Origin of the sequence: Streptomyces sp. NPDC091281 (genome assembly GCF_044757425.1) — a bacterium.
Lineage (GTDB): Bacteria > Actinomycetota > Actinomycetes > Streptomycetales > Streptomycetaceae > Streptomyces.
In genome coordinates, this window is sequence record NZ_JBIVUY010000003.1 from 202303 (window position 1) to 317645 (window position 115343).

At 75.7% G+C, this 115343-nt stretch carries 19 protein-coding genes (2 of these 19 only partly in view); 10 read left to right on the top strand and 9 right to left on the bottom strand.

Annotated elements, in window-relative coordinates; genetic code table 11:
* From ACIQPQ_RS09705 to ACIQPQ_RS09720, 4 genes are all read right to left on the bottom strand, one after another.
* Positions 1–15712, bottom strand: the 5' portion of a protein-coding gene (locus ACIQPQ_RS09705) for a type I polyketide synthase (protein ID WP_401302025.1). 392 nt of this gene lie to the left of the window's left edge; the window shows 15712 of its 16104 coding nt (coding positions 1–15712); it begins with the start codon at positions 15710–15712; the stop codon falls past the left edge of the window.
* Positions 15713–15757: 45 nt separating this feature from the next.
* A complete protein-coding gene (locus ACIQPQ_RS09710; protein ID WP_401302028.1) occupies positions 15758–40837 on the bottom strand; it encodes a type I polyketide synthase in 25080 nt (8359 codons plus the stop codon).
* 60 nt (positions 40838–40897) lie between these two features.
* Positions 40898–55333, bottom strand: coding sequence for a type I polyketide synthase (locus ACIQPQ_RS09715; RefSeq protein WP_401302031.1), 14436 nt, complete (start codon positions 55331–55333; stop codon positions 40898–40900).
* 131 nt (positions 55334–55464) lie between these two features.
* On the bottom strand, positions 55465–67407 hold the full coding sequence (locus ACIQPQ_RS09720) for an SDR family NAD(P)-dependent oxidoreductase (protein ID WP_401302034.1): 11943 nt from the start codon (positions 67405–67407) through the stop codon (positions 55465–55467).
* Positions 67408–67789: 382 nt separating this feature from the next.
* Here ACIQPQ_RS09720 and ACIQPQ_RS09725 point away from each other — a divergent pair, with 382 nt between their 5' ends.
* The 4 genes from ACIQPQ_RS09725 to ACIQPQ_RS09740 all read left to right on the top strand — a co-directional run bounded on the left by ACIQPQ_RS09725 (position 67790) and on the right by ACIQPQ_RS09740 (position 72830).
* Complete coding sequence (locus ACIQPQ_RS09725; protein ID WP_401302037.1) at positions 67790–68995, top strand: cytochrome P450; 1206 nt, start codon at positions 67790–67792, stop codon at positions 68993–68995.
* Positions 68996–69096: 101 nt separating this feature from the next.
* Complete coding sequence (locus ACIQPQ_RS09730) at positions 69097–70326, top strand: cytochrome P450 (RefSeq protein WP_401302040.1); 1230 nt, start codon at positions 69097–69099, stop codon at positions 70324–70326.
* Between the two features lie 417 nt (positions 70327–70743).
* Positions 70744–71661, top strand: coding sequence for an ATP-binding cassette domain-containing protein (locus tag ACIQPQ_RS09735; protein ID WP_383782283.1), 918 nt, complete (start codon positions 70744–70746; stop codon positions 71659–71661).
* The gene (locus ACIQPQ_RS09740) at positions 71658–72830 is read left to right on the top strand and encodes an ABC transporter permease (protein ID WP_401302044.1); all 1173 of its coding nucleotides are present in this window, start codon (positions 71658–71660) and stop codon (positions 72828–72830) included. The genes ACIQPQ_RS09735 and ACIQPQ_RS09740 overlap by 4 nt, the downstream gene beginning before the upstream one ends.
* A gap of 336 nt (positions 72831–73166) precedes the next feature.
* On the opposite strand, the gene ACIQPQ_RS09745 is transcribed toward ACIQPQ_RS09740, so the two are convergent.
* From ACIQPQ_RS09745 to ACIQPQ_RS09755, 3 genes are all read right to left on the bottom strand, one after another.
* Positions 73167–74156 carry a Gfo/Idh/MocA family protein gene (locus ACIQPQ_RS09745; RefSeq protein ID WP_401302047.1) on the bottom strand — a complete coding sequence of 330 codons (990 nt, stop codon included), beginning with the start codon at positions 74154–74156 and terminating at the stop codon, positions 73167–73169.
* A gap of 201 nt (positions 74157–74357) precedes the next feature.
* On the bottom strand, positions 74358–89630 hold the full coding sequence (locus ACIQPQ_RS09750) for a type I polyketide synthase (protein ID WP_401302049.1): 15273 nt from the start codon (positions 89628–89630) through the stop codon (positions 74358–74360).
* 169 nt (positions 89631–89799) lie between these two features.
* A complete protein-coding gene (locus tag ACIQPQ_RS09755) occupies positions 89800–102678 on the bottom strand; it encodes a type I polyketide synthase (RefSeq protein WP_401302052.1) in 12879 nt (4292 codons plus the stop codon).
* 422 nt (positions 102679–103100) lie between these two features.
* On the opposite strand from ACIQPQ_RS09755, the gene ACIQPQ_RS09760 reads away from it, so the two are divergent.
* The gene (locus ACIQPQ_RS09760; protein ID WP_401302055.1) at positions 103101–103409 is read left to right on the top strand and encodes a hypothetical protein; all 309 of its coding nucleotides are present in this window, start codon (positions 103101–103103) and stop codon (positions 103407–103409) included.
* 158 nt (positions 103410–103567) lie between these two features.
* Here ACIQPQ_RS09760 and ACIQPQ_RS09765 read toward each other — a convergent pair whose 3' ends face one another.
* A complete protein-coding gene (locus ACIQPQ_RS09765; protein WP_383778634.1) occupies positions 103568–104146 on the bottom strand; it encodes a helix-turn-helix transcriptional regulator in 579 nt (192 codons plus the stop codon).
* Positions 104147–105718: 1572 nt separating this feature from the next.
* Entirely contained in the window at positions 105719–107167 is a 1449-nt protein-coding gene (locus tag ACIQPQ_RS09770; protein WP_401302058.1) for a PucR family transcriptional regulator, read from the bottom strand.
* A gap of 224 nt (positions 107168–107391) precedes the next feature.
* On the opposite strand from ACIQPQ_RS09770, the gene ACIQPQ_RS09775 reads away from it, so the two are divergent.
* The 5 genes from ACIQPQ_RS09775 to ACIQPQ_RS09795 all read left to right on the top strand — a co-directional run.
* Positions 107392–108090 (top strand): response regulator transcription factor, encoded by a 699-nt coding sequence (locus ACIQPQ_RS09775; RefSeq protein ID WP_401302061.1) that lies wholly within the window; start codon positions 107392–107394, stop codon positions 108088–108090.
* A 4-nt stretch (positions 108091–108094) separates the two neighbouring features.
* The gene (locus tag ACIQPQ_RS09780; protein WP_401302064.1) at positions 108095–109711 is read left to right on the top strand and encodes a sensor histidine kinase; all 1617 of its coding nucleotides are present in this window, start codon (positions 108095–108097) and stop codon (positions 109709–109711) included.
* A gap of 366 nt (positions 109712–110077) precedes the next feature.
* Positions 110078–111145, top strand: a complete 1068-nt coding sequence (locus ACIQPQ_RS09785) for a sensor histidine kinase (RefSeq protein ID WP_383778628.1) — start codon at positions 110078–110080, stop codon at positions 111143–111145.
* Positions 111146–111672: 527 nt separating this feature from the next.
* Entirely contained in the window at positions 111673–114540 is a 2868-nt protein-coding gene (locus tag ACIQPQ_RS09790) for a LuxR C-terminal-related transcriptional regulator (RefSeq protein ID WP_401302068.1), read from the top strand.
* Positions 114537–115343 carry the 5' portion of an AAA family ATPase gene (locus ACIQPQ_RS09795; protein ID WP_401302071.1) on the top strand. Its footprint extends 1962 nt past the window's final position, so the window shows 807 of its 2769 coding nt (coding positions 1–807); the start codon lies at positions 114537–114539; its stop codon lies beyond the right edge, outside the window. The genes ACIQPQ_RS09790 and ACIQPQ_RS09795 overlap by 4 nt, the downstream gene beginning before the upstream one ends.

Consider the following 115343-nt stretch of genomic DNA (forward strand, 5'->3'; position numbering starts at 1 on the left):
CCATCAGCGAGTCGAAGCCGAGTTCGGTGAAGGCGCGATCCGCCTCGACGGCGTCGGCGGAGCCGTGGCCGAGGACGGTGGCGACGTGGCCGCGTACGAGGTGCAGCAGCAGCCGCTCCTGCTCGGCCTCGCCCAGTCCGGCGAGCCGGGTGCGCAGGCCGCCGTCCGCCGCCCCCGGCTCGGTGCCGTCGTCCGCCGTACGGGCCGACAGGGCGCGTGCCTCGGGGAGTTCGGCGAGCAGCGGGGCGGGCCGTACGGCGGTGAAGCCGGGCAGGAACCGGTCCCAGGCCACGTCGGCGACGGTGAGGCCCGCGCCGGTCCGGGCCGCGGCCCGGTCGAGGGCGGTGAGCGCGGCCTCGGGGTCGAGGGGGGCGACGCCGCCCGCCCGCAGCCGGGCCTCGGTGTCGGGTCCGGCCGCGGCCATGCCGTCCCCGGCCCACGGGCCGAACGCGACGGAGGTGGCGGGCAGTCCGGCGGCGCGGCGCTGTGCGGCGAGCGCGTCGAGGTAGGCGTTGGCGGCGGCGTAGTTGCCCTGTCCGGCGGAGCCGACGGTCCCGGCGAACGAGGAGAACAGCACGAAGGCGCGCAGGTCGCGGTCGCGGGTGAGGCGGTCGAGGGCGCGGGCGGCGGCCAGTTTGGGCCGCAGCACGGCCTCCAGGCGGTCCGGGGTGAGGGTCGCGAGGAGTCCGTCGTCGAGGACTCCGGCGGCGTGCACGACGGCGTCGACGGGGTGGGCGGCGAGCAGCGCGGCGAGGGCGTCCTCGTCGGCGGCGTCGCAGGCGGCGAGGGTGACCTCGGCGCCCGCGGCGGTGAGGTCGGCGCGCAGGTCGGCGGCGCCGTCGGCGTCGGGGCCGCGCCGTCCGGCGAGGACGAGGCGGCGGGCGCCGCGCGCGGCGAGGCGGCGGGCGACGCGGGCGCCGAGGGCGCCGGTGCCGCCGGTGATCAGGACGGTGGCGCCCGCGCAGTCCCAGCCGCCGTCGCCCGTACCGTCCGTGCTGCCGGGGACGGCCGCGGTGGTGTCGGCCGTGGGGGTCGCGTGGACGAGGCGGCGGGCGAACAGTCCGGCGGGGCGTACGGCGGTCTGGTCCTCGCGGACGGTGCCGGAGAGGAGGGCGGCGAGGCGTTCGGCGGACCGGGCGTCCAGGTCGGCCGGGAGGTCGACGAGTCCGCCCCAGCGCTGCGGGTGTTCGAGGGCGGCGACCCGGCCGAGGCCCCAGGTGGTGGCCTGGACGGGCGCGGTGAGCGGGTCGCGGCCGCCGGTGGCGACGGCTCCGCTGGTGGCCGCCCACAGAGGGGCGCCGGTCTCCAGGTCGCCCAGGGCCTGGCTGAGGGCGAGGAGGGCGGTGAGACCGGCGGGGGCCGCCGCGCCGCCGGACCGCGCCACCGTGCCGGCGTGGGCGTCCGCGGGCGTCTCGTCCAGCGACAGCAGCGACAACACGCCTTGCACGGAGTCCAGTTCGGGCAGCGCCTTCAACTGCTGGGCGAGCGTGCCGCGTTCGGCGCCCGCGCAGTCGACGGGGAACGGGAGGGGGTGTGCGCCGTGCGCGGCGAGGCCTTCCGCGACGGCGGTCGTCCAGGGGTCGTCGGCGCGGGTGGCGGGCACGGCGAGGAGCCAGGTCCCGGCGAGCACGGGCGGCGCGCCGTCCGGCACGGGCCGCCAGACCACCTCGTAGGCCGCGGCGTCGAGCGCGTCGGTCTCCTGGCGGCGCCGCCGCCAGGCGGTGAGGGCGGGCAGCAGGTCGCTGAGCGGGGTGTCGCCGGACAGGTCGTGCCCGGTGAGCGTGGCGAGGTCGCCGTCCGCGACGGCGGCCCAGAACGCGTCGTCGTCGCCCGCCGCGGTGCCGGTCGGCGCGGGCGCGGCGGGGTCGAGCCAGTACCGGCCGCGCTGGAAGGCGTACGTCGGCAGCTCCACCGTGCGGGCCGGGCCGGTGAGGCCGGTCGGGGCGGCGGCGAGGCCGCGTACGTGCAGCGCGGCGGCGGCCAGCAGGACGGCGGTCGCCTCGGGGCGGCCCCGCCGCAGCACGGGGACCGCGACGGGGAGTTCGACGCCCTCGTCCGCGCCGCCCGCCGGGCCGCCGGTGGCGTCGGGGGCGGTGAGGGTGTCGAGGGTGAGGGCGGCGAGGGAGCCGTCGGGGCCGAGTTCGACGAAGGTGCCGACGCCGTCCTCGCGGAGGGTGCGCACACCGTCGGCGAACCGCACGGTCTGCCGCACGTGCCGCACCCAGTGTTCCGGCGCGGTCAGTTCGGCGTCGGTGGCCGTGCGGCCCGTCACGTTGGAGACGACGGGGATCGCGGGCGGCGCCCAGCGCACGCCGCGCGCGACCTCCTCGAACTCCGCCAGCATCGCGTCCATATGCGCCGAGTGAAACGCATGGCTGACCCGCAAACGCCTAGTCTTTCGGCCGAGCGCCGCGAAATGACCGTCGATGTCCGACACGGCGTCCTCGTCCCCGGAGACGACGACCGCGGCGGGCCCGTTGACGGCGGCGATCGCGGCCCGCCCGTCGAGCAGCGGCAGCACCTCGTCCTCGGTGGCCTGGACGGCGGCCATGGCGCCGCCCTCGGGCAGGGCGTCCATGAGCCGGCCGCGGGCGGCGACCAGGCGGCAGGCGTCGTCGAGGGAGAGGACCCCGGCGACGTGCGCGGCGGAGAGTTCGCCGATGGAGTGGCCCATCAGGGCGTCCGGGACGACGCCCCAGGAGCGGACGAGCGCGTGGAGCGCGACGTGGACGGCGAAGAGGGCGGGCTGGGTGTAGGCGGTGCGGTCCAGGAGACGGGCCTCGCGGGTGCCGTCCTCGGCGAGGACGACGTCCGCGAGGGGCACGTCGAGGTACGGGGCGAACGCGTCGCACACCCGCCGGAACGCCTCGGCGTACACCGGGTGACGCTCCATCAGGTCGCGTCCGGTGGCGGGGCGTTGGGAGCCCTGTCCGCTGAACAGGAACGCGGTGCGGGTGGTGGGGCCGGTGCGGGCCCGGACGACGCTCGCGGCGTCCTCGTCGCGGGCGACGGCGGCGAGTCCGGCGAGGAGGTCGGCGCGGTCCTCGGCGACGACGACGGCCCGGTGGTCGAACAGTGCGCGCCCGGTGGCCAACGAGTGCGCCACGTCGGCCGGTTGGGTGTCGGGGTGGGTGGTGAGGGCGGCCCGGAGGTGTTCGGCCTGTCCGCGTAGGGCGGCGGCGGTGCGGGCGCTCAGCGGCCACGCGACGGGGCCTTCGGCGGTGTGCAGCGCGGGGGCCGACGAACCGGCCGGGGCGGGGGCCGCGGGTTCGGGGGTGCCCTCCTCCAGGACCACGTGGGCGTTGGTGCCGCTGATCCCGAACGAGGACACGGCGGCCCGGCGGGGCCGTGCGGCGCGGGGCCAGTCGCGGGCCTCGGTGAGCAGGGCGACCTGTCCGGCGGTCCAGTCGACGTGGCTGCTGGGCCGGTCGGCGTGGAGGGTGCGCGGGAGGGTGCCGTGGCGCATCGCGAGGACGGTCTTGATGACCCCGGCGACACCCGCGGCGGCCTGTGTGTGCCCGATGTTGGACTTCACCGACCCGAGCCACAGCGGCTGTTCGCGGTCCTGGCCGTACGTGGCGAGGAGGGCCTGCGCCTCGATGGGGTCGCCGAGGGAGGTGCCGGTGCCGTGCGCCTCGACGGCGTCGACGTCGGCCGGGGTGAGACCGGCGGCGCCGAGGGCGGCGCGGATGACGCGCTGCTGGGAGGGCCCGTTGGGGGCGGTGAGGCCGTTGCTGGCGCCGTCGGAGTTGACGGCGCTGCCGCGGACGACGGCGAGGACGGGGTGGCCGTTGCGGCGGGCGTCGGAGAGGCGTTCCAGGAGCAGGATGCCCGCGCCCTCGCCCCAGCCGGTGCCGTCGGCGTCGTCGGAGAAGGCCTTGCAGCGGTGGTCGCCCGCGAGGCCGCCCTGCCGGTCGAACTCGGCGAAGGCGCCCGCGGTGGCCATGACGGTGACGCCTCCGGCGAGCGCGAGGTCGCACTCGCCGGACCGCAGGGACTGGGCGGCCCAGTGCAGGGCGACCAGGGAGGAGGAGCAGGCGGTGTCGACGGTGACGGCGGGGCCTTCGAGGCCGAGGACGTAGGCGACGCGCCCGGAGGCGACGCTCGCCGCGTGCCCGGTCATCAACTGCCCCTGCGCGTCCTCGGGAACGGCGTGCGCGGCCGAGCCGTAGCCCTGGTAGTTGGTGCCGACGAACACGCCGGTGCGGGAGCCGCCGAGGCCGCGCGGGTCGATCGCGGCCCGTTCCAGGGCCTCCCAGGAGATCTCCAGCAGGAGGCGCTGCTGCGGGTCCATGGCGAGGGCCTCGCGGGGCGAGATCCCGAAGAAGTCGGCGTCGAACTCGGCCGCGTCGTACAGGAATCCGCCTTCGACGCCGTCGGCGTGCCAGCCGCGGTCGGCGGGGGGCGCGCCGATCGCGTCGACGCCGTCGGCGAGCAGCCGCCAGAACTCCTCCGGGCCGCGCACGCCGCCGGGGAACCGGCACCCGATGCCGACGATCGCGATCCGCGCGTCGTCCCCGGCCGGGTCGGCGGCGGGGGCGGCGGGGGCGCCGGGCGTGCTCACGGACGGTGTGCTGCCGCCGAGTTCGGCGCCGACGTGGCGGGCGAGGGCCTGCGGGGACGGGTAGTCGAAGACGAGTGTCGCGGGCAGCCGCAGTCCGGTGGCGGCGGTGAGGCGGTTGCGGAGTTCGACGGCGGTGAGCGAGTCGATGCCGAGACCGCGGAAGTCCCGTGTGGCGTCGACCGTCCGCGGGCCCGCGTGACCGAGGACGGTCGCGGTCTGGGCGCGTACGAGGTCGAGGACGGCCGTGTCGCGCTCGGCCTGCGGGAGGGCGGCGAGCCGCGCGCGGAAGCCGTCGGCGGCGCGGGCGCCGTCGCCGGACGCGGCGGTGCGGCGGGCGGGGGCGGCGGCGAGCCCGCGCAGCGGGGCGGGCAGGGCGGCGACGGCCTGCCGGTCCCGCAGCACTCGCCGGTCGAGCGCGATCGGCACGAGGAGCGGCTCGGGCCGTTCCAGCGCCGCGTCGAGGGCGCCGAGGCCCTGTGCGGCGCTCAGCGGCAGCATTCCGCCGCGCGCCATGCGCCGCAGGTCGGCCTCGTCGAGGTCGGCGGTCATGCCCGCGCCGGGCGCCCACGGTCCCCAGGCCAGCGACACGGCGGGCAGCCCCGCCGTGTGCCGCCGGGCGGCGAAGGCGTCCAAGTAGGCGTTGGCGGCCGAGTAGTTGGCCTGGCCCGCCCCTCCGAACAGGCCCGCGACGGAGGAGAAGACGACAAACGCGGCGAGGTCGAGGTGGCGGGTGAGGTCGTCCAGGTGGGTGACCGCGTCGGCCTTGGGCCGCAGGACGGCGGCGAGGCGTTCGGGGGTGAGTGACGAGACGACGCCGTCGTCCAGAACACCCGCGGTGTGGATCACGGCGGTGAGGTCACGGTCGGCGAGGAGTGCGGCGAGCTGGTCGCGGTCGGCCACGTCCAGCGCGGCGACCTCGACTTCGGAAGCACCCAAGTCGTTCAGTTCGGCTACGAGTTCGGCGGCGCCCGGAGCGTCCAGGCCGCGTCGGCTGGCGAGCAGCAGCCGCCGTACGCCGCGCTCGGTCACCAGGTGCCGGGCGACCAGCGCGCCGAGACCGCCCGTACCGCCGGTGATCAGAACCGTCCTCTCCGGGTCCAGCTGGGCCGGGACCGTGAGGACGACCTTGCCGACGTGGCGGGCCTGGGAGAGGTGGCGGAAGGCTTCCGGTGCCTTGCGCACGTCCCAGCAGGTCACCGGCAGCGGGGTCAGCGCGCCCACCTCGAACAACGCGACCAGGTCGGTGAGCATTTCCCCGATGCGGTCCGGACCGGCGTCCCAGAGGTCGAACGCCCGGTAGGTGACGCCCTGATGCTCGGCGGCGACCGTCTCCGGGTCGCGGACGTCGGTCTTGCCCATCTCCAGGAAGCGGCCCCCGCGCGGCAGGAGACGCAGGGACGCGTCCACGAACTCCCCGGCGAGGGAGTCCAGGACGACGTCCACGCCCCGGCCTCCGGTGGCCGTGAGGAAGGCGGCTTCGAAGTCCGTGTCGCGGGACGAGGCGATCCGGTCGTCGTCCAGGCCGAGGGCCCGGACGGTGTCCCACTTGCCCCGGCTCGCCGTGCCGAAGACCTCGGCACCGAGGTGACGGGCGAGCTGCACGGCGGCCATACCCACACCACCGGCCGCCGCGTGCACCAGCACCGACTCCCCCGCCTCGACCGCGCCCAGGTCGGTCAGCGCGTAGTACGCCGTCAGGAACACGATCGGGACCGACGCCGCCTGCGCGAACGTCCAACCCTCCGGGATGCGGGCGACGGTGCGGGCGTCCGCGACCGCGACCGGGCCGAAGGAGCCGGGGAAGAGGCCCATCACGCGGTCGCCGACGGCGAGTCCGGTGACGCCGGGCCCGGTCTCGGTGACGACACCGGCGCCTTCCAGGCCGAAGTCGCGGGCGTCGCCGGGGTACATGCCGAGGGCGTTGAGGACGTCGCGGAAGTTGACGCCGGACGCGCGGACGGCGACGCGGACCTCACCCTCGCCCAACTCGCCCTGGACGACGGGTCGGAGGGCGAGGCCTTCCAGGGTGCCCTTCTCCACGATGTCGAGCCGCCAGGCCGACGCGTCGGCGGGGAGGGGCAGTTCGGTCGCGTCGGTGGCACGGGACAGGCGCGGGACGGTGGCGGTGCCGGCGTGCACGGCGATCTCGGGTTCGCCGGTCGCGAGCGCCGCCCGGGTCACGGCCCACGACTCCGCCGTGCCGTCCGTGTCGAGCAGGGCGAAGCGGCCCGGGTTCTCGGCGTGGGCGGCGCGGACCAGGCCGCGTACGGCGGCGTCGGCCGGGTCGGCGGGCCGGTCGTCGGGGGCGGTCCCGCTCCCGGTGACGAAGACGAGACGGGCGCCGTCGAAGCGCTCCTCGGCGAGCCAGTCGCGGACGAGGTCCAGGGCCCGCGCGGTGGCCGCGTGGGTCGCGGGCAGCGGGTCCCCGGCGGGGATCTCGACGCGGACGAGGGTGTCGGTGCCTGGCTCGCGGCTGTCCGCCGGGAGGACGGTGGGCAGCGGGGCGGTGGCGGGGTACGGCTCGTCGGCGGCGGGCGGGTCGAGCGGGAGGGGGGTCCGGGCGACCCGGTGCAGGAGACCGGCGTGGCCGGGCGTGGCCGGGTCGGCGGGCGGGGCGGTCAGGGCGCGCAGGGTGAGCGCGTCGACCGTGGCGACGGGGTTGCCGTCCGGGTCGGTGAGGTCAAGGGCGACCGTCCCGTCGCCGGTGGTGCGCAGGCGGGCGTGGACGTGGGCGGCGCCGGTGGCGTGGAGGGTGACGCCGGACCAGGAGAACGGCAGGCCGGGGCCGCCGGGACCGTCGGTGGCGGCCGTCCGGGCGGGGGTGGCGCCGAGGGCGTGCAGGACGGAGTCGAGGAGGGCGGGGTGGAGGCCGTAGCGCTGGGCGTCGGGGGTGCCCTCGTCGGGGAGGGCCGCCTCGGCGAAGAGGGCGTCGCCGTGCTGCCGGACGGTGGTCAGGCCGCGGAACAGGGGGCCGTAGGCGAGGCCGGTGTCGGCGAGGCGCGGGTAGAGGGTGTCGGTGGGGACCGGGGTGGCCTCGGCGGGGGGCCGCAGGCCGGTGGGCGGGGCGGGGGTGGCGGGGTCGGGCAGCAGGGTGCCGCTCGCGTGCCGCTGCCAGGGCTCGCCGTCGGTGTCGGCGGCGGCGGTGTCGTCGGCGGGGCGGGAGTGGACGCCGATCTCGCGGCGGCCGTCTTCGTCGGGCGCGCCCACGGTGACCTGGAGCTGGACGGCGCCTTCGGCCGGCAGAGCGAGGGGCGCCTCCAGGGTGAGTTCCTCGACCTGGGCGCAGCCGACGTGGTCGGCGGCGTGGAGGGCGAGTTCCAGGAAGGCGGTGCCGGGCAGCAGGACCCGGCCGGAGACGACGTGCTGGGCCAGCCAGGGCTGGAGCCGGGTGGAGAGCCGCCCGGTGAGGACGGCGGTGGCGCTGTCGGCGAGGGTGACGGCGGCGCCGAGCAGCGGGTGTCCGGCGGCGGTGAGGCCCACCGCGCGGAGGTCGCCGAAGGCGGCGCCGGTGACGCGGGGCCAGTAGCGGTCGTGCTGGAAGGCGTAGGTGGGCAGGTCGACCGGGCGGGCCGTCGGGAGGAGCGCGGGCCAGGCGACGTCGGCGCCGTGGGCGTGCAGGGTCGCGGTGGCGGTGAGCAGGGTCCGCGGTTCGGGCCGGTCGGCGCGCAGGGCCGGGACGGCGGTGGCGCTCTCACCGGAGAGGGTGGCGAGGGTGAGGGCGGTGAGGGTGCCGTCGGGGCCCAGCTCCAGGAACCTGGTGGTTCCTTCGGCTTCGAGGGCGGTGACGGCGTCGGCGAAGCGGACGGTCTGGCGGACGTGGCGCACCCAGTAGTCCGGGGAGGTCAGTTCCTCGGTGCTGACGGGGGCGCCGGTCACGGTGGAGACGAAGGGGAGCCGCGGGCTGCTGAAGGTGAGGCCTTCCGTGACCTTGCGGAAGTCAGCGAGCATCGGCTCCATCAGCGGGGAATGGAAGGCGTGGCTGACGCGCAGGGCGGTGACCTTGCGGTCCTGGGCGCGGAAGAGGTCCACGATCTCCTCGACGGCGTCGGCGGCACCCGCGATCACCACGGAACGGGGCCCGTTCACCGCCGCGAGACCCACACGGTCACCCAGAAGCGGCAGCACCTCGTCCTCCGCCGCCTGGACGGCGACCATCGCCCCACCCTCCGGGAGGGCCTGCATCAACCGGCCCCGCGCGGCGACCAGTCGGCAGGCATCGGCCAGCGACCAGACCCCCGCCACATGCGCCGCGGCGATCTCACCGATCGAATGCCCGGCCAGGACGTCGGGACGGACGCCCCACGACTCCAGCAGCCGGAACAGCGCCACCTCCAGAGCGAACAACGCGGGCTGCGCGAACTCCGTACGGTTCAGGGCCTCGGCGTCCGCACCGAACACCACCCCCCGCAACGCGCGCGGCAGTTCCACGTCCAGATGCGCGCAGACCGCGTCGAAGGCATCCGCGAACACCGGATACACCTCGTACAACTCCCGACCCATACCGAGGCGCTGGGCGCCCTGGCCCGCGAAGAGGAACGCCGTACGGCCGTCGGGGGTGGCTCGGCCGGTGACGACGGCGGGGTTGGTGTCGGTGTCGGTGGGGTCCGTGAACGAGGCGAGTGCGGCGAGGAGTTCGGCGCGGTCGGTGCCGAGGGCGATCGCGCGGTGCTCGAAGGGGGTGCGGGTGGTGGCGAGGGACAGTCCGAGGTCGGCGGCGGTCAGGCCGGGGTGGGCCTCGGCGTGGGCGAGCAGGCGTGCGGCCTGCTCGCGCAGGGCGTCCTCGGAGGCTCCGGAGACGATCCAGGGCAGCGGCACGGCGACACCGGCGGGGCCACCCGCTGTGTCGGCGGGGGCTTCGGCTCCGGGGCGCGGGGTGTCCGATCCGGAGGGACCGGCGGCACCGGAGACGTCGGAGGGCAGGTCGTCGTGGCCGTCGGCGGGGGTGTGCTGGGGGTCGTCCGCCGGGGGCTGGGCGACGATGACGTGGGCGTTGGTGCCGGACACGCCGAACGCGGAGACGCCCGCGCGGCGGGGCCGGTCGCTGGCGGGCCACGGGGTGTGCTCGGTGAGCAGGGCGACGGCGCCCGCGTCCCAGTCGACGTGGCTGCTCGGGGTGGCGGCGTGCAAGGTGGCCGGGAGCGCGCCGTGGCGCAGCGCCTGGACCATCTTGATGACGCCCGCGACCCCGGCCGCGGCCTGGGCGTGGCCGATGTTCGACTTCAACGAGCCGAGCCAGAGGGGCTGTTCGCGGTCCTGGCCGTAGGTGGCGAGGAGCGCCTGTGCCTCGATGGGGTCGCCGAGGGTGGTGCCGGTGCCGTGGGCCTCGACGGCGTCGACGTCGGCGGGGGCGAGTCCGGCGTCGGCGAGCGCGGCACGGATGACGCGCTGCTGGGCGGGTCCGTTGGGCGCGGTGAGGCCGTTGGAGGCGCCGTCCTGGTTGACGGCCGACCCGGCGAGGACCGCGAGGATCTTGTGGCCGTGGCGGCGGGCGTCGGAGAGGCGTTCCACGACGAGAACGCCCGCGCCCTCGGCCCAGCCGGTGCCGTCGGCGTCGTCGGAGAACGCCTTGCAGCGGCCGTCGGCGGCGAGGCCGCGCTGGCGGCTGAACTCCAGGAACGCGCCGGGGGTGGACATCACGGTGACGCCGCCCGCGAGGGCGAGGTCGCACTCCCCCGACCGGAGGGCCTGGGCGGCGAGATGGAGGGCCACGAGGGACGAGGAGCAGGCGGTGTCGACGGTGAGGGTGGGCCCTTCCAGGCCGAGGACGTAGGCGATGCGGCCGGAGACCACGGCGGCGGCGTTGCCGGTGCCGAGGTAGCCGTCGCCCGCGTCGGGGGTGCTGAGCAGCAGGGCCGGGTAGTCCTGGCCGTTGGAGCCCATGAAGACGCCGGTACGGCTGCCGCGCAGGCCGCCGGGGGCGATGGCGGCGCGCTCCAGGGCCTCCCAGGAGATCTCCAGGAGGAGCCGCTGCTGGGGGTCCATGGCGACGGCCTCGCGGGGCGAGATCCCGAAGAACGCGGGGTCGAAGTCGGCGACCCCGGTGACGAATCCGCCGTGCCGGGTGTAGCTGGTGCCGGGGCGGCCGGGCTCGGGGTGGTAGAGGGCGTCGAGGTCCCAGCCGCGGTCGTCGGGGAACGGGGTGACGGCGTCGCGGGCCCCGGCGACCAGCTCCCACAGCTCGTCGGGGCTGTCGACGCCGCCGGGGAGGCGGCAGCCCATGCCGACGATGACGACGGGGTCGTCGTCGGTGCGCGCCCGGCCGGAGACGGTGCCCGCGCCGGTCGGGTCCTCGGCGCCGTCGAAGAGTTCGGCGTGGAAGAAGGCGGCGAGGTCGACCGGGGTGGGGTGGTCGAAGACGAGGGTGGCGGGCAGGGCGAGGCCGGTCTCGGCGGTGAGCCGGTTGCGGAGTTCGACGGCGGTGAGCGAGTCGAACCCGGAGTCGCGGAAGGCGCGGCGCGTCTCCAGCAGGGCGGCGTCGGCGTGGCCGAGGACGGCGGCGGCGTGCGTGCGGACGAGGTCCAGCAGGGCGCGGACGCGGTCGGCGGCGGGCCGGTCGGCGAGACGGGACCGCAGGGCCGTACCGGCGCCGGAGTCGTCGGCGGCGGCCGGGGCGCCGGTGAGGGCGGCGCGGGCCTCGGGGAGGTCGGTGAGGAGGGCGCTGGGGCGGGTGCTGGTGAAGCCGGGCGCGAAGCGGGTCCAGTCGACGTCGGCGACGACCTGGCCGGTGGCGTCCTGCTCCAGGACGCGGTGCAGGGCGGCGAGGGCGGTGTCGGGGTCGAGGGGGGTGAGGCCGCGGCGGCGCAGGTACTCCTCGGCGCCGTCCTCGGCGACCATGCCGCCCTCGCCCCAGGGGCCCCAGGCGATCGAGGTGGCGGTGGCGCCGCGGGCGCGGCGCTGTTCGGCGAGGCCGTCGAGGTAGGCGTTGGCGGCGGCGTAGGCGCTCTGGCCGCCGCTGCCCCAGACCCCGGCGATGGAGGAGAACAGGACGAACGCGTCGAGCGGCCGGTCGCCCCGGGCGCACAGCACGGCGTCGAGGTGGGCGGCGCCGTCGGCCTTGGCGGCGAGGACGGACGCCAGGCGGGCGGGGTCGAGGTCGGTCAGCGGCACGGAGTCGGTGACGCCCGCCGCGTGCACGACGGCGTCGGGGGTGTGCCGGGTGAGGAGCTGTTCCACGGCGGCCCGGTCGGCGACGTCGCAGGCCTCCACGGTGACGCGGGCGCCCAGCTCGGTGAGGCGGGCGGTGAGGTCGGCGGCGCCGGGCGCGTCGGGCCCGCGGCGGCCGGTGAGGACCAGGTGTTCGGCGCCTTGTGCGGCGGCCCAGAGGGCGACGCGGGCGCCGAGGGCGCCGGTGCCGCCGGTGACGAGGACCGTGCCGCGCGGCTGCCAGGCGGCTCCCTGGGCCGGCGTGCCGGTCGCGGTGCCGGTGGCGTCGTCGGCGTGCTGGAGGCGGCGGACGAGGACGCCGGAGGCGCGGACGGCGAGCTGGTCCTCTCCCCCGGGGGCGGCGAGGACGGCGGCGAGCCGGGCGGCGGCCCGCCGGTCGAGCGTGCCGGGCAGGTCGATCAAGCCGCCCCAGCGGTCCGGGAGTTCGAGGGCGGCGACGCGGCCGAGGCCCCAGAGCGCGGACTGCGCCGGGTCGGGCGCGGCGTCGGAGCGGCCGGTGCCGACGGCCTGCCGGGTGGCCAGCCACAGGGGCGCGGTGACGTCGGCGTCACCGAGGGCCTGTACGAGGAGGAGGGCGCGGGTCAGCGCGGTGGCCGCCGGGGTGGCGCCGGTCGCGGCGCTGTCCGTCGCGGCGCTGTCCGTCGCGGAGCCGCCGGTCGTGGGGCTGTCGGTCGCGGTGGCGTCGGTCGTCGGGAGGGCGAGGACACCGGCGAGGGGGCCGGTGTCGGCGAGGCGGGCGGCAAGGGCGGAGCGTGTCTCGTCGGGCCCGTACTCCCAGGTCAGCGCTTCGGCGCCGCGTGCGGTGAGCGCGTCGACGACGGTGCGGGTGAGGTCGTGGCCGGTGGTGTCCGCGGGGACGGCGACGAGCCAGCGCCCGGTGAGCGGGGTGCCGTCGGCGGGTTCGGCGGGCCGCCAGGCGGCGCGGTAGCGCAGCCGGTCGACGCGGCCGAGTTCGCGGCGTCCGCGCCACCAGGTCGACAGGGCGGGCACGAGCGGGCGCAGGAGGCCCGGATCGACGTCGAGGGTGTCGGCGAGGGCGGTGATGTCCTCGTCCTCTACGGCCGACCAGAACCCCGTGTCGCCGCCGGGGAGTTCGGCGCGGCCGTCGGTGCCGGGGGCGGTGGGCGCGGTCGGCTCCAGCCAGTAGCGCTCGCGCAGGAAGGCGTACGTCGGCAGCTCGGCGGGGCGGGCTCCGGTGCCCGCGAAGAGGGCGGGCCAGTCGACGGGGGTGCCGTGCGTGAAGACGGCGGCGACGGCCGCGGTCAGCGTGGCGGGCTCGGGGCGGTCCTTGCGCAGGGCGGGCACGGCGAGGGGGCCGTCGCCGTCGAGGGATTCCTGGGCGAGGGCGGTGAGGGTGCCGTCGGGGCCGAGTTCGAGGAAGCGGGCGACCCGGCGGGCGGCGAGCGTGCGGACGCCGTCGGCGAAGCGGACGGACTCGCGGACGTGCCGGACCCAGTAGTCGGGCGTGCACAGGTCGGCGGGGCGGGCCGTCTCGCCGGTGACGTCGGAGACGAGGGTCAGCCGGGGCGGGTGATAGGTGACGCTCTCCGCGACGGCCCGGAACCCGGCGAGCATCGGTTCCATCAGCGGGGAGTGGAAGGCGTGGCTGACACGCAGGGCGGTCACCTTGCGGCCCTGGGCGCGGAAGCGCTCCGTGACCCGCTGGACGGCGTCGGCGGCGCCGGACACGACCACCGCGCGGGGGCCGTTGACGGCGGCGAGCCCGACGCGGGCGTCGAGGAGGGGCCGTACCTCGTCCTCCGTCGCCTGGAGCGCGGCCATCGCGCCCCCCTCGGGGAGCGCCTGCATCAGCCGACCGCGGGCCACGACCAGACGGCAGGCGTCGGCGAGGGACCACACCCCGGCGACGTGCGCGGCGGCCAGTTCGCCGACGGAGTGGCCGAGGACGAACTTCGGGGTGACGCCCCACGCCTCCAGCAGCCGGAACAGGGCGACTTCGAGGGCGAACAGGGCCGGTTGGGCGTACTCGGTGCGGTTCAGCCGCTCGGCGTCGGCCGCGCCCGCGCCGCTCCCGGCACCGCCGGTCCCGAACACGATCTCCTTCAGGGAGAAAGGCAGTTCGGCGTCGACCGCGTCGAAGGCGGCGGCGAACACCGGGTACGTGTCGTACAACTCGCGGCCCATGCCGGGCCGCTGGGAGCCCTGGCCCGCGAACAGGAACGCGGTGGCGCCGCGGGTGACGCGGCCCGTGACGGTGGCCGGGCCGGGGGTGCCCTCGGCGAGGCGGGTCAGTTCGGCGACGGCGCCGTCGAGATCAGCGGCGAGGACGACCGCCCGGTGTTCGAGGGCGGCGCGGGTGGTGGCCAGCGCGTGGCCGACGTCGAGCGGGCGCGGGCGCCCGTCCGGACCGGCGGTGTCGGCACGCCCCTCGGCCCCCTCGGACCGCTCGGCGGGGTCCGCCGCCACCGGGGACGCCGTCTGCCGGAGTCGGGCCAGCAGGCGGGCGGCCTGCGCCCGCAGGGCCTCCTCGCTGCGCGCGGACACCGGCCACGGCACGACGGGCAGGTCCTGTACGGCGGCGGGTTCGGCGGCGGGCGCGGGCGCCTGGTCGGCGTCGTCCGGGGCCGCGGGCCGGGGGGCCTCCTCGATCACGGCGTGCGCGTTGGTGCCGCTGATGCCGAACGAGGACACGGCGGCACGGCGGGTGCGGCCGTCCGCGGGCCACTCGACGGGCTCGGTGAGCAGCCGGACGGCCCCGGCGGACCAGTCGACGTGCCGGGACGGCTCGGAGACGTGCAGGGTGCGGGGCAGGGAGCCGTTGCGCATCGCCTGCACCATCTTGATGATGCTGCCGACCCCGGCGGCCGACTGGGTGTGCCCGATGTTCGACTTCAACGAGCCCAGCCACAGCGGCTGTTCGCGGTCCTGGCCGTACGTGGCGAGGAGGGCCTGCGCCTCGATCGGGTCGCCGAGAGAGGTGCCCGTGCCGTGGGCGTCGACCGCGTCGACGTCGGCCGGGGTGAGGCCCGCGTTGGAGAGCGCGGCGCGGATGACGCGCTGCTGGGCGGGCCCGTTGGGCGCGGTGAGGCCGTTGGACGCGCCGTCGGAGTTGATCGCGGTGCCGCGTACGACGGCCAGCACGGGGTGGCCGAGGCGGACGGCGTCGGAGAGCCGCTCGACGAGGAGGAAGCCCGCGCCCTCGGCCCAGCCGGTGCCGTCGGCGTCGTCGGAGAACGCCTTGCAGCGGCCGTCGGCGGCGAGGCCGCGCTGACGGCTGAACTCGTAGAACATGGCGGGTGTCGCCATCACGGCGACTCCGCCCGCGAGCGCCATGTCGCACTCGCCGCGGCGCAGCGCCTGGCACGCCCAGTGCAGGGCGACGAGGGAGGACGAGCAGGCGGTGTCGACGGTGACCGTCGGCCCCTCCAGGCCCAGGGTGTAGGCGATGCGGCCGGAGGCGACGGAGGTGGCATTGCCCGCCAGCAGCAGGCCCTGCACGCCGTCGGGGAACTCGCTCACCCCGGCGCCGTAGCCGGAGGTGGCGGCGCCGACGAAGACGCCCGTGCTGCTGCCGCGGACGGAGCCGGGGTCGATGCCGGCCCGCTCGAACGCCTCCCAGGAGATCTCCAGGAGGAGCCGCTGCTGCGGGTCCATGGCGAGGGCCTCGCGCGGCGAGATCCCGAAGAAGTCCGCGTCGAAGCGGGACGCCTCGTGCAGGAAGCCGCCGCCGAGCGCGTAGAACGTGCCGGGCCGGTCGGGGTCGGGGTCGTAGCCCGCCTCGACGTCCCAGCCGCGGTCCACGGGGAACCCGGAGACGGCGTCGCCGCCCTCGTCCACGAGCCGCCACAGGTCCTCGGGGCTCTCCACGCCGCCGGGGTAGCGGCAGCTCATGGACACGATCGCGACGGGCTCCCGGTCGCGTGCCTCCACGTCCCGCAACTGCTTGCGGGTCTGCCTCAGTTCGGCGGTGAGCCGCTTGAGGTATTCGACGTACTTGTCGTCCATCTTGTCGCCTTCAGCCACCAACGCCACATCCCTGAGCCGATGCCGACGGTCTCCCGCGGCTGATCACGACATCCCGAGTTCTTTGTCGATCAGGTCGAACAGCTCGTCCGCCGTCGCGACGGAGTCGAGTTCCCCGTCGTCGGCGTCGGCGAGTGCCGCTCCGGAGTTCGCGGAGCCGGTGCCGTTGCCGTGTCCGGCACCGTCGCCCTTCCCTGTCCTGTCGTCCTGCTGTGCGCCGTCCTGCCGGGCCGCGTCCTGCCATGCCGCCGCGAGTCCGAGGAGCCGCGAGGTGATCGCCGCGTGGTCGTCGCCGCCGACCGCGGCGGCGGCCAACGCCGCCTCCAGCCGGTCGAGTTCGACCAGCAGCGGAGCGGCCGTGACGGCGGCGCCACCCGTACCGCCACCGGTCGCGCCGCCGGACGGTTCCGGCACCGTGATCTCCGTCAGGAGCAGGGCCGCCAGGTTCGTCGGCGTCGGGTGGTCGAAGACCAGGGTGGCGGGCAGCCGCAGCCTGGTCGCGGCGTTGAGCCGGTTGCGCAGCTCGACCGCGGTGAGCGAGTCGAAGCCCAGCTCCTTGAACGCCTGGTCGGGTTCGATCTCGTCGGCGGAGGCGTGCCCGAGGGTCGCCGCGGCCTGCGCGCACACCAGGTCGACCAGGTACTGCTCCCGGTCGGCCGGTGCCAGCTCCGCGAGCCGCGCGCCGAGGTCCCGCTGGTCGGCGCCGGCCGCTGCCGCCGCCTCCGCCGCCCGCCGGGCGGGTGCCCGTACGAGGCCGCGCAGGAGGGGCGGTACGGCCTCGGCGTGGGCGCGCAGCGTCGGGAGGTCGAGGCCGACCGGCAGGAACAGCGCGCCCCTCCCGGCCACTTCCCCGAACGCGGCGACGTCCAGAAGACCGAGCCCTTGCTCCGCGCTCAGCGGGCGCATCCCGCCGCGCGCCATGCGCCGCAGGTCCGCCTCGCTGAGGTCCGCCGTCATCCCCGCGCCGGGCGCCCAGGCACCCCACGCCAGCGACACACCGGGCAGTCCCGCGGCCCGCCGCTCGGCCGCGAAGGCGTCCAAGTAGGCGTTGGCGGCACCGTAGTTGCCCTGGCCCGCGCTGCCGAACGTACCGGCGACGGAGGAGAAGACGACGAACGCGGAGAGGTCGAGGTGGCGGGTGAGGTCGTCCAGGTGGGCGACCGCGTCCGCCTTCGGCCGCAGGACGGTCGAGAGACGCTCGGGGGTGAGCGAGGAGACCACTCCGTCGTCCAGGACACCGGCCGTGTGGATCACGGCGGTGAGTTCGCGGTCGGCGAGGAGTGCGGCGAGCTGGTCACGGTCGGCCACGTCCAGCGCGGCCACCTCGACATCGGAAGCACCCAAGTCGGCGAGTTCGGCTGCGAGTTCGGTGGCGCCCGGAGCGTCCAGGCCCCGTCGGCTCGCCAGCAGCAGACGCCGTACGCCGCGCTCGGTCACCAGGTGCCGGGCCACCAGCGCGCCCAAGCCACCCGTACCGCCGGTGATCAGAACCGTCCCCTCCGGGTCCAGCGGGGCGGGAACCGTGAGGACGACCTTGCCGACGTGACGCGCCTGGGACAGGTACCGGAACGCCTCCGGTGCCTTGCGCACGTCCCAGCAGGTCACCGGCAGCGGGGCCAGCGCACCCGACTCGAACAGCGCGACCAGGTCGGACAGCATCTCCCCGATCCGCTCGGGGCCCGCCTCCCAGAGGTCGAAGGCGCGGTAGGTGACGCCGTCGTACTGGGCGGCGACCGCTTCCGGGTCGCGGACGTCGGTCTTGCCCATCTCCAGGAACCGGCCACCACCGGGCAGCAGCCGCAGCGACGCGTCCACGAACTCCCCGGCCAGGGAGTCCAGGACGACGTCCACGCCCCGGCCGCCGGTCGCCGCGAGGAAGGCGGCCTCGAAGTGTGTGTCGCGGGACGAGGCGATCCGGGCGTCGTCCAGGCCGAGGGCCCGCAGGGTGTCCCACTTTGCGGGGCTCGCCGTGCCGAACACCTCGGCGCCCAGATGGCGGGCGAGCTGCACGGCGGCCATGCCGACACCGCCGGCCGCCGCGTGCACCAGCACCGACTCCCCCGCCTCGACGGAACCGAGGTCGGTGAGCGCGTAGTAGGCGGTGAGGAACACGATGGGGACCGACGCCGCCTGCGCGAACGTCCAGCCCTCGGGCACCCGTGCCACGGTCCGCGCGTCCGCCACCGCCACCGGACCGAAGGAACCGGGGAACATGCCGAACACGCGGTCGCCGACGGCGAGTCCGGTGACGTCCGGGCCGATCTCGGTGACGACGCCGGAGCCTTCGCCGCCGAGGAGGCCCGCCTCGCCGGGGTACATGCCGAGGGCGTTGAGGACGTCGCGGAAGTTGACTCCCGCCGCGCGGACGGCGATCCGGACCTGCCCGGCCGCCAACTCGGCCGCCGCCTCGGGGAACGGGACGAGGGCGAGGGTGTCGAGGGTGCCCTTGTCGAGGCTGTCGAGGTGCCAGGCGGGCGCGTCGGCCGGGACGGGGAGGCCGTCCGCGACGGGGACGCGGGCCAGGCGGGGCACGTACGGCACGCCGTCGCTCAGCGCGACCTCGGGCTCCCCGGCGGCGAGGGCCGAAGTGAGCGCCGGGACGAGCGCGGTGCGGGAGGTGTCGAGGCCGTCGGTGTCGACCAGCGCGAACCGGTCGGGTGCCTCGGCGCGCGCGGCGCGCACCAGGCCCCACACGGCCGCCAGGGCGGGGTCGGGGGCGGTGCCGTCGACCGGGGCGGCGCCGCGGGTGACGACGACGAGCCGGGAGTCCTCGAACCGCTCCTCCGTCAGCCAGGTGCGGACCGCGTCGAGGACGCGGCCGGTGGCGGCCCGGACGGCGTCGGGACCGGCGCCGCCGGGTCCGGCGGGCAGGAGGACGGTCGCGGGGACGGTGTCGGGCAGCGCCGTGAGGTCGGTGCTGACCGGGACGCCGGGGACGAGCGGGTCGGTGCCGACGACCGCGAGCGTGCCGTACGCGGGTGTGTCGGTGTCGGGCAGGGCGGCCTTCGTCCAGTCGACCTGGAAGAGGTCGTCGTGGTGGCCGCCCGCCTCGGCGCGGGTGGCGAGGTCGCCGGAGACCTGGCGCAGGAGAAGCGACTCGACGGCGGCGACGCGGCCGCCGGCGGGGTCGGCGAGGTGGAGGGCGACCGCCTCGGGTCCGGCCTGGACCATGCGGACACGCAGGGAGCGCGCGCCGGAGGCCCGCAGGGAGACCCCGCTCCAGGAGAAGGGGAGGCGGCCGTGGCCCGCGTCGGCCAGCGACACGAACATCATCGCGTGCAGGGCGGAGTCGAGCAGTGCGGGGTGGACCGCGAACAATCCGGCCAGCCGCTCGTGGGCGTCGGGCAGGCCGACCTCCGCGAACACCTCGTCGCCGCGCCGCCAGACCGCGCGCAGGCCCTGGAAGACGGGACCGTAGGCGAATCCGGCCTCGGCGAAGCGGTCGTAGAAGCCGTCCATGGGGACCGGTTCGGCGTGCGGCGGGGGCCAGGCGGTCAAGTCGGGTTCGGCGGACCCGGCCGGTGCGGCGGATTCGGGGCCGGTGGCGAGGAAGCCGCTGGCGTTGAGGGTCCAGGGGTCGGTGTCGAGGGCGTCGTCGGGGCGGGAGTAGACCTCCACGGTGCGCCGGTCGGTGTCGTCGGGTGCGCCGACGCGGACCTGGAGGAGGCGGCCGGTGCGCTCGGGGACGATCAGCGGGGCGGCGATGGTGAGTTCGTCGACGCGGTCGCAGCCGAGCTGTCCGGCGGCGCAGAGGGCGAGTTCGAGGAATCCGGTGCCGGGGAAGAGGACGGTGCCGGTGACGGCGTGGTCCCGCAGCCAGGGGTGGCTGCGCAGGGAGAGCCGTCCGGTGAACAGCACCTCCTCGCTGCCCGCGACACGGACGGCGGCGCCCAGCAGCGGGTGTCCGGCCGAGCCGAGGCCCGCCGAGCCGAGGTCCCCGAGGGTGACTCCGGTGAAGTCGGGCCAGTAGCGGCGGCGTTGGAAGGCGTACGTCGGCAGGGTGACGGGGGTCGTGCGGTCGCCGCCGGTCAGGGGGCGCCAGTCGGCGTCGGTGCCGTGGACGAAGAGGGTGGCCAGGGCGGCGAGCGCCGAGGTGTCCTCGGGGCGGTCCTTGCGCAGCGCCGGGACGAAGACCGCCGTACCGGGGTCGTCGAGGGCGCCCTGGGCGAGCGCGGTGAGGGTGCCGTCGGGGCCCAGCTCCAGGAACCTGGTCGCGCCTTCGGCTTCGAGGGTGGTGACGGCGTCGGCGAAGCGGACCGCCTGGCGGACGTGACGCACCCAGTAGTCGGGGGCAGTCCACTCGTCGGCGGTGACGGTCTCGCCGGTCACCGTGGAGACGAGGTCCAGCTTGGGGGTGTCGTAGGTGAGGCTCTCGGCGACCTTGCGGAAGTCGGCGAGCATCGGCTCCATCAGCGGGGAGTGGAAGGCGTGGCTGACGCGCAGGGCTGTGGTCTTGCGGCCGTCCTCCCGGAAGAGGTCCTCGATCTCCGCCACGGCGTCGGCCTCGCCCGCGATCACCACGGAGCGGGGGCCGTTGACCGCGGCCAGACCCACACGGTCGCCCAGAAGCGGCAGCACCTCGTCCTCCGCCGCCTGGACGGCGACCATCGCCCCACCCTCCGGGAGGGCCTGCATCAACCTGCCCCGCGCGACGACGAGTCGGCACGCATCGGCCAGCGACCAGACCCCCGCCACGTGCGCGGCGGCGATCTCACCGATCGAGTGCCCGGCCAGGACGTCGGGACGGACGCCCCACGACTCCAGCAGCCGGAACAGCGCCACCTCCAACGCGAACAAAGCGGGCTGCGCGAACTCCGTCCGGTTCAGGGCCTCGGCGTCCGCGCCGAACACCACCTCCCGCAACGCGCGCGGCAGTTCCACGTCCACGTGCGCGCAGACCGCGTCGAAGGCATCCGCGAACACCGGATACACCTCATACAACTCCCGGCCCATGCCCAGCCGCTGGGCACCCTGGCCCGCGAAGAGGAACGCCGTACGGCCGTCTTTGCGGGCCGTGCCGACGGCTCCGTCGGCGGGTCCGGTGTCGGAGGCGACGGCTTCCAGTGCGGCGACGAGGGCGTTCCGGTCGCGGCCCCAGACGACGGCCCGGTGGTCGAAGAGGGAGCGTGACCGCACCAACGCGGCGGCGATGTCCGCCACTCGGGTCTCGGGGTGGGCGGCGGTCGCCGCCGCGAGGCGGGCGGCCTGCTGCCGCAGGGCGGCGGCCGTGCGCGCGGACACCACCCACGGGACGGTGCCGTGGGGCGCGGTGACCGGCTCGGGCCGCGCCTCGGGGGCGGGCGGTTCCGCCAGCAGGATGTGGGCGTTGGTGCCGCTGATGCCGAAGGAGGAGACGCCCGCGCGGCGGGCGCGGCCCTCCCGCACCGGCCATTCCTGGGGCTCGGTGAGCAGTTCCACGGCGCCCGCCGACCAGTCGACGTGGGAGGACGGCTCGGTCACGTGGAGGGTGCGGGGCAGGGTGCCGTGCTGCATGGCGAGGACCATCTTGATGACGCCCGCGGCGCCCGCGGCGGCCTGCGTGTGGCCGATGTTCGACTTCACCGACCCCAGCCACAGGGGCTGTTCACGGTCCTGGCCGTACGTGGCGAGGAGGGCCTGTGCCTCGATCGGGTCGCCCAGCGCGGTGCCGGTGCCGTGCGCCTCGACGGCGTCGACGTCGGCCGCCGCGAGTCCCGCGCCTGCCAGGGCCTGGCGGATGACGCGCTGCTGGGAGGGTCCGTTGGGGGCGGTGAGGCCGTTGGAGGCGCCGTCCTGGTTGACGGCCGACCCGGCGACGACCGCCAGGACGGGGCGTCCGGCGCGGCGGGCGTCGGAGAGGCGTTCGACGAGGACGAGGCCCGCGCCCTCGGCGAATCCGGCGCCGTCGGCGCTGTCGGAGAAGGCCTTGCTGCGGCCGTCGGCGGCGAGGCCGCGCTGACGGCTGAAGTCGAGGAAGAGTCCCGGCGTCGACATGACGGTGACGCCGCCCGCGAGGGCGAGGTCGCACTCCCCGGAGCGCAGCGCCTGGGCGGCGAGGTGGAGGGCGACCAGGGCGGAGGAGCAGGCGGTGTCGACGGTGACCGCCGGGCCCTCCAGGCCGAGGGTGTAGGAGACGCGGCCGGAGACGACGCTCGCCGCGTTGCCGGTGCCGAGGTGGCCGCCGACGTCCTCGCCGGAGGCGACGATGAGCGGGGTGTAGTCGTTGCCGTTGGTGCCCGCGAAGACGCCGGTCCGGGTGCCGCGCAGGGTCGTCGGGTCGACGCCCGCCCGCTCGAACGTCTCCCAGGCCAGTTCCAGCAGCAGTCGCTGCTGCGGGTCCATGGCGACGGCCTCGCGGGGCGAGATCCCGAAGAACGCCGGGTCGAAGTCGGCCATGGCGCGCAGGAATCCGCCTTCGCGGGCGGTGCACGTGCCGGGGTGGTCGGGGTCGGGGTGGTAGAGGCCGTCCACGTCCCAGCCGCGGTCGGTGGGGAACGTGCCGACGGCGTCGGTGCCGTCCGCGAGCAGGTTCCAGAACTCCTCGGGGCTGTCGGCGCCGGGGAAGCGGCAGCTCATCGCCGTGATGACGATCGGGTCGGCGTCGGCGGCCGTACCGGAGGCGGGTGCTCTCCCGGCGGCCGGGGACGCCGCGGCGGAGGCGCCCGCCGTGGCGGGCGTGCCGGGGTCGCCGAGTTCGGTGAGGAGCAGGCGGGCCAGGTCGGCGCAGGTGGGGTGGTCGAAGACGAGGGTGGCCGGGAGGCGCAGTCCGGTGATCTTGTTCATGCCGTTGCGGAGTTCGACGGCGCTGAGGGAGTCGAAGCCGAGGTCGCTGAAGGCGCGGGTCGGTTCGACGGACTGGGGGCCGGGGTGGCCGAGGACGGTGGCGACGTAGCCGCGGACGACGTCGAGGACGGCGTCGGCGCGGTCGGTGCCGGTGAGTCCGGCGACGTGCCGCAGCAGGGCGGGCGTGTCGCCGTCCGCGCCGTCGGTGAGGGCGTCGCCGGTGCCGCCGGTCGCGGTGCCGGGGGCCGGGTCGAGGACGCGGCGGGCGTCGGGCAGGTCGCGCAGCAGGGCGCTGGGCCGGGAGCCGGTGAAGGCGGGCGCGAAGCGTTCCCAGCCGATGTCGGTGACGGCGAGGTAGGTCTCGCCGTGGTCGATGGCCTGCTGGAGGGCCTGGCAGGCCAGGTCGGGCCGCATGTCGTAGACGCCGTAGCGGCGCAGGCGTTCGCCGACGGCGCCGTCGCCCATGCCGCCGTCGGCCCAGTGGCCCCAGGCGACGGAGGTGGCGGGCAGGCCCTCGGCGCGGCGCTGCTGGGCGAGGGCGTCGAGGAAGGCGTTGCCGGGGGCGTAGTTGCCGAGGCCGGGGCCGCTGATGGTGCCGGAGGTGGAGGAGAACAGGACGAACGCGGAGAGGTCGAGGCCGCGGGTGAGTTCGTGGAGGTGGACGGCGGCGGTGGCCTTGGTGCGCAGCACGGGCTGCATGCGGCCGGCGTCGAGGCCTTCGATGACGCCGTCGTCGAGGGAGCCCGCGATGTGCAGGACCGCGTCGAGGGGGTGTTCGGCGGGGACCGTGGCGAGCAGCGCGCCGAGGGCGTCGCGGTCGGCGACGTCGCAGGCGGCGAGGGTGACGCGGCCCGCGCCGAGGCGGGTCAGCTCGGCGGTGAGGTCGGCGGCGCCGGGGGCGTCGGCGCCGCGTCGGCTGGTGAGCAGCAGGTGCGGGGCGCCCTGGGCGGCGAGCCAGCGGGCGATGTGGCCGCCGACGGCGCCGGTGCCGCCGGTGAGGAGGACGGTGCCGCGGGGCCGCCAGGCGGGGCCGGGCGGGGTGGTGTCGGCGAGGGGGGCGCGCAGCAGGCGGCGGCCGTAGGTGCCGGAGGCGCGCAGCGCGGTCTGGTCCTCGCCGTCGGGGCGGGCGAGGAGGGCGCAGAGGCGGTCGGCGGCGCGCCGGTCGAGGGTGGCGGGGAGGTCGACGAGGCCGCCCCAGCGGTCGGAGTGTTCGAGGGCGGCGACGCGGCCGAGGCCCCAGACGAGGGCCTGCGGGGCGCTGAGGACGGTCTCCGACGCGGTGACGGCGACGGCGCCGTGGGTGGCGCACCACAGGGGCGCGCTGATGCCGAGGTCGCCGAGGGCCTGCACGAGGGCGAGGGTGGCGGCGAGTCCGGCGGGCACGGAGGGGTGGTCGGGGTGGGGGGTCTCGTCGAGGGCGAGGAAGGAGAGGACGCCACCGAGGCCGGTGCCCACGGCGGGGTCCGGGCCGGCCGGGGCGGGGTCGGTGGCGCCGTCGCGGAGGGCGGTGGTGAGGAGTGCGGCGAGCGCGGCGCGGTCGGTGGCGGCGTGGGCGTCGCCGGGGACGACGACGTGGACGGGGACGCCGCGTTCGGTGAGGGCCTGCCGGGTGGCGGCGGCGAGGGGGTGTCCGTCGGCGGGGGCGAGGAGGAGCCAGGTGCCGTCCGGCGGGGCGGCGGCGGTGTCCTGGGCGAGGGGGGTCCAGCCGACGGTGTAGCGCCAGGTGTCGACGGTGGACCGTTCCCTGCTGCCGCGCCGCCACGCGGACAGGGCGGGCAGCACCTCGCTGAGGGGGGTGTCGCCGTCGAGGTGGAGGGCGGCGGTGAGGGAGTCGAGGTTCTCCTCCTCGACGGTCCGCCAGAACTCCGTCTCGGCCTCGTCGCCCGGCCGGGGCGTGCCCGGGGCGGCCGATTCGGCGGCGGGGTCGCGGAGTTCGGGCCACAGGCGCTGCCGCTGGAAGGCGTAGGTGGGCAGGTCGACGCGGTGGGCGCCGGTCGCGGCGAACACGGCGTGCCAGTCGACGGGGGCGCCGTGGGCGTGGGCCTCGGCGAGGGAGGTGAGGAAGCGGTCGAGGCCGCCCTGGTCGCGGCGGAGGGTGGACAGGACGACGGCGTCGGCGCCGGTGTCGTCGATGGTGTCGCGCAGTCCGAAGGCGACGACGGGGTGCGGGCCGACCTCGATGAAGGTGCGGTGTCCGGCGGCGAGCAGTCCGCGCACGGCGTCCTCGAAGCGGACGGTCTCGCGCAGGTTGGTGTACCAGTAGGCGCCGTCGAGCGGGGTGGCGTCGTCGAGCCAGTCGCCGGTGACGGCGGAGCGGTACGGCACCTCCGCCGGCCGGGGGCGGAGGCCGTCGAGGGCTTCCAGGACGGGGCCGCGCAGGGGTTCGACGTGGGCGGAGTGGCTGCCGTAGTCGACGGCGACGCGGCGGGCGCGGACGCCGTCGGCGGTCAGCTCGGCGTGGAGGGTGTCGAGGGCGTCGGCGGCGCCGGACACGACGACGGATGCGGGCCCGTTGACGGCGGCGACGGCGAGCCGGTCGCCGTAGGGCTCCAGGCGGGTGCGGGCCTGGTCGGCGGGGAGCGGGACGGACATCATGCCGCCGTCGCCCGCGATGGCGGTGATGGCCCGGCTGCGCAGCGCGGCGACGCGGGCGCCGTCCTCCAGGGACAGGGCTCCGGCGACGACGGCGGCGGCGATCTCGCCCTGGCTGTGGCCGACGACCGCGGCGGGTTCGACGCCGTAGGAGCGCCACAGGTGGGCCAGGGAGACCATCACGGCCCACAGGACGGGCTGGACGACGTCGACGCGGTCGAGGTCGGGGGCGTCGGGTCCGCCGCGCAGGGCGGCGGTGAGCGACCAGTCGGTGTACGGGGCGAGGGCTTCCTCGCACTCGGCGATGCGGCGGGCGAACTCGGGTGCGGTGTCGAGGAGTTCGCGGCCCATGCCGGGCCATTGGGCGCCCTGGCCGGGGAAGACGAGGACGGGTCCGGTGCCGCGCCGGTCGGTGCCGCGGACGAGGTCGGTGATCATCTCCTCGTCGGCGAGGTCGCGCAGTCCGCTTGCCAGGGCGTCCGGGTCGGTGGCGAGGACGACGGCCCGCTGTTCGAACGCGGTGCGGGTGGTGGCGAGGGACAGCCCGAGGTCGGTGAGGGCGACGCCGTCGTGGTCGCGGAGGTGGGCGAGGAGGCGGGCGGCCTGGGCGCGCAGCCCGTCGGAGGTCCGGGCGGACAGCGGGACGGGGACGACGGGCAGCGTGGCGCGCCCGGTGTCCTCGGCAGGCGCCTCCACGCTGACGCCCAAGTCGGGTGCGGGGGTGGGGGCCTCGGCGACGATGACGTGCGCGTTGGTGCCGCTCATGCCGAACGAGGAGACACCGGCGCGGCGCGGGCGGCCGGTCTCGGGCCAGGGGCGCGGCGCGTCGAGGAGCCGTACCGTCCCGGCCGACCAGTCGACCTCGGTGGTGGGGTGCTCGGCGTACAGGGTGGCGGGCAGGAGGCCGTTGCGGAGCGCCATCACCATTTTGATGACGCCGCCGACGCCGGCGGCGGCCTGCGAGTGGCCGATGTTCGACTTGAGGGAGCCGAGCCACAGCGGCCGGTCCTCGGCGCGTTCGCGGCCGTAGACGGCGATCAGGGCCTGGGCCTCGATGGGGTCGCCGAGGGTGGTGCCGGTGCCGTGCGCCTCGACCGCGTCGACGTCGGCGGGGGTGAGGCCGCCGGAGGCGAGGGCGGCGCGGATGACGCGCTGCTGGGAGGGGCCGTTGGGGGCGGTGAGGCCGTTGGAGGCGCCGTCCTGGTTGAGGGCGCTGCCCTGGACGACGGCGAGGACGGGGTGGCCGAGGCGGCGGGCGTCGGAGAGGCGTTCGACGACGACCATGCCGACGCCCTCGGCCCAGCTCGCGCCGTCGGCGTCGGCGGAGAACGGCTTGCAGCGGCCGTCCTCGGCGAGGGCCCGCTGGCGGCTGAACTCGATGAGCGAGCCCGGCGTCGACATGACGGTGACGCCGCCCGCGAGGGCGAGGTCGCACTCGCCCTGGCGGAGCGCCTGGACGGCGAGGTGCAGGGCGACGAGGGAGGAGGAGCAGGCGGTGTCGACGGAGAGCGCGGGTCCTTCGAGGCCGAGGGTGTAGGCGATCCGGCCGGACAGGACGCTCGGCGAGTTCCCGGTGCCGATGTAGCCCTCGAAGCTGTCCTTGGCGACGCCGAGGATGTTGACGTAGTCCTGGTAGGTGACGCCCGCGAAGACGCCGGTCAGGCTGCCGCGGCGGGACGCCGGGTCGATGCCCGCCCGTTCCAGGGCCTCCCAGGAGGTCTCCAGGAGGAGCCGCTGCTGGGGGTCCATGGCGAGGGCCTCGCGCGGCGAGATGCCGAAGAAGCCGGGGTCGAAGCGGCTGGCGTCGTGGAGGAAGCCGCCCTCGCGGGCGTAGCAGGTGCCGGGGTGGTCGGGGTCGGGGTGGTAGAGCGCGGCGAGGTCCCAGCCGCGGTCGGCGGGCAGCGGGGAGATGCCGTCGCCCTGCGTGGCGACGAGGTCCCACAGTTCCTCGGGGCTGGTGATGCCGCCGGGGTAGCGGCAGGCCATGCCGACGATGACGACGGGGTCGTCGTCGAGGGGGACGGCGCGCGGCGCGGCGGGCGTCCGGTCGTCGGCGAGGGCGCCGAACAGTTCCTCGTCGAGGTGGGTGGCGAGCGCGAGGGGCGTGGGGTGGTCGAAGACGAGGGTGGCGGGCAGCAGGACGCCGAGGTCGGTGCCGAGCCGGTTGCGGAGTTCGACCGCGGTGATGGAGCCGAACCCGAGGTCCTTGAAGACGCGGGAGGGTTCGACCTCGTCGACGTCCACGTAGTCCAGGACGGCGGCGGTCGTGCGGCGCACCAACTCCAGTAGGACGCGCCGCCGTTCGGCGGAGGGGCGGGGGGCGAGGCGGTCGAGGAGGCCGGTCCCGCCGTCCGCCGCGGGGCCGGTCCGCCCGTCCGTGGCGTCGGCGGCGGCGCGACGGCGCGTGGACCGGCGGGCGGTGGCGGGCGCGGCCGTCTGCCGGGCCTCGGTCTCGGCCTCGGTCTCGGTCTCGGACGTATCGGTGGTGTCACCGGCGTGCGCTGCCTCGGGGGTGGTCGGGGCGACCGGGCGCAGGCGGAGGGACGCGACGGTGAGGACGGGCTGTCCGGAGGTGTCGGCGACGCGGAGCGCGACCGTGCTGCCGGTGGTGCCGGCCGGGCGGGTCAGGTGGACGCGGAGGGTGCCCGCGCCGTCGGCGTGGAGGGTGGCGCGCTGCCAGGCGAACAGGAGCAGTCCGTCGCCGAGTCCTTCCGGCAGGCCGAGGCCGAGGGGGTGCAGGGCCGCGTCGAGGAGCGCCGGGTGCAGCCCGAACCGGCCCGCCTGGTCGCGTACTTGCTCGCCGGGGACGATCTCGGCGTACACGTCGCCGCCGCGCCGCCATACGGCGTGCAGGGCGCGGAAGGCGGGCCCGTACTCCAGTCCCGTGCCGGCGGCGAGCCGCTCGTACAGGCCGTCGACGTCGACCTCGTCGGCGCCGGTCGGCGGCCACTCGGCGAGGTCGTGCGTGTCCGCCGGGTCGGCGTCGGGGGCGGGGGCGAGCAGGCCGCTCGCGTGCCGGGTCCATACGGCGGTGGTGTCGCCGTCGGCGGAGTCCGCGGCGGTGGTGTGGTCGGGTGTGTCGGGGCTGGAGTGGACGGTGAGGGCGCGGACGCCTCGCGCGTCGGGCGCGCCGACGCCGACCTGGAGGCGTACGGCACCCTGCTCGGGCACGGTCAGCGGTGTTTCCAGGGTGAGTTCGCGGACCTCGCCGCAGCCGGTCTCGTCCCCGGCGCGGACGGCGAGTTCGAGGAAAGCGGTGCTGGGGACGACGGCGGCGCCGTCGATGCGGTGGTCGCCGAGCCAGGGCTGCGCGCGCAGCGACAGCCGCCCGGTGAGGACGGTGGCGCCGCTGCCCGCGACGGGGACGACGGCGGTGAGCAGGGGGTGCCCGGTGGCGGCGAGGCCGAGGGTGGCGGGGTCGCCGGACGCGGCGGGCACGTCGAGCCAGTAGCGGCGGTGCTGGAAGGCGTACGTGGGCAGCGGGACGTCCGCCGCGTGGGCGAGGGCCGGGGCGAGGGCCGTCCAGTCGGTGTCGGCGCCGTGGGTGAACAGCGCGGCCACGGCCGCACGGAGGGCGGCGGGTTCGGGCCGGTCGTCGCACAGGGCGGGGATCTGGACGCCGTCGCCGCCGGGCAGGCAGGTGCGGGTGAGGCCGGTGAGGGTGTCGTCGGGGCCGAGTTCGAGCCAGCGGGTGATGTTCTGCCCGGCGAGGGCGTGGACGCCGTCGGCGTAGCGGACGGCCTCGCGGACGTGGCGCACCCAGTAGGCGGGTGAGGTGAGGTCGTCGGTGGTGGCGGTCGTGCCGGTGACGTCGGAGACGACGGGCAGGCGCGGCGCGTGGTAGGTGACGCTCTCGGCGACGGCCCGGAACGCGTCGAGCATGGGGGCCATCAGCGGGGAGTGGAAGGCGTGGCTGACGCGGAGCCGCCGGGTGCGGCGGCCGAGGGCCTCGACGGCGGCGGCGACCGCGGCGGTGGCCTCCTCGGTGCCGGAGACGACGACGGAGAGGGGCCCGTTGACGGCGGCGATGCCGAGGTCGGCCTCCCGTCCGGCGAGGAGCGGCAGCACCTCGTCCTCGGAGGCCTGGAGCGACACCATGGCGCCGCCCGCCGGGAGGTCCTGCATCAACCGGCCGCGGGCGACGACGAGTCGGCAGGCGTCGGACAGCGACCAGACCCCGGCGACGTGCGCGGCGGCGAGTTCGCCGACGGAGTGGCCGAGGAGGACGTCGGGGCGGACACCCCAGGACTCCAGCAGCCGGAAGAGGGCGACTTCCAGGGCGAAGAGGGCGGGTTGGGCGTACTCGGTGCGGTGCAGCCGGTCCGCGTCACCGTCGGCACCGCTGTGCGCGCCGCCGGTCTTCCGCGTCCCGAACACGATGTCGCGCAGGGGTACGTCGAGTTCGGTGTCGACGTGCGCGCACACGGCGTCGAAGGCGTCGGCGAACACCGGGTGAGCCGCGTACAACTCGGCCCCCATGCCGAGGCGTTGCGAGCCCTGTCCGGCGAACAGGAAGGCGGTACGGCCGCCGTGGAGCGCGGAGCCGACGGTGACGTCGGCGGTGGACGCGTCCCCGGTGCCGGGGGCGGGGTGTTCCTCGCCGTCCGCCACGGTCCGCAGCGCGGCCAGCAGACTGTCGCGGTCCTCGCCCCAGAGGACGGCCCGGTGCTCGAAGACGTTCCGGGACCGGACGAGGGAGGCGGCGACCTCGGCGGGCGTGGTGCCGGGGTGCGCGGCGAGGTGCGCGGCGAGCCGGTCGGCCTGGGCGCGCAGGGCGGTCCGGGTGCGGCCGGAGACGATCCAGGGCAGCGGGGTGGGGGCGGCCGGGGTGTCGGCGTGCGGGGTGTCGGCAGGCGCGGCGGCCGTCGGGGGTTCGGGCTGTTCGAGGACTACGTGGGCGTTGGTGCCGGAGACGCCGAAGGCGGAGACACCGGCGCGGCGGGGCCGTCCGGGCAGGCGCGTCCACTCGGTGTTCTCGGTGAGGAGCCGTACCTGTCCCGCCGTCCAGTCCACGTGGGTGGAGGGCCGCTCGGCGTGGAGGGTGCGGGGCAGGACGCCGTGTTCCATGGCGAGCACCGTCTTGATGACACCAGCGACCCCGGCCGCGGCCTGCGCGTGTCCGATGTTGGACTTCAACGAGCCTATGAGCAGCGGCCGTTCACGGTCCTGGCCGTAGGTGGCGAGGAGGGCCTGCGCCTCGATGGGGTCGCCGAGGACGGTGCCGGTGCCGTGGGCCTCGACGGCGTCGACGTCGGCGGGGGTGAGTCCGGCTCCGGCCAGGGCCTGCCGGATGACGCGCTGCTGGGCGGGCCCGTTGGGCGCGGTGAGGCCGTTGGAGGCGCCGTCCTGGTTGACGGCGGACCCGGCGACGACGGCGAGGATCTTGTGGCCGTTGCGGCGGGCGTCGGACATGCGTTCCACGACGAGGACGCCCGCGCCCTCGGCCCAGCCGGTGCCGTCGGCGTCGTCGGAGAACGCCTTGCAGCGGCCGTCGGCGGCCAGGCCGCCCTGGGAGCTGAACTCGACGAAGGCGCCGGGGTCGGCGAGGACGGTGACGCCGCCGACGAGGGCGAGGTCGCACTCGTCGGAGCGGAGGGCCTGCGCGGCGAGGTGCAGGGCGACCAGGGACGACGAGCAGGCGGTGTCGACGGTGACGGCGGGGCCTTCGAGGCCGAAGGTGTAGGCGACGCGGCCGGAGACGACGCTGCCCGCGACGCCGGTGATGAGGTGGCCGCCGAGTCCTTCGGGGACCTCGCGCAGTCCGGCGCCGTAGCCGGAGCTGCCGGCGCCGACGAAGACGCCGGTGCGGCTGCCCTGGAGGGTGTCGGGGCGGATCGCGGCGTGTTCGAGGGCCTCCCAGGACGTCTCGAGGAGCAGCCGCTGCTGCGGGTCGACGGCAAGGGCCTCGCGGGGGGAGATGCCGAAGAAAGCGGCGTCGAAGTCGCCCGCCTCGTGGAGGAAGCCTCCGGCGCGGGCCGCGCTGCGGGCGGCGGAGCCGGGGGTGCCGTGGAGGGCGTCGAGGTCCCAGGCGCGGTCGGTGGGGAACCCGCCGACGGCGTCGGTGCCTTCGCTGACGAGGCGCCACAGGTCGTCCGGTCCGGTGACGTGGCCGGGGAGGCGGCAGGCCATGCCGACGATGACGATCGGGTCGTCGGTGGTGGCGCGCACCGCCGGGAGGGCGCCCCGCCCGCCGGTCGCGGCGGGTTCGGCCGTCTCGTCGGCACCGAGGAGTTCGTGGCGCAGCAGCCGGGCGAGGGCGGTGGGCGTCGGGTGGTCGAAGACGAGGGTGCTGGGCAGGGTGAGGCCGCTCGCGGTGGCGAGCCGGTTGCGGAGTTCGACGGCGGTCAGCGAGTCGAAGCCGAGGTCGCGGAAGGACCGGGTCGCCTCGACGGCGCCGGGGTCGGTGTGCCCGAGGACGGCGGCCACGGCACCGAGGACGACGTCCAGGAGGGCACGGTCGCGGTCGTCGACGGGCAGCGCGGCGATCCGGTCACGCAGCGCCGAACCGGCCTCCTGCGGAGCGGAGTTCGCGGCGGACGCGACGGTCTTGATGCCGGTACGGGTGTCGGTGAGGTCGGTGAGGAGGGCGCTGGGGCGGACGCTGGTGAAGGCGGGGACGAAGCGGTCCCAGGCGACGTCGGCGACCACGGAGAGCGGGTCGCCCGCCGGGACGACGGCACCCAGGGCGCCTACGGCGCGGGCCGGTTCGAGGGCGAGGACACCACGTCGCCGCAGCCCCTCGACGGCTTCCGGGTCTTCGGCCATGCCGCCCCCGGCCCAGGGACCCCAGGCCACGGCGACGCCCGCCAGTCCGCGCGCCCGACGGCTCTCGACCAAGGCGTCGACGTAGGCGTTGGCCGCCGCATAGCCGACCTGGCCGCCGCTCCCCCACGTCCCCGCGATCGACGAGAACACGACGAAGGCGTCCAACTCCCTTTCTCCGAGCGCCGCGTCGAGGTTGACGGCGCCCGCGACCTTCCCCTCCCAGACCTGGCCGACCTCGTCGGCGGTGACGCCGTCGAGGGGACCGTTCACCACGACACCGGCCGCGTGGACGACCGCGTCGGGAGTGTGGGCGGCAAGCAGGGCGGCGACCGCCGCCCGGTCGGTCACGTCGCACGCGACGACCGAGACGTTCTCGGCGCCCAGTGCGAGCAGTTCGTCCCGCACCTCGGCGGCCCCCGGCGCCTCCGGACCCCGGCGGCTGACCAACACCAGCTCGCGGGCGCCTTCTTGGGCGGCCCACCGGGCGACGTGTGCGCCCAGCGCGCCCGTTCCTCCGGTCACCAGGACGGTTCCGCGCGGACGCCACACCGGGCCCCGCTCGGCGGCGGGCACCCGGTCGAGGCGCCGCCCGTACAGGCCCGATCCGCGGACCGCCACCTGGTCCTCGTCGGCGAGCGCGCCGGAGAGGGCGGTGACGAGGCGGCCGGCGGTGCGGGGGTCGAGGTCGGCGGGGAGGTCGAGGAGGCCGCCCCAGCGGGCGAAGGCTTCGAGGGCGGCCACGCGGCCGAGCCCCCAGACGGCGGCCTGCGCCGCGTCCACGGCGCCGCCGTCGGCCCGCCCCACGGAGACGGCGCCCCGGGTGAGCGCCCACAGCGGGGCGTCCACCCCGGCGTCACCGAGCGCCTGGACGAGCAGCAGCGACGCCGTCACGCCGAAGGGCGCGCGCGCGGCGGGGTGGGCCTCGTCGGCGGGCGCGTCCGCGCTGTCGGCGGGTGCGTCCGCGCTGTCGGCGGTCGGTGCGGGGGAGGTGTCGGCCGATGCCAGCAGGGACACCACGCCCGTCACGGGTGCGAGGTCACGCAGCCGGGCGGCGAGGGCCGTGCGGTCGGTGGCGTCGTCGTACGTGAGGCGTTCGACGTCGGCGCCGCCCGCGGTGAGCCCGTCGATCACGGACTCGGCCCAGGCGTCGGCGGTGGTACGGGCGGGCTCGACCACGAGCCAGCGGCCCGACAGGCGGGCGGTGCCGGAGACCGTGGGGAGCGGGCGCCAGCGGACGCGGTAGCGCAGCCCGTCGACGGCGGCCTGTTCGACGCTCTGCCGCCGCCAGGAGGTCAGGGCGGGCAGCACGGCGCCGAGCGCGTCCTCGGCGACGTCCAGCGTGTCCGCGAGGGCGGTGACGTCGGCCTGCTCGACGGCCGTCCAGAACCGGGCGTCGATCTCCCCGCCCGTGCCGGTTCCCGTTGCGGGGGCCGCCGTGGACGGCCAGTAGCGGCGGTGCCGGAACGCGTACGTGGGCAGGTCGGCCACGGGCGGGGCGGCGGCCGGGAAGAGGAGCGACCAGTCGACGTCGGCGCCCCGCACGAACGCGGCGGCCACGGCGGTGGTGAGGGTGTCGGTCTCGGGCCGGTCCTTCCGCAGGACGGGGACGAACAGGCGGTCCCGGTCGGCGACGGTGTCCCGGTCCGTGTCGGTGTCCTGGGCGAGGGCGGTGTCCTGGGCGAGGGCGGTGAGGGTGCCGTCGGGGCCGAGTTCCACGTAGCGGGTGGTGTTCCCGGCGGCGAGCGCGCGGACGGCGTCGGCGTAGCGGACCGTGGCGCAGACGTGCTCCACCCAGTAGTCGGGGGTGGTGAGTTCGTCGGCGGTAGCGGGCGCGCCGGTGACGGTGGAGACGAGGGGCAGCTGCGGCCGCGCGTACGTGAGGCTCTCTGCGACGGCCCGGAACTCCGCCAGCATGGGGTCCATCAGCGGGGAGTGGAAGGCGTGGCTGACGCGCAGGGCGGTCACCTTGCGGTCCAGGGTGCGGAAGTGCGCGGCGATCTCCTCGACCGCTCCCGCCTCACCCGAGACGACCACGGAGCGGGGCCCGTTGACGGCGGCGATGCCGACGCGCGTCGCGTCGAGGAGGGGCAGCACCTCGTCCTCGGCGGCCTGGAGCGCGACCATCGCGCCGCCTTCGGGCAGCGCCTGCATCAACCGGCCGCGCGCGACGACGAGTCGGGACGCGTCGGCGAGGGACCACACCCCCGCGACATGCGCGGCGGCCATTTCACCGATCGAGTGCCCGGCGAGCACGTCGGGGCGGAGCCCCCAGGACTCCAGCAGCCGGAACAGGGCGACTTCGAGCGCGAACAGCGCGGGCTGGGCGAACTCCGTCCGGTTCAGACGTTCGGCGTCCTCCCCGAACACGACCTCCCGGAGCGACACGTCCAACTCGCCGTCGGTGTGCGCGCACACGGCGTCGAAGGCGTCCGCGAAGACCGGATAGGTGTCGTACAGCTCCCGGCCCATGCCGAGCCGCTGGGACCCCTGACCGGCGAACAGGAAGGCCGTACGCCCGCCTTCACCGACTTCACCCGCGACGACACCGGAGCCGGGCTCCCCCGTCGCCAGCGCGTCCAGCCCCGCCAGCAGCTCCGCGCTGTCCGCGCCCCAGACCACGGCCCGGTGCTCGAACACCGACCGCGACCGCACCAACGCCGCACCCAACGCCACCGCGTCCGGCGCCGACTCACCGCGCGCGTAAGCCGACAGCCGCGCCGCCTGGGCGCGCAGCGCCTCACCGTCCCGCGCGGAGATCACCCACGGGACCGAAGTCCCCAGCACCGTGGCGGGCGGCGCCGATGCCTCGGCCGCCTCGGCGGGCTGCTCCAGGACGACGTGGGCGTTGGTGCCGGACACGCCGAAGGCGGAGACGGCCGCACGCCGCGGCCGGTCCGTCACCGCGGGCCAGTCCCGCGCCTCGGTCAGCAGCTCGACCGCTCCGGCGGACCAGTCGACGTGCGAGGACGGCTCGTCCACGTGCAGGGTGCGCGGCAGCACCCCGTGCTGCATCGCGAGGACCATCTTGATCACACCGGCGACACCGGCAGCGGCCTGCGTGTGGCCGATGTTGGACTTCACCGACCCCAGCAGGAGCGGGTGTGCACGGTCCTGGCCGTACGTGGCGATCAGGGCCTGCGCCTCGATCGGGTCACCGAGGGAAGTACCGGTGCCGTGGGCCTCGACCGCGTCCACATCGGACGCGGTGAGCCCGGCCGACGCCAACGCCGCTCGGATGACGCGCTGTTGGGACGGACCGTTCGGAGCCGTGAGACCGTTCGAGGCACCGTCCTGGTTCACCGCAGACCCGGCAACCGTCGCCAACACCCGATGCCCCTGACGCCGGGCATCCGACAACCGCTCCACGACCAGGACACCGACGCCCTCGCCCCAGCCCGTACCGTCGGCGTCGTCGGAGAACGCCTTGCAGCGGCCGTCGGTCGCAAGCCCCCGCTGCCGCGAGAACTCCACGAACGCCCCCGGCGTCGACATCACCGTCACACCACCAGCAAGTGCGAGGTCGCACTCCCCCGACCGCAACGCCTGCACCGCCAGATGCAACGCCACCAACGACGACGAGCACGCCGTATCCACCGTCACCGCAGGACCCTCAAGCCCCAGCACGTACGACACCCGGCCCGACAACACACTCGCCGCGTTACCCGTGCCGACGTGCCCCTCGAAGTCCTCACCCGAGGCGAGGAGAAGACCGGTGTAGTCCTGACCGTTCGTCCCCACGAACACACCGGTCCGACTGCCCCGCAACGCACTTGGCGCGATCCCCGACCGCTCCAAGCCCTCCCACGACACCTCCAACAGCAACCGCTGCTGCGGATCAGCCGCCAACGCCTCCCGCGGACTCATCCCGAAGAACCCCGCGTCGAACCCACCCACACCCTCAAGGAAGGCACCGGTGTCGACCATGGTCGTTCCGGGGCGCTCGCCGTGGGGGTCGTAGAGGGTGGTGAGGTCCCAGCCGCGGTCGGCGGGGAAGGCGCCGACCGTGTCGGTGCCGTCGGCGAGCAGCCGCCACAGGCCCTCGGGGTCCTCGACCCCGCCCGGGAAACGGCAGGCCATGCCGACGATGACGATCGGGTCGTCGGCCGCGTCGGTGGCAGGACGCGCGCCGACGGTGTCCGCGCCCGTCGCGGCGGCCGGGGCGGCGCCGAGGAGGTGGTCGCCGAGGTGGCGGGCCAGGGCGGTGGGGGTGGCGTAGTCGAAGACGAGGGTGGCGGCGAGGCCGGTCACGCCGGTGAGGGCGGTGAGGGCGTTGCGGAGTTCGACGGCGGTGAGGGAGTCCACGCCGAGGTCGCGGAAGTTGCGGTCGGCGCCGACGGCCTCGGGGGTCGGGTAGCCGAGGACGGCGGCGGTGCAGGCCTGCACCGTCTCCAGTAGGACGCGGTCCTGTTCGGCGGGGGTGACGCCGGTCAGCCGGGCGAGGAGTCCGGAGCGGTCGTCGCCGCCTCCGGTACGGCCGTTCGACGCGGTCGGGGCGTCGAGGACGGCGCCGGCCTCGGGGAGCGACGCGATGAGCGGGCTCGGGCGGGTCAGGGTGAACGCGGGGGCGAAGTCGGCCCAGTCCAGGTCGGCGACCGTCACCGTGGGCGCTTCGGCGGCCGTGAGGCGGGCGAGGGCGGCGACGGCGGTGTCCGCGTCCAGGGGCAGGACGCCGCCCCGGCGCATCCGGGCGGCGGAGCCGGTGGTCTGGGCCATGCCGCCGTCGGCCCACGGGCCCCAGGCGAGCGAGGTGGCGGGCAGACCGGCAGCGCGCCGCTGCTCGGCGAGCGCGTCCAAGCAGGCGTTCGCGGCGGCGTAGTTGCCCTGCCCTGCCGCGCCGATGCTTCCGGCGAAGGACGAGAAGAGGACGAAGGCGTCCAGGTCGCGGTCACGGGTCAGTGCGTCCAGATGGGCGGCGCCCAGGGCCTTGGTGCGCAGGACGGTCGCGAACCGCTCCGGAGTCAGCGCGTCGATGACCCCGTCGTCCAGGACACCGGCCGTGTGCACGACGGCGTCCACCGGATGCGCGGCCAACACCCGCTCCAGCGCGGCCCGGTCGGACACGTCACAGGCGACGATGGACACGTCCACGCCCCGCGCCGCCAGCTCGTCGCCCAACTCCAGAGCGCCCGGCGCCTCCAGGCCCCGGCGGCTCACCAACACCAGCCCTGCCGCGCCCTCTTCGGCGACCCAGCGGGCCACCCGCGCGCCCAGCGCACCCGTACCACCCGTCACGAGGACCGTGCCGCGCGGACGCCACGCGGGCGCGTCGCCCCCGGTGGTGACGGGCAGGCGCGTGAGGCGTCGGCCGAACACGCCGGAGGCCCGCACCGCGACCTGGTCCTCGGCGGCGGACGGGTCGGCGGTCAGGACGGCGACGAGGCGCTTGGCGGCGCGGCCGTCGAGCGTTTCGGGCAGGTCGACGAGACCGCCCCAGCGGTCCGGATGCTCCAGCGCGGCGACCCGGCCGAGGCCCCACAGGGCGGCCTGCGCCGGGTCCACGGTCGCGTCGGACCGTCCCACCGACACGGCACCCCGCGTGAGCGCCCACACCCGGCCCGGCACACCCGCGTCGGCGGACGCCTGGAGGACGAGGGCCAGGGCGGCGCAGCGACGTGTGGCGGCGGCGAGGAACCCGTCCGGGTCGCCCACCCCGCCTGTGGTGCCCGCGCCGTCTGTCGCGCCCGCATTGTCTCCGCCGGGTGTTCCGTCGGCGAGCAGGGCGACCCCGGTGACGTCCCCTTCGGCCAGGACTCCGGCGAACCGCGCGGCCAAGTCGGCGCGTTCGGGAGTCTCGGGGAGGTCCACCGTCACGACCTCGGCGCCTTGGGCGGTGAGTTCCGCGATGAGGGCGTTCGGGTCCGTGTCCTGGGCGGTGCCGTACGGACGGAGCAGCAGCCAGCGGCCGGTGAGGGCGCCGGTGGTGCGGTTGGTGAGGGGCTTCCACTGGGTGCGGTAGGTCCAGCGGTCGGCGCGGGAGGTCTCCTGTCGTCGGCGGCGCCAGGCGGACAGCGCCGGGACGAGACCGTCGAGGGAATTCTCGGCCAGGCCGAGGGAGGTGGCCAGCGAGGGCAGGTCGCCGCGGTCGACGGCGTTCCAGAACTCGGCCTCGGGAGCCGGACCGTCCTCGCGCCCGTTCACCGGACCGCCGACGGCGCGCGGCGATCCACCCTGGTCGGTGAGCCAGTACCGCTGGTGCTGGAAGGCGTACGTCGGCAGGGCGACCCGGCGTCCGCCGGGCAGCAGCGCGTCCCAGGCGACAGATGCGCCGTGCGCGTGCAGGCCGGTCAGCGCGGTGAGGACGGTATGCGTCTCCGTACGGTCCTTGCGCAGCGCGGGTACGAGGAAAGCGGCCTCGGGGTGGTCCAGGGAGGCCGCGGCGAGCGCGGTGAGGGTGCCGTCGGGGCCCAGTTCGAGGTACCGGGTGACGCCTCGGGCGGTGAGGGCGCGTACGGCGTCGGCGTACCGGACGGTCTGCCGGACGTGCTGCACCCAGTACTCGGGGTCACCCAGCTCCTCGGCGGTGGCCGTCGCGCCGGTCACCGTGGACACCAGCGGCAGCGACGGCACGCCGTACGTCAGGCTCTCCGCGACGGTACGGAACTCGGCGAGCATCGGCTCCATGAGCGGGGAGTGGAAGGCGTGGCTGACACGGAGCGCGGTGACCCGGCGGCCCTCGGCACGGAAGCGGGCAGCGATCTCCGCCACCGCGTCCGCCGCACCCGAAACGACGACGGAACGGGGGCCATTGACCGCCGCGAGACCTACCCTGGCCTCGTCCGGCAGCGGCAGCACCTCGTCCTCCGAGGCCTCCACCGCCACCATCGCGCCACCCTCCGGCAACGCCTGCATCAACCGGCCCCGCGCGACCACAAGTAGGCACGCATCGCTCAGCGACCAGACCCCGGCCACATGCGCGGCGGCGATCTCACCGATCGAATGCCCGGCCAAGACGTCGGGCCGGACACCCCACGACTCCAACAGCCGGAACAAAGCCACTTCAAGCGCGAACAACGCGGGCTGCGCGAACTCCGTCCGGTTCAGACGCTCGGAGTCCTCCCCGAACACCACATCCCTCAACGCGAAGGGGAGTTCGGCGTCCACCGCGTCGAACGCCTCCGCGAACACCGGGAAGGCCCCGTACAGTTCACGGCCCATGCCGAGCCGCTGCGAGCCCTGTCCCGCGAAGAGGAACGCCGTGCGGCCGTCGGGCTGTTCGGTGCCCGTGACGATCGCCTCACCGTGGGTGCCCTCGGCGAACGCGGACAGTCCGGCGACGAGTTCGGCGTGGTCGGTGCCGAGGACGGCGGCACGGTAGGGCAGCGCGGACCGGTGGGTGGCGAGTGACCAGGCGACGTCGAGCGCTGTGGTGCCGGGGTGTTCGCGGAGGTGGGCGAGGAGGCGACGGGCCTGCTCGGGCAGGGCTTCCGGGGTGCGTGCGGAGAGGACCCAGGGCAGGACGCCCGGCACCGTCGCGGACGTGAACGTGGACGCGGACATGGACGTGGACCGGTCGGCGTTCGTGCCGCCTTTCCCGTTCTTCCCGTCCTGCCCGCCCTGTCCGTCCGTCGCTCCGGCGTCAGTGCCGTTGCCGTCCACGGCATCGGCTGCGGATTCGGCCTCGGGCTGCGGGGCTTCTTCGAGAACGGCGTGGGCGTTGGTGCCGCTCACGCCGAACGCGGAGACGCCCGCCCGGCGGGGGCGGCCGTCGCGACCGGGCCAGTCGCGGGCTTCGGTGAGGAGTTGTACGGCGCCCGCGGACCAGTCGACGTGGGAGGAGGGCTCGTCGACGTGCAGGGTCTGGGGCAGGACTCCGTGCTGGAGGGCGAGGACCATCTTGATCACACCGGCGACCCCGGCGGCGGCCTGCGTGTGCCCGATGTTGGACTTCACCGACCCGAGCCACAGGGGCTGCTCACGGTCCTGGCCGTAGGCGGCGAGGAGGGCTTGGGCTTCGATGGGGTCGCCGAGCGCGGTACCCGTACCATGCGCCTCGACGGCGTCCACGTCCGCCGCCGACAACCCCGCCCCCGCCAGCGCGGCCCGGATGACCCGCTGCTGCGACGGACCGTTCGGCGCCGTCAGACCATTCGACGCACCGTCCTGATTGACCGCACTCCCCCGCACCACAGCCAACACCTGATGACCATGACGCCGGGCATCGGACAGCCGCTCCACCAGCAGCATCCCCACACCCTCCGACCAACCGGTCCCGTCCGCACCCTCCGCGAACGCCTTGCACCGGCCGTCCACCGCAAGCCCCCGCTGCCGCGAGAACTCCACGAACACACCCGGCGTCGACATCACCGTCACACCACCAGCAAGTGCAAGATCACACTCACCCGCCCGCAACGCCTGCACCGCCAGATGCAGGGCGACCAGGGAGGACGAGCACGCCGTGTCGACCGTCACCGCCGGGCCTTCGAGTCCCAGGACGTATGACACGCGGCCGGAGGCGACAGAGGTGGAGTTGCCGGTGAGGAGGTGGCCGCGGACGTCGTCGGGGACCTCGGTGAGGCCCGCGCCGTACTCCTGGTTGCTGCATCCGACGAAGACGCCGGCCCGGCTGCCGCGCGCCGACTCGGGGTCGATGCCCGCGTGTTCGAAGGCCTCCCAGGACGATTCGAGCAGCAGCCGCTGCTGGGGGTCCATGGCGACGGCCTCGCGGGGCGAGACGCCGAAGAACTCGGCGTCGAAGTCGGCGGCGTCGTGGACGAAGCCGCCCTCGCGCGCGTAACTGCCGTCGGCGCGCGTGGCGTCGGGGTCGTAGAGGGCGTCGGTGTTCCAGCCGCGGTCCGTGGGCCACTCGGTGACGGCGTCGCCGCCGTCGACGAGGAGCTGCCAGTACTCCTCGGGGGTGCTGACCCCGCCGGGGAAGCGGCAGCTCATGCCGACGACGGCGATGGGTTCGTCCCCGCGGGACTCCAGTTCCTGGAGCCGCCGACGCGTCTCGGCGAGGTCGGCGGTGACCCACTTGAGGTAGTCCCGGAGCTTGTCTTCATTCGCCATTGGAACTAGCCCCATACGTCGTAGCGGTAAGAACAATGCGGCGTGGTACGGCGCAAGCGGTCAGGAACGGCCGAGCTCCCGGTTGATGAAGTCGAAGATCTCGTCGTCCGAGGCCGCGTCGAGCTGCTCGGTGACCGAGGCCTTGGGCTCGGCCTCCTGCTGATCACCCAGCTCGCTCAGCATGCTGCGCAGCCGGGCCTTGGCGAGAGTCCTGGCGCCGTTATCTGGGGAAAGCCTTGAAATCGCGGAGGCCAGCCGGTCCAGGTCGGCCACCAGCGAGGATTCCGGATCGCCGCCCGCCGAGGGGGACAGGTTCTCGTCCAGGAACGCGGCGAGATGACGGGGCGTGGGGTAGTCGAAGACGAGGGTGCTGGGGAGCTTCAGTCCGGCGTCGGCGGCGAGGCGGTTGCGGAGTTCGACGGCGGTGAGGGAGTCGACGCCGAGGTCGCGGAAGGCGTGGCCGGCGCCGACCATGGTGCTGTCGCCGTGGCCGAGGACCTCGGCGGCCCGTCCGCGCACCAGGTCGAGGAGTGCCTGCCGGCGTTCGTCGGGGGACTTGGCGGCGAGGTCGTCGCGGAGCGTCGACTCCGGTGCCCCGTCGGGCCCCGAGGCGTCGACCGCGGCCGCGGTGTCCCGGACCTCGGTAAGGCCGGTGAGGAGGGCGCTGTCGCGGACGCTCGTGAAGGCGGGCGCGAAGCGGTCCCATGCCATGTCGGCGACCACGGACACCGGGTCGCCCGCCGGGACGACGGCGCCCAGGGCGCTCACGGCGCGGTCGGGCTCCAGCGCGATGACGCCGCGCCGCTTCAGTGCCTCGACGGCTCCGGGGTCTTCGGCCATGCCGCCCCCGGCCCAGGGACCCCAGGCCACGGACACCCCCGCCAGGCCCCGAGCCCGACGGCTCTCCACCACACCGTCGACGTAGGCGTTGGCCGCCGCGTAGCCGACCTGTCCACCACTGCCCCACACTCCCGAGATCGATGAAAACACGACGAAGGCGTCCAACTCCCGGTCTCCGAGCGCCGCGTCCAGATGGACGGCTCCCGCGACCTTGCCCTCCCAGACCTGGCCGAGGTCGTGGGCGGTGACGCCGTCGAGGGGGCCGTTCACCACGACACCGGCCGCGTGGACGACCGCGTCGGGAGTGTGGGCGGCGAGCAGTGCGTCCACGGCCGCCCGGTCGGCGAGGTCGCAGGCCACCACGGACACGGCGGCGCCGAGCGCGGCCAGCTCCTCCCGCAACTCCCCCGCCCCCGGCGCCTCCAGGCCCCGACGGCTCACCAACACCAGCTCACGGGCCCCCTCTTGGGCGGCCCACCGGGCGACATGCGCGCCCAGCGCACCCGTACCACCAGTCACCAGGACCGTCCCCCGAGGACGCCACACGGCACCGGCATCGGAACCGGCAGTGGAATCGGCAGCGGAACCGGTGTCGGCAACGGTGACCCGTTCAAGTCGCCGTCCGAACACGCCTGTCCGGCGTATCGCGACCTGGTCCTCGGCGCCCGGCCCGGCCAGGACCGCCGCGAGCGCGTCGGCAGTACGGGGACCCGGTTCGGCCGGGAGGTCGACGAGGCCGCCCCAGCGGCCCGGGGCCTCCAGCGCCGCGACCCGGCCCAGCCCCCACAGCGCTGCCTGCGCGGCGTCCACCCCGGCACGGTCCGCGCGTCCGACGGAGACGGCGCCACGGGTCACCGCCCACAGCGGGGCGGTCACGCCCGCGTCGCCGAGCGCCTGCACCAAGGTGAGCGAGGCCGCCACACCGAGCGGCACACCGCCCTCGGTCGCGGCCTCGGCGAAGGCCAGCAGCGACACCACACCCGCGACGGGTGCCAGATCCAGGAGGCGGGCGGCGAGATCCGCGCGTTCCGCAGCGGGGTCGCAGATCCACCGGTCGACCTCGGCGCCCGCCGCTGCCAGGGCTTCCCCGACGGCGGTGACATGCGGGTTCGTGTCCGTTCCTGTGGGGACGACGAGCAGCCAGCGGGCGGTCAGCGCAGCCGGCGACGAGAGGCCGTCGAGGGGCGTCCAGCCCACCCGGTAGCGGTAGCCGTCCACGGTGGCCCGCTCGACGCTCTGGCGCCGCCAGGAGGTCAGCGCGGGCAGTACGGCGCCGAGCGCGTCCTCGCCGACGTCCAACGCGCCCGCGAGGGCGGTGACGTCCGCCTGCTCGACGGCCGCCCAGAACCGGGCGTCGATCTCCCCGCCCGATCCCGCGGCCGGAGTCGCGGCGCCCGCCGCGGGCCAGTACCGCCGGTGCCGGAACGCGTACGTCGGCAGATCGACCGCCGGGGCGGCGGCTGCGGCGGCGCCCGGGAAGAGGAGCGGCCAGTCGACGTCGCCGCCGGTCACGAACACACCGGCCACCGCCGCCAGCACCGAGGCCGCCTCGGGCCGGTCCTTGCGGAGCGCCGCGACCAGGACAGGCGGGTCGGCGTCGACGACACCCCCGCCGCCCGTGTCGGGTGTGTCGGCCATGTCGTCGAGCACGGCCTGTGCGAGTGCCGTGAGGGTGCCGTCGGCTCCGAGTTCGAGGAAGCGCCGGACGCCCTCTCCCGTACGCAGGACGCGGACGGCGTCGGCGTAGCGGACCGTGGCGCGGACGTGCTCGACCCAGTAGTCCGGGGTGGTGAGGTCGGCGGCGGTGACGGGCGCGCCGGTGACCGTCGAGACGACCGGCAGGCCCGGCAGGTCGTAGGTCAGGCTCTCGGCGACCTTGCGGAAGTCGGCCAGCATCGGCCGCATGAGCGGGGAGTGGAAGGCGTGGCTGACCCGCAGGGCGGTGACCTTGCGGTCCTGGCCGCGGAAGTGGTCGGCGATCGCCTCCACCGCTCCCGCCTCACCGGAAACGACCACGGAGCGCGGCCCGTTGACCGCCGCGAGCCCGACGCGGGCGTCGTCCAGCAGCGGGAGGACTTCTTCCTCTGACGCCTGGACGGCGACCATGGAACCGCCCTCGGGCAGCGCCTGCATCAACCGGCCGCGCGCGACCACGAGTCGGCAGGCGTCGGCCAGCGACCACACACCGGCGACGTGCGCGGCGGCGATCTCACCGATCGAGTGACCGGCCAGCACGTCCGGCCGTACGCCCCACGACTCCAGCAGCCGGAACAACGCCACTTCCAGCGCGAACAACGCGGGCTGCGCGAACTCCGTCCGGTTCAGCCGTTCGGCGTCCTCCCCGAACACGACTTCCCTGAGCGTCACGTCCAACGCGGGGTCGAGATGGGCGCACACCGTGTCGAAGGCGTCCGCGAACACGGCGTAGGTGTCGTACAACTCCCTTCCCATGCCCAGCCGCTGGGACCCCTGACCGGCGAACAGGAAAGCCGTACGCCCGCCTTCACCGACCTCGCCCGCCACAACACCGGTACCGGATTCACCAGCCGCCAGCGCGTCCAGCCCCGCCAGCAGCTCCGCGCTGTCCGCGCCCCACACCACGGCCCGGTGCTCGAACACCGACCGCGACCGCACCAACGCCGCACCCAACGCCACCGCGTCCGGAACCGTCTCGCCGCGCGCGTAAGCCGACAGCCGCGCCGCCTGCGCCCGTAGAGCCTCCGTACCTCGGGCCGACAGCACCCACGGGACGACCGAAGCCGCCGGGTCGGCCTCGGCCGACGACTTGCTCGCCCCGGTCACCTCGGCGGGCTGCTCAAGGACGACGTGGGCGTTGGTGCCGGACACACCGAAGGCGGAGACGGCCGCACGCCGAGGCCGGTCCGCGGTGGCCGACCACTCCCGTGCCTCGGTGAGCAACTCCACGGCGCCCGCCGTCCAGTCGACGTGCGAGGACGGCTCATCGACGTGCAGCGTGGGCGGCAGCACCCCGTGCTGCATCGCGAGGACCATCTTGATCACACCGGCGACACCGGCAGCGGCCTGCGTGTGACCGATGTTGGACTTCACCGAGCCCAGCCACAGGGGCCGTTCACGATCCTGGCCGTAAGTGGCGATCAGGGCCTGCGCCTCGATCGGGTCGCCCAGCGCGGTCCCCGTACCGTGCGCCTCCACCGCGTCCACGTCAGCGGCCGACAACCCGCCCGACGCCAACGCGGCCCGGATGACGCGCTGTTGGGAAGGTCCGTTCGGAGCCGTGAGACCGTTCGAGGCACCGTCCTGGTTCACCGCAGACCCGGCAACCGTCGCCAGCACCCGGTGACCATGGCGTCGGGCATCCGACAGCCGCTCCACGACCAGGACACCGACGCCCTCGCCCCAGCCCGTACCGTCCGCCCCCTCCGCGAACGCCTTGCAGCGGCCGTCGGTCGCAAGCCCCCGCTGCCGCGAGAACTCCACGAACGCCCCCGGCGTCGACATCACCGTCACACCACCAGCAAGTGCGAGGTCACACTCACCCGACCGCAACGCCTGCACCGCCAGATGCAACGCCACCAACGACGACGAGCACGCCGTATCCACCGTCACCGCAGGACCCTCAAGCCCCAGCACATACGACACTCGACCCGACAACACACTGGCGGCATTGCCCGTGCCGACATGCCCCTCGAAGTCCTCACCCGAGGCAAGCAGCAGACCCGTGTAATCCTGACCGTTCGTCCCCACGAACACACCGGTCCGACTGCCCCGCAACGCACTTGGCGCGATCCCCGACCGCTCCAGACCCTCCCACGACACCTCCAACAACAACCGCTGCTGCGGATCAGCCGCCAACGCCTCCCGCGGACTCATCCCGAAGAACCCCGCGTCGAACCCACCCACACCCTCCAGGAAGGCGCCGACGTCCACGTAGCTGGTGCCGCGGCGGGCGGCTTCGGGGTCGGGGTCGTAGAGGGCGCCGAGGTCCCAGCCGCGGTCCGTGGGGAACGGGCCGATCGCGTCCGCACCCTCCGACAGGAGCCGCCACAGACCCTCCGGGTCCTCGACCCCGCCCGGGAAACGGCAGGCCATGCCGACGATGACGATCGGGTCGTCCGCCCCGGCGGGGCCGTCGCCGCCGCCGTCCATGCCTCGTGCGCCCGTGGGCGGTGCGGCGGCGGTGTCACCGAGGAGGTGTTCGCGGAGGTAGCGGGCGAGCGCCACGGGGGTGGGGTAGTCGAAGACGACCGTGGCGGTGAGGGCGACGCCGGTCGCCATCGCCAGGGTGCCGCGGAGCTCGACGGCGGTGAGGGAGTCGACGCCGAGGTCCCGGAAGGCGCGGTCGGCGGGGACGGCGGAGGCGCCCGAGTAGCCGAGGACACCCGCGGCGCACAGCCGGACGACCTCGATGAGGACGCGTTCCTGTTCGGCGGAGGTGAGGCCGACGAGCTGGTCGCGCAGGCCGGAGCCGTCGCCGCGGCCGAAGCGTTCGGAGGCGGCGCCCGCGCCCTCGACGGCGGCGCGCGCCTCGGGCAGCGACTCGATGAGCGGGCTCGGGCGGGTCATGGTGAAGGGCGGGGCGAACTCGCCCCAGTGGATGTCGGAGACCATGACGGCGGCCCGGGGCCCGTTGGCCGCGCGGCGCAGGGCGAGCATGCCGAGGGCGGGCTGGAGGGGCAGGACGCCGCCGCGGTGCATGCGCCAGGCGACGACCTCCTCGTCCGCCATGCCGCCGTCGGCCCAGGGCCCCCAGGCGAGGGAGGTGGCGGGCAGCCCGGCCGCGCGCCGCTGCTCGGCGAGCGCGTCGAGGTAGGCGTTGGCGGCGGCGTAGTTGCCCTGCCCGGTGGTGCCGATGATGCCGGCCACGGAGGAGAAGAGGACGAAGGCGTCCAGGTCGCGGTCGCGGGTCAGCTCGTCGAGGTGGGCCGCGCCCAGGGCCTTGGTCCGCAGAACCGTGGCGAACCTGTCCGCGGTGAGGGAGTCGATGACGCCGTCGTCCAGGACACCGGCCGTGTGCACGACCGCGTCGACCGGATGCGCGGCCAGGAGTGCCGCGACGGCGGTCCGGTCGGCGACGTCGCACGCCACCACGGACACGTCCGCTCCCAGTGCCGTCAGTTCGTCCCGCAACTCGGGCGCGCCCGGGGCCTCCAGGCCCCGGCGGCTCACCAGCACCAGCCCGGTCGCGCCCTCTTCGGCGGCCCAGCGGGCCACCCGCGCGCCCAGCGCACCCGTACCACCCGTCACCAGGATCGTGCCTCGCGGACGCCAGGGCGTCTCCTCGTCGGGGGTGGTGGCGGGGATGCGTTCGAGTCGGCGGCCGAGGACGCCGGAGGGACGGACGGCGACCTGGTCCTCGGCGCCGCCGCCCAGCAGGACGCCGAGGAGGCGGGCGGTGGCGCGCCGGTCAAGGGTCTCGGGGAGGTCGAGGAGACCGGCCCACCGGTCCGGGTACTCCAGGGCCGCGACACGGCCGAGGCCCCATACGGCGGCCTGGGCGGGGTCCGCGGGAGCGTCGGAGCGGCCCACCGAGACGGCGCCCCGGGTCAGGGCCCACACCCGCCCGGCCACGCCCGCGTCGCCGAGGGCCTGGAGGACGGCGGCGACCGTGGCCGGGCCGGGCGGCGGGCCTTCGGGGGTGGCGCGGGACGGCACGAGGACGAGGACTCCGGCGACGGGCCCGCCGTCCGCCGCACGCCGCAGCCGGTCGGCGACGGCGGCACGGCCGGTACGGGCGGAACCGGAGAGGTCGGACGCGCCGGAGTCATCACTCAGGTCGGTCAGGTCAGGCAGGTCGGCCAGGTCGACGGTCGTGATCCGCTCGGGGCCGCCGAGGGCCGTCGTGAGGGCGGTGACCGTCGGGGCGGTGTCGGCGGGGGTGCCAGCGGTGACGAGCAGCCAGCGTCCGCCGTCCGGGGCGGGGCCGGTGGCCGGTTCGACGGTGGCGGGCCGCCACGCGACCTCGTAGAACAGGGCGTCCACCGCGCTCTGCTGCTGACGGCGCTCGCGCCAGGCCGCCAGGGCGGGCACCACGGGGGCGATCTGGTCGGCGGCGACGCCGAGGGTGTGGGTCAGCGCGTCGACGTCCTCGCAGGCGACGGCCTCCCAGAAGCGGGCGTCGGCGGTGTCGGCGGCGGTCCGGCGCGCGGCCGGGTCGGTGGCGGTGGTGCCGTGGTCGAGCCAGTACCGCTCGTGCTGGAAGGCGTACGTCGGCAGGTCCGCCGTCGGCGGGACGGTGCGGGGGCCGACGGCGCGGGTCCAGTCGATGTCCACGCCGTGCGTGTGCAGGTGGGCCAAGGCCGCGTAGAGGGCGGGGAGTTCGGGGCGGTCCTTGCGGAGCAGGGGGACGAGGAGGGGTTCGGTGCCGGTGCCCGTGGTGGTGTCGGTGGCGGGGTCGTCGGCGAGGCAGGTCCGGGCGAGGGCGGTGAGGGTGCCGTCGGCGCCGAGTTCGAGGTAGCGGGTGACGCCGTGCTCGTGGAGGCGGCGTACGTCGTCGGCGAAGCGTACGGGCTGGCGGACGTGGGCCGTCCAGTACCCGGCGGCGCACAGGGCGCCGGGTTCGGCGAGGGCGCCGGTGACGTCGGAGACGATCGGGATGCGCGGGGGGTGGTATGTGAGGCTCTCGGCGACGCGCAGGAAGTCCCGCAGCATCGGCTCCATCAGCGGGGAGTGGAAGGCGTGGCTGACGCGCAGGCGGGTGGTGCGGCGGCCGAGGGCGGTGAAGTGGGCGGTGACGGCGTCCACGGCGTCGGCGGTGCCGGAGACGACGACGGAGCGGGGGCCGTTGACGGCGGCGATGCCGACCTCGTCGTCCCGGCCGTCGAGCTGGGGCAGCACCTCGGCCTCGGTGGCCTCGACGGCGGCCATCGCGCCGCCCTCGGGCAGGGCCTGCATGAGGCGGGCGCGGGCGCCGACGAGACGGCAGGCGTCCTCCAGGGACCACACTCCGGCGACGTGCGCGGCGGTGATCTCGCCGATGGAGTGTCCGGCGAGGATGTCGGGGCGCAGTCCCCACCACTCCAGCAGCCGGAACAGGGCCACTTCGAAGGCGAACAGGGCGGGCTGGGTGAACTCGGTCCGGTTCAGGGCGGTGTCGTCGTCGCCGAACACGATCTCCTTGAGGGAGCGGCCGAGTTCGTTGTCGAGGTGGGCGCAGGCGGCGTCGTAGGCCTCGGCGAACACGTCGAAGGTGTCGTACAGTTCACGGCCCATGCCGAGGCGCTGGGAGCCCTGTCCGGCGAAGAGGTAGGCGAGTCCGCCCTCGGCGTCGGCCCGGCCGACGGTGACGGTGGTGGTCGCGGTGGGGGGCGTGTCGCCGCGGGCGACGGCGCGCAGGGCGGTGAGGAGGTCGTCGGGGTCGGTGCCGACTACGGCGGCCCGGTACTCGAAGGTGGTCCGGGAGGTCGCCAGGGCGTGTGCGACGGCGGCGGGGTCGGGGGCGGGCCGGTGCTCCAGGTGTGCGGCGAGGCGGGCGGCCTGGGCGCGCAGCGCGGGCTCGCTGCGCCCGGAGACGAGCCACGGCACGGGTGCGTGGGGCGGCGGCACGGGCAGGGCGGCGGGGGCCGGGGCGTCGTCGGGGTGGGGCTGTTCGAGGACGACGTGGGCGTTGGTGCCGCTGAGTCCGAACGCGGACACGCCCGCGCGCCGGGGCCGGTCCGCCTCGCCCGGCCATGCGCGGGCCTCGGTGAGGAGTTCCACCGCGCCCGCCGACCAGTCGACGTGCGAGGACGGTTCGTCCACGTGCAGCGTCCGGGGCAGGACTCCGTGGCGCATCGCGAGGACCATCTTGATGACCCCGGCGACCCCGGCGGCGGCCTGCGTGTGCCCGATGTTCGACTTCACCGACCCCAGCCACAGCGGCCGTTCACGATCCTGCCCGTACGTCGCCAGCAACGCCTGCGCCTCGATGGGGTCGCCGAGTGCGGTGCCCGTACCGTGCGCCTCGACGGCGTCCACGTCCGCCGCCGACAACCCCGCCCCCGCCAGCGCGGCCCGGATGACCCGCTGCTGCGACGGACCGTTCGGCGCCGTCAGACCGTTCGACGCACCGTCCTGATTGACCGCACTCCCCCGCACCACAGCCAACACCTGATGACCATGACGCCGGGCATCGGACAGCCGCTCCACCAGCAGCATCCCCACACCCTCCGACCAACCGGTCCCGTCCGCACCCTCCGCGAACGCCTTGCACCGGCCGTCCACCGCAAGCCCCCGCTGCCGCGAGAACTCCACAAACACACCCGGCGTCGACATCACCGTCACACCACCGGCCAACGCCAGATCACACTCCCCCGACCGCAACGCCTGCACCGCCAGATGCAGGGCGACCAGGGAGGACGAGCACGCGGTGTCGAGGGTGACGGCGGGGCCCTCCAGGCCGAGGGCGTAGGAGACGCGGCCGGAGGCGAGGCTCGCGGCGCTGCCGGTGAGGAGGTGGCCGCGGACGTCGTCGGGGACCTCGGTGAGGCCGGCGCCGTAGCCCTGGTGGCCGCAGCCGACGAAGAGGCCGGTGCGGGTGCCGCGCAGGGTGCGCGGGTCGAGTCCGGCGCGTTCGACGGTCTCCCAGGACACCTCCAGCAGGAGCCGCTGCTGCGGGTCGACGGCGACGGCCTCGCGCGGGGAGACCCCGAAGAAGGCGGCGTCGAAGTCGGCGGCGCCGGTGAGGAAGCCGCCCTCGTCGACGTAACTGGTGCCGGGGCGCTGGGAGTCGGGGTCGTGCAGGGCGTCGAGGTCCCAGCCGCGGTCGGTGGGGAAGGTGCCGATGGCGTCGCCGCCGTCGGTGAGGAGGTCCCACAGGTCCTCCGGCGAGTCGACGCGGCCGGGCAGGCGGCACGCCATGGCGACGATCGCGATCGGATCGTCCGTCGCCGTGCCCATCCCCGTCGCCGTCGCCGTCGCCGTCGCCGTCGCGGGGAGGATCGTGGGCGTGGTGTCGGCGGGCGGGAGGGTGCCGTCGTCGAGGCGGCGCAGCAGGTGGTCGGCGAGGGCGAGCGGGGTGGGGTGGTCGAAGACGAGGGTGGTGGGCAGGGTGAGGCCGGTGGCGGCCACGAGCAGGTTGCGCAGTTCGACGGCGGTGAGCGAGTCGAAGCCGCAGTCCTGGAAGGCGCGGGTCGGCTGGACGCTCTCCGGGGTGGGGTGGCCGAGCGCGGTCGCGGCGCTGCGGCGGACCAGGCCGAGGAGGACCTGGCGGCGTTCGGCGGTGCCGAGCGGGGCGAGTTCGGCGCGCAGGCGGCCTTCCTCGCCTGCGGCCGTGGCGGGGTCGTCGGCCGCGGGGCCGCGCTGAGCCTCGGGGATACGGCTGAACAGGGCGCCGCCGGGGCGTCCGCGCCGGGCGCCCGCGAGGGCGGTCCAGTCGATGTCGGAGACCAGCGCCCAGGGGGTGTCGTGGGCGAGGAGGTCGAGGAGGGCGGTGAGGGCGGGGTCGGCGTCCATCGGGGTGAGGCCGCCGCGGCGGAGGCGGGCCAGGACGGTCGGATCGTCGGCCATGCCGCCGCCGGACCAGGGGCCCCAGGCGACGGAGGTGGCGGGCAGTCCGGCGGCGCGGCGGTGCCGGGCGAGGGCGTCGAGGTAGGCGTTGCCGGTGGCGTAGCCGGTCTGGCCCGCCGAGCCGAGGGCGCCCGCGATCGACGAGAACAGCACGAACGCGGTGAGCGGGGTGGCGAGGTCGCGGGTGGCCTCGTCCAGGTGGGCGGCGGCCCGGAGTTTGGCGCTCAGGACGGTGGCGTAGCGGTCGGGGTCCATGGCGGTGAGCGGCGCGTCGTCGAGGACGCCCGCGGCGTGCAGCACGGCCGTGAGGGGGCGGTCGGCGGGAACGCCGGCGAGCAGTTCGTCGAGGGCGGTGCGGTCGGCGGGGTCGCAGGCGGCGATGGTCACCTCGGCGCCGAGTTCCGTGAGTTCGCGGCGGAGGAGGTCGGCGCCGGGCGCCTCGGGGCCGCGCCTGCCGACGAGGAGGAGGTGTTCGGCGCCCTCGCGGGCGAGGCGGCGGGCGACGTGGGCGCCGACGGTGCCGGTGCCACCGGTGATGAGAGTGGTGCCGGTGAAGCGGGGTGCGGGGCGGGCGCCGTCGGTGTCGCGGGCGATCCGCGTGAGGCGGCGCCCGAAGACGGCGGAGTCGCGGACGGCGACCTCGTTCTCCTCGCCGGGTGCGGTGAGGACGGCGACGAGGCGGGCGAGGGTCCGGGCGGCGGGACGGTCCGGCAGGTCGACCAGGCCGGTCCGCAGCTCGGGGTGCTCGACGGCCACCGTGCGGGCGAAGCCCCAGGCGGTGGCCTGTACGGGCCGGGTCAGGGGGTCGGCGGCGCCGGTGGACACGGCGGACCGGGTGGCCACCCACAGCCGTACGTCCGCCGCCCCGCCCGAACCGTCGCCGTGGGCGTGGCCGCCACCGTCGGTCAGGGCCTGCGCGAGGAGGGTGTTGAGGTGGAGGCCGAGCGGCACGTCCGGATGGTCCGGGTGCGGCGTCTCGGTGAGCGCGAACAGGGACAGCACCCCGAGGGGCGCCTCCGGGCGTGCGGCCTCAGTGGGACCGGCCTCGGTGGTACCGGCCTGGGCGAGTCGGGCCTCGGTGAGTCCGGCCGCGAGCGCGTCGCGGTCCATGCCGTCGGGCACGGGATACGGGCGTGCGTCGGCCCCGGCCGCGGCGAACGCCTCGGCGAGCGCCTCGGCGGTGGCGGACGCGTCCGGGTCGCTCGCGCAGAACGGCAGCAGCCACGGACGGTCCGGGGTCACGGCGGGGGCGGGCAGCGGCGACCAGGTCTCCTCGTACTGCCAGGACCCGGCGGTGGCCCGCCGCACGCTGTCGTGGTGCCAGGCGGTGAGCGCGGGCAGGACGGGGGCGAGGAGGTCGGCGTCGAGGGCGAGCCGCTCGGCCAGGTCGCGGACGTCACCGCGCCGCACGGCCGACCAGAACGCCGAGTCGACGGCCTGCGCGCGCTCCTCCTCGGTGGTGGTGGCCGCGTCCGTGAGCCAGTACCGGGTCCGCTGGAAGGCGTACGTGGGCAGGTCGACCGGGCGCGCACCCGGGTAGAGGGCGGACCAGTCGGGGGCGTGCCCGCTGACGTACAGCGCGGCCACGGCCCGCAGCACGCTCTCGGCCTCCGGACCCTCCCGCCGCAGCACCGGGGTCACCTGCTCCCGGGCCGTGTCCTGCACGCCCCGCACCAGCCCCGACAGGGTGCCGTCCGGGCCGAGTTCGACGTACCGGACCGCGCCGATCCCGGCGAGTGAGCGCACCGCGTCCGCGAAGCGGACCGTCCGGCGGACGTGCTCCACCCAGTAGGCGGGCGCCGCCAGTTCCTCCGCCGTCACCACCGCGCCGGTCACCGTGGAGACCACTGGCAGCGAGGGACGGCCGTACGTCAGCCCCTCCGCGACGGCACGGAACTCCGCGAGCATCGGCTCCATGAACGGGGAGTGGAAGGCGTGACTCACCCGCAGCGCGGTGACCCGGCGGCCGTCCTGGCGGAAGCCCGCGACGACATCCTCCACGGCATCGGCCGCACCCGAAACAACCACGGAACGGGGCCCGTTGACCGCCGCGAGACCCACCCTGGCCTCGTCCAGCAGCGGCAGCACCTCGTCCTCCGTGGCCTCCACCGCCACCATCGCGCCACCCACGGGCAACGCCTGCATCAACCGCCCGCGCGCCACCACGAGTCGGCACGCATCGCTCAGCGACCAGACTCCCGCCACATGCGCGGCGGCGATCTCACCGATCGAATGCCCGGCCAGGACATCGGGCCGGACGCCCCACGACTCCAGCAGCCGGAACAGCGCCACCTCCAGCGCGAACAAGGCGGGCTGCGCGAACTCCGTACGGTTCAGGCGATCAGCCTCGTCCCCGAACACCACGTCCTTCAACGCGAAGGGCAGTTCGGCGTCCACCGCGTCGAACGCCTCCGCGAACACCGGGAACGCCGCATACAGTTCACGCCCCATCCCCAGCCGCTGCGAACCCTGCCCCGCGAACACGAACGCCGTACGCCCCCGCACCGCACTCCCCCGCACCACCCGCGGGTCCGCCCCACCGGACGCCAGCGCGACAAGCGCCGTCCGGGCTTCCTCAGGGTCCACGGCGACGACCGCGGCGCGGTCCTCGAAGACGGAGCGGGTGGTGCCCAACGACCAGCCCAGATCGGCCGGTCGGGGCTCGGTCGGGGCGTCGGTGAGGGTTTCCGCGAGGCGGCGTGCCTGTCCCTGGAGGCCGTCGGCGCCGCGGCCCGAGAGCGGCCACAGGACGAGGTCCGAGGCGGCGGCGCCCTGGGGCCCGGCCTCGGTAGGGGAGTCCGAGGGGCGGGATTCCTCGGTCCATTCCTCCACCACCACATGGGCGTTGGTGCCGCTGACGCCGAAGGAGGAGACGCCCGCGCGGCGGCGGTGGGTGTCGTCGCGGCGCGGCCACGGCCGCGTCTCGGAGAGCAGGGTGACGCGGCCCGCGGACCAGTCGACGTGGGAGGACGGCTCGTCCACGTGCAGCGTCCGCGGCAGCATGCCGTGCCGCATCGCGAGGACCATCTTCATGACGCCCGCGAGGCCCGCGGCGGCCTGGGTGTGACCGATGTTGGACTTCACCGAGCCGAGCAGGAGCGGCCGTTCGCGGTCCTGGCCGTAGGTGGCGAGGAGGGCCTGGGCCTCGATGGGGTCGCCGAGGGTGGTGCCGGTGCCGTGGGCCTCGACGGCGTCGACGTCGGCCGGGGTGAGGCCCGCTCCGGCGAGCGCGGCGCGGATGACGCGTTGCTGGGAGGGGCCGTTGGGGGCGGTGAGGCCGTTGGAGGCGCCGTCCTGGTTGACGGCGGAGCCGCGCAGGACGGCGAGGACGGGGTGGCCGTTGCGGCGGGCGTCGGAGAGACGTTCCAGCAGGAGGAGGCCCGCGCCCTCGCCCCAGCCGGTGCCGTCGGCGGCGTCCGCGAACGGCTTGCAGCGGCCGTCGGCGGCCATGCCGCCCTGGCGGCTGAACTCGACGAAGGCGCCGGGGGTGGACATGACGGCGACGCCGCCCGCGAGGGCGAGGGCGCACTCGCCGGTCCGCAGGGCCTGCGCGGCGAGGTGCAGGGCGACCAGGGAGGACGAGCAGGCGGTGTCGACGGTGACGGCCGGGCCCTCCAGACCCATGACGTAGGAGATGCGGCCGGAGGCGACGCTGCCGGTGTTGCCGGTGAGGATGTGGCCCTCGACGCCCTCGGGGATCTCGCGCAGGGTGGAGCCGTACTCCTGGTTGCTGCATCCGACGAAGACGCCGGTGCTGCTGCCGCGGAGGGCGGCGGGGGCGAGTCCGGCGCGTTCGACGGTCTCCCAGGCGACCTCCAGGACGAGGCGCTGCTGGGGGTCCATGGCGAGGGCTTCGCGGGGGGAGATGCCGAAGAAGTCGGCGTCGAAGTGGTCGGCGTCGTGGACGAAGGCGCCCTGGCCGGTGGCGCTGTGGCCGGGTCCGCCGGGGCGCAGCAGGGTGTCGAGGTCCCAGCCGCGGTCGGTGGGGAAGTCGGTCATGGCGTCGGTGCCGTCGGCGAGGAGTCGCCAGAAGCGTTCGGGGGTGTCCGCGCCGCCCGGCCAGCGGCAGGCCATGGAGACGATGGCGATCGGCTCGGTCAGCGTCTCCTGGAGCTGCTGGTTGTGCTTGCGCAGCCGTTCGTTCTCCCGGAGCGAGGCACGCAGGGCTTCGACGACTTTTTCGGAGGACATGCTCAGCTCCACACTTCGCGCTTCGCGGCAGCCAGCGGCCGGCCGGGCTGGGGGGTCGGGGAGGGGGACGGCGGGCGGGCGCCCCGGGGCCCGTGCGGGTCGGGCGGTGCCCCGGGGTGGCGTCCGGGTGCTCAGTCGTCGGCGCCGAGCGCCATCCGGACGAGGTCGTCGACGTCCATGTCGTCGACGTCGAGACCGGAGACCGGTTCGGCGTCGGGGGCGCCGTCCGGGGCGGGTCCGGGATCGGTGCCGGTGCCGGTGGGGGGCTCGGCGGGTGCGAGGGCGAGGAGGGCGTCCAGGAGGCCCGACGCGCGGAACCGGGTGAGGGGGATGGAGGTCAGCAGCCTGCGCAGGGTCGCGTCGTCCGGCTCGCCGGTCCCGTAGGTGGTGGCGCCGCGCGGCGCGTCGTGGGCGGCGGTGCCGCCGGTCGGGGCGGCGAAGTGCTCGCGGTGCAGGTGGTCGGCGAGCGCGGCGGGGGTCGGGTAGTCGAAGACGAGGGTGGCGGGCAGCAGGACGCCGGTGGCCGCGTTCATCCGGTTGCGGAGTTCGACGGCGGTGAGGGAGTCGAAGCCGAGTTCCTTGAAGGACTGCTCGGGGTCGATGCCGGCCGGGGAGGTGTGGCCGAGGACGGCGGCGACCTGGCGGCAGACCCCGTCGGTGAGGCGGCGGCGTCGTTCGGCGGGGTCGAGGGCGGCGAGGTCGGCGGCGAGGTCCGGCGCGCTGTCCCCGAGCGCGGCCGGGGTGCGGTCGGTGACGGTGCGGCGGGCGCGGGCGAGGGCCGACAGCAGGGGCGGCACCGGGCCCTCGGCGCCCAGCCGGGCGGTGTCGACGGCGAGCGGGAGCCGGACGGCGCCGGGCTGGTCGAGGGCCTCGGTGAACAGGGCGAGGCCTTCCTTGGGGGCGAGCGGCGGCAGTCCGGCGCGTTCCATGCGGCGGATGTCGGCGTCGGTGAGGCCGCCGGTCATGCCGGTGGTGCGCGACCAGGGGCCCCAGGGCAGGGAGAGGGCGGGCAGGCCGAGGGCGTGCCGGTGTTCGGCGAGGGCGTCGAGGAAGGCGTTGGCGGCGGCGTAGTTGGCCTGGCCGGGGGCGCCGAGGGTGCCGGCGGCGGACGAGAAGAGGACGAACGCGGCCAGGTCGAGGCCCGCGGTGAGGTCGTGGAGGTGGGCGGCGGCGTCGAGCTTGGGGCGCAGGACGGCGGCGAGGCGGTCGGGGTCGAGCTGGTCGACGACGGTGTCGTCGAGGACTCCGGCGGCGTGCACGACGGCGGTCAGGGGGTGGTGTCCGGGGACGGCGGCGAGGAGGGCCGCGGCCTGGTCGCGGTCGGCGACGTCGGCGGCCCGTACGGTCACCTCGGCGCCCAGTTCGGTGAGTTCGGCGGCGAGCTGGGCGGCGCCGGGGGCGTCGGGGCCGGTGCGGGAGGCGAGCAGCAGGTGGCGGACGCCGTGTTCGGTGACGAGGTGGCGGGCGAGGAGGGCGCCGAGGCCGCCGGTGCCGCCGGTGACCAGGACGGTGCCGTCGGGGTCGAGGGGGGCGGGCAGGGTGAGGACGACCTTGCCGATGTGGCGGGCCTGCGACATGTGGCGGAAGGCGTCGGGGGCGCGGCGGACGTCCCAGGGGGTGACGGGCAGCGGGGTGAGGACGCCGGACGTGAACATGCCGGTCAGGGCGGTGAGCATCTCGCCGATGCGGTCGGGTCCGGCCTCGATGAGGTCGAACGCCCGGTAGCGGACGCCGGGGTGCTGGGCGGCGACCTCGTCGGCGTCGCGGACGTCGGTCTTGCCCATCTCCAGGAAGTGGCCGCCGCGGGGCAGGAGGCGCAGGGAGGCGTCGACGAACTCCCCGGCGAGGGAGTCGAGGACGAGGTCCATGCCCTGTCCGCCGGTCGTGGTGCGGAAGGTGTCCTCGAAGGCGAGGTCGCGGGAGGAGGCGATGTGGTCGTCGGCGAGTCCGGCGGCGCGCAGGACGTGCTGCTTGCCGGGGCTCGCGGTGGCGTGGACGTCGGCGCCGAGGTGGCGGGCGAGCTGGGTGGCGGCCATGCCGACGCCGCCCGCGCCCGCGTGGACGAGGACCCGGTCGCCGGGGCCGACGGCGCCGAGGTCGACCAGGGCGTAGTAGGCGGTGAGGAACACGATGGGGACGGTCGCGGCCTGCGCGAAGGTCCAGCCGTCGGGGATCGGGGCGACGGTGCGGGCGTCGGCGACGGCGCGCGGCCCGTACGCGGAGGGGAACATGCCCATCACGCGGTCGCCGACGGCCAGTGCGGTGACGCCGGGCCCGGTCTCGGTGACGACACCGGCGCCTTCCAGGCCGAAGTCGCGGGCGTCGCCGGGGTACATGCCGAGGGCGTTGAGGACGTCGCGGAAGTTGACGCCGGCGGCGCGGACGGCGACGCGTATCTCGCCGTCGGTGAGGGGGCGTTCGGCGTCGGGGGCGGGCACGAGGGCGAGGCCGTCGAGGGTGCCCTTGCGGACGGTGTCGAGGCGCCAGGCGGTGGGGGCGGCGGCGTACGGGGGCCGCAACGCGGCGTCCTGGGTGGTGCGTTCGAGGCGCGGGAGGAGGACGGTGCCGTCGCGGAGGGCGAGTTGAGGTTCGGGCCGGTCGAGGGCGGCGGGCAGCGCCGCGAGGGAGGCCGGGGTGGTGTCGGTGTCGACGAGGACGAACCGGTCGGGGTGTTCGGACTGGGCGGAGCGGACCAGGCCCCAGGCGGTGGCGGCGGCCGGGTGGTGCGGGCCGGGGCCGTCGGGGGTGGCGGCGCCGTGGGTGACGAGGACCAGGCGGGTGCGGTCGAGGCGGCGTTCGGCGAGGAGGCCGCGCACCAGGGCGAGGGCGTGCCGGGCGGCGGTGTGTCCGGCGGCGGCGAGGTAACCCTCGTCCACGCACCCGCTCCCGCCGTCGTCGGGGTCGTCGTCGGGGAGGACGGCGAGGACGGTGGCCGGGGCGGGGGTGCCGGTGTCGGCGGCGGAGGCGGCGAGGGCGGCCAGGTCGGTCGCCTCGCTGAGACGCGCGGTCCCTCCGGCGGCGGTGAGGCGGGCGGCGAACTCCTGTCCGGCCGGGTCGCCGAGGACGGTCAAGGCGGCGGGCGTGTCCGCCGGGGCGACGGCGGGGCGGGGCTGCCAGTCGAGGCGGAACAGGTCGCCCGCGCCGCGGTCGGGGCGGGCCCGCAGCCGCTCGGGGTCGACAGCGCGCAGGGCGAGGGAGCCGACGGTGGCGACGGGCCGGCCGGTGGTGTCGGCGAGGTCGAGGGCGACGGCGTCGGTGCCGTGGACGGCGAGGCGGGCGCGCAGCGCGGTGGCGCCGGTGGCGTGCAGGGTGACGTCCCGCCAGGAGTACGGCATGCGTCCGGAGACGGTGTCGTCCAGGAGGAACGCGGTGGCGTGCAGGGCGGCGTCGAGGAGCGCGGGGTGCAGTCCGTAGCCGGGGGTGTCGGCGTGGGCGGGCTCGGGGAGGGCGATCTCGGCGTACACGGCGTCGTCGTGCCGCCAGGCGGCGCGCAGCCCCCGGAAGAGGGGGCCGTAGCCGAAGCCGGCGGCGGCGAGGCGGTCGTAGGTGTCGTCGGTGGGCAGCGGGTCGGCGCCGGGCGGGGGCCAGGCGGCGAGGGGGCCGGGGCCGTCGGCGGGCGCGGGGGCGCCGCCGGGGGCGAGGATGCCGTCGGCGTGCAGGGTCCAGGGCCGGTCGGGTCCGGCGTCGGCGGGCCGGGAGTGCACGCCGAGGGGGCGGTTGCCGTCGGCGTCGGGCGGGCCGACCCGCAGGTGCAGGGTGACGGCGTGGTCGGGGGTGAGGAGGAGGGGTTCGACCAGGGTGAGTTCGGTGACGCGGTCGCAGCCGACGTGGTGGGCGGCGCGCAGGGCGAGGTCGAGGTGGGCGGTGCCGGGCAGGACGGTGGTGCCGCCGAGGGCGTGGTCGGCGAGCCAGGGCTGGTCGGCGAGGGAGAGACGGCTGGTGAAGACGTGTCCGGCGCCGTCCGGGAGGTCGAGGCGGGCGCCGAGCAGGGGGTGTCCGGCCGTGGCGAGTCCGGCGGCGGCGAGGTCGGCGGTGCGGCGGCCCGCGCCCGGCCAGTACCGCTCGCGCTGGAAGGCGTAGGTGGGCAGGTCGACCGGGTGGGCGGGGCGCGGGGTGAGGGCGGCCCAGTCGACGTCGGTGCCGTGGGCGTGGGCGCGGGCGAGGCCGCCGAGGAAGGTGGTGACGTCGTCGTGGCCGGGGCGCAGGAGGGCGGTGGCGGCGGTGTCGGCGGGCGCGGCGAACCCGTCGGCGGCGAGGGCGGTGAGGGTGCCGTCGGGGCCGATCTCCAGGGTGCGGCGGACGCCGAGGCCTTCCAGGGCGCGCAGTCCGTCGTGGAAGCGGACGGTCTGCCGGACGTGGCGGACCCAGTGTTCGGGGTCGGTGAGTTCGCCGGGCGCGGCGGGGCGTCCGGTGACGTCGGAGACGATCGGCAGGAGCGGCTCGTGGTAGGTGAGGGAGGCGGCGACCTGCCGGAACGCGTCCAGGACGGGGTCCATGAGCGGGGAGTGGAAGGCGTGGCTCACCTTGAGCCGCTTGGTGCGGCGGCCGAGGGCCTCGATGCGGGCGGCGACGTCGCGTACGGCGGACTCCTCGCCGGAGACGACGACGGCGCGCGGCCCGTTGACGGCGGCGATACCGGCCTCGCCGTCCCGGCCGTCGAGCAGCGGCAGCACCTCGTCCTCGGTGGCCTGGAGGGCGACCATCGCGCCGCCCTCGGGCAGGGCGTCCATGAGGCGGGCGCGGGCGGCGACGAGACGGCAGGCGTCGGGCAGGGAGAGCACCCCGGCGGCGTGCGCGGCGGCGACGGAGCCGATCGAGTGGCCGAGGAGGTGGTCGGGGGTGACGCCGAGGGAGCGGACGAGGCGGTAGAGGGCGACCTCGACGGCGAACAGGGCGGGTTGGGCGTGCCCGGTGCGGCCGAGGAGGTCCCCCGCGTCGCCGAGGACGGTGTCGCGCGGCGAGGTCTCCAAGAGGCCCGCGTCGAAGTGGGCGCAGACCTCGTCGAAAGCGGCGGCGAACACGGGGAACGCCGCGTACAGCGCACGGCCCATGCCGGGGCGCTGGGCGCCCTGCCCGGTGAAGAGGAACGCGGTGAGCCCGGCGCGGACGGCGGGTCCTGCGGTCTCGGGCCGCAGGTCGCCGGAGGCGAGACGGGCGAGGTCGGTGACGAGGGCGTCCCGGTCGGCGCCGAGGAGCACGGCGCGGTGCTCGAAGGCGGGGCGGCTGGTGGCGAGGGCGTGGGCGAGGTCGGCGGCGGCCAGGTCGGGGCGGCCGGTGACGTGGTCGAGGAGGCGGGCGGCCTGGGCCCGCAGGGCCTGCGGGGTGCGGGCAGACAGGGGCCAGGCGAGCGGGCCGGGGTTCGTGGCGGCGCCCGGTGACGGGACGCCCGGTGCCACGGGCGCGGGTTCCGGGGGCGCCTCCTCCAGGACGACGTGGGCGTTGGTGCCGCTGAACCCGAAGGAGGAGACACCGGCGCGGCGGGTGCGGCCGTCCTCGGGGGTCCAGGGGCGGGGTGCGGTGAGGAGGCGGACGGCGCCGGACTCCCAGTCGACGTGCCGGGACGGGCGGGCCGCGTGCAGGGTGCGGGGCAGTTCGGCGTGGCGGAGGGCGAGGACGGTCTTGATGACCCCGGCGACGCCCGCGGCGGCCTGGGTGTGTCCGAGGTTGGACTTCACCGACCCGAGCCACAGGGGCCGTTCGCGGTCCTGGCCGTACGTGGCGAGGAGGGCCTGCGCCTCGATGGGGTCGCCGAGGACGGTGCCGGTGCCGTGTCCCTCCACGGCGTCCACGTCGGCCGGGCCGAGCCCCGCGTCGGCGAGCGCGGCGCGGATGACGCGTTCCTGGGAGGGTCCGTTGGGCGCGGTGAGCCCGTTGGAGGCGCCGTCGGAGTTGATCGCGGTGCCGCGGACCACGGCGAGGACGCGGTGGCCGTGGCGGCGGGCGTCGGACAGCCGCTCCACGACGAGGACGCCGACGCCCTCGCCCCAGCCGGTGCCGTCGGCGTCGTCGCCGTACGCCTTGCAGCGGCCGTCGGCGGCGAGGCCGCGCTGGCGGCTGAACTCCAGGAACGCCGACGGCGTCGACATGACGGTGACACCGCCCGCGAGGGCGAGGTCGCACTCCCCGGCGCGCAGCGCGCGGACCGCCCAGTGCAGGGCGACGAGGGAGGAGGAGCAGGCGGTGTCGACGGTGACGGCCGGGCCCTCCAGGCCGAGGGTGTAGGCGATGCGGCCGGAGACGACGCTGGCCGCGTTGCCGGTGCCGAGGAAGCCGTCGACGTCCTCGGCGGAGCCGCGCAGCAGCACCGGGTAGTCCTGGCCGTTGGTGCCGGCGAACACGCCGGTCCGGGTGCCGCGCAGGGTGCGCGGGTCGACGCCGGTCCGTTCCACGGCCTCCCAGCAGGCCTCCAGCAGCAGCCGCTGCTGCGGGTCCATGGCCAGGGCCTCGCGCGGCGAGATCCCGAAGAACGCGGCGTCGAACCGGTCGACGCCGGTCAGGAAGCCTCCGGTGCGGGTGTAGGTGGTGCCCTCGTGGGCGGGGTCGGGGTCGTAGAGCGCGGCGAGGTCCCAGCCCCGGTCCTCGGGGAAGCCGGTGAGGCCGTCGTCCCCGGCGGCGAGGAGGTCCCAGAGCTGTTCGGGGGTGTCGGCGCCGCCGGGCAGGCGGCAGGCCATGCCGACGATGACGACCGGGTCGTCCTGCGTGGTCCGCGCGTCGCGCCCGGCGGGCGAGGCGGTCCCCGTGGCCGGGTCGCCGGTCGGCAGCAAGCCCAGCAGGTGGGTGGCGAGCGCGGCGGGCGTGGGGTGGTCGAAGGCGGCGGTGGGCGCGAGCCGCAGCCCGGTGCGGCGTTCCAGCGCGTTGCGCAGGTCGACGGCGGTGAGCGAGTCGAACCCGAGGTCGCGGAAGGGGCGTTCGGGGTCGGCGGGCGCGGTGTCGGCGCCGTGGCCGAGGACGGCGGCGATCTCGGCGCGCAGCAGCCGCAGCACGGCGGCGGGCCGCTCGGCGGCGGGCAGCGCCAGCAGCGCGCGCACGGCGGCCCGGCCCCCGGCGCGGGCGGCGGTGCGGGCGCTGCGGCGGCCGGTCGCGGCGGGGTCGCGCAGCAGCGCGGGCACGGCGGGGGCGGAGCGGGCGGCGGCCAGGTCCAGGCGGACCGGCAGCAGCACCGCGCGGTCCTGGGCGAGGGCGAGGTCCAGCAGGGCGAGGGCGTCGGCAGTGGGCAGGACGGTGACGCCGGCCCGTGCCGCGCGGTCGCGGTCGGCGGCGGAGAGGTCGGCGGTCATGCCGCTGTCCTCGGCCCACAGTCCCCAGCCGAGGGCGGTCGCGGGCCGCCCCTGCGCGCGCCAGACACCCGCACAGGCCTCCAGGAAGGCGTTGGCGGCGGCGTAGTTGCCCTGGCCGGGGCCGCCGAAGGTGGCGGCGGCGGACGAGAACAGCACGAACGCCGACAGGTCCAGGTCGCGGGTGAGGCGGGCGAGGTGGATCGCGGCGTCGGCCTTGGGCCGCAGGACGGCGGCGAGCCGTTCGGGCGTGAGGGCGGCGAGCAGCCCGTCGTCGAGGACCCCGGCGGCGTGCAGGACCGCGCCGAGGGGGTGTTCGGCCGGGATGTCCGCGAGGAGCGCGGCGAGCGCCCCGGCGTCGGCGACGTCGCAGGCCGCGACGGTGACGCGGGCGCCGTCCGCCTCCAGGGCGGCGCGCAGTGCGGCGGTGCCGGGCGCGTCCGGGCCGCGGCGGCTGACGAGCAGCAGGTGGCGTACGCCGTGCGCGGTGACCAGGTGCCGGGCGACGGCGGTGGCGACGGTGCCGCCCGCGCCGGTCACGAGCACGGTCCGCTCCGGGTCGAAGGCGGGTCCGCCCGCCCCGGTGGCGGGCCGGTGGCGCACCAGCCGGGCCGCGTACGAGCGCCCGGCGCGCACCGCGACCTCGGTCTCGTCACCGGACGCGGCCGCGCCGACCGCGGCGAGCACGGCCGCCGCGTCCGCGTCGGCGTCGACGTCCACGAGGAGGAACCGGCCGGGACTCTCCGACTGCGCGGACCGCACCAGCCCGCGCACGGCGGCGGAGACCGGGTCGGCGACCCGCTCCCCCGGCCGGACGGCGACCGCGCCCCGCGTGACGAGGACGAGCCGCGCGTCGGCCGCCCGCGCGTCCGCCTGCCACCGCTGGAGGAGCCCCAGCGCGGCCGCGGTCGCGGCGTGCAGCTCGGCGGGCGACACCTCGCCCTGGGCGCGTATGGCTTCGTCGCTCGGTACGGCGTCGCCGCTCCGTTCGGCTTCTTCGCCGGGTGCGGCGTCGTCGGTGTGTACGGCGGCGAGGACCAGGTCGGGTGTGGCGGGTCCGGCGGTGAGCAGGGCGTCGAGGTCGGGACAGCGGGCGGCGTCCTGGGGTGCCTGTGCGAGGGCGGCGCCGATGACGGCGACGGTCGGGGCGGGCTCCGGCCGGGCGGCGGGCGGCAGTTCGGTCCACTCGACGGCGAACAGGTCGGCGGCGCCCGGTGCGGCGACGGCGAGGTCCGCCACGGGGGCGAGGGCGACCGCGCCGACGGTGGCGACCGGGTCCCCGGCCTCGTCGGCAACGTCGAGGCGCAGTTCCCCGTCCGGGGCGGTCCGCAGCCGGACCCGCAGCACCTCGGGGACCGGCGCGTGCAGGGTGCAGTCCCGCCAGGTCACGGGGACGCCGCCGGGGTGGCCGACGAGGGAGGCGGTGAGCAGGGCGGCGTCCAGCAGCGCCGGGTGCAGGGCGACGCGCGGCGCGTCCGCCCGCAGCTCCTCGGGCACGGCGACCTCGGCACCCACCTCGTCCCCGGCCCGCCACACGGCGGTGAGGGCACGGAACGCGGGCCCGTGGTCCGGACCGTTCTCCCGCGCGGTGTCGTGGAGCACGTCGATCTCGTCGGCGGTGAGGACCCGGGCACCGGGGGGCGGCCAGGCACCGTCGGCGGCGGGTTCGGCGGCCGGGTCGGCGGGGGCCAGGAGGCCGTGGGCGTGCCGGGTCCAGGGCTCGTCGTCGGCGGTACGGGCGTGGCAGGCGAACGGCCGGGTGCCGTCGGCGCCGGGGCCGTCGAGGACGACCTGGACCTCCACGGGCCGGTCCCCGTCCAGGACGAGCGGCTGTTCCTGCGTCAGCCGGACGACGTGGTCGCAGCCGACCCGGCCGCCGAGGTGGAGGGCGAAGTCGAGGTACGCGGCGGTGGGCAGCACGGTGGTGCCCGCGACGGTGTGGTCGGCGAGCCACGGGTGGGTGCGCGCGGAGAGGTGGGTGGTGGAGACGACGGCGGTGGAGTCGGCCAGGGTCAGCGCGGAGCCGAGCAGGGCGTGGCCACCGGCCTGACGGCGCCCGCCGGGCACCGGGCCCAGCCAGAACCGGCGTTGCCGGAAGGCGTAGGTGGGCAGGTCGACGTGCCGGGCCCGCGGGTAGAGGGCGGACCAGTCGGGGGCGTGCCCGGTGACGTACAGCGCGGCGACGGCCCGCAGCACGCTCTCGGTCTCCGGGCCCTCCCGCCGCAGGACGGGGGCGACGCGCTCCGGAGCCTCGTCCAGGACGCCCCGCACCAGGGCCGACAGGGTGCCGTCCGGGCCGAGTTCGAGGTGGCGGACGGCTCCCACCGACCGGAGCCCGCGCACCGCGTCGGCGAACCGCACGGGCCGCCGTACGTGCTCCACCCAGTAGTCGGGCGAGGCCAGTTCCTCGGCGGTGGCGGTCACGCCGGTCACCGTGGACACCAGCGGCAGCGACGGCGCGCCGTACGTCAGCCCTTCCGCGACGGTACGGAACTCCGCGAGCATCGGCTCCATGAGCGGGGAGTGGAAGGCGTGACTCACGCGGAGCGCGGTGACCCGTCGGCCGTCCTGGCGGAAGCCCGCGACGACGTCCTCCACGGCATCGGCCGCACCCGAAACGACCACTGAGCGGAGACCGTTGACCGCCGCGAGACCCACCCTGGCCTCGTCCAGCAGCGGCAGCACCTCGTCCTCCGACGCCTCCACCGCCACCATCGCACCGCCCGCCGGAAGGGCCTGCATCAACCGGCCCCGCGCGACCACAAGTCGGCACGCATCGCTCAGAGACCAGACACCCGCCACATGCGCGGCAGCGATCTCACCGATCGAATGCCCGGTCAGGACGTCGGGGCGGACACCCCACGACTCCAGCAGCCGGAACAGCGCCACCTCCAGCGCGAACAGGGCGGGCTGCGCGAACTCCGTCCGGTTCAGACGCTCGGAGTCCTCCCCGAACACCACATCCTTCAAAGCGAAGGGGAGTTCGGCGTCCACCGCGTCGAACGCCTCCGCGAACACCGGGAACGCCGCGTACAGTTCACGCCCCATCCCCAGCCGCTGCGAACCCTGACCCGCGAACAGGAACCCCGTACGCCCCCGCACCGCGCTCCCCCGCACCACCCGCGGGTCCGACTCCCCGGACGCCAGCGCGGCAAGCGCCGTCCGGGCTTCCTCAGGGTCCGCGGCGACAACTGCGGCGCGGTCCTCGAAGGCCGCGCGGGTCGCGCCGAGGGACCAGCCGAGGTCGCCGGGCAGGTCGGTGCGGGAGGTGTCGGTGAGGTGGGCGGTGAGGCGTTCCGCCTGGCCGTGGAGGGCGTCCGTGCCGCGCGCGGAGAGCGGCCACAGGGCCAGTCCCGGCACACCGGCCGCTCCGGGCGCGCCCGCCGCCGCCTCGGTGTCCGGGGCGGCGGCCGGTTCGTCGGGCCATTCCTCCACGATGACATGGGCGTTGGTGCCGCTCACGCCGAACGCGGAGACGCCCGCGCGGCGGCGGTGCGTCTCGTCGCGGCGGGCCCACGGCTGGGCCTCGCTGAGCAGGTCGACGCGGCCGGACTCCCAGTCGACGTGGGAGGACGGGGCGTCGACGTGCAGGGTGCGGGGCAGGGTGCCGTGGCGCATGGCCAGCACCATCTTCATCACGCCGCCCACTCCGGCGGCGGCCTGGGTGTGGCCGATGTTGGACTTCAACGAGCCGAGCCACAGGGGCCGTTCGCGGTCGCGTCCGTACGTGGCGAGGAGGGCCTGCGCCTCGATCGGGTCGCCCAGCGTCGTGCCGGTGCCGTGGGCCTCGACGGCGTCCACGTCGGCCGTGGAGAGGCCCGCTCCGGCGAGCGCGGCGCGGATGACGCGTTGCTGGGAGGGGCCGTTGGGGGCGGTGAGGCCGCTGCTGGCGCCGTCCTGGTTGACGGCGGAGCCGCGCAGGACGGCGAGGACGGGGTGGCCGTTGCGGCGGGCGTCGGAGAGACGTTCCAGCAGGAGCAGGCCCGCGCCCTCGCCCCAGCCGGTGCCGTCGGCGGCGTCCGCGAAGGACTTGCAGCGGCCGTCGGGCGCGAGGCCGCGCTGGCGGCTGAACTCGGTGAAGGTGACCGGGGTCGACATCACGGCGACGCCGCCCGCGAGGGCGAGGGAGCACTCCCCGGCACGCAGGGCCTGCGCGGCGAGGTGCAGGGCGACCAGGGAGGAGGAGCAGGCGGTGTCGACGGTGACCGCCGGGCCCTCCAGGCCGAGCGTGTAGGCGACGCGCCCGGAGGCGATGCTGCCCGCGCTGCCGTTGCCGAGGAAGCCCTCCAGGCCGGGCGGCGGGGTGTCGAAGCGGGAGCCGTAGTCGTTGTACATGACCCCGGCGAAGACACCGGTCGCGCTGCCGCGCAGGGCGGCCGGGTCGAGTCCGGCGCGCTCCAGGGCCTCCCAGGCGAGCTGGAGCAGGAGGCGCTGCTGGGGGTCGGTGCCCAGGGCCTCGCGGGGGGACATGCCGAAGAAGTCGGGGTCGAAGTCGGCGGCGTCGTGCAGGAAACCGCCCTCGCGCGTGTAGCAGGTGTTCGGGTGCTCGGGGTCGGGGTGGTAGAGGGAGTCGACGTCCCAGCCGCGGTCCTCGGGGAAGGCGGTGATGGCGTCGGTGCCGTCGGCGACGAGACGCCACAGGTCCTCGGGCGTGCGGACACCGCCGGGGTAGCGGCAGGCCATGGAGACGATCGCGACGGGCTCGCGGTCCTTCGCCTCCAGTTCGCGCAGCCGGGTGGTGGTGCGGTGGAGGTCGGCGGTGACGCGCTTGAGATAGTCGCGCAGGCGTTCTTCGCTCACAGCCCGCTCCCCGTGCCGGGGCGGCGCACGACGGCGCACACGATCGGCGGCAGGCCCGCTGCGTTCGGAACGGTAGACGTCACCGGATCTCCTCAGGCTCGGACGGCCACGCGGTCGGCATGGTTCCTCGGACACCTCGAACCCGGCCCAGTCTGGGGGCGCGCGCGGTGTTCACGGCGGCCGGACCTCGGACTCTGAAAAATCCCCTAGTTGCCCGAAGGAGCAGCCTCGCCCCGGAGGCGCGGACGTGGCCTGAACCGGCAAATCCCTAGAGTTGCGGGCGATCTGTGGCCGGATCTTCACGGCGCGTGCTGCGCTGGGGCCCGCTCCCGGCCCGCCGTGTGCGCGGCCGCTCCTACGAGGCCCTACGAGAGGGGTCCCGATGACCGCCGTGCCCGCTCCCGCCGCACCCGAGCTGTCCGCGCCGCCCGAGGTCGGGCTCGACGGCGGTGCGACGCTGCTGGCCTGGCTGCGCCGGATGCGCGACGAGCAGCCGGTGTGGCAGGACCCGCAGGGCCGCTGGCACGTGTTCCGGCACGAGGACGTACAGCGGATCACGGCCGACCCGGCGACGTTCTCCTCGGACACGGTGAGCAGACTCTCGGGCGGGGAGAGACAGCCGCCCGGCGGGACGCTGCTGCTGCTCGACCCGCCCCGGCACGGCAAGCTGCGCCGCCTGGTCAGCAAGGTGTTCACCGCGAAGATGGTGACCGAGCTGGAGCCGCGGATCACCGAGGTCGCCACCGACCTCCTGGACGGCCTGGACGGGGACCGGTTCGACCTGGTCGAGGCGTTCGCCAACCCGCTGCCGGTCATCGTGATCTCCTCCATGCTGGGGGTGCCGCCGTCCGACCGGCCCCTGTTCCAGGAGTGGGCGGACAGCCTGCTGACCGTGAACTGGGAGACGCCCGAGGGCGCCGAGGTCCTGGGCCGCACCGTGACCGAGCTGGGCGCCTATCTCCAGCAGCACGTCACCGAGCGGCGGGAGCGCGAGCACGACGACCTGATGAGCCTGCTGGTGCGGGCCGAGGTCGACGGGGAACGGCTGAACGACGAGGACGTGGTGAGTTTCGCGGCGCTGCTGCTGCTCGCCGGGCATGTCACCACGTCCGTCCTGCTGGGCAACATGCTGCTGGCGGCGGACCTGGAACCCGGCCTGCTCGGCGCGCTGCGCACCGACCGGTCGCTGATCACCCCCTTCACGGAGGAGGTGCTGCGCGCCCGGCCCCCGTTCCTGAAGGTCGAGCGGGTGCCGACCCGTGCGGTGGAGGTCGCGGGGGTGGAGGTGCCGGAGAACGCGATGATGTATCTCTGGCTGCTGTCCGCCAACCGGGACGAGCGGGTCTTCGCCGAGCCGGACCGTTTCCTGCCGGGCCGGCCCAACGCCCGTCAGATGGCGTTCGGGCACGGCATCCACTACTGCCTGGGCGCCCCGCTGGCCCGCATGGAGGGGCAGATCGCCCTGAACCTGATGCTCGACCGCTACACCGGCGTCCGGGTGGACCGCGACAGCCCGCTGTCGTACTTCGACAACCGTGTCAACGTGTTCGGGCTTCGTCGGCTGCCGCTGATCGCCGCGCGGGCGTAGCCGGGGCACCGGCGGACACCCCGCGCCGCCCGCTCCCGCCCCGGCGCGTACCCGGCCCGGCGGCGCGACCGGGCGGACGGAACCCACCAGACGGAGGACTCATGGCCTTTGAGCCGAAACCCCCTGTGATCCCCACGGATCGCACCTGCCCCTTCGACCCCGACCCCGAGTACCGCAGGCTGCGCGCGGAGGAGCCGATCAGCCCGCTGAAGTTCGACATCGCGCCCGGCCGGGACGACGGGTGGCTGGTGACACGGCACGAACACGTGCGGGCGATCATGACCGACCCGCGGTTCAGCCACCGCGCGGAACTCCTCGCGCTGGTGGCGTCACCGCCGTTCGAGGTGGAGAGCTACGACCCGCAGCCGTCGGGCCCCGGCTCGTTCGTCCGCATGGACGCCCCCGACCACACCCACTACCGGCGGCTGCTGACGGGCTTCTTCACGGTCCGCAAGATCCAGGAGTACGAGCCGACGCTCGCCGGGATCATCGACGACGTCCTGGACGAGATGGCCGAACTGGAGCCGCCCGTCGACCTGTTGCCCGCGTTCGTGCAGAAGGTCGTCTACCGGTCGGTGCACTCCGTGATGGGCGTCCCCGCGGAGGACATCGCGGAGCTGGACAAGCACTTCTCGGCGATCATGCGGATCGACTACACGCTCGACGAGTTCATCGTGCACAACACGAAGCTCAACGAGACGCTGGCGCGGGTCGTGAAGGAACTGTTCGCGAACCCCGACGACAAGCTGCTCGGCAGACTCGTGAAGACGGGCGAGCTGACCGAGGAGGAACTCACCAACGTCGCCTGGATCACCATCGGCGGCGCCCTCGACACCACCCCCAACATGCTGGGCCTCGGCACGTTCGCGCTGCTGGAGCACCCGGAGCAGCTGCGCACCATCCGCGAGCGGCCCGAGCTGATGGAGCGGGCGGTGGAGGAACTGCTGCGCTATCTGACGATCTCTCACATGGGTGCCAGCCGGGTGGCGTTGGAGGACGTGGAGGTCGGCGGGCAGAAGATCGAGGCGGGGCAGACCGTCGTGCTGTCGCTGCCCGCCGCGAACCGGGACCCCGACCAGTTCGAGGACCCGGAGACCTTCGACGTGACCCGCCCCTCGCGCCGCCACATGGCGTTCGGCTTCGGCATCCACCAGTGCCTCGGCCAGCACCTGGCGCGCGCCACCCTGCGGCTCGGCTTCCAGAAGCTGTTCGACCGGTTCCCCGACCTGCGGCTCGCGGTGGAGCCGCACGAGGTGCCGCTGCGTGACAAGGCCATGCACTACGGCGTGTACGCGCTGCCGGTGGCGTGGGGGCCGGACCCGGCCGAGTGACCGGCTTCCGGGTGACCGGATGAGGTGAGCGGAACGGCCGCGGGCCGTCCCCGACCAGGGGGCGGCCCGCGGCTTCGTGCTGCGCGCTCCGGGCCCGGCGGGGTACGGCGAGAAGCCGTCGGTGGGGGCGGGTTCGGCAGTACCGGCGATTCCCCTAGTCTTCGCCGTCCGCCGTGGCCGTCGCCCGCGGGGCTGTGCTGGGGTGGAGTCCCGTACCGCCAAGAGCGCCGTGCTCCCGTTCCCGTTCGGCCGCCGACGGCCGAAGGCGGTCGGCTGCGGGCGGCGTGCGGGGAGCTTCCCCGGGGTCCGCCCCGAACCCCCCAACCGATCACGGAGAGACGACAGTCGAGTGATGGACCTTCATGTGTTGTGCGACGGGGCCGGGTCACGGTCCCGCAGGGTCAGGGCGGCGGCCTCGTGACGGCGGCGATCGTCGCGGACGGCGTCCGTAAACGGTACGGGGACATCCAGGCGGTCGACGGGGTCTCGCTGCACATCGAGGCGGGCGAGTTCTACGGCATCCTGGGTCCCAACGGCGCGGGAAAGACGACCACCCTGGAGATCCTGGAGGGGGTGCGGGAGCCCGACGAGGGCCGGATCGAGCTGTTCGGCCACAGCCCGTGGCCCCGCAACCCCCAGCTGCTGACGCGGATCGGCGTGCAGTTCCAGGCGTCGTCGTTCCTCGACAAGCTGACGACGCGCGAGACGATCCGGCTGTTCGCGTCGTTCTACCGGGTCGGCGCCCGCCGGGCCGACGAGATGCTGGAGCGGGTCGGTCTCGCCGAGTTCGCGAAGGTGCCCGCCGACAAGCTGTCCGGCGGACAGGCGCAGCGCCTGTCCATCGCCTGCGGCCTGGTCCACGACCCGGAGATCGTGTTCCTCGACGAGCCCACCGCCGGTCTCGACCCGCAGGCCCGCCGCAATCTCTGGGACCTGCTGCGGCAGGTCAACGAGGAGGGCCGCACCGTGGTCCTCACCACGCACTACATGGACGAGGCGGAGATGCTCTGCGACCGGGTGTCGGTCATGGAGCGCGGCACCGTGCTGCGGACCGGCGCCCCGGCGGCCCTCATCCGCGAGCTGGACGACATGGTGCGGGTCAGCGTGGAGGCCGGGCTGATCGGCTCGGACGCGCTGCGCAAGCTGCTGGAGTCGGCCGGGGTGGCGGACGTCGCGGTGGAGGACGACGGCGTGTCGCTGTCGGTCGCCACCCGGACGCCGGGCCCGGTGCTGTCGGTGCTGGCCGACCAAGGCTCGCTGCGGGGCCTCGAGGTACGCGGAGCGACCCTGGAGGACGTCTTCCTCCAGCTGACCGGACGGGAGTACCGGGCGTGAGCGTCGAGGAGACCACGACGGCCACCGCGACGGTGGCGCAGGAGAAGCCCGCGGCGGCCGGCGGCGGGCGACCGGGTCGCGGGAACGACACCGGGGACGAGCGGCTGCGGCCGGTGGTGCAGCTGGCGCGCACGATGATCCTCAGCACGGTGCGCGACAAGGGGACGGTCTTCTTCCTGCTGATCTTCCCCATCCTGTTCCTGCTGCTGTTCGGCTCGCTGTTCAAGACGACCGGCACCTCGCACATCAAGGTCGTCCAGGTCGGCGAGGTGCGGGTGCTCGACGAGCTGAGCGCCGAACAGCGCGAGCAGGTCACCAAGGCCGCCACGATCACCCGCGTGGACGACGAGGAGGACGCGCTGCGGCAGGTCCGCGAGGGCGACTACGACGCGATGGTGAAGCAGGACGGCACCACGGTGGTCCTGCGCTACAGCGCCGCCGACTCGGTGAAGGGCGCCTCCGCGCGAGCCGCGCTCAACGCGGTGCTGGAGCAGGCGAACCTCGCGGCGACGGGGCGCCCGGCGACGTACGCGCTGGAGGCCCGGCAGGTCCAGGACGAGTCGGTGAAGCCGATCCAGTACCTGACGCCGGGGCTGCTGGGGTGGGCGATCGCGTCCAGCTCGGTGTTCAGCGCCGCGCTGACGCTGGTGACGATGCGCCGCCGCAAGATCCTCCAGCGGATGCGACTCTCGCCGATCCGGTCCTGGGAGGTGGTCGCGGCCCGGGTCGCGATGACGATGCTGATGGTGCTGGTCCAGACGGCACTGTTCCTGCTGGTGGCGACGCTGCCGTACTTCGGGCTCCAACTGACGGGCAACTGGTGGCTGGTGATCCCGCTCGTGATGGTCGGCACGCTGCCGCTGATGTCGCTGGGCCTGCTCATCGGGTCGGTGACACAGACGGAGGAGTCGGCGGGCGGTCTGGCGCAGCTGCTGGTGCTGCCCATGTCGTTCCTGTCGGGGTCGTTCTTCACCCTGGACGGCACGCCGGACTGGGTACAGGCCGTGTCCTACCTGATGCCGCTGCGCTATCTGGTGAAGGGCAGCGAGGAAGTACTCAGCCGGGGCGGCGGCCTCACCGACGTGCTCCCGACGATGGGCGGCATGCTGCTGTTCACGGCGGTCGTGGTGGGACTGACGCTGCGGCTGTTCAAGTGGACCGAGCGGTGACGGTGTGACCGTCGCCCCCTGAGGCGGCGGCACGAGGGAGCCGGGGGGGGCCGCCCGCGGGGGGGGCCCCCCGGGCCCCCCCCCCCCCCCCGGGGGGCGGGGGGGCCCCCCCCGGGGGGCCCCCCCCCCGGGGGGCGGGGGGGGGGGGCGCGGCCCCGGGGGGGGGGGGCCGCGGGGGCGGGGGGGGGGGGGGGGCCCCCGCCCCCCCGGGGGGGGGGGCGGGGGGGGGGGGGGGGGGCGGGGGGCGGGCGCCCCCCCCCCCCCCCCCCCGGCTCCGTCCTGTGCGCCGGGGCTCCCCCGCCGTGGCGCCCCGGCCGTGTCGTACGGGGTCCGCGGTCAGCGGCCGGTGTCGGCGGCTTGTCGTACGGCGTCGACGAGGGCGGCCTGCCGCAGGATGTCCTCGGCGGGCCCCTCGAACGCGCCGTCGGCGCCGCCGTCGAGGGCGGTGCGGGCGAAGCGGGCGATGAGCGAGGCGAACTGGTGCCCGGCGGGCAGGGTCCGCTCCTCGACGAGGTCCTGGCGGGTCAGGCGCAGCACGGGCCGCAGACCGGGCGGGGCGGTGAACGCCCGGTCCAGGGCGATGCTGCCCTCGCTGCCCCACAGGGTGGTGGCGCAGCGGTAGGCACGGTCGAAGCCGAAGGTGAGCTGCGCGGTGCGGCCGCCGGGGTCGGCGGCGAGCGCGGCGCCCGCCACGTCGACGCCGAGGGCGGGGTCGGTGCGCAGCACGGCGCCGTGCACGGCGACCCGCGGGCCGAGGTACAGGGAGGCGGCGCGCAGGGTGTAGACGCCCGCGTCGAGGAGGGCGCCGCCGCCGAGGGCCGGGTCGTGGCGGATGTCGCCGTCGGGCAGCGGCGGGAAGCCGAACTCGGCGGTGAGGTGGCGGACCTCGCCGATGGCACCCTCGTCGACGAGGGCGCGCACGGCGTCGTGCTGGCCGTGGTGGAGGAAGGCGAAGTTCTCCATCAGGAGGAGTCCGGCGGCGCGGGCGGCGGCGACCAGGTCGGCGGCGCTCTTCTCGTCGACGGCGAACGGCTTCTCGGCCAGGACGTGTTTGCCGGCCGCGAGGGCCCTGCCGACCCATTCGGGGTGCAGGGCGGGCGGCAGCGGCACGTACACGGCGTCGATGTCGTCGCGGTCCAGGAGGGCGGCGTAGCCGGTGACCGGCTCGCAGCCGAAGGCGCGGGCGACGTCCTCGGCCTTGGCGCGGCTGCGGCTGGCGACGGCGACGAGCCGTACCGAGGGGTCGGCGGCGAGCGCCGGGAGGGTGGTGCGGCGGGCGATCGCGGCACAGCCGACGACGCCGACGCGGAGGACACGGTCAGTCACGGAGCTGCTCTCTCTCGCGGCCCGCACGACGACGGTCCGTAGGGCGTGGGGCCGTGGGGCGTGGGGCCGGGTGCGTGGGGCTGGGGAGCCGACAGGGCGGAGGGTAGCGAGCGTGCGGAGGGAGGCGGGCAGGCGGGTGACCGGTCCGGGGGCGGGACAGCCGCCCCCGGACCGGTCACGTCGACCCCGCCGGTCCCCCCGTCAGGACGTGCCGGACTGGTCGCCGAACTGCTGGTCGATGAAGTCGAACAGGTCGTCGTCGCTGGCGGCGTCGAGACGGTCCTCGACGGCGGCCGTGGTGCCCGTGCCCGCCGCGCCGGACGTGGTGTCGGCGGGGAGGGCGCCGCCCGGGGCGGGCGCGGCGGAGTCAAGGGCGGTGAGCAGGCCGCGCAGCCGGTCGGCGAGCGCGGTCCGCACCGTGGCGTCGCCGGTGATCTCGGTCAACGCGCCCGCGAGCCGGTCGAGTTCGGCGAGGACGGGCTGGACGGCCGCCGCGGCGCCGGGCGCGGTCTCGGTCCGCAGGTGGCGGGCGAGTCCGAGGGGCGTCGGGTAGTCGAACAGCAGGGTGGCGGACAGCCGCAGGCCGGTGGCGGCGTTGAGGCGGTTGCGGAGTTCGACGGCGGTCAGCGAGTCGAAGCCCATCTCCAGGAAGCCGCGTTCGGGGTCGACGGCGTCGGAGGCCGCGTAGCCGAGGACGGCCGCCGCATGCTCCCGGACGACGTCGACGAGGAGTTCCAGGCGGGCGTCGGCGTCGAGTCCGGCGAGCCGGTCGCGCAGCCGTTCGGCGGGCGCGGGCCCGTCGGTGCCGCCGGCCGGGGCGGTGCGTCCGGCGGGGGCGGGCCGTACGAGGGACCGCAGCAGGGCGGGGACCTCGCCGTCGGGGGTGCGCAGGGCGGCGGTGTCGAAGCGGGCCGGTACGTAGACGGCGCGGTCGGTCCGGTCGGCGCGGTCGCCGGTGACGGCCGCGTCGAACAGGGCGAGGGCCTCCTCGGACGGCATGGGGACGACGCCGCCGCGGCTCATGCGGACCCGGTCGGCCCGGTCGAGCTTGCCGGTCATCGCGGAGCGGTCCTCCCACAGGCCCCAGGCGAGCGACCTGGCGGGCAGGCCCTGCGCGCGGCGGGACTGGGCGAGCGCGTCGAGGAAGGCGTTGGCGGCGGCGTAGTTGCCCTGTCCGGAGCCGCCGAAGACACCGGCGAGCGAGGAGTACAGGACGAAGGACCGCAGCGGGTGGGCGCGGGTGAGGTCGTGCAGGTGGATCGCGGTGTCGGCCTTCGCGGCGAGGACGGTGGCGAGGCGGTCGGGGGTGAGGGAGGCGATGACGCCGTCGTCGAGGACGCCCGCCGTGTGCACGACGGCGGTGAGCGGGCGGTCGGCGGGGACGGTCGCCAGCAGCGCGGCGAGCGCGTTCCGGTCGGAGGCGTCGCAGGCGATCAGGTCGGCGTTCGCGCCGAGCGCGGTCAGGTCGGCCAGCAGGTCGGCGGCGCCGGGGGCGTCCGGTCCGCGGCGGCCGACGAGGAGGAGGTGCCGGGCGCCGTGGCGGGCGGCGAGGTGGCGGGCGACGAGTCCGCCGAGGGTGCCGGTCGCGCCGGTGACGAGGACCGTGCCGTCGGGGTCGAGCAGCGGCTCAGGGCTGCTGTCGGGGGTGCGGGTGAGGGGCAGCCGGACCAGGCGGGCGACGCGGAGTTCGCCCTTGCGGAGGGCGGCCTGCGGTTCGTCGAGGCCCGCGGCGGCGGGCAGCGCCCGGTGGGACTCCTGGCGGCCGTCCCAGTCGAGGAGCAGGAACCGGCCGGGGTGTTCGGACTGGGCGGTGCGCACCAGGCCGCGGACGGCGGCGGCCACCGGGTCGGGGGCCCGGTCGCCGTCGTGGACGGTGACGGCGTGCCGGGTGACGAACACCAGGCGGGTGGCGGCGAACGTGTCGTCGGCGAGCCAGCCCTGGAGGAGCCGCAGGGCGTCTCCGGTGGCGGTGCGCAGGGCGGCCGGGTCGGGCAGGGCGGTCGGGTCGGCGTCCGGGCCGGGGCCGGGGACGGCGGTCAGGACGGTGGCGGGCGCCGGGGTGGTGCCGTCGGCGACGGCGCGGGCGAGGGCGTCCAGGTCGGGGTGGTGGGCGGGGGCGGTTCCGGTGGCGGTGAGGGCCGCGCCGAGGGCGGGGTCGTGGTCGCCGCCGAGGACCGCCCAGGGGCGGGCGGCGGGCCGGGGGGCGCTGCTGGGGGTGACCCAGTCGAGGGCGTGGAGGTCGCGGGCGACGGCGCGGCTGTCGCCGAGGGGTCCGGCGGGCAGCGGGCGCAGGGTGAGTCCGGTGACGGTGGCGACGGGGGTGCCGTCGGGGTCGGTGGCGCGGAGGGTGACGGTGTCGGGTCCGGCGGGGGCGAGGTGGACGTGGAGGGTGTCGGCGCCGGTGCGGTGCAGGCGTACGCCGGTCCAGGCGAACGGCATGACGGCGGTCCCGGCGGCGGCGGTGAGGCCGACGGTCTGGACGGCCGCGTCGAGGAGCGCCGGGTGCAGTCCGTAGCGGGCGGCGTCGGTGGCGGCCCGGTCGGGCAGGGCGACGCGGGCGTACACGGTGTCGCCGTGCGTCCAGGCGTCGGTGAGGCCCTGGAAGACGGGCCCGTAGGCGAAGCCTCCGGCGGCGAACCGGTCGTAGAGGCCGTCGAGGTCGGCGGCGACGGCGCCCGGGGGCGGCCACTCGGTGGGCGGCGGGGTGTCGTCGGGGGCGGTTTCGGGGGTGAGTTGTCCGACGGCGTGCCGGGTCCAGGGTTCGTCGTCGGGGGCGTCGTCGGGCCGGGAGTGCACGGTCACCGTGCGGGTGGCGTCGTCGGCGGGTTCGCCGACGGTGACCTGGAGGTGGACGGCGGTCTGCGCGGACAGGACGAGCGGGGCCTCCAGGGTGAGTTCGTCGACGGTCGCGCAGCCGACGCGGGCGGCGGCGTGCAGGGCCAGTTCGAGGAAGGCGGTGCCGGGCAGGACCGGGGTGCCGGAGACGGCGTGGTCGGCGAGCCAGGGGTGGCTGTCCAGGGAGAGGCGGCCGGTGAGGAGGTGGCCGTCGCCCCCGGCGAGCGCGGTGCCCGCGGCGAGCAGCGGGTGCTGGTCGGCGGCGAGTCCGGCGGCGGCGAGGTCGGGCTCGCCGGGCGCGGCGTCGAGCCAGTACCGGGCGCGCTGGAAGGCGTACGTGGGCAGCTCGGTGCGGCGGGCGGGCGGTCCGGCGAGGGTGCGGGCCCAGTCGGGTCCGGCGCCGTGGACGTGGAGGGTGGCGAGGGCGGTGGTGAGGGCGGTGTCCTCGGGCCGGTCGCGGCGCAGCAGCGGTACGGCGACGGCGCCCGCCGGGTCGGCGAGGCAGTCGCGGGTGAGGGCGGTGAGGACGCCGTCGGGGCCGAGTTCGAGGTAGGCGGTGACGCCCTGGGTCTCCAGGGTGGTGACGGCGTCGGCCCAGCGGACGGTGGAGCGCACGTGCCGCACCCAGTAGGCGGCGCCCTCCAGTTGTCCGGCGTCGGCGATCTCGCCGGTGAGGTCGCACACGACGGGCAGGGCGGGCGTGGCGTAGGTGAGGCCGTCCGCGACGGCGGCGAAGGCGTCGAGCATGGGTTCCATGCGGGGTGAGTGGAAGGCGTGCGACACGGTGAGGCGCTTGACCCGCAGCCCCGACTCCCGCCAGACGGCGGCGAGTTCGTCTACGGCGTCCGTGTCGCCGGAGACGACGACGGAGCGCGGGCCGTTGACGGCGGCGAGGGAGACGCGGTCCGGGTGGGCGGCGAGGGCGTCGGTGACGTCGGTCTCGCTCGCCTCGACGGCCAGCATGGCGCCCCCGGCGGGGAGTTCCTGCATGAGGCGGCCGCGCGCGGCGACCAGGCGGCAGGCGTCGGTGAGGTCGAGGACCCCGGCGACGTGGGCTGCGGCGATCTCGCCGACGGAGTGGCCGAGGACGACGTCGGGGCGCAGTCCCTGGTGTTCGAGGAGCCGGAACTGGGCGACCTGGAGGGCGAACAGGGCGGCCTGGGTGTAGCGGGTGCGGTCGAGCAGTTCGGCGTCCGGGGTGTCGGCGGCGGCGAACATCACGTCGCGCAGGGGCCGTTCGAGGTCGGGGTCGAGTTCGGCGCAGACGGCGTCGAGGGCGTCGGCGAACACCGGGTGCGCGGCGTACAGGTCGCGTCCGGTGCCGGGGCGCTGACTGCCCTGTCCGCTGAAGAGGAACGCGGTGCGGGCGCCGCGGCGGCGGGCGCCGAGGACCAGTCCGGCGGCCTCGCGACCGTCGGCGAGGGCCTGGACGGCGGCGACGAGTTCGGCGCGGTCACGGCCGACGGCGGCGGCCCGGTGGTCGAACACGGCCCGTCCGACGGCGAGTTGCCGGGCGAGATCGCCGACCGCGATCGGGGCGCCGTCCCCGGCGGCCTCGCCGTCGATGACGTCGGTGGCGTCAATGACGGCGGTGGCGTCGGTGGCCTCCAGGTGGGCGAGGAGGCGGGCGGCCTGGGCGCGCAGCGCCTCGGGGCTCCGCGCGGACAGCAGCCAGGGAACGACGGTCCCGGACCCGGCCGTACCGGACCCGGCGGTGCCGGGCTCGGGGGTGGCGGCCGGTTGCGTGGCCGTGTCGGCGAGCGCCTGTTCCAGCAGGACGTGGGCGTTGGTGCCGCTGATGCCGAAGGCGGAGACACCGGCCCGGCGCGGGCGGCCGTGGTCGGGCCACGCGGCGGCCTCGGTGAGGAGGGCGACGGCGCCCTCGGTCCAGTCGATCCGGGTGGACGGCCGTCCGGCGTGGAGGGTGCGGGGCAGCAGCCCGTGGCGCAGGGCGAGGACCATCTTGATGACCCCGCCGACTCCGGCGGCGGCCTGGGTGTGGCCGATGTTGGACTTGAGGGCGCCGACCAGGAGCGGACGGTCGGCGGGCCGGTCCTGTCCGTAGGTCGCCATCAGGGCCTGGGCCTCGATGGGGTCGCCGAGGAGGGTGCCGGTGCCGTGGGCCTCGACGGCGTCGACGTCGGCCGGGGTGAGCCGGGCGGCGGCGAGGGCCTGCCGGATGACGCGCTGCTGGGCGGGACCGCTGGGCGCGGTGAGGCCGTTGCTGGCGCCGTCCTGGTTGACGGCGGACCCGGCGAGGACGGCGAGGACGGGGTGCCCGTTGCGGCGGGCGTCGGAGAGCCGTTCCAGGAGCAGGACGCCGACGCCCTCGGCCCAGCCCGCGCCGTCGGCTTCGTCGGAGAACGCCTTGCAGCGGCCGTCGGGGGCGAGCGCACGCTGCCTGCTGAACTCGACGAACGTGTCGAGGGTGGAGATGACGGTGACACCGCCCGCCAGGGCGAGGCTGCACTCGCCGGTGCGCAGCGCCTGCGCGGCCATGTGCAGGGCGACGAGGGAGGAGGAGCAGGCGGTGTCGACGGTGACGGCCGGTCCCTCTAGGCCGAAGGTGTAGGAGATCCGCCCGGAGGCGACGCTTCCGGCGCTGCCGGTGGCGAGGTAGCCCTCGAAGTCCTTCGGGGCGTGCTGCACGCGGGCGCCGTAGTCGTGGTAGTTGGAGCCGACGAAGACGCCGGTACGGCTGCCGCGCAGTGCGGCGGGGTCGATCCCGGCGCGCTCGATCGCCTCCCACGACGTCTCCAGCAGGAGGCGCTGCTGGGGGTCGACGGCGAGGGCCTCGCGGGGGCTCATGCCGAAGAACTCGGGGTCGAAGTGGTGGGCGTCGTACAGGAATCCGCCGCCGCGGGCGTAGAAGGTGCCGGGCTTGTCGGGGTCGGGGTCATAGGCGCCCTTGAGGTCCCAGCCGCGGTCGTCGGGGAACGCGGCGATCGCGTCGCCGCCGTCGGCGAGGAGCCGCCACAGGGCGTCGGGGCTGTCCACGCCGCCCGGGTAGCGGCAGCCCATGGAGACGATGACGACGGGGTCGTCGTCGGCCGCGGCGGACGGCGCGGGCAGCGGGGCGTCGGCGGCCGGTTCGGCGGTGGTGCCGAACAGTTCGCGCTCCAGGTGGGTGGTGAGGGCGAGGGCGGTGGGGTGGTCGAAGACCAGGGTGACGGGGAGCCGGAGCCCGGTGGCCTCGGCGACGGTGTTGCGCAGGGCGACCGCGGTCAGCGAGTCGAAGCCGAGGTCGCGGAAGGCGCGTTCCTCGTCGATGTCGTCGGCGGCGGCGTAACCGAGCGCGGCTGCGGCCCACTTGCGGACGACGGTGAGGAGTTCACGGTGCCGCTCGTCGGCGGGCAGGGCCGCCAGCCGGGCGGTGAGGGCGTTGCCCGTGACGTCCGTCTCGGCGGGCGCGGCGGTCCGCGCGCCCCGCACCTCGGGGAGGTCGGCGAGGACGCGGGGCGCGGTGGCGGAGTGCGCGAACGCGTAGGTCTCCCACCGGACATCGGCGATCGCGACGACCGGTTCGTCTCCGTTCACGGCCTGCTGAAGGGCCGTCAGGGCGTGCTCGGGGTCCATCGGGGGCATGCCGCCGCGGGCGAGGCGTGTGCCGGTCTCGCCGGAGGCGAGGCCGCCGCCGCCCCACGCGCCCCAGGCGAGGGAGGTGGCGGGCAGTCCGTCGGCGTGCCGCTGCCGGGCGAGGGCGTCGAGGTAGGCGTTGGCGGCGGAATAGCTGGCCTGCCCGGGTCCGCCGAGGGTCCCGGCGAGGGAGGAGAACAGCACGAACGCGGAGAGGTCCAGATCCTTGGTGAGGTCGTGGAGGTGGCGGGCGGCGGCCGTCTTGGGCCGCAGCACGGTCTCGGCGCGGGCGGGGGTGAGGGTGTCGAGGACGCCGTCGTCGAGGACACCGGCCGCGTGGACGACGGCGGTCAGCGGCGCGTCCTCGGGCACACCGGCCAGCAACGCGGCGAGTGCGTCACGGTCGGCGGCGTCGCAGGCGGCGAGGGTGACGCGGGCGCCGAGGGCACGGAGTTCGGCGGCGAGTTCGGTCGCGCCGGGCGCGTCGGCGCCGCGGCGGCCGACGAGCAGCAAGTGCTCGGCGCCGCTCGCGGCGAGCCGCCGGGCGACCTGGGCGCCGACGCCGCCGGTGCCGCCGGTCACGAGAACCGTCCCGGTGGGTGTCCAGGCGGTTGCCGCGCCGGTCCGTCCCGTGTCCTCGCCGAGGGTGGCGCGGACCAGCCGCCGGGTGAAGATCCCGGAGGCGCGGACGGCGACCTGGTCCTCGCCGACGGCCCCGGACAGGACGGTCACCAGGCGGGCGAGGGCGCGGTCGTCGGGCTCGGCGGGCAGGTCGACCAGCCCGCCGAAGCGCTGCGGATACTCCAGTGCCGCGATCCGGCCGAGCCCCCAGGTCTGCGCCTGGACGGGCGCGGCGAGCCGGTCGGAGCGCCCGGTGGACACGGCCCCGCTGGTGGCGAGCCACAGCGGCGCGCCGATCCCGGCGTCCCCGAGGGCCTGCACCAGCGCGGTGGTGAGCACGAACCCGTGGTCGAGGGGACTGCCCGACGCGTACGGCGACTCGTCGGTCGCGAGCAGCGACAGCACCCCGGCCAGCGGCGCCGTACCACCCTCCGCCGCACCGCCGTCCGCCGCAGCGCCGTCCCTCGGAGCGCCATTCACCGCGCCGCCGATCAGCTCGGCGAGCCGGGCCCGGTCGATGCCGGGGGCGATCCGTACGGTGGTCACGGCCGCGCCGTGGGCGGCGAGCCCGTCGGTGACGGCGCGGACCAGCCCGCTCTCCCCCTCAGGCACGACGAGCAGCCAGTGCCCGTCGAACGTCCCGGCCACGGCGTCACGGCCGACCGGCCGCCACACGACCCGGTAGCGCCAGCCGTCGACGGCCGACTGCGCGACCCGTCCCCGGCGCCAGTCGGACAGCACCGGCAGCGCGTCGGCGAGCACGTCGCCGCCCTCCGCCAGTCCGAGCGTGTCCGCGACGGCCTCCAGGTCCTCCCGCTCCACGGCCTCCCAGAACCGGGCGTCCACGGCCGACCGCGCCGACTCCCCCGTCACCGCGAGCGCCGGAACGGTCCGCTCCAGCCAGTACCGCCGCCGCTGGAAGGCATACGTGGGAAGCGCCACGGCGGTCACCTCGCGCCCGGCGAGGACGGCCGTCCAGTCGACGCCGATCCCCCGCACCCACGCCTCGGAGAGGGAGGTGAGGAAGCGGGTCGCGCCGCCTTCGTTGCGGCGCAGGCTGCCGACGACGACGGCGTCCGGGGCAGCCTCCTGGACCGCCATGCCCAGCACCGGGTGCGAACTGACCTCGACGAAGGCGCCATAGCCCTGCGCGGCCAGACCCTCCACCGCCTCCCCGAAACGGACCCGCTGCCGGAGGTTGCGGTACCAATAACCGCCGTCCAACTCAGCGGTGTCGATGACGCGCGCCTCGTTGGTCGAGAAGAACGGCACCTGACCCGACTGCGGGACCACAGGCGCCAGAACGTCGGCGAGTTCGTCCTCGATGGCCTCGACGTGCCAGGTGTGTGAGGCGTAGTCCACCGGGACACGGCGGGCCCGGATCTCCTCCGCCTCACAGTGCGCCACCAGTTCATCCAACGCGTCCGCGTCACCGGCCACCACGACCGAACCCGGACCGTTCACCGCCGCGACGTCGATACGACCGGCCCAACCCGCCAGCAACTCCTCAACCGCCCCCAGAGACAGCGGAAGCGAGACCATGCCGCCACGCCCGGCGATGGCACGGATCGCCTTCGACCGCAGCGCGACGACCCGCGCACCGTCCTCCAGAGACAGACCATCCGCCACCACAGCGGCGGCGATCTCCCCCTGCGAGTGACCGACGACCACCGACGGCTCGACCCCGCTCGCCCGCCACACGGCAGCCAGCGACACCATCACCGCCCACGACACCGGCTGCACCACATCCACGTCCACCAACTCGCGCCCCTCGCGCACGACTTCCGCCAGGGACCAGTCCGTGAACGGCGCCAGCGCCTCCCCGCACGCCTCCATAGAGGCGGCGAAGACAGGCGAGGCGTCCCACAGCTCCGCCCCCATGCCCGCCCATTGGGCGCCCTGGCCGGGGAACACGAAGGCGACCCGGTCGGTCGCGCCCGTCACGGCTCCGCGCACGACACCGGCGCCGGTCACGGCGTCGGCGGACGCCAACTCCGCTAGACCGTGACGCAGTTCGTCGGTTCCGTCGCCGAGGACGACCGCGCGGTTCTCGAACGCCGTGCGGGTCGCGGCGAGGGACCACGCCACGTCAGCCGGGGGCGCGTCCACCGACAGCAGGCGGGCCGCCTGTCCGGCGAGGCCGTCGGCGCCCCGGCCGGAGAGCGGCCAGGGGACGACGGTGGCCGGGGCGAACACCGGGGCCCGGTCGTCACGGGTCGGGGCCGGGGCCTCAGGGTCGGGTTCGGGGGCTTCTTCCAGGACGACGTGGGCGTTGGTGCCGCTGACGCCGAAGGAGGAGACGCCCGCGCGGCGGGTGCGGTGCGCGTCGTGCGGCCAGTCGACGGCGTCGGTGAGGAGGGAGACCGCGCCGGACGACCAGTCGACGTGCGGGGTGGGTTCGTCCACGTGCAGGGTGCGGGGCAGCACGCCGTGCCGCATGGCGAGGACCATCTTGATCACACCGGCGACGCCCGCGGCGGCCTGGGCGTGGCCGATGTTGGACTTCAACGAGCCGAGCCACAGCGGGCTTCGGGCGTCGCGGCCCTGGCCGTAGGTGGCGAGGAGGGCCTGTGCCTCGATGGGGTCGCCGAGGGTGGTGCCGGTGCCGTGGGCCTCGACGGCGTCGACGTCGGCGGTGGTGAGTCCGGCGGTCGCGAGCGCGGCCCGGATGACCTGCTGCTGGGCGGGGCCGCTGGGGGCGCTGAGGCCGTTGCTGGCGCCGTCCTGGTTGAGGGCGGTGGCGCGGACGACGGCGAGGACGGGGTGGCCGTTGCGGCGGGCGTCGGACAGGCGCTCCAGAAGGAGCATGCCGGCACCCTCGGCGAGGCCCATGCCGTCGGCGGCCTTGGCGAAGGCCTTGGAGCGGCCGTCCTGGGCGACACCGCGGGTGCGGGCGAAGCCGATGAAGCCGATGGGTTCGACCATGACGGCGACGCCGCCCGCGAGGGCCATGGAGCACTCGCCGGAGCGCAGTGCCTGGACGGCCATGTGGAGGGCGACGAGGGAGGAGGAGCAGGCGGTGTCGATGGTGACGGCGCTGCCCTCCAGTCCGAGGGTGTAGGCGATGCGGCCGGACAGGACGCTGGTGGCGCTGCCGGTGACGATGTGGCCCTCGACGCCCTCGGGGAGGTTGTCGAGGCCGCCGAAGCCCTGGTTGGCGGCGCCGACGAACACGCCGACGGGGGTGCCGCGCAAGGCGTCGGGGACGAGTCCGGCGCGTTCCACGACCTCCCAGGAGGTTTCCAGCAGCAGGCGCTGCTGGGGGTCCATGGCGACGGCCTCGCGGGGGGAGATGCCGAAGAAGGCGGGGTCGAAGTGGCCCGCGTCGTGGACGAAGCCGCCTTCGCGGGCGTAGCAGGTGCCTTCGCGGTCGGGGTCGGGGTCGTAGAGGGCGTCGAGGTCCCAGGCGCGGTCGTCGGGGAAGGCGTCGATGACGTCGCGGCCCTCGGCGAGGATCTCCCAGAGCCGTTCGGGGGTGTCGGCGCCGCCGGGGTAGCGGCAGGCCATGGAGACGATCACGATCGGGTCGTCGTCCTCGGCGGGCCGTACGGGCGTGGCGGCCGGGACCGGCTGGGGAGCGGCGGGGGCGCCGACGAGTTCCTCGCGGACGTGGCGGGCGAGGGCGGTGACGGTGGGCCGGTCGAAGATGACGGTGACCGGGAGGCGCAGTCCGGTGGCGGTGTTGAGGCGGTTGCGGAGTTCGACGGAGGTGAGGGAGTCGAAGCCGAGTTCGCGGAAGGCGCGGCCGGTCTCGACCTCGCCGGGGGTGCTGTGGCCGAGGACGGCGGCGACCTGGCCGCGGACGAGGTCGAGGACGGCCTGGTCCTGGTCGTCGGCGCTCAGGCCGCGCAGCCGGGTGAGCAGGCCGGAGGTCTCCTCGTCGGCGAGGTCGCGGCGGTCGCGGTCCTCCTCGGCGCGCAGCAGGGCGGCCACCTCGGGGACCTCGCCGAGGAGGGGGCGGGGCCGGGCGGCGGTGAAGACGGGGACGAAGCGTTCCCAGTCGATGTCGGCGACGGCGACGAAGCACTCGTCGCGGTCGAGTACCTGCTGCATGCCGCGGACGGCGAGGGCGGGCTCCATGAACGGGATGCCGCGCCAGCGGAGTTGTTCCTGGACGACTTCGAGGGCCATGCCGCCGCCCTCGTCGCTCCAGATGCCCCAGGCGATGGAGGTGCCGGCCAGTCCGCGGCCCCGGCGGTGTTCGGCGACGGCGTCGGCGTAGGCGTTGGACGCGGCGTAGGCGCCGTGGTCGCCGCTGCCCCAGACCCCGGCGACGGAGGAGAAGACGAGGAACGCGTCGAGGCGGTCGTCGGAGAAGAGCGCGTCGAGGTGGGCGACGCCGGACTGCTTGGCCTCGGCTCCGTCGGCGAACTCCTGGAGGGTGGTGGTGGCGAGCGGGATGAGGATGCCGACGCCCGCGGTGTGGACGACGGTGCGGATCGGCGGGCCGTCGGCCTCGACGCGTGCGACGAGGGCGGCGAGGGCGTCCCGGTCGGCGATGTCGCAGGCGGCGACGGTGACGCGGGCGCCGAGGCCGCGGAGTTCGGCGGTCAGCTCGTCGGCGCCGGGGGCGTCCGGGCCGCGGCGGCTGACGAGGACGAGGTGCTCGGTGCCGGTGCGGGCGAGCCAGCGGGCGGTGTGTCCGCCGAGGCCGCCGGTGCCGCCGGTGATCAGGGCGGTGCCGCGGGAGGTCCAGGCGCGGTCGGGGGTGTCGGCCGGGCCGGTGGGGGTGCGGACGAGGCGGCGCAGGAGGGTGCCGGTGCGGCGGACGGCGACCTGGTCCTCGCCGCCGGTGCCCGCGAGGACGGCGCAGAGCCGGTCGGCGGTGCGTTCGTCGGGGGTATCGGGCAGGTCGACCAGGCCGCCCCAGAACTCGGGGTGTTCCAGTGCGGCGACCCGGCCCATGCCCCAGGTGCCGTTCTGGACGGGGTTGCGCAGCGGGTCGGTGTCCCCGGTGGTGACGGCTCCGCTGGTGGCGAGCCAGAGGGGGGCGCGCAGGCCGGTGTCCACGCAGGCCTGGACGAGGGCCAGTCCGGCGACGAGTCCGGCGGCGAGGCCGGGCTGTCCGGGGTGGGGGTGCTCGTCGAGGGCGAGGAGGGAGAGGACGCCGCTGAAGCCGCCTCCGGTGCCCTCGCTCGCGCCGTCCGTGGCGGTGCCGTCTCCCCCGGTGGCGTTCGCGGCCGTTCCGGTGGCGCTGTGTTCCGCCGTACCGGTGATCAGGGCGGCCATGCGGGCGCGGTCGATGTCGGTGGTGTCGACGAAGAGCGGTACGGGCCGGGCGCCGTGGGCGGCGAGCCCGTCGAGGCAGGCGGCGACCAGGGGGGTTCCGGCGTGACCGGCGGGGACGACGACGAGCCAGGGCCCGTCCAGGGACCGGGCGGCGGCCGGGGTGTCGGGGGTGGGCCGCCAGGCGAGCCGGTAGCGCCAGGAGTCGAGCGTGGTGGCGGCCCGTCGGCCGCGCCGCCAGGCGGACAGCACGGGCAGCGCCTGGGCGAGCGCTTCCTGCCCGTCCTCCCCCGCGCCGTCGAGCGCGCCGGTCAGCGCGTCGAGGTCCTGCTCCTCCACGGCCGCCCAGAACTCGGCGTCGACCGGGTCCCCGCCCTCCGCCGCACCCGCTCCGGGCTGCGGCGCCGCGGTGTCGAACCAGTAGGCGCGGTCCTGGAAGGCGTACGTCGGCAGCGGCACCGCGACGGCGTCCCGCCCGGCGAGGACGGCCTTCCAGTCGACGCCGATCCCCCGCACCCACGCCTCCGCGAGGGAGGTGAGGAAGCGGGTGGCACCCCCTTCGTTACGGCGCAGACTGCCGACGACGACGGCGTCCGGAGCGGCCTCCTGCACCGCCATGCCCAGCACCGGGTGCGAACTGACCTCCACGAAGGCGCCGTAGCCCTCCTCGGCCAGGCCTTGCACGGCGTCCGCGAAACGGACCCGCTGCCGGAGGTTGCGGTACCAGTAACCGGCGTCCAGCTCCGCCGTGTCGATGACGCGTGCCTCGGTGGTGGAGAAGAACGGGACCTCGCTGGAACGGGGGGCCACCGGGGCGAGGACGTCCGCGAGTTCGTCCTCGATGGCCTCGACGTGCCAGGTGTGCGAGGCGTAGTCCACCGGGATGCGGCGGGCCCGGATGTCCTCGGTCTCGCAGTGCGTGACGAGTTCGTCCAAAGCGTCAGCGTCGCCCGCAACGACGACCGAACCCGGGCCGTTGACGGCCGCGATGTCGATCCGCCCGGCCCAACCGGTCAGCAACTCCTCAACTGCCGCCAGGGGCAGCGGAAGAGAGACCATGCCCCCGCGCCCGGCAATGGCACGGATCGCCTTCGACCGCAGCGCGACGACCCGCGCACCGTCCTCCAGAGACAGACCACCCGCCACCACGGCGGCGGCTATCTCCCCTTGGGAGTGGCCGACGACCACGGACGGCTCGACCCCACTCGCCCGCCAGACGGCGGCCAGGGACACCATCACCGCCCAGGAGACGGGCTGCACCACATCCACGTCCACCAACTCGCCGCCGCCACGGACGACTTCGGCGAGGGACCAGTCCGTGAACGGTGCCAGCGCCTCCCCGCACGCCTCCATCGAAGCGGCGAAGACAGGCGACGCGTCCCACAACTCCCGTCCCATACCGGCCCACTGGGCGCCCTGGCCCGGGAAGACGAACGCGGTGCCGTCGGGGGCGATGTCGAAGCCGCCGGTGATGAGGGCGGGGTCTGCGGTGCCGGAGGTGAGGGCGGTGGCGGTGCGGGTGAGGTCGTCGTGGCCGGTGCCGAGGACGACGGCGCGGTTCTCGAATGCGGCGCGGGTCGCGGCCAGGGACCAGGCGAGGTCCTGGGGCCGGGTGCGGTCACCGGCCGTACCGGCGTACGCGGCGAGGCGCGCGGCCTGTCCGGCGAGGCCGTCTATGCCCCGGCCGGAGAGCACGAAGGGCAGGGTGGCACCGTCGGCGAAGACGGGGAGGGCGGCCTGTGAGCCGTCGGGGGCGGGCGCGGCGGCCTCGGTGTCCGGTTCGGCGTCGGGGTCGCTGTCCGGGAGGGTGTCGGCGGGCGGCGCCTGTTCGAGGACGATGTGGGCGTTGGTGCCGCTGCCGCCGAAGGAGGAGACGCCCGCGCGGCGCGGGCGGCCGGTCTCGGGCCAGTCGCGGTTCTCCGTGAGGAGTTCGACCGCGCCGGAGGACCAGTCGACGTGCGGGGTCGGCTCGTCGAGGTGGAGCAGCTTGGGGAGGACGCCGTGGCGCAGGGCGAGGACCATCTTGATGACCCCGGCGACACCGGAACTGGCCTGGAGGTGGCCGATGTTGGACTTGACGGAGCCGAGCCACAGCGGGGTGTCGATGTCGCGGTCCTTGCCGTAGGTGGCGAGGAGGGCCTGCGCCTCGATGGGGTCGCCGAGGGTCGTGCCCGTGCCGTGGGCCTCGACGGCGTCGACCAGGTCGGGGGTGAGGCGGGCGTTGGCGAGGGCGGCGCGGATGACGCGTTCCTGGGAGGGGCCGTTGGGGGCGGTGAGGCCGTTGCTCGCGCCGTCCTGGTTGACGGCGGAGCCCCGGATGACGGCGAGGACGGGGTGGCCGTTGCGGCGGGCGTCGGAGAGGCGCTCCAGGAGCAGGACGCCGACGCCCTCGCCCCAGCCGGTGCCGTCGGCGCCCGCCGCGAAGGGCTTGCAGCGGCCGTCGGGGGCGAGGCCCCGCTGCCGGGAGAACTCCACGAAGTTGCGCGGGGTGGCCATCACGGTGGCACCGGCGGCGAGGGCGAGACCGCACTCGTCCTGGCGGAGGGCCTGGACGGCGAGGTGGAGCGCGACCAGCGAGGACGAGCACATGGTGTCGACGGTGACGGCGGGGCCCTCGAAGCCGAGGGTGTAGGCGATGCGGCCGGAGAGGACGGCGCCGGAGCCGCCGGTCAGCATGTGGCCCTCGACGCGGTCGGGCGCGGCGGCGGCCGCGGCGCCGTAGCCCTGGTCGCTGCTGCCGACGAAGACGCCCGCCTTGGCGCCGCGCAGGGTGCCGGGGTCGATCCCTGCGCGTTCCAGGGCCTCCCAGGAGGCGGTCAGCAGCAGCCGCTGCTGCGGGTCCATGACGGCGGCCTCGCGCGGGGAGATGCCGAAGAAGGCGGGGTCGAACTCGGCGGCGTCGTACAGGAACGAGCCCGAGCGGGTGTAGCTGGTGCCCTGGTGCTCGGGGTCGGGGTGGTAGAGGGTGTCGACGTTCCAGCCGCGGTCCGGGGGGAGTTCGGAGACGGTGTCGGCGCCCGCCTCCAGGAGGTTCCAGAAGTCCTCCGGGGTGCGGGCGTTGCCGGGCAGGCGGCAGCTCATCGAGACGATGGCGACGGGTTCCTGGCGGCGGGCCTCGACCTCCTGGAGGCGTCGCCGGGTCTGCCGCAGGTCGGTGGTGACCAGCTTCAGGAAGTCGCGGAGCTTGTCCTCGTTGGCGTTGGCCATGAACGTCATCAGTCCCTAGAGCAGGCCGGCCCGGAGGCGCGGAGTCACCCGTACGGCGTGGGCGACGGGCGGATCGGACAGGAGAGCGGAGCGGGTGGGGTGCGAGGTCGGGGCGGGCGGGGTGCGGTGCGGGGGCGGGGCGGGTCGTGCGGCCTCGGTGGCCAGGGCGGGGGGGCGGCTAGCCGAGGCCGAGTTCCTTGTTGATCAGGTCGAACATCTCGTCGTCGGAGACGGCGCCGAGGAGTTCGCCGTCGGGTGCGGGGCCGCTCGCCGGGGTGTCGGCGGGGCTGTCCGCCAGCCGCCACAGCAGCGCCTGGAGGCGGGTGGTGATCCGGGTGCGGGCCGCGTCGTCCGCGGGGTCGAGCGTGGCGAGGGCGGCTTCCAGGGCGTCGAGGGAGGCGGTGGGGGTGAGGTCGGCCGTTCCGCTCCGGTCGCCCGGGTCCTCGGCGGGGGTGTCCGGGACGAGTCCGGCGAGGAGCCGTTCGCCGAGGGCGGCCGGGGTGGGGTGGTCGAAGACGAGGGTGGCGGGCAGGACCAGCCCGGTCGCCTCCTTGAGCCGGTTGCGGAGTTCGACGGCGGTGAGCGAGTCGAAGCCGAGGTCGCGGAAGGCCTGGCCGGGCGCGATCGCGGCGACCCCGTCGTGGCCGAGGACCGCCCCGACCTGGGTGCGGATGAGGTGCAGCACGGTCCGCTCCCGCTCGGCGCGGCCCGCCGCGGCGAGCCTGCGCACGAGGGCCGCCGCCGGCCCCCCGTCGGTGTCGGGGCCGCCGTCGGAGGTGTCCTGGTCTCGGCCGGGGCGGGCGGGGTCGGCGGGGCGGGCCTCGGGGATCTCGTCGAAGAGGCGGCGCCGCCGGGTCGCCGAGTAGGTGGCCGCGAACCGGTCCCAGCCGACGTCGGCGACGACGAGCGAGGTCTCGCCGTGCTCCAGGGCCTGCCGTACGGCGCCGACCGCCACGTCGGGGTCCATGGTGAGGACACCGTAGCGGCGCAGCCGGTCGCCCTCGGTCTCGTGGACCATGCCGCCGCCCGCCCAGGCACCCCAGGCGATCGCGGTGGCGGCCCGGCCGAGGGCGCGGCGGCGGGCGGCGAACGCGTCGAGCCAGGCGTTGGCCGCCGCGTATCCGCAGTGGCCGCCGTCGCCCCAGACGCCCGCGCCGGAGGAGAACAGCACGAGGGCGACCTCCGGGCGGTCGGCGAGCAGCGCGTCCAGGTGGACGGCGCCCGCGATCTTGGCGCTCATCACGTCCCGCAGGTCGGTGAGGTCGGTGTCGCCGAGGGCGGCGGACGGCGGCTCGGCGCCGGCCGCGTGCACGACGGTGCCCAGCGGGGCGTCCTCGGGCACGGCGGCCAGCACGTCGGCGAGGCGCGCCCGGTCGGTGACGTCGCAGGCGGCGAGGGTGACGCGGGCGCCGGACGCGGCCAGTTCGGCGGCGAGGTCGGTTGCGCCGGGCGCGTCGGCGCCGCGTCGGCTGACGAGCAGCAGGTGCTCGGCGCCGGTCGCGGCGAGCCGCCGGGCGAGGTGTGCGCCGAGGGCTCCGGTGCCGCCGGTGATGAGGGTCGTCCCGGCGAACCGCGCCTCCGGGCGGGGCCCGTCCCCGGTGTCGGCCGTGCTCGCGACGGGCTTGCGGACCATGCGGCGGACGTGGAGTCCGTCGACGCGCACCGCGAGCTGGTCCTCGTCGTCGGCGCCGGTCAGGGCCTCGGCGACGCGCTTCCACACCGGACCGTCGACGTGGTCGAGGCCCGCGGGGAGGTCGACGAGACCGCCCCAGTGCTGGGGGTGGTCGAGCCCGTAGACGCGGCCCAGTCCCCAGAGGGCGGCCTGGTCGGGTCGCGGTCCGGTGTCGTCGGCCGTGGCGGGGCCCGGTACGTCGACGGCGCCTCGGGTGACCGTCCAGAGCGGGGCGTCGGCCTTGACGTCCGTGAGGGCCCGCATGAGGAGGAAGGTCGCGGCGAGCAAGTCCGGTACGGCGGTGTCCCGGCCGTCCGCCTCTTCATCGGCGCCCTCGGCGAGCGGGAGGAGGTTGAGGACGGCGCCTGTTTCCGGGTGCGCGTCGATGGCGTCCCGCAGTCGGTCCACCAGCGTCTCCCGGTCGGCCCCGGCGGGGTCGAGGGCGAGCGTGGCGACCTGTTCGACGCCTTGATGGCCACGCAGGCGCTCGATCAGCTCGCCGGACAGGGAGTCCGCCCCGGCCGTCGGCCCGTCTCCGGGGGCGGGAACGACGACCAGCCAGCGAGGGGGCAGCGCGGACGCCCCGGCGACGGGCGCGGCGGGCTGCCAGGTCACCGCGTACCGCCAGGAGTCGAGCAGGGCGCTCTCCTTGCGGCGGCGGCGCCACTCGGCCAGCAGGGGCAGCGCCGGTCCGACCGCGCCGAGCCCGCCCCGCGCCTCGGGCGTCAGGTCGAGGGTGCCCGCCAGGGCCTCCAGGTCCTCCCGCTCGACCGCCTCCCAGAACCGCGCGTCGACCTCGTCCCCGGCCACCCCTTCCCCACCGGGCCGGACGGACGGAACGGGCAGGTCGAGCCAGTACCGGCGGTGCTGGAAGGCATACGTGGGAAGCGCCACGGCGGTCACCTCGCGCCCGGCGAGCACGGCCGTCCAGTCGACGCCGATCCCCCGCACCCACGCCTCCGCGAGGGAGGTGAGGAAGCGGGTCGCGCCCCCTTCATTGCGGCGCAGACTGCCGACGACGACGGCGTCCGGGGCGGCCTCCTGCACCGCCATGCCCAGCACCGGGTGCGAACTGACCTCCACGAAAGCGCCGTAGCCCTGCGCGGCCAAGCCCTGCACTGCATCCGCGAACCGGACGCGGTGCCGGAGGTTGCGGTACCAGTAACCGCCGTCCAACTCAGCGGTGTCGATGATCCGCGCCTCGTTGGTCGAGAAGAACGGCACCTCACCCGACTGCGGAACCACGGGCGCCAGAACGTCGGCGAGTTCGTCCTCGATGGCCTCGACGTGCCAGGTGTGCGACGCGTAGTCCACCGGAATACGGCGGGCCCGGATGTCCTCCGCCTCGCAGTGCGTGACGAGTTCGTCCAGCGCGTCCGCGTCACCCGCGACGACAACCGAACCCGGACCGTTCACGGCAGCGATGTCGATACGACCGGCCCAGCCCGTCAGCAACTCCTCAACTGCCGCCAACGACAACGGAAGAGAGACCATGCCACCGCGCCCGGCAATGGCACGGATCGCCTTCGACCGGAGCGCGACCACCCGCGCACCGTCCTCCAGAGACAACCCACCCGCCACCACAGCGGCGGCATTCTCCCCCTGCGAGTGGCCGACGACCACGGACGGCTCGACCCCGCTCGCCCGCCACAGGGCAGCCAGCGACACCATCACCGCCCACGACACGGGCTGCACCACATCCACGTCCACCAACTCGCCGCCCTCGCGCACGACTTCCGCGAGGGACCAATCCGTGAACGGCGCCAACGCCTCCCCGCACGCCTCCATCGAAGCGGCGAACACCGGAGAGGACTCCCACAACTCCCGCCCCATACCCACCCACTGCGCTCCCTGCCCCGGGAACACAAAGGCGACCCGGCCGGTCGCGCCCGCGACGGCTCCACGCACGACACCGACACCGGCACCGGCACCGGCACCGGTCACGGCGTCGGCAGACGCCAACTCCGCGAGACCGTGACGCAGTTCGTCGGTTCCGTCGCCGAGGACGACCGCGCGGTTCTCGAACGCCGTGCGGGTCGCGGCGAGGGACCACGCCACGTCAGCCGGGGGCGCGTCCACCGACAGCAGGCGGGCCGCCTGCGCGGCGAGGCCGTCGGCGCCGCGTCCCGACACCGTCCAGGGGGCGGCGGTGTCCGGGCCGAAGACAGGGAGACGGTCGTCGTCGGCCGGAACGGTCGGCTCGGCGTCCGGCTCGGGCGCCTCTTCCAGCACGACGTGCGCGTTGGTGCCGCTGATGCCGAACGACGAGACACCGGCCCGCCGTGGCCGCCCGTCGGGGCGCGGCCAGTCGACGGGTTCGGTGAGCAGGGACACGGCGCCCGAGGACCAGTCGACGTGGGAGGACGGGGCGTCCACGTGGAGGGTGCCGGGGGCGAGGCCGTGCCGCATGGCGAGGACCATCTTGATCACTCCGGCGAGGCCGGACGCGGTCTGGGTGTGCCCGATGTTGGACTTCACCGAGCCGATGAGCAGGGGCCGTCCGTCCGCCCGGCCCTGGCCGTAGGTGGCGAGGAGGGCCTGCGCCTCGATGGGGTCGCCGAGGCGGGTGCCGGTGCCGTGCGCCTCGACGACGTCGACGTCGGCCCCGCTGACGCGGGCGTCGGCGAGGGCGGCCCGGATGACCCGCTGCTGGGCGGGGCCGTTGGGGGCGGTGAGGCCGTTGCTGGCGCCGTCCTGGTTGAGGGCGGAGCCGCGGACCACGGCGAGGACGGGGTGGCCGTTGCGCCGAGCGTCGGAGAGGCGTTCCAGGAGGAGGACGCCGACGCCTTCCGCGAGGGCGAAACCGTCGGCGGCCTCCGCGAAGGGCTTGCAGCGGCCGTCGGGGGCCAGGCCGCGCTGGCGGCTGAACCCGACGAACGGCGCCGGGTCGGCCATCACCATCGCGGCCCCGGCGAGGGCCATCGCGCACTCGCCCGAGCGCAGCGACCTGATCGCCAGGTGCAGGGCGACCAGCGAGGAGGAGCAGGCGGTGTCGACGGTGACGGCGGGTCCTTCGAGGCCGAGGACGTAGGAGACGCGGCCGGAGGCGACGGCGGTGGAGGCGCCGGTGACGAGGTAGCCCTCGGTGCCGTCGGCCGAACGGCTCAGGAGGCTGCCGTAGTTCTGGTCGGTGAGGCCGGTGAAGACGCCGGTGCTGGAGCCGCGGAGGGTGCGGGGGTCGATCCCGGCCCGTTCGAAGGCCTCCCAGGAGGTCTCCAGGAGCAGCCGCTGCTGCGGGTCCATCGCCGCCGCCTCACGCGGGGAGATCCCGAAGAACGCGGCGTCGAACTCGCCCGCGTCGTGGAGGAATCCGCCGTGCCGGACGTAGCTGGTGCCGGGGTGGTCCGGGTCGGGGTCGTAGAAGCCGGTCGTGGGCCAGCCGCGGTCGGCGGGGAGGCCGGTGATGGCGTCCTCGCCCTCGGTGACGACCCGCCACAGGTCGTCGGGAGAGCTGATGCCGCCGGGGTAGCGGCAGCCCATGGCGACGATGACGACCGGATCGTCGTCGGCGGCCGGGAGCGGGGCGCCGGTGGTGGCCGGGGCGGGGGCGGGTCCGTCGGCCGTCGTGCCGAACGCCAGCAGCCGCAGGTGGGCGGCGAGGGCGAGCGGCGTGGGGTGGTCGAAGACGACCGTGGTGGGGACGGTGAGGCCGGTGCGGGCGGTGAGCCGGTTGCGGAGTTCGACGGCGCTGACCGAGTCGAAGCCCAACTCCTTGAAGGCGTACGCGCCGTCGACGGCGTCGGCCGAGTCGTGCCCGAGGACGGCGGCGGCCTCGGCCCGCACGAGGTCCTGCACGAAGCGGTCCCGGTCGGTGGCGGGCAGCGCGGCGAGCCGCTGCGCGAGGCCCGACTCGGGTACGGCGGCCGGGTCCCGGTCGGTGGCGCGGTGTGATCCGGCGGGCGGGTCGGTCCTCGGTTCGAGGTCGGCGACGAGGGGGGCGGGGCGGGCGGTGCTGAACACCGGCACGAACCGCGCCCAGTCGACGTCCGCGACGGCCACGACGGTGTCGTCGTGGTCGAGGGCGACCTGGAGGGCGGCCAGGGCGGGTCCGGGGGCGATGACGGGGATGCCGCGGCGGCGCAGCGGGTCGCGCAGCTCCTCGGCGATCATGCCGCCGCCGTCCCAGGGGCCCCAGGCGACCGAGGTGACGGCCAACCCGGTGGTGCGGCGGGCGTGTTCGGCGAGGGCGTCGAGGGTGGCGTTGGCGGCGGCGTACGCGGCGTGGTCGGCGACGCCCCAGACGCCGGAGATGGAGGAGAAGAGGATCAGTGCGTCGGTCTCGGCCGGGTCGAGCAGTTCGGTGAGGTGCCGGGCACCGGCGACCTTGCCCGACAGGACGTCCGCGAAGGCGTCGGTGTCGAGGTCGGTGAGTGCGCCGAGGGTGCCGACACCCGCCGCGTGCACCACCGTGCGCACGGGGCGCCCCTCGGCGCGCAGGGACTCCAACAGGGCGTCCAGCGCGGCACGTTCGGAGACGTCGCACGAGATCGCGGTCAACCGGGCGCCCAGCGCCGTGACTTCGTCGCGCAGGTCGGTCAAGCGGGCGTCGTCGGAGACGTCCCGGCGTCCGACGAGGACGATGTCCTCGGCTCCCCCGGCCGCGAGCCAGCGGGCGACGTGCGCGCCGAGGGCGCCTGTGCCGCCGGTCACGAGAGCGGTGCCGCGCGGGGTCCACGCCCGCCGGGGGCCCGCCGTCGAGGCGGCCCGCTCCGGTTCCGCGTCCGCCGGGACTCCGGCGGGGACGAGGCGTCGTACGAAGGTCTGCCGGGCGCGCAGCGCGACCTGGTCCTCGACTTCTCCGGCGGACGAGGCGAGCACACGGGCCAGGGCGTCGCCGTCCCGCCGCGCCAGAGCGGCGCCGGGGATGCCGGGGAGGTCGACCAGACCGCCCCAGCGTTCGGGGAACTCCAGGGCGGCGACCCGGCCGAGGCCCCAGACGGCCGCCTGGGCGGGCCGGTGCACCGGCTCGTGGTCCCCGGTGGCGACCGCGCCCCGCGTCACGCACCACAGCGGCGCGTCCGCACCGGCCCGGCCCAGCGCCTGGAGAAGGCGCACCGTGCTGGCGGCCCCCGTCGGCAGGGCAGGATGTCCGGGCAGCGGCTCCTCGTCCAGGGCGAGCAACGACAGCACACCGGCGGGCGGTTCGGCCGCCTCGGCGAGCGCCGCAGCGAGCACCGCGTCCAGCGGGTCCGGGACGGCCGGGTCGTCGGACTCGGCAGGCCGGGCGGGACCGGCGTACCGCATCTCCTCGGCCGAGAGGGTGAGGGCCCGTACGGTGGCGCCGTGCCGCGTCAACGCGTCGGACACCTCGCCGGCGAGACCGCCCTCCCCCTCCGGGACGACGACGAGCCAGGTGCCGTGCAGGGCCCGTGCCGCGAGGGCGTCGGCCGCGGCCGGGCGCCACACGACCCGGTACCGCCAGCCGTCCACCGCCGCCCGCGCCGCCTGCTGCCGACGCCAGCCGGACAGCACGGGCAGCACGTCGCTCCACGCCTCGCCGCCCTGCGCCAGCCCGAGCGTCTCCGCGACGGCCTCCAGGTCCTCCCGCTCCACGGCCTCCCAGAACCGGGCGTCCACAGCCGACCGCGCCGGCTCCCCCGCAGGGACGGCCGAGGGAACAGTCCGCTCCAGCCAGTACCGGCGGCGCTGGAAGGCGTACGTCGGCAGCGGCACCGCGACGGCGTCCCGCCCGGCGAGGACGGCCTTCCAGTCGACGCCGATCCCCCGCACCCACGCCTCCGCGAGGGAGGTGAGGAAGCGGGTAGCACCCCCTTCATTGCGGCGCAGACTCCCGACGACGACCGCGTCCGGGGCGGCCTCCTGAACCGCCATGCCCAGCACCGGGTGCGAGCTGACCTCGACGAAGGCGCCGTAGCCCTCCTCGGCCAGACCCTCCACGGCCTCCGCGAACCGCACGCGGTGCCGGAGGTTGCGGTACCAGTAACCGCCGTCCAGCTCCGCCGTGTCGATGACACGCGCCTCGTTGGTCGAGAAGAACGGCACCTCACCGCTGCGAGGAGCGACGGCGGCCAGGACCTCCGCCAACTCCCCCTCGATGGCCTCCACATGCCAGGTGTGCGACGCGTAGTCCACCGGGACACGACGAGCCCGGATCTCCTCGGCCTCACAGTGTGCGACCAGCTCGTCCAGCGCGTCCGCATCACCCGCGACCACGACCGAACCCGGACCGTTGACGGCCGCGATGTCGATACGACCGGCCCAGCCCGTCAGCAACTCCTCAACTACCGCCAGAGACAACGGAAGCGAGACCATGCCACCACGCCCGGCAATCGCACGGATCGCCTTCGACCGCAACGCGACAACCCGCGCACCGTCCTCCAGCGACAACCCACCCGCCACAACAGCGGCAGCGATCTCACCCTGCGAGTGACCGACCACCACCGACGGCTCGACCCCGCTCGCCCGCCACACGGCAGCCAGCGACACCATCACCGCCCACGACACCGGCTGCACCACATCCACGTCCACCAACTCGCGACCCTCGCGCACTACTTCCGCGAGCGACCAGTCCGTGAACGGGGCCAACGCCTCCCCGCACGCCTCCATCGACGCAGCGAAGACAGGCGACGCGTCCCACAACTCTCGCCCCATGCCCACCCACTGCGCCCCCTGCCCCGGGAACACGAAGACGGTGCCCTCACCGGAGCGGGCGGCACGGCCGCGTACCACGGATGCCGGGGTGACGCCGTCGGTGGCGGTCAACGCCTCCAGTCCGAGGCGCAGTTCGTCCGGTGCGGCGCCGAGGACGACCGCGCGGTTCTCGAACGCCGTGCGCGTCGCGGCGAGGGACCACGCCACGTCCACCGGGGACGCGTCGACCGACAGCAGACGAGCCGCCTGGGCCGGGAGCCCTTCGCTGCCGCGTCCCGAGACCACCCAGGGGATCGGCAGCGGGACCGGGCCGTCCGCCGCGAACACGGGAAGGACGGAACGGCCTTCCGGGGCGACCGCGTCGAGCTGCGTGGCGGGGGCCTCTTCCGTGGCGGGGGCCTCTTCGAGGACCACGTGCGCGTTGGTCCCGCTGATGCCGAACGAGGAGACGCCGGCGCGGCGGGGGCGCCCGTCGGTGTGCGGCCAGTCGACCGGTTCGGCGAGGAGGGACACCGTCCCCGACGACCAGTCGACGTGGGGGGTCGGCGCGTCGACGTGCAGGGTGCGGGGCAGCACGCCGTGCCGCATGGAGAGCACCATCTTCATGACGCCCACGACACCGGCGGCGGCCTGTGTATGGCCGATGTTCGATTTCAAGGAGCCGAGCCAGAGGGGGCTTTCGGCGTCCCGGTCCTTGCCGTACGTGGCGAGGAGGGCGTGCGCCTCGATGGGGTCGCCGAGGGTGGTGCCCGTGCCGTGGGCCTCGACGGCGTCCACGAGGTCGGGGGTGAGCCGCGCGTTCGACAGGGCCGCGCGGATCACGCGTTCCTGGGAAGGTCCGTTGGGCGCCGTGAGGCCGTTGCTCGCACCGTCCTGGTTGACGGCGGAACCGCGGACGACGGCGAGGACCGGATGCCCGTTGCGGCGGGCGTCGGAAAGACGCTCCAGGAGCAGGACGCCGACGCCCTCGCCCCAGCCGGTGCCGTCGGCGCCCGCCGCGAAGGGCTTGCAGCGGCCGTCCGGCGCGAGGCCCCGCTGTCGGGAGAACTCGACGAAGATGCCGGGTTCGGCCATGACGGTGGCGCCCCCGGCGAGCGCGAAGGAGCATTCGCCCGCGCGCAGCGCCTGTACGGCGAGGTGCAGGGCGACCAGGGACGACGAGCAGGCGGTGTCGACGCTGACGGCCTGGCCGCGCAGGCCGAGGACGTAGGCGATCCGGCCGCTGGCGACGCTGCCCGAGGTGCCGGTGAGGAGGTAGCCGTCGACGGACTCGGGGGCCTGGCGCAGGCCGGGGCCGTACTCCTGCGGCATCAGGCCGACGAAGACGCCGCCGTCGCGTTCGTGCAGGGTCTCCGGGTCGATGCCGGCCCGCTCCAGCGCCTCCCAGGACGCTTCGAGGAGCAGTCGCTGCTGCGGGTCCATCGACTCGGCCTCGCGCGGCGAGATGCCGAAGAAGGCGGCGTCGAAGTCGCCCGCGTCGTAGAGGAACGAGCCGGAGCGGGCGTACGTCGTGCCGTGGTGGGCGGGGTCGGGGTGGTACAGGGTGTCGAGGTCCCAGCCGCGGTCCGCCGGGAAGGCGGAGATCGTGTCGCCGCCGCTGCTGAGCAGGTCCCACAGTTCGTCGGGGGTGCGGATGCCGCCGGGCAGGCGGAGGCCCATGGAGACGATGGCGATGGGCTCCGTGTCGGCGTCGGGGCGCGCCGTCGTGCCGTGCGGGGACCCGTCCGGGTCGGGTCCGGTGTCCGGTCCGGTGCCGCCGTGCAGCAGGTCGCCGAGGTGTGCGGCGAGCGAGCGCGGGGTGGGGCGGTCGAAGAGGACGGAGGCGGGCAGGGCGAGGCCGGTCTCGGCGACCAGGCGGTTGCGCAGTTCCACGGAGGTCGCGGAGTCGAAGCCGAGCGCCTTGAAGGTCAGGGAGGGGTCGATGTCGGCCGGTCCGGCATGTCCCAGGACCACGGCGGCGTGCGCGCGGACGCGCCGCACCCAGTCGTGCCGGGCGGCCGGAGCCACCGCGTCGGCCCCCGCGTCGGCGCGGTCGGGCTCCGGCGCACCGCCCGCCGACCGGACGGCACCCGTCGTACGCCGCGGAGCGGCCGTGCCGTCGAGCCAGTACCGGCGCCGCTGGAAGGCGTACGTCGGCAGCGGCACCGCGACGCCGCCCTGCCCGGCCAGCACCGCCGCCCAGTCCACCGGAAGACCCCGTACCCACGCCTCGGCCAGCGCGGTCAGGACCCTGGCCCGGCCGCCCGCGTTACGGCGCAGGCTCGCCACGACGACGGCGTCCGGGGCGGCTTCCTGGACCGCCATGCCGAGCACGGGGTGCGAGCTGACCTCGACGAAGGCGCCATAGCCCTGCGCGGCCAGCCCTTCCACGGCCTCCGCGAACCGCACGCGGTGGCGGAGGTTGCGGTACCAGTAACCGCCGTCCAACTCAGCGGTGTCGATGATCCGCGCCTCGTTGGTCGAGAAGAACGGGACCTGACCCGACTGCGGGACCACGGGCGCCAGAACGTCTGCTAGCGCGTCCTCGATGGCCTCGACGTGCCAGGTGTGCGACGCGTAGTCCACCGGGACACGGCGAGCCCGGATCTCCTCCGCCTCACAGTGCGCCACCAGCTCATCCAGCGCGTCCGCGTCACCGGCCACCACGACCGAACCCGGACCGTTCACAGCCGCGACGTCGATACGACCGGCCCAACCGGTCAGCAACTCCTCAACAACTGGCAGGGAAAGGGGAAGCGAGACCATGCCACCACGCCCGGCAATGGCACGGATCGCCTTCGACCGCAGCGCGACCACCCGCGCACCGTCCTCCAGCGACAACCCACCCGCCACCACAGCGGCGGCAATCTCCCCCTGCGAGTGACCGACGACCACAGACGGCTCGACACCACTCGCCCGCCACACGGCAGCCAGCGACACCATCACCGCCCACGACACGGGCTGGACGACATCCACGTCCACCAACTCACGGCCCTCGCGGACGACTTCCGTCAGCGACCAGTCCGTGAACGGCGCCAGCGCTTCCCCGCACGCCTCCATCGACGCGGCGAACACCGGGGAGGACTCCCACAACTCCCGGCCCATGCCCACCCACTGCGCCCCCTGACCGGGGAACACGAACGCCACGCGGTCGGTGGCCGTGTCGCCCGCGACCGTGCCGCGCACCACCGTGGCGCCGGTCACCTCGCCGGACGCCAGGGCGGTCAACTCGCCCTCGAAGTCGGCCGGGTCGGTGCCGAGCAGGACCGTGCGGTGTTCGAAGGCGGTGCGGGTGGTGGCGAGGGACCAGGCGACGTCGACGGGACGTACGCGGTCGTCCATCGACCGCAGGCGGGCGGCCTGACCGGCGAGGCTCTCCGGGCTCCGGCCCGCGAGGGGCCAGGGGACGAGGCCATCGGTGGTGAACAGCGCACCGTCGGGCGCCGGTTGGGCGGTGGCGGTGTTCTGGTCGGGGGCCTCCTCGACCACGACGTGGGCGTTGGTGCCGCCCATCCCGAAGGAACTCACCCCGGCGACGAGGGGGGCGTCGGGGCGGGGCCAGGGGCCGGGGGCGGTGCGGACGTGGAGGCGGAGGGTGTCGAGGGGGATGTCGGGGTGCGGGGTCTCGTGGTTGAGGCTGGGCGGGAGGGAGCGGTGCTGGAGGGCGAGGACGGTCTTGAGGAGGCCGGTGATGCCCGAAGCGCCTTCGAGGTGGCCGACGTTGGTCTTCACCGAGCCGACGTGCAGGGGCGCGTCGGCGGGGCGGCCGGTGCCGAGGACGGCGCCGAGCGCGGCGGCCTCGACGGGGTCGCCGACGGGGGTGCCGGTGCCGTGGAGTTCGACGTACTGGACGGCGTGCGCGGTCGTCCCGGCGTTGTGCAGGGCCCGGCGGAGGACGGCCTCCTGGGCGTGCCGGTCGGGGGCGGTGAGGGTGTCGCCGCCGCCGTCGTTGTTGACGGCGCTGCCGCGGATGACGGCGCGGACCGGGTCGCCGTCGGCGAGGGCGCGGTCGAGGGGCTTGAGGACGACCAGGCCGCCGCCCTCGCCGCGGACGTAGCCGTTGGCGCGGGCGTCGAAGGTGTAGCAGCGGCCGTCGGGCGAGAGCGCGCCGAAGCGGTGGGGGTAGAGGCTGCTCTCGGCGGCGAGGTGGAGGTTGACGCCGCCGACGAGGGCCAGGTCGCTGTCGCCGGAGCGCAGGCTCTCGCAGGCGAGGTGGAGGGCGACGAGGGAGGAGGACTGGGCCGAGTCGAGGGTGACGCTGGGTCCGCGCAGACCGAGGAGGTAGGAGAGCCGGTTGGCGACGAGGGCGCGGTGGGTGCCGGTGAAGGACTGGTGGGTGACGCTGTCGGGGCCGAGGGCGTGCAGCAGGGTGGCGTAGTCGTCGTGGGCGACGCCGACGAAGACGCCGGTGCTGGTGGCGTCGAGGCGGCCGGGGACGATGCGGGCGTCCTCCAGTGCCTCCCAGGCCAGTTCGAGGACGAGGCGCTGCTGCGGGTCCATGGTGTCGGCCTCGCGGGGCGAGACGCCGAAGAAGGCGGCGTCGAACTCGTCGACGGTGTCGAGGAATCCGCCCCAGCGGGGGGCGTCGGCGTGCGGGTCCGGGGTGTCGGGGGCGCCGGTGAGGCGGAGCCGGTCGGCGGGGGTGGGGCGGACGGCGCTGCGGCCGTCGCTGAGCAGGTCCCACAGTTCGTCCGGGTTCGCGGCGCCCGGCAGGCGGCAGGAGAGGCCGATGACGGCGATCGCGCCGCGGTGCGTGGCGTCGAGCCCGTGCCGTGTGCGTTCTGACTCGCTCATTCCACTCCACCAGCTGGTCGGACCGGCCCGTGGGGACCGCAGACGTCGGGTACGGCGGGCGCGCGGCCGTCGGGGTGACGGTCGGGCGCGCGTCGGGCGTGCGCGTACGGCGCGGGGTCGGCGGTCCGTTCCCGCCGGTCAGGCGTGCGGCAGCGGATCGCCGGGGCCCCCACGCTAGGCGTGGAGGGACTAGGGCGGCCCCTAGATTCGGGGCGGTTGGAGGGGGGTGGGGGCTGGTGGGCGGGCGGGGATTGCGGGAAACGCCCAGACATGGCGCGGGGGCGGGGTCGGGGTGTTGCGCGGGGGGCGGGTGTGCCGGGTGAATGGGCGCAGGGCCGCCCTCGGTGCGGCGGTGACGGGTCCGGGGGCCGGTGCGGAGCACGCGGCCGTGTCCCCGGCGGTCGGGAGGAGGCGGGAAGGTCATGACGAAGACGGAGTTCGCCGAGGTGCGGGGCGCCTTGCTGAGGCTGCGCGGCAGCCTGGAGTCGCTGCGGCTCGCCGAAGGCGACTCGCCGTACGTGCGGCGGCTGATGAACGACCTGGACCGGTTCCAGCTGGACATGGAGGACGTGTCCGGGGGTGGACCTGCGGGTGCTGCGGGCGGCTATCTGCGGGCGGTGCGGCACGGGGTGCCGGTCGTCCGGGAGGTCGTCCGGATCTCCGACGGACCCGAGCACCCCGGTACGTGGCCCGACGCGGACGACGAGGGGATCGGCGGTCACCGGCGCTGAACCGGTCCGGCCCGTACGGCTGTCCGGGCGGTGCCCGTACGGTCGTCCGGGCCGGGGGGTGCGGGGAGAAACGGGCGACGCCGGGCCCCCGGTGCGGTCGGGGGACCCGGCGTCGGTCCGGTGTCCTGCGGCGGCGCGGGACGGTGCGTCCCACGGCGTCACTTGACGAAGTCGGGCACGGCGCGGGGCGGCCAGCTGCCGACGGTGAGCACGCCCATGGAGTAGGCGCGGGAGACGAGGGCCGCGCGGTTGGGTGCCTTGAAGCGGCGGAGCATCAGGCCGACGTGGTACTCGACGCCCTGACGGCTGAGGTAGAGGCGGGACGCGAGCTGGACGGTCGAGGCGCCGGTGGCGACGCCCTCCAGGATGCGGGCGTCGAGCGCCGTGAGCATCGGGGTGGGCTTGGCGGGGCGTTCGGCGGCGTCGGCCGGCTCGTCCTCGGGGCTCATGAGGACGACGACACCGGAGAGGTCGTCCCCCTCGCCCTTGACGGCTATGCCGGTGATCTCGGCGGCGAACACCCGGTCGTGGCCGCGCATGGCCACGACCCGCTCGACGAAGCGGCTGCCGTGTCCGGTGGACAGGCGGCTGAAGTGCTGGTGGAGGACGGTGCGGGCGCTGGGGTGCAGGACGTCGTAGATGCTGCGTCCGCAGATCTCGGTGGAGGGGCGGGCGACGTGCCGGAAGAAGTCGGCGTTGGCCGCCTCGATGTTGAGACCGGCGTCGAGGCTGGCCATGCAGGTGACGTGGGACGGGGCGAGGGGGCGGCGGTCGGCGCCACGGCGGGCGCTGCGGGGGAATTCCGGAAGGCCACTGACCATTGCCGACCTGTCGGCGTGGGGGAGCATGGAAGCAGTCCTTTCCTGAACGTCGTCGGGCAGTGAATCCAACAGGGGACAGCAGGAAATCTGCCGGGGGAGAATTGGATTTATTTATCTGTGCTGCTGTCGGCGACAGTAGAGGTGACGCGCGGGGGAGGTCAACGAATGCCGGGGCCGACCGGGAAATACTGCGGTGCCCCCTGCGGGGCGGGTTCGGTCATCGCGCGTAGCGGGGGTTCGGTAGGGCGGTTCGGTACGGTCAGGTGTGCACCGGTCGCGCGGTCCGCCCCGGCGGCGGGCATGTTGCGCGGGCGTGGCCCGGGTATGTCGGGGAGAACAAGGCATCGCTACGAAGAGGGTCTTGACCTGCGGTCCGACCCTCATCCGGCATGGTTCGGACACAGACTCCGGCCAGACGTGAACGACGCTCAGCTCCACGCGGGCCGCGCAAAGTAACGATTCGGTCGCGACGGTGGCCGGTTGGTTTCGCCGGTCCGGACCGGGGAACCGCACCTGCTCGGACCGCGGTCGATCCACGGATTCAAAAGGCCGACGCCGCGGATTGCGGAAAAAGTGCGACGGAAATCCGGATGGTCCGAAACGGGTGCCCGGCAGGCGGTCACGTGAATTCGCCGCCCTCCCCCGTGCGGCGGGGCACGGTGAACGCGCTCGGGCGTCTCCGACGGGAACGGAGGAGGGCGGCGACGCCGGTTTCGCCGGGGGCCGAAACGGGCAATCCACGGGCGCCGTCAGTTCACACACGGGCACGTGCGACGGAGGACCGGGCCGCGGATGTCCACGCGGCCCGGAACGGAATTCATTCATGACGCATCCATGCGCCGGCCGGCGTGCGCCCGCGTCGGTGGGACCAGACGGAGTGTCATTGCGGCGGACGGCTGCGGAAGATGGGCACGCAGTGCCGTCGGACGACATCACCGGGTGGGGCCGGACTCCCCTTTGCCGGACGCCCTCGGAGAATCCCGCCTCGCGCGGTGCGCGCCGTTTCCGGATTGCCTACCGGGGCGCGTGCGGGGCGCCGGAATACGGAAATACAGAACCGCAAAAGCGCGGCGGCACGGCGGAGGGGCGGCGAACGGGCGGGGACACGGTGGGGAACGGAGAGTGCGCCGCCCGAACAGCAGGAGGAACAGGAAGAACAGGCGGAACAGGAAGAGGGGATGGTGCGGCACGTCGACGGCCCCGTGCCGGGACGGGGCGGCGCCCGCCCGGAGGTCGTCCGGGGCGCGGTCGCCGTGCGGTGCCGCCGGGGTGGGCGGCCGTCGCCCCGGCGCGGTGGCCGGAAGCGGGTGGTGCGGGTCGTACCGGTGGAGCGGGTGCGGGGCCTGGGCGGGCGGGGTGGGCCTGTCGCCGGGGGCCGCCGGGGTGCGCCGGGCGGATCTGGCACACCCGGAGATACGTGGCGTGGCGCCGGGCGTTCACGCGGGGCGGTGTCCTGGACGGTGCGCGTGGTCCGGCCGGGCGGGATGATCAGGCACGGAGTGCCGGTGCGCAGGCCTCCTCGGCGGGGCGCCGGGGCGGGGGTACGCCGGGGCCGCGGACGGCGACCGTGGCGCGTACGCCGTCGCCGGGCGGGCCGGAGCGCAGGCCGGTCGCCGCCGACGGCCAGGAGGCACGGCGGGCGGGGGCCGGGCGGGCGGGAAGCGGCGCGGGCGCGGCCGGGGGCGGCGCAGGAGTATGAGGAGCCACGGCCTCAGGAGCGGCACCGGTGACCTCCGCGGCCTCCACGCCGGGCTCGGTCCCGGTCCAGGTGTCGCTCTCGCGTCCGGTCCCGGTCGTCCCGGTCGCGGCGGCGGTCTCCGGGGCGGCCTCGGTGCCCAGCAGGCCCGCGCTGCGCTGGAGCCGGGTCACGGCGACGACCGCGAGGGCCGCGCGCAGGGTGCTCAGGCCGCGCAGTCCGTCGACGCGCTGCCCGGTGAGCCGGCCGATGCGCTGCAGACGCCGGTCCAGGGTGTTGCGGTGCACGCCGAGGCGTTCGCAGGCGCGGTGGCGGACACCGTCGGCGGCGATGAGCGCGGTCAGCGTCTCCCACAGCACCGGGTGCTCCTGGAGCGGCTCGACCATCCGCAGCAGGCGCTCCGACACCTCCGGGTTCTCGGCGGCGCCGTACTCCACGAGGACGTCGTCGAGTTCGTAGACGCCGGGCGGACAGTCGAGGGCGAGGAGGGTGGCGCAGATGCCGTCGGCGACGGACAGGCCGACCGGGTCCGGGGTCTGCGGCACCGCCGGTTTGCCGCGCGCCGGGTCCTGCCAGTGCACGGCGATCCACACGTCGCCCGGCAGGTCGGCGTGCGCCTCGCGGGCCAGTTCCACCGCCTCCTGCTGGCCGGCGGCGGGCAGCAGCACGTGCGCGCCCTCGTCGGCGGCGAGGACGACGATGCCGGGGCGGGCCCGGAAGACACGGTCGAGGTCGGCGAGGGAACAGAACGCCGTCCGCACCGACAGCACCGCGCGGGCCTCCGCGGACCGGGGCGTGGCCGGTTCGGCGGCGGGCCGGGGGCGGGCCGGGGCGGGCGGGCCCGCGAGGCTCTCGCCGGTGCCGCCGCCCTCGTAGAAGCCGCAGTTCAGTTCGCGGCTCACGCGGCGGCAGGCGTCCCCGAGGCGGAGCACCATGACCTCGTGGGTCAGCGCGTCCTGCTCCGGGCCGCCGACCGTGCAGCGGTTGATGAGGCGGCGGGTCATGCCGCGCACCGTGGTGAGGAGTTCGTCGACCGATCCTCCGTCGCGGGCCCAGGCCCGCCCCTCGGCGCGGACGCGGGCCGCGCTCTGCTCGCTCCAGTCGCCCTGTCCGGACACCACTTCGGTCAGCGCCGAGAAGATCTCCCAGGTGACCCGGCGGCGCGCCTCGTCGGCGTCCGGGTCGCCCTCGGACGCGAACAGGGGGTGAAGGTCGGGTACCGTCCCCGCGTATGTCGTCATGTCCGGACACTCAAGTCCACGAAGATCAGAGGTACATCAAAGCCCTCTCAGAGACCGATCGGAACTCTGCTGCAATCGATCATTGCTGTGCCATCATGACGACGACGGAACGTGACCACACCCCTCGTCCGGTCTCGTCCGGCGGCAACGGAGATCACCCAACAGCCCTAGGTTCCGACTGACTTCATGGTGTGCACCCGATGAACAAGAGCGACACGTCCGCAATGACGACCGTTCTCGTCGTGGAGGACGAGTCGAGCATTGCCTCCATGCTCACCATGGCCTTGCAGTTCCTGGGGTTCGAGGTGGTCACCGCGGCCCGGGGCTCCGAGGCCCTCGAACGTGCCGCGACGCACGGCCCCGACGTCATCCTCCTCGACGTGCTGCTGCCCGACATGGACGGTTTCGAGGTGTGCCGCCGCCTGCGGGAGGCGGGCGTGAGCGCCCCGGTGCTCTTCGTGACCGCGCGTGACGCCGTGGAGGACAAGGTCCGCGGGCTGGAACTCGCCGACGACTACGTCACCAAGCCGTTCGACCTCAACGAGGTGGTGGCCCGCATCCGCGCCGTCATGCGCCGCGGGCGCGAGCTGCCCGCCAACGGCCGCCGTCTGAAGGCGGGATGGGTGGAGCTGGACCAGGACACCCGCGAGGTGTGGCAGCACGGCCGTCCGGTGCAGTTGTCGTCGACCGAGTTCGCGCTGCTGCGCTACCTCCTGGAGAACGCCGACCAGGTGCTGTCCAAGGCGCAGATGCTCGACAACGTCTGGAGCTACGACTTCCAGGGCGAGTCGGGCATCGTCGAGACCTACATCTACTACCTGCGCCGCAAGCTCGGCGACACCGACCAGACGCTGATCCACACCGTGCGCGGTGCGGGCTACCTGGTGCGGTCGTCCCCTCCGGCGCAGTCCGCGGAAGGCTGAGGCCATGCCCACCGACGCGGACGGCGCCGCGCGCCGCAGCAGCACCCCCCGCCGCCCCGGGGCGGGGGGTTCGCGCGAGCGCCCGTGGCCGTCGTGGCGGCTCGTGTGGTGCTTCCTGGTGCTCACCGTGGTCGGGGTGCTGGCCGTGGACGTGCACTGCGCCGTCGCGCTCGGCGACCGGCTGCGGGAGCGCACCGACGAACAGCTCGTCCAGACCCACCGGTTCCGGCTCGACGCGCTGCGCGAGGGCCTAGGCCTGTTCCCCACCCGGGACGGCTCGGCCGCCCTGCTCACCGACGGGCGGGGCGGCGTACGGACCTCGACCGGGCCCCGCGACCTCGTCGAGGGCCTGCCGACGGACGGACCGGAGATACGCGAGCGTGCCGGGCTCGGCCGGGCCGCCGGGGCGGGCGGGCACGGTGTGCGGGTGGTGGTCGACCGGCTGCCGGACGGCACCTACCTGGTCACCGGCCGGTCCACGGCCGCCGACGAGTCGGCCGTGCGGTCGATCACGGTCCGGCAGATCGCCTTCAGCGTCGCCCTGGTCACCACCCTGTGCGCGGGCGCGCTGTGGGTGCGGCGGCGGTCGCTGGCACTGGCCCGCGGCACGGCCGCCGAAGGCCCGGACGCGACGGAATGCCCGGACCGCCCGAACCGTCCCGACTGCCCCGATTCCGCCGGGACTTCGGCGGGCGCCGGGGCGGCGCGGCCGACGGAGGGCGCCGGGGTCGTGGTGCACTCGGGCGCGGTGACGGACCCGGGGGCGGTCGTCGTGGTGGCGGGCGGCGGGGCGCGGGACGCCGAGGAGCACCGGGTGTGGTGTCCGGACGACACCGAACGGCTCCGCGAGCTGGTCGGCGCCGCGAGCCACGAGCTGCGCACCCCGCTGACCACGATCACCGGGTACGCCCAACTCGCCCGGATCGGCGGGCTGGAGGACCCCCGGCGGCTCGACGAGGCGATGGGGCAGGTGCAGTCCGAGATGGTGCGCGTCACCCGCCTCGTCGAGGACATGCTGCTGCTGGCCCGCGCCGAACGCGGCGGCATCCTGGAGCAGGAGCCCGTCGACCTCACCGAACTGTGCGAGCGGGCGGTGGACCGGGCGCAGCCCGCCGACGCCCGGCACACCCTGCGCTGTGTCACCGACTCCTCGCCGCACCTCGTGCTCGGCGACGGACGGCGGCTCGGCCAGGTCATCGACAGCCTCCTCGCCAACGTCCTCGCGCACACCCCCGCCCGCTCCTCGGCCGAGCTGCGGCTGCGGCGGGACGGCCGCCGGCACGTCATCGACGTGGTGGACGACGGTCCCGGCATCCCGGCCGGTGTCCGGCAGCGGGTCTTCGAACCGTTCTTCCGGGGTCCCGCCGGGACGGCGCGGACCGCGACCCTCGCGGACGTCCGCCCGGGGCGCGGGCTGGGCCTGAGCGTCGCGGCGGCCGTGGTGACGGCGCACGGCGGGTCCATCCGGCTCCAGCCGTCCGAGCGGGGCGCCTGGTTCCGGGTCGTGCTGCCGCCGCTCACCGGCGCCCCCGGCCCCGACGAGGCCCCCGCGCGCGAGGCCGCGCCGCGCGCGCTCGGCCGGGCACGGCCCGCCGCCGGGGAGTGCCCGGAACCCTGCTGACGGCGGGCGGCGCGAGGGCACGCCGAAACGGGCCGCGAAAGGGCACGTAGAACGCGCTGACCGGCGCTCGAACCGGGCCCGGGACGTGCCCGGAACACGGAGGACGCAGGGACACCGTAGGCGGTGAGGCGTTTCGGCCGGATGACGCGGTGGCAAATATTGCTGTCAACTCCCTGTCATGACGTGGGACTTGGCGTTCCGTCCCGATATCCGCGGGTGGCGGCGGCGCCCTGCCCGGATCGGAGGGGATTCGGAGCGAACCGGTCGGCCCTACGCGCCCGTAGGGAAACCGATCTTGGGTAGGGTGCCCGCAGAGCAAGGGTTTTCCTTGCCGTCTTCGTGCCGCGACCCTGATCGGACGGTTGGGTGGACCATCAACGGACTCGCGGGCAGACCGCTCTGCCGGTCACCCGTTCCCCGGACGCCGTACGGCACCGGCGCGAACGTGCCGCGGTCCGTACGCTGTTCACGGTCGCCGTCCTGCTGTTCCTGACCGTGGGCGCCGCTCCGGGCGGCCGGACCGTCGCGCACGCGGTCACCGCGCCCGCGGCGGGGGCCGCCGGATCACGAACGGAGTCGGCGGGCCGCCCCGCCCGCTACGGCGCCGACCTGGTCGGACCGCTCCCGGCGCCCGACGTCCCCGCCTCCCACACCCTGCTGGAGGCGGCGGCCGTCCTGGTGCCGCTGGCGCTGCTGATCGGCCTGGCCTCGCTGCTGCACCGGGAACGGGCCCGGCGGCGGCGCAGCGAGCGGCGGCTGCTGGAGTTCCTGGCGACCGCCGGGCACGAGCTGCGCACGCCGCTCACCGCGATCTCCGGATATGTGCAACTGGCCCGGCTGGGCGGGCTGACGGACACGGAGACGTTCGAGCTGGCCATGGAGCGCACCACGGACGAGACCCGTCGGATGGCCGCGCTGCTGGACGAGCTGATGCTGCTGACCCGGATCGACCTGGGGCAGCCGCTGCGCCGGGAACCGGTGAACCTGGCCATGCTGTGCCGGGACGCGGCGGCGGACGCGCGGGCCTGTTCGCCGCACCATCCGATCCGGGTGACGATCCTTCCGGGCACCCACACGGTGGTGGGCGACCGCGACCGCCTCTACCAGGCGGTGGCGAACCTGCTGGCCAACGTGCGGCACCACACGCCGGAGGGCACCCGCACCTCGCTGGGGCTCGGCACGGAGGCCGGGTTCCGGGTCATCGAGGTCACGGACGACGGTCCGGGCATCCCGATGGAGCTGCGCCGCACGGCCTTCGAGCGGTTCGTCCACGGCGGTCAGGCGACGGTGCGCCACGCCCCCGAGGACACCGGGACCGGCGGCGGCAACGGCCTGGGGCTGAGCGTCGTCGCCGCCATCGTGGCGGCCCACGGCGGGACGGTGACCCTTCAGCCGGGCAGCGGCGCCTGGTTCCGTATCCAGATCCCCGCCTGAGGCGGTCCGTGCCGCCCCGCATATTCGCGGCGGCCGGAATGGGACGGTCCCCCGCCCGGCCGCGGTTGCGGGCGCGACGGGTATGCCAGGGACATTCCAGCGGCAATCACCCCACCCCCGGCCGTGTAATGCTCAACAAATCCAGGACCGTCACCCGGCTTCATTTCCCGCACTCCCGAAACCGGCAAAATCTGGCGAAAGGACCAGGCCGAAGAGCATGAGCGACAACGTCACCGGACCCGTATTCGCGAGTTCCCGGACTTTCCCTCTCCAGAGCGGGAAGAGAACCCGAATCGGCTACAATTCCGAGGCTGTATGCGTACCGTGACGCGTGCGGGACACCGGCCCGGCAGCCGCCCACCCGGCGGCCAAGGCGCTCCGCCCTCCACCCCTGGGCTCCCCACGACGTCCCGCCGTCCCGCGTACCGCCGCGCCCGTCGTGCGGTCCCCCTCACCGACCCCGGCCGCACCACTCCGGCGCGCGGCGCCCCTCACGTGTCCGTCCCCACAGAACACCCGGTGGCATCGTGAACCTAGCCCTGGCCGCGGGCGCCCCCCGCCCGCGCACCGGCCCGGAGCGGGCCGCGCCCCTCGTGGGCCGCGGCGCCCACCTCTCGGCCCTCATCCGGCACGCCTCCCGCACCGGCGCGTCCCCCGTTCCCGCCGTGCTGCTCACCGGGCCCGCGGGCATCGGCCGCAGCAGCCTCCTGGACACCTTCTGCCGGTCCGTCTCCCCCTGGGCGGCCGTCCTCGAAGCGGGAGCGGCGGACGGCACCTGGCGCACCCGGCCCGGCGCCGCCCCGGACCACCTCGGCATCACCCCGGACGGCAACGACGCGGTGGCGGAACGGTTCGGCAGCGACGGCGGCCCGCACGCCGCCAGCCCGCACCAGCTGCACGCGGCCGTGCTCGGCCTCGCCCGGCGCGGCCCCGTCGTCCTCGCCGCCGACGACGCCCACCTCGACCGGCCCGACACCCTGCGCGCCCTCGGCTACGTCCTGCGCCGCGCCGCGGACCTGCCCCTGCTGCTCCTGGTGACCGTGCCCACCGCGACCGGCGACGCCGAACCGCCCGCGCTCAGCGCCCTGCTCACCCACCCGGCGTGGACCACCACCGAACTCCCGCCCCTCACCGCCCCGCAGACCGCCGAACTCCTCACCCGGCGGCTGGGCAGGCGCCCCGAACCGGCCCTGCTGCGCCGGTGCCTGGAGCACTCCGCGGGACTGCCCGCCGCCGTCCTCGCCTTCGCCGACCGGCACGAGACGACCGCCGGGACGGACGCCGGGGCGGGCAACGGGGCGGACGGCCGCGTTCCGCGACCGCGGCGGGCCGCGACCGCCGGTCCGGGTCCGCTGCCGCGTTCGGCGTCGACCGTGCTGTCCGCCGTCACCGTCCTCGGCTGCGCCGAACCGGAACTCGTCAGCCGTCTGACCCGGCTGCCCGAACCCGCCGTACGGCGCAGCCTCGACCAGCTCACCGCGCGGCGGGCCCTCACCGCCGAGGGGCGCCCGGACCCGGCCGTACCCGCCCCCGGTCCGGAGCGGCGCCGCGGCCCGGACGACGGCACCCCGCTGCACGCGCGCGCCGCCCGCCTGCTGGAGGACGAGGGACGGCCCCCCCAGGAGGTCGCCGACGTTTTGCTGCGGGTCCGTCACGGCGCCGCGCCCTGGATGCTGGAGACGCTGTACGCCGCCGCCCTCGACACCGACTCCCCCGAGGCGGCCGTGCGGTACCTCTCGCACGCCCTCGACCTCGGCGCCGACCAGGACGGCCGGACCCTGCGCCGCGTCCGGGCCCGGCTCGCGGACACGCTCGCCGAGTCCGACCCCTTCGTCGCGCTCCAGCACCTCGGGGCGCTCCTCGCCACCTGCGCCGACGGTCCCGAACTCGCCCGCGTCGCCCGGCGGTACGCCGACGCCCTCCTCGCCCTCGGCCACGCCGACGAGGCCGCGCGACTGCTGGCCCGCGTCCTGGACCGCACCGCCGCACCGGGCACCGTCACCGTCCCCGAGGACCGCCGTCCCGGCCTGGAGGCGGCGCTGCTGCTGAGCGGCGCGCTGCTGCCCGCGACCGCGCCCTGGACCGGGGAGCGCTCCCAGTCCGGCGGCCCGGCCACCGGCACCTGCGCCGGACCCGGCCGCCGGAGGCTCCAGGTGGTGCGCGCCGTGCTGTCGGCACTCGGCGGACGGCCCACGAACCCGCCCGGCACCGGTCCGGCGCACGAGGCGCCGCCCGGCCCGGCCGACCGCGCGGGCACCCCGCTCGACGACCTGACGCGCGTGGCGTCGGCGCTCGCCGCCCAGCTCGCCGACCGCCCCACCGCCGCCCTCGACATCCTCGACGGACTGCTGCGGCACCCGGCGCGCGGCGGCCCCGACCCGAGCCGGGTCCAGGCGTACCTGGTGCGCGCGCTGGTGCGCTGCGGCCTGGGCGACCTGCCCGGCGCGGAACGCGACGGACGGCGCGCCCGGGGCCTCGCCGGGGGCGGCGGGCCGGGCGTGGCGCCGGCCGTGGTCCTCGCGTACGTCCTCGCGCAGCGCGGCGCGACCACCGCCGCCGCGGCCCTCCTCGCCGAGGTCCGCGCGGCCGAACTGCGGCCCCTCTTCTACCTGCACCCCCTGTACTGGAGCGCCGTCGCCGCCGTCCGGCGCGCCCACGGCGACCCGCGCGGGGCGCTGCGCGCGCTGCGCGCGGCCGGGCGCGCCCTCGGGCACGGCGCCGCCGCCCCGCTGACGGCGCTGCCCTGGTGGCTGGAGGCGGCCGACCTGCTCACCGCGCTGGGCGACCCGGCCGCGGCCCGGCACGTCGCCGCCGAGCACAGCGGCGACGACCGCGACCACGGTGACGGTGCCGACGGCGCTGCCCGCTCGCCGCGTGCCGCCGGGGCCGTGCTGCTGGCCCGCGGGCTGGCGACGCCCGGACCGGCCGGTCTGGCGCTGCTGCACGAGGCGTGCGCCCGGCTCGCGGACTCTCCCGCCCGGCTGCTGCGTGCCCGCGCCGAACAGGCCCTGGGGGTCGCCCTGCTGGACGCGGGTGTCCCGGCGTCGGCCCGGCCCCGGCTGCGGACCGCGCTGGACCTGATGACCGGCTGCGGAGCCGGGGACGCGGCCGAGCCCGTCCGGCGTCGGCTCGCCGAGGCGGGCGGGCGGCCCCGCCGGCAGACCGCCTGCCCCGGCGACGCGCTCACCGAACGGGAGCGCAGAGTCGCCGAGTTGGCGATGGCGGGCCACTCCAACCCCGAGATAGCCGAGGCCCTCTACATCACCCGGCGCACCGTCGAGCTGCACCTGACGCACACGTACCACAAGCTCGGTGTCAGCGGGCGGGACGATCTGAGCGCGATCCTGGAGGCGCCCGGCGCCGCGCCGCGCCGGACGGGTGGTGAGCGCGGGTGAGCGCGCCGACCGGGCACCGCACCGCCGCCGCGGGAGCGGTCCTGCGGGCCACGGCCGACCGGGACGGGCTGGCCCCGCTGTACGGGCGGGACGCCGAACAGGCCGCGCTGCTGCACATGGTGACGCGGCTCGCCTCCGGGACCTCGGGCGTGACCGTCCTGCACGGCACCCCCGGCAGCGGACGCAGCCGCCTGCTGCGGCGCGGCACGGCCCTGGCCCGCTCGGTGGGCGTCCAGGTGCTCACCGCGCAGGGCTCGCCGTCGCGTACGGACGTGGCGTACGGCGTCGTCGAGCAGTTGCTGGCGCGGCCCGCCCGCGCCGCGGGAGCCGCCGCGCCCGCGCTGACGGGACTGTCGGGGCTGTCGGGGCTGTCGGGCCCGACCGGAGCGGGGGTCGCGGCGGTCGTCTCCGGCGGGTCCGCCGGGCACCAAGGCTTCCCGGGCTCCTCCGCGACCGCCGGGACCGCCGGGTTCAGCGGCTCCGCCGCCGCTGCGGCGGGTTGGGCGGCGGACACGGGCGCCGGGTGTGCCGGGGCCGTGCGGTGCCGGGCCCTGCTCGCCGTGGCGCACCGGCCGACGCTGCTCGCCGTGGACGACGTGCAGTGGGCGGACGCCGGGTCCCTCGACGTGCTCGCGGGGCTGCTGCGGAGGCTCGGCGCGGCGCCGCTCGGGGTGCTGCTGACCGTGACCGGCGCGCGCGGCGAGTTCCCCGACGCCTGCGCCGGACTCCTCGACCAGGCCGCCGCCCTCCAGGACGGGCGGGGCCTGCTGCTGGAGCTGGGGCCCCTGGGTCCGGGCGCGACG

What these genes read in the sequence shown, in the direction of transcription:
- ACIQPQ_RS09710 (WP_401302028.1), bottom strand. Translation starts at nt 40,837, where the DNA reads ATGGCGAATGAAGACAAGCTCCGGGACTACCTCAAGTGGGTCACCGCC.
- ACIQPQ_RS09715 (WP_401302031.1), bottom strand. Translation starts at nt 55,333, where the DNA reads ATGTCCTCCGAAAAAGTCGTCGAAGCCCTGCGTGCCTCGCTCCGGGAG.
- ACIQPQ_RS09725 (WP_401302037.1), top strand. Translation starts at nt 67,790, where the DNA reads ATGACCGCCGTGCCCGCTCCCGCCGCACCCGAGCTGTCCGCGCCGCCC.
- ACIQPQ_RS09730 (WP_401302040.1), top strand. Translation starts at nt 69,097, where the DNA reads ATGGCCTTTGAGCCGAAACCCCCTGTGATCCCCACGGATCGCACCTGC.
- ACIQPQ_RS09750 (WP_401302049.1), bottom strand. Translation starts at nt 89,630, where the DNA reads ATGACGTTCATGGCCAACGCCAACGAGGACAAGCTCCGCGACTTCCTG.
- ACIQPQ_RS09755 (WP_401302052.1), bottom strand. Translation starts at nt 102,678, where the DNA reads ATGAGCGAGTCAGAACGCACACGGCACGGGCTCGACGCCACGCACCGC.
- ACIQPQ_RS09760 (WP_401302055.1), top strand. Translation starts at nt 103,101, where the DNA reads ATGACGAAGACGGAGTTCGCCGAGGTGCGGGGCGCCTTGCTGAGGCTG.
- ACIQPQ_RS09765 (WP_383778634.1), bottom strand. Translation starts at nt 104,146, where the DNA reads ATGGCCAGCCTCGACGCCGGTCTCAACATCGAGGCGGCCAACGCCGAC.
- ACIQPQ_RS09770 (WP_401302058.1), bottom strand. Translation starts at nt 107,167, where the DNA reads ATGACGACATACGCGGGGACGGTACCCGACCTTCACCCCCTGTTCGCG.
- ACIQPQ_RS09775 (WP_401302061.1), top strand. Translation starts at nt 107,392, where the DNA reads ATGACGACCGTTCTCGTCGTGGAGGACGAGTCGAGCATTGCCTCCATG.
- ACIQPQ_RS09780 (WP_401302064.1), top strand. Translation starts at nt 108,095, where the DNA reads ATGCCCACCGACGCGGACGGCGCCGCGCGCCGCAGCAGCACCCCCCGC.